A 115,343-nucleotide genomic window follows, 5' to 3' on the forward strand; every position below is an offset into this window, starting at 1 on the left:
CTGCTGGATCTGTCGCAGCATCCGATGCCTTTTTCCCTTTTGCCGACGGACTCGAGATCCTTCTCTCGGGTGGCGTGAAGGCCGTCGTGCAGCCGGGTGGATCCGTGCGCGATGAAGAGGTCATCGCTGCAGCAAAGGCTGCGGGAGTCACGATGTACTTCAGTGGAGAGCGCCACTTCTTCCATTGACCGCGGTGTGAATCTGATCACAGGGCCCGGGCGCGTGGCGCGCCCGGGCCCTGTGATCCCGTAGGCTCGAATGCATGACTGTCACCTGGGCCCGTCGCGTCATCGCGTCACTTGCATCTGCCGTACTCGTCGCGCTCCTGGGGCACGTCGCCGCTGTGACAGCGTTCTTCCTCGTCAACCAGATGCAGCCGACCATCCTCGGCCCGGCGAGCTCGTACTTCATTCTTGCGACGCTCTTCACTTTCTTCCTCCTCTTCATCGCCGGGATGCTGGGGGCGATGACCACCTGGAAGTGGGCGCTCCCTGCCGGCATCGTCGTGGGCGTCATCGCCCCGGTTGTCGGCGTCATGCTGACAACGCTGCAGCAGGGCGGCGCGGTGACCGGGGAGATCTTCGGTCTCATGGTGGGCACGCTGACCAGCACCAACGCAATCTTCGCGCTGGCCGTGTTCATCGGAGCTCCCACGCTTGGACGTGCCGTATACGCGGCGACCGTCGGCTACCGTGAGGCTCCGCGCGCCGCAGAGCGCCGCATCGCCCTGGTGCGGCTGCCCGCGACCGCACTGACGGAGGGTGACGACGAGGTCGAGACAGACATCGACTCAGATCTCGCCGACAAGCAGTGGGATGCCTATACCGCCGCCTTTGAAGAGAACGGGTGGTCGACCCGCGAGGTCGCCTTCGCCAGTGAACTCCCCGATTCCGTGTTCGTGCAGGACGGGGTCGTCCTTCTCGACGACCTCGCCATCATCACGCGCCCCGCCGACGAGACCCGTCGACGCGAGCTCGACGGCATCGAAGAGACGATTGACGACCTCGGCTTCACGATCGAGCGCATCATGGACCCGGGGACATTCGAGGGCGGGGATGCCCTGCTTGTCGGCGACACCCTGTACGTCGGGCGCACCGAACGCACGAACGCCGAGGGCCTGCGCCAGCTGCGCAGCATCGTCGCTCCATACGGGTTCTCCGTCGTCGCGGCGCCCATGAGCCGCGTGCACCACCTTAAGGCGGCGATCACCGCGCTGCCGGACGGCACGTTCATCGGAGACCCGTCGTCGATCGACGAGCCCACGCTATTCCCGGGGTTCATCGCGGCTCCCGAGCCTGCCGGTGCAGCCGTCGTCGTCCTGAACGACGACACGGTGCTGCTGGCAGCATCCGCCCCGAAGACGGCAGATCTGCTGGACGACCTCGGATACAACGTCGTCGTCGCCGATATCTCAGAGTTTGAGAAGCTCGGTGGGTCGATCACATGCCTCTCGGTCCGAGTTCGCTAATCGGCCTTGCGCTCTGACGGTTGACTCGCTTAGTCTGTAAGGCTGCGTTCTGATCGACTGGCAATGCAGCACGGTCCACGAGCACACGGGGAGGTCGACATGTCGAATGCCATGACCGGGCAGACGGCCGCCCGTCGCTCCCGCGCCCGCGCGGTCGTCGGACCCACCGGCCCCGTCGGCGCCATGTAGCGTCGGCCCCTCCCGCAACCTGCATCCCGGCCGGACACCCGGCCACGCCTCTGACAACGAACGCGCCCTGGCGCTCGCTGTCCGCACCATCCGCAGTCAGAACATCAAGCGAGACTCACACTATGTCCGGCATTCAAGCCACGCGTAAATCCAATCTCAACACGGTGCAAGCCATCTGGCGCATCTATCCGTTCGCCAAGCACGCTCTGCCGCGCATCAGCCTCGGTATGATCGCTGCGCTGCTCGGCTCCGTCGTCGCGCTTCTCATTCCGATGGTGCTCGAGAAGCTCGTCAACGGAGCCCTCGCCCAGCGCGATCCGGCGGAGATCTGGCCGGCTGTCGCGATCGTTCTCGGCCTCGGTGTCGTCGAGGCTGCGATGATCGCCCTGCGTCGCTGGTTCGTGCTGCTGCCGGGGACGACAGTCGAAGCGAAGATGCGCAACGAGATCTACCGCCGTCTGCAGGATCTCCCCGTTGCCTTCCACGATCGGTGGCCGTCGGGGCAGCTGCTCTCGCGCATGATGCAGGACCTCAATATGATTCGGCGCTGGCTGTCGTTCGGCATCGTGCTGCTCGTCGTCAACGTGCTGACGATCGTCATCGGCTCGGTCATTCTGTTCACCTGGCACTGGCTTCTCGGCACGATCTTCCTTGTCTGCGCGATCCCGGTGTGGATCTACGGCTACATGTTCGAGAAGAAATACTCGATCGTCGCCCGGCGCAGCCAGGACCAGGCGGGCGACCTCGCGACGAACGTCGAAGAAGCCGTGCATGGCATCCGCGTTCTGAAGGCGTTCGGCCGCGGCAAGCACGCCCTGGAGGGGTTCTCCGTCCGGGCCGAAGGACTCCGCGGCGTCGAGATCGAGAAGGCGAAGGCGATCGCTGGCATCTGGTACTGGCTGATCCTGCTGCCGGACATCGGTTTCGGCCTGTGCCTCGTCGCGGGAATCTGGCTGGCGTCGCAGGGGCAGATCAACGTGGGTGAGCTCTTCGCGTTCTTCGCCACGGCGATCGTTCTGCGGTTCCCGATCGAGTCGATCGGCTTCTTGCTCTCGATGACCTTCGACACGCGCACCGCCGTCGACCGCGTCTTCGAGGTGCTCGACGAGGTCAACACGATCACCGACCCCGAGCATCCCGAGACCATCGAAAGCCCGCAGGGTCGACTTGAATTCGACGACGTGCACTTCCGCTTCGCCGATTCGCCCGAACGCTACCCCGATCTCATCAACGGCGTGAACCTGGTGATCGAACCGGGTGAGACCATGGCGTTGGTCGGACTGACCGGATGCGGCAAGACGACGCTCACGTCGCTGACGACCCGCATTTACGATGTCACGGGCGGCGCGGTGCGCCTCGACGGGGTCGCTGTGCAGAACCTCACCCGGGGCGAGTTGCGGCGGAACATCGCCATGGCTTTCGAAGACGCCACGCTGTTCTCCGCCTCCGTGCGCGAGAACGTGCTGCTCGGGCGCGAGGAGCTCGACCTCGACAGCGATGAAGCCCAGCGCGTTCTCGACGAGGCGATCGGCGTCGCACAGGCGCAGTTCGTCCACGACCTGCCGAACGGTGTCGACACCACGGTGGGCGAAGAAGGGCTGAGCCTCTCGGGCGGCCAGCGTCAGCGTCTTGCGCTCGCGCGGGCCGTGGCTGCGGCGCCCTCGGTGCTCGTGCTCGATGATCCGCTGTCGGCGCTCGACGTCGACACCGAGGCGCTCGTCGAGGCGGCACTCCGCCGCGTGCTCGCGTCGACGACGGCGTTGATCGTCGCCCACCGGCCCTCGACTGTCGCGCTCGCCGACCGCGTCGCGCTCATGCAGGACGGCCGCATCACGGATGTCGGCACGCACACCGAACTGCTCGGCAGGAACGAGCACTACAGATTCGTGATCTCGTCGCTGGAAGACGAAGAGAAGCGTGAGCGAGAGGAGGCCCTGCAATGAGCACGGCAACCGTGCGCGGGGTGACGGGCGAAGAGCGCGAAGACCTCACTAAGGAAGAGAGCAGGCAGATCCGGCGGCGCTCGATGCGCCTGCTGGGAACCCTGCTGAAGCCGCTGCGCCTGCGGGTGATCGGCACGATGGTGCTGGTGATCATCTCGACAGCATCCAGTGTGGCCGGGCCCGCACTCATCGCCTTCGGCATCGACACGGCGCTGCCGGCCGTGCTGGAGCGCGCCGACTGGATGCCGACGCTCGGCGTCGGCGTGCTGTATCTCGTGACGGCGCTGGCGGCAGCGACGTTCATGGCGAGCTACGTCGTTGCGAGCGCGCGCGTGAGTCAGGCCGTGCTTCTCGATTTGCGTCTTCGGGTCTTCCAGCACACGCAGAAGCTGAGCCTGGAGTTTCACGAGTCATACACATCGGGGCGCATCATCTCGCGCCAGACGAGCGACCTGGATGCGATCAAGCAGTTGCTCGATGAGGGCATCAGCCAGCTGGTGAACGGGATCCTCTACATGGGGTTCACCTTCGCCGCGCTCTTCCTGCTTGACTGGACGAGCGGCCTCGTCGTCGTGGGCAGCATGGTGCCGCTGTACTTCCTGACCCGGTGGTTCCAGAAGCGCTCGCAAAGGATGTTCCGCACATCTCGCGTGATGTCTGCCCGGGTGATCGTGCACTTCGTGGAATCGATGACGGGCATCCGCGCGGTCAAGGCGTTCCGTAAAGAGAAGCGTAACGAGAAGGAATTCGGTCGGCTCGTCGAGGACTACCGCGACATCAACGCACGCACGATTCAGCTCTTCGGGATCTACGAGCCTGGAATCATCATGATCGGCAACCTCGCCGTCGCCGCTGTGCTCCTGATTGGCGGATTCCGCGTCGTCGAGGGGCACCTGGAGATCGGCGCGCTGCTGGCCGCCCTGCTGTATGTCAGGCGCTTCTTCGATCCGATGGAAGAGATGGCGATGTTCTACAACGCCTACCAATCGGCGGCAGCGGCGCTTGAGAAGATCTCTGGCGTGCTCGAAGAGCAGCCGAGTGTTCCTGACCCGGTCTCGCCCGTGGATCTCTGGTCCGCGAAAGGGAAGGTGACGTTCGACGAGGTCACGTTCGCGTACAACGACGAGACGACGGTTCTGCCGAGCTTCTCGCTTGGCATCCCGGCGGGGCAGACGATCGCGCTCGTGGGCTCGACCGGAGCGGGCAAATCGACGCTCGCGAAGCTCATCTCGCGCTTCTACGACCCGAGCGCGGGAGCCGTGACTCTCGACGACGTCGATCTGCGACAGCTGCACCCGAAGGATCTGCGCCGAGCGATTGTGATGGTGACGCAGGAGGCCTACCTGTTCTCGGGGACCGTCGCCGACAACATTGCACTCGGTCGTCCGGATGCCACGCGCGAGGAGATCGTGCGAGCCGCCGTCGCCGTGGGCGCCCACGGATTCATCGACGGTCTTCCCGATGGCTACGACACCGATGTGAACAAGCGGGGCGGTCGCGTCTCAGCCGGTCAGCGGCAGCTGATCTCGTTCGCGCGTGCATTCCTCGCCGACCCGGCCGTGTTGATTCTCGACGAGGCGACGGCGTCACTCGACATCCCCAGCGAACGGCTCGTGCAGGAGGCACTGCAGACCCTGCTCGCCGACCGCACGGCAATCATCATCGCTCACCGGCTCTCGACGGTAGCGATCGCCGACCGCGTGCTTGTGATGGAGCACGGGCGCATCGTCGAGGACGGTACACCAGCCGACCTGATCGGGGGAGAGGGCAGGTTCGCGCAACTGCATGCCGCCTGGCGCGACTCCCTGGTGTAGCTGCAAGCCGCTACGCTGGATCTGTGGAGTCGCCAGCTGAATCACGGGTCGCTGTCGCTGTGCGGGATCTCCCGCCCGGCTACTTCGCGCTGGTGATGGCCACGGGGATCATCTCGCTTGGTCTTCACCTCGAAGGCGTCGATGTGCTCTCGACCGTGCTCTTCGCCATTGCCGCTACCGGCTACGTCGTTCTTGTCGCGCTCACGGTGTGGCGCGGCATCCGGTACCCGCGTCACGTCGTCGATGACTTCTCGACCGCTCACGTTGCTTTCTCGTTCTTCACGTTCGTGGCGGGAACGAACGTGCTGGGCTCGAGAATCGCCGCCGAGCATGGTCCCGTCGCGCTCCCTCTCACACTGCTCGGCGTGAGCTTCGCCGCATGGTTGGTGCTCGGGTACGTGATCCCCGGGCTGGTGATCGGGCGGCATCAGGGTGCCGACATACTGGCGGGTCTGAACGGGACGTGGTTCATCTGGTCTGTGGCCAGCCAGTCGGTCGCCGTGCTCTCTGCCTCCCTTGAACCGTGGGCACCCGTCGGCATCAGCGACGCGCTTTCCGTCGTGGCCGTGCTGTCCTGGGGGATCGGTCTGATTCTGTACGGTGTCATCGGCTGCGCTGTTGTGATCAGACTGCTGACGCGGGGCATTCCCGCGGCGGAACTCGGACCGCCCTATTGGGTGACGATGGGTGCCGGAGCGATCACGGTGCTTGCAGGATCGCGCATTGTGGAAATGACCGACACCGCCATTGTGAGTGTCGTCCGCGCCCCCGTTGCCGCTGCTGCCGTCGTCTTCTGGGCATTTGCGACATGGCTGATTCCCGCGCTGGCCGGCATCGGTCTGTGGCGGCATCTGATCAAGCGTGTTCCGCTGCGATACGAGGCCTCGATGTGGAGCATGGTCTTCCCCCTCGGAATGTATGCCGTTGCGGGAATCTATTTGGGTGATGCCGATGATCTGCCGATCATCGGATGGATCGGCGGCCGATTTCTCTGGGTTGCATTCGCGGCGTGGACGATCGTGCTCGTCTGGATGCTGGTGAGCCTCGTCGCCGCGGCGCGTGCTCCGCGCGAGACATCAGCCGCGGGCGTCGACGAACGCTGACCGGGCGAGCCGATAACCGGACGGCGTCCGGTGCAGGGGAGTGCCCTCGTCGTCGTAATGCTCGCGCGCGGAATTCTCGTGACAGCTCGGCGGCCTGCCGGACGCCTGCACGACGCGCCACCACGGTACATCGCTTCCGTAGCGGGCCATCACCCAGCCGACGCCGCGCGCCGAGCGCGACCCGAACTGTGCTGCTACCTGCCCGTAGCTCATGACCTTGCCTGGCGGGATCGACTCGACGACTGAGAGTACGGCCTCGACGAAGTCTTCGTTCACAGTGGTGTGGGCGCGGCGCTACAGATCCAGCCGTCCGACCACTTCGCCGTACTCGGTCTCGTCGATCGGAGTGAAACCAACGGCGAGGAAGAACTTTTCGGGGCCGCCCTCTCCGGGCTCATACATCACGTTGATGTGGGTGAATCCGCGGTCGCGAGCCTCACCGGCGAGAGCGTCAACGGCGAACTTGCCGACGCCCTGTCGCTGTGCGTCAGCATCGACGTTGACGCGCCAGAGGACGCTCTTGAAATAGTCTTGATCGCCCTCGGGGTCGAAATTGCCCTGCACGAAGCCGACGACATCGTCGCCCTCGAGAATCACGCGCTGCCAGGTCGTCGCCGGGTTCGTCACCGCAGCGGCCACGGAATACGAGATCGGCGCGACGAACTGTTCTTGCCCAGGCTTCAGCGATAAAGCGTTAACCGCCACGATCGTTGATGCCGACAGTTCCACCACTCGCATTTCAGCCATGATCCCAGGCTAGCCTCATTCTCCCGTCGGGAGGAAGAGACTTCTATGAATTACATACCTCGGCGACACCGGCCTCGGCATCTTCGGCGGCTGAAAGACTCTCGGAGAGCGCGGCGTTGTCAACGGAATCGGGATCCTGAATCGCTGCTTCCGCGGCATCCGCAAATTGTGCATTGAAATCGTTGAGCGCCGCCGTCATCGTCGTGACCGACTCCTTCACCTCGGCGTTCTCAATCGACGAGACATCCTTCTCGAATGTCGACACGGCAGAGTCGAGGTCGTCCGCTGCCGTCGCCGGGTCATCGATCAGCGAGCCACCCGAACTCGTAATCGCCTCCACCAGAGCGAGGTCGGCGCTGCTGAAGATGTCGCAGGCGTCTTCTTTTGACTGCGTGGGTGCGCATCCGGTGAGCGTCGCACCCGCAACAAGCGCGAGCGCGACCGTGCCCGCGAACGGGACTGTGCGTGGCCTCATGATCCCCCTTGTGCGTTCGACGCTAGCCGATTTTCTGCATGGGCTTGCAATTTGAATGTTAGTAAGCTGTACTAACAAACATGGCTTCTACGGATCGACGTCACGCAGGGGTGGCTCGCGCGCTGCGTCCCAGCACGAAAGTGCTGCCGGGGCAGGCACGCGCGCACAATCGTTCTCTGGTGCTGCAACTGCTGTACCGCGAAGGTCCGATGAGTCGTGCCGACATCGCGCGTTCCACCGAGCTCACACGTGTGACGATCTCTGACCTCGTCGCCGAACTGATCGACGAGCGCTTCGTGATCGAGCACGGCCCGCGCGACGAGTCTCGTCCCGGCAAACGCGCGACAATGATCGACATTGATCGTGCCGGTCATCAGATGATCGCCGTCGACCTCTCGGGCGATGACGCCTTTCGAGCAGCAGTGGTGAACATCGGCGGCGAGGTCGTCGAACGCTGCGAGGTTCCGATCGACGGCGCACAAGGTCCGGATGCTGTCGCTCAAGCGCTCGCCGTGATCGACGACGCTCGCGCACGAGCATCCGCTCCGCTTCTCGGGATCGGTGTCGGCTCGCCCGGTGTGATCGACGACCTCGGCATCGTGCGCGTGGCCGTCAGCCTGGGCTGGACGGACGTGAACCTACGCACCGCCATTGCCGAGCGCACCGGGCTGCCGGTCACCGTCATGAACGACGTGAACGTTGCCGTCCTCGCCGAGCATAGCTTCGGGCAGATCGAGAGCGACGACGTCATCCTCGTGCGCATCGGGCACGGTGTCGGCGCCGGCGTGATCGTCGGGGGAGTGACATTCCGCGGCAGCCGGTTCTGGGACGGAGAGATCGGGCACGTCACCGTCGGCACGGGTGAAGGACCGCTTTGTCGCTGCGGCCGATCCGCCTGTCTGGAAGCCTGGGTCGGTGTTCCACACCTGACCGCAGAACTCGAGCACCTCAGCTCAGAGACCGAACGATCGGCATTCCTGCGCGACGCCGGTGCCTACCTGGGCATCGCTCTCGCCCCGATTGTGCGCACCCTTGACCTGACAGACGTCGTCCTGTCAGGCCCACCAGAACTTCTGGGCGGCGACTTCCTTGTCGGTGCCCACGACACACTCCTCGAGCGAGCGATGGTCGGCGATCCCGACGAACTTTCGCTCAGGATGACCACGCTCGGGCACGACAATGTCTTGTTCGGTGCCGTGGTCCTCGTCCTCAGCGGACAACTGGGGGTCTCGTAAGAGAACCCTGCACACATTCGCACCACAACGACGTGGCGGCACCCCTGGTCGCCCGCATCCCCTGAGAAAGGACCTCACCATGAGGAAAACCGGCATTGTGGCCCTCGGGGCCATCGCCGCGCTGGCCCTGGCCGGCTGCTCCGGATCAGCCGAAGGATCGTCTGACGGCGGTTCTGCGGAGATCCGCGTGTGGCTGGTCGGCACCGACACACCGGACAACGCTCGCGAGTATCTTACCGAGACATTCGAGAAGGAGAACCCCGGCTCCACGCTGGTCATCGAAGAGCAGCAGTGGAACGGACTTGTCGACAAATACACGACAGCGTTGTCGGGCTCCGATTCGCCCGACGTCGTCGAGATCGGCAACACCCAGGCGGCGGCATTCACCTCGGCCGGGGCGTTCACTGACCTGACAGACAAGTACGAAGAACTCGGCGGCGACAACCTGCTGCAGGGCTTCGTCGAGGCCGGCACTTACGACGGCAAGATCTATGCGTACCCGTACTACTCCGGCGCTCGTGTGGTGTTCTACACGTCGCAGGTGTTCGACGGCGAGGTTCCCGAGACGTTCGACGAGTACGTGGATGCAGGCATCGCCATGAAGGAAGCAGGCACACCCTCTGGCATCTACGCGCCGGGCAAGGACTGGTACAACATGCTCCCGTACGTCTGGGAGAACGGCGGCTTCGTCGCCGAGCAGGGAGACGACGGCACTTGGAAGGCCGGATTCTCAAGCGAGGGCGGCATTGCCGGTCTCGAACAGCTGCAGACGGTTTACGAGAGCGCGACGGCTGCGCCGAAGGACGGCGACGAGACCAACGCCCAGGTTCCCTTCTGCGAGGGCAATGTCGGGTTCCTCTCGGCACCGAGCTGGTTCATGGGATCGCTGACGGCGGCAGCTGACGCCGACACGCCTGGCTGCCCCGACACATTCGGCTCGGACGCCACGGCATTCGCTCTTCCGGGTAAGGACGGCGGCGCAGCAGCCGCGTTCGCCGGCGGTTCGAACATCGCCGTCGCGGCGAACTCCGCCCACCAGGACCTCGCGTACTCGGCGCTCAAGATCATGCTCTCGCCCGAGTATCAGAAGCTCCTCGCCGCGAACGGCATGATTCCCGCCACGAGCGAGGCACAGGATGCTCTGCCCGACGACGCCGTGACGGCCGCTGCCGCTGCCGCTGCGGAGAACGCGCGTCTCACGCCGGCTGCGCCCAAGTGGGCAGACGTCGAGGCGTCCGAGGTCATCAAGAACTCGCTCGTGAAGATCGCCCAGGGCGGCGACGTGACCGAGATCGCGAAGAACCTCGACGCGCAGATCGAAGAGATCCTCAATAGCTGACCCGCCCCCCACGGGTCATGGCGGGCGCTCCCCGCTCCGAGTTCCCTTCTCGGAGCGCGGGGGAGCGCCCGCTGCACAACAATGTAAGGAGCACGCATGACCACGACGGTCAGCGAGGCCCGAGCGGAACAGCCGACGCCTGATCGGCCGCGGAAGCACACGCGGAAGAAGCGGCTGACGCCGTGGATGATGCTGGCCCCCGCCACGATCGTTCTGCTCGTTATGACGGGCTATCCGCTCGTCAAGATGGCCATCAATTCGTTTCAGAAGTACGGCAAGGCGCAGATCTTCGGCGCACCACCCGAATGGCTCGGGCTGAAGAACTACACAGACACGCTCACAGACCCCACATTCTGGGCCGTCGCCGGCCGCAGCTTCACCCTCATGGCCGTGCTTGTTGTCGCAACGATGAGCCTCGGCATCCTGATCGCTCTGCTCATGATGCGGGTGAACGGGTTCTTCCGGCTGCTGATCTCGATCGGCCTTCTGCTGGCCTGGGCGATGCCTCCCGTGTCGTCCGTCGTCGTGTGGGGGTGGATTGTCGACACCAAATACGGTCTGCTGAACTGGGTGCTCAACACGGTCACTGGCACGACTGACTGGTCAGGGCACTCGTGGCTCATCGACCCGCTGTCGTTCTACGCGGTGCTCACCGTGATCATCACCTGGATGTCCGTTCCGTTCGTGGCGTTCACCGTCTACGCCGGGCTCACGCAGGTGCCGGACGAGGTGCTTGAAGCCGCGCAGCTGGACGGCGCTGGCGCTGTGAAACGATTCGGCTTCATCGTGCTGCCCTACCTGCGCAGCATCCTGCTCATCACTGCCGTGCTGCAGATGATCTGGGATCTGCGGGTGTTCACGCAGGTGTACACCCTGCAGGGACTCGGCGGCATCTCGAGCCAGACCGACGTGTTCGGCACGTACATCTTCCACCTCGGTTCCAGCAACCTCGGAGCCGCGGGTGCGGTGTCGTTCATCATGGTCGCCATGATGCTCGTCATCTCGATCTACTACGTGCGCAAGACAGTGAAGGACGAAGAGATATGAGTGTCGCCACGCGCGCTCCCCAGACGCGAGCCGCTGAAACAGCATCCGTCGACTCACGCCACGTGACACCCGGACGTCGCCACAGCCCGACCCGTCGGCTGAAGCACGCCTGGAGCAGCACACTGTGGGGCACCGTCTCGATCATCGTGTTCGTATGCTCGGTGTTCCCGGTGTATTGGATGCTCAACACGTCGTTCAAGCCCAACGCCGACGTGATCAGCCCCACCCCGCAGTGGTGGCCCGAAAACTTCACGCTGCGCAACTACGTCACCGTGCTGTTTGAGCCGGCCCGGCCAGACCGCGCCAACTTCCCGTCGGCATTCATGATGTCGCTCGCGGTGACGGGCCTGACGCTGCTGATCTGCCTGCTGTTCGCCTTCATCGGCGCGATCGCCGTCTCACGCTTCAAGTTCCGCGGTCGCCGACAGTACATCATCGCGCTTCTGGTGATCCAGATGATCCCGGGGGAGGCGCTCATGTTCACCATCTTCGGCATGGTCGACTCGTGGCGGCTTCTCAACACCGTGATCGGACTGACGATCGTGTATCTCGCGGGCGTGCTGCCGTTCACCATCTGGATGCTGCGCGGCTTCGTCGCCGGAGTGCCCGCCGACCTCGAGGAGGCGGCGATGATCGACGGCTGCACGCGCACGCAGGCGTTCTGGAAGGTCACGTTCCCGCTGCTCGCTCCAGGGCTCATCTCGACGGGAGTGTTTGCATTCATTCAGGCATGGAACGAGTTCCTCATGGCTCTGATCATCATGCAGGGTCCCGGTGCCTATACGCTGCCGATCTGGCTGCGCGCCTTCCAGCAGGCGACGCAGTCGACGAACTGGGCGGCGATCATGGCCGGGTCGACACTCCTCGCGCTGCCCGTCGTAATCTTCTTCCTCTTCGTGCAGGGCCGCATGACCGGCGGACTCGTGGCGGGAGCAGTGAAAGGATGAGAGATATGCTCTCATCCGCTGCCTCCACCACGCTTCTTCCCGGCTTCGTCGGCACGACTCTGCCCGAGTGGCTTGCCGCTCGCCTGCGCGCGGGTCTTGGCGGTGTCTGCATCTTCGGCCCCAATTTCGAGGATGCTGGTCAGCTGCGCCGCCTCACCGATCAGGTTCGCGCGGCAAACCCGAACGCTGTCGTCGCGATCGACGAGGAGGGCGGAGACGTTACCCGACTGCACTACGCGACGGGGTCGCCGTACCCGGGCAATGCGGTTCTTGGCCGGATCGACGACACCGCGGTGACCTCGCGGGTCGCGGCGACCGTCGCGGGTGAACTGCGCGCTGCAGGCTGCACGCTCGACTTCGCTCCGAGCGTCGATGTCAATTCGAACCCGCTCAACCCGGTGATTGGGGTGCGCAGCTTCGGCGCAGACGAGCACCTCGTCGCCCGCCACGGCGCCGCCTGGGTGACCGGGCTGCAGGGCGCAGGAGTCGCGGCGTGCGCCAAACACTTTCCCGGCCATGGTGACGTCGACGCCGACTCGCACATCGCGCTCCCCGTGCTCGACCTCGATCGCGACACCCTGCTGAACCGTGAACTCGTACCCTTCGCGGCGGCAATCGACGCGGGTGTCACGTCGATCATGACCAGCCACATCATGCTGCCGCAGATTGACTCCGAGAACCCCGCGACGATGTCGCGTGCGGTGCTCGAAGGCCTGTTGCGCGGCGACCTGGGATTCGACGGGCTCATCGTGAGCGACGCCCTCGACATGGCCGGGGCAAGTGCCGAAATCGGCATCCCGGAGGCCGCTGTGCGAGCTCTGAACGCGGGCGTCGACTTGCTGTGCATCGGCACAGCGAACACCGACGAACAGCTTGAGCAGATCGAACACGCAATTACGGATGCTGTCGCGACGGGTCGCCTCGCAGCGTCCCGTGTCGAGCAGGCGGCACAGCGCGTGCTGGACTTCGCCTCGGCCACGGTCATCTCCGACGTAGGCTCAGGCGACGCAGCGTCTGTAGACGCGGCGGCCGCGGACGCCGTGATCGACGATGCGGCTGTCGGCGAGGCAGCGCGGGCGATCGAGGTGTCGGCGGATGCTGCCGAGCTCGACGCCGCGCGCACACCGGCCGCCGTGCTGCGTCTTGACGCTGCGGCGAACATTGCCGTGGGGTCGGCGCCGTGGGGTCCGTTCAGCCTCGACGATCCCTGGGGCGGGGCACCCGTGACGCGCATGGACCTCGCGAACGACACCGCCACCGATGTTGCGCGTGCTCTCGACGCGGCCTCGCCCGAGGGCACGATCATCGTCGTGGGCAAGAGCAATCACCAGCATCCCGGAGCCGTCGCCGTTGTCGACGCGCTGCGCGCCGCGGGCCGCCCCGTGCTGACCATCGATATGGGGTGGCCGAAAGCCGACCGCGCCTACGCCGATGTCGCCACGTTCGGGGCTTCGCGGCTTGTGGGTGCGGCGCTCGTGCGCTGCCTGTTCGGACCAGACGGGCGGTTCGACCACACCGATCGGGCGGCGTCGTGACGTTGGCGCAGCACCGGCTACGCTCGAATGTGACAACCGTGCTGATCGGAGCCCGGGTGAATCTCGCAAGAATGCAGAAGGAATAAGACACATGGCTGAAGTCATCATCGTCCCCTCCGCGGATGAAGCGGGCGCTCTCGTCGCCGACGAGATCATCGCGCTGATCGCCGCGAAGCCGAGCGCAGTGCTCGGGCTGGCAACCGGGTCGACCCCGCTGCCGGTCTATCGGGCGCTCGCCTCCCGGCGCGATGAGATGGATCTTTCGTCCGTATCCGCGTTCGCGCTCGACGAGTACGTCGGCCTACCGGTGACGCACGCTGAGAGCTACCGCTCCGTGATCACCCGCGAGGTCGTCGAGCCGCTCGGACTGAAGCCGTCGCGCGTGCACGTGCCGAACGGCGCGCTCGAAACGATCGAGCACGCGGGCGAGGACTACGAAGCGGCGATCGAGGAGGCAGGCGGCATCGACCTGCAGATCCTCGGCATCGGCACCGACGGTCACATCGGGTTCAACGAGCCCGGGTCATCGTTCGCCTCACGAACCCGTGTGAAGACGCTGACGGCACAGACCCGCCGCGACAATGCACGGTTCTTCGCCTCGGAAGACGAGGTTCCGATGCACTGCATCACGCAGGGTCTTGGCACGATTCAGAGTGCGCGACACCTTGTGCTTCTGGCATTCGGGTCGGGCAAGGCGCGGGCAGTCGCTGGCGCTGTCGAGGGCCCCGTCACAGCATCCCTTCCGGGGTCAGCTCTGCAGTTGCACCGCCGTGCCACGGTGATCGTCGACGAGGAGGCCGCTGCCGAGCTGGCCAATGCCGACTACTATCGTCACGCGTACGCCAACAAGCCCTCGTGGCAGGGCCTCTGACGGCGCCGTCGGCGGGCAGTCGTCACAAAGTGTGACGTTTCATCGAGAAACCTCGCCATTTGTGACGACTGCCCACAATGCGATGGCGCCCACCTCGATTGAGTTGGGCGCGGTCGCGCTGCCTGGGTGGGTACTGCAGGTGCATGAGCGTGCAACGGTCATCGTCGACGAGGCTGCAGCTGTGGAGCTGAAGAACGCCGACTAGTATCGCCACGCGTATGCGAACAAGCCGTCGTTGGCTGGGGGCGTAGCGCGCCGACCGAGTTCAAATGTCGAACTTTGCGCGATTTCGCACTCTGAACCGCACATTTCGACACCTGAATGGGGCATCGTTGACGGTCACCTGTTCGCGCCCTCCTGCGTCTCAACGACGTAGGCGGCAAGATTGGCCAGCGTCTGCTTCCCGCCCTCGATTGCACCATGCTTCTCGATTGCTTCGTTGCGTAGCTCTGCGGTAGGGAACACCGTCACCATCTCGATCTGAGTTGCGTCCCCGGTCGGTTCGAACGTGAGGATGGACTCGAACGCATTCGGATCATCGCGAAACTCGCCGTGCAGCATGACGATACGCTCCGGCCGAGCGATCTCGGTCCAGATGATCCACTCGGGATAGTCCGTGCCGTCTGGCCCGTGCATGACGAAGCTCCACACCCCGCCGACTCGGAATTCGAAATCGCGTGTGGTCGTCGTGAAGCCGTGTGGTCCCCACCATTGTGAAAGGTGCCGCACCTCGCTGAACGCCTCGAACACCAGCGTTCGCGGTGCATTGATAACTCGAGAGATTACTGTCGTACGGTCAGACTTTGACTGTGTGGAGGCGTTGTGTTCGCTGTCGCTCATGAGATCGTGCTCCTGTCTTCCTGTGCCAGCTGCTGCACGTAGGCGTCGAGCCGGTCGAAGCTCTCATTCCAGAACTGTTCGAAGCCGCCCGCCCATTCGTGCACCGACTGCAGGCCACGAGCGTCAAGGGCGTAGAAACGCTGCTTACCCTCTCGGCGATCTTTCACGAGGCCGACCTCTCGGAGCACTCGCAGGTGCTTCGAAGCTCCAGGCTGGGTCATTCCCAGCTCGTCAGCGACCGCCGTTGCGGGCCGTTCGCCAGCACGCAACAGCGTCAGGATGTCCCGGCGCTGCGGCTCGGCAATCGCGTTGAACACATCAGAAGTTGTCGGTGCTCGTGCCATACGAGCATCATATGCCTATATGAGAAAGTGTTGCAACCGTATGGTCAGTGGGCATCAGAATGCGACTGCCAAGGGGCCATCACGCCTACCGCCGTGCGTGGCGTTGGTGGACGCGCGCGATCGTGCGTACCCTAGACGCGCGACGCGCGGCCGAGTGTCGTGTGACATTCATAAGGCGTGACGGGGTGAGCGCATGGAGAACACCAGCACTGCAAGTGCAGTGCTGGTGTTCTGATCACGAGTCCCAGCGCAGAGCACTTACGCCGGCGTGGTGCTGGGCGCCTACGCGGCGTCTGAGCGCGTCGTCGTGGTGTCTGCCGTCGACGTGGCAGTGTCATCCGTCGTCGTTGCGTCGCCGTCGTCCGTGACCTCGCGGACTTCCTTCTTGAAGATCTTCATCGATTCGCCGACGCTCTTGGCGAGGCCGGGCAGCTTCGGAGCACCGAACAACAGCAGAATGATGAACAGAATGATGACGAGGTGCCATCCGGAGAGATTGGCGAGCATGGGGGACCTCCACGTCAGGTGCTCGAAGACTTCAGTCACTCCAGCATAGGCTCTCGCCCGGGATCTTGCTGATAATCCTGTGCCGGGAGATCGCGGTCAGCATCGGAACGACTCCAGATGCCGTTCCGGATTTCAGAAAACCTTGCCGGGATTCAGAATGCCGAGCGGGTCGAAGACCTGCTTGATCTGACGCTGAAGCTGCAGCTGATCATCGCCGAGCTCGTCACCGAGCCACCGCTTCTTGAGGATGCCGATGCCGTGCTCGCCCGTGAGAGTGCCTCCGAGCTTCAGCGCTGCGGTGAACAGCTCGCCTGCGGCATCCCAGATTTCATCGGGCACGTCCGGACCGGCGAAGACGAAGTTCGGATGCAGATTGCCGTCTCCCGCGTGCGCAAGCGTCGGGATCGTGAGGCCATAGGTCTTCTCAATCTCGGCAATCGCATCGAACATTGCCGGCAGCGCTGTGCGGGGAACCGAGACGTCCTCGATGAGCGTCGTCCCCATCGCCGCGATCGCACCGTGGGCGGCCCGCCGCGCGGCCAGCAGTTCGTCGGCCTCGGCCCGGTCGGTGGTGAGATCGGCGTCGCCGCCCACGTCGGCGATGACCGCTAGTGCCCGTTTGGCGTCTTCTGCAGCGCCCGGGCCGTCGAATTGCACGGCGAGATGCGCGTTGCCGCGCGCCGAAAGCGAACTGCCGACGTGCCGATCAATCGCGCGCAGCACGGTCGGGTCGACGAGCTCCATCACGGCGGGCTGCAAGCCTGCGGCCGTGATAGCGGCAGAGGCCGCGGCAGCATCCCGAACCCCCGGGTAGAACGAAGCGATGGTCGCCAGCGTCCCGGGAACCTCCCGGCGAATGCGCACCGTCGCCTCGACGATGACCCCGAGCAGCCCCTCCGACCCGACCATCAGCGCCGTGAGGTCAAGACCCGTGACCCCCTTGACGCTGCGGTGGCCGAGCGTGAGCAGCCGACCATCAGGCAGCACGACCTTCAGGCCGAGCACGGCGTCGCGCGTGACCCCGTACTTGGCGCACAGCAGGCCGCCCGCGTTCGTGGCAATATTGCCGCCAACCGTTGAGATCGCTCGCGACGCCGGGTCCGGTGCGAACCACAGCCCCTGTTCGGCGAGGATCTCGTTGAAGCGGCCGTTGAGGATGCCGGGCTCGACCACGGCCAGCAGATCGTCGGCGTTGATCTCGAGGACGCGATCCATCGCCAGCGTGGAGAGCACGATTTCGCCGGATGCTGCGATGGCGCCGCCCGCGAGACCGGTGCCCGCGCCCCGTGTGACGACGGGTGTGCGCGTCGCCGTCGCGATGCGCATGGTGGCCTGGACGTCGTCGATGGAGCGGGCGTTCACGATGGCGAGCGGGGGAGCGCTCGAGCGGTGCCCGGACTCGTCGGCCTGCGCGGCGCCCAGCCGCGCAGCATCCGTCACCACCGCCTCTCCGAGCGCGTCGGTGAGCTGCGCGATGACGTCCGTCATCTCAGCTGAGCTCGCGGCGCCCGTTGATGACGCCGCTGGTCACGGCAACGAGGGCGAAGATCACTGCAACGATGATCTGCCCCATGTCCCACCAGGCGAACACCGCGGTGCCCATCACCGCGATTTCGACGATTGCTTTGCCGAACGGATCCATTTGGAACACGGCTTTGGGGGAGCGGAACAGTGCCCAGAGCATGATCGCGATCACGGGAGCGCCGATGCCGACGACAATGTTCCACGGCAGGTCGAAGTTGATGAAGCCCCACAGGCACAGCGAGATGTAGGCGAAGATCTCGAGAACGAACCGGACGACGTCGTTGACCGAGACGCGTTCGGGCGCAGTTGTTGAAGTCACGCCCCTATTCTAAGCCGCGCGTGCTGGGCGATTCCGGATGCTGCCGGTGCAGCTCGCCGTTAGGCGCCGGGCTCAGCGGCACGCAGACGCGAGAGGAACGTTTTTGTCTCGGGCTGCTGCGGGTCGTCGAAGATCTGCTCGGGCGGGCCCGCCTCGACGATGCGGCCCTGTGAGAGGAAGATGACGCGGTCGGCGACCCGACGGGCGAACGACATTTCGTGCGTTGCCATCATTATCGTGCTTCCCGACTGCTTGAGCTCACCAACGAGATCGAGCACTTCGCCGACGAGCTGGGGATCGAGAGCGCTCGTGATCTCATCGAGCAGCAGCAGTTCTGGTTCTGTGGCAATCGCCCGCGCAATTGCCACGCGCTGCTGCTGCCCGCCGGAGAGCCGGTCGGGGTACTCGGTTGCCTTCTCCTCAAGCCCGATGCGGCGCAGCAGCTCGCGCCCGCGTGCCTCGGCCGTTGCCTTGTCGATCTTGAAGACGTTGCGGCTGGCCAGCGTGATGTTTTTCAGGACGGAGAGGTGGGGAAAGAGGTTGTAGTGCTGAAACACCACACCGATGCGGGCGCGGATGCGGTCGGCGTTGACACGCGGGTCGGTGATGTCATCGCCCTGCAAGAAGATCTGGCCGTCGTCGACGCCTTCAAGCAGGTTGACCGTTTTGAGGAGCGTGGACTTTCCCGATCCGCTGGCACCGATGAGCACGACGACCTCGTGCCGGGCCACCTCGATGTCGATGCCCTTGAGCACCGCGGTGTCGCCGAATTTTTTGTGAACGCCGGTGACGCGCAGCACCGGCCGAGACGTGTGCTCGCTCATACCTGGCCGCCCATCTGCTCACGGCGCTGTGCCCGTGCGGTGTACCAGTCGGTCAGCCGAATCATCGGCCACGACAGGAGGACGAAGAGGATGCCGGCGACGACGTACGGCGTGAAGTTGTAGACGCTCGCCACTTCGATCTGTGCCGCGCGGATCGCATCGACGGCCCCCAGAACCGAGATCAGCCCGACGTCCTTCTGCATCGACACGAAGTCGTTCATCAGCGCAGGAGTCACCTTGCGCACCGCCTGCGGCAGCACGACGAGGCGCAGCGTCTTCGAATAGCCGAGGCCGAGCGAGCGGGCCGCCATGCGCTGTGAGGGGTGAACCGCCTCGATGCCCGCGCGCAGAACCTCTGCCACGTACGACGAATAGGTCAGTGTCAGAGCGATTGTTCCCCAGAACTGCATCGGCAATCGCTCAGTGAACCCCAGGGCCGGCACGCCGAAGCCGACGAGGTAGAGAACGAGAAGAAGCGGGATGCCGCGAAAGAAGTCGGTGTAGATCGCGGCGCCGAGGCGGAACGGGGCAAAGACGGCACCGCGCAGCGTTCGCGCGATTGCGAGGAGGGAGCCGAAGATTCCCACGAGAATCGCCGCGAAGAACAGCACCTGGATGTTGAGCCAGAGCCCGACGATGATCTGCGGGAACGACGAGATCGCCGTGTCAAGGTCAAAGAAGGAACGCTGGACGTCGCTCCAGCCGGGGCTGTTGATCAGTAGCAGCCACACCAGAACGGCGAAGATGATTGTGCTCGCGATGCTGATGAGCAGTGAGCGTGCGTTCTGCTTTCGCCGGAAGGCGCGCCTGTCGAGTTCGACCTGGCTCGGCTGACGCTCGTCGAGCGTTGCCTCGGGCTGCGTGGCGTTCGTCACGGGTGTGGGAGGCCTCCTACGACAGGACGGTGGCGCCGGCGTTGTCGGCGAGCCAAGTTTCGGCGAGGTCATCGAGCGTGCCGTCTTCGCGGAGCGCATCGACCGCGTCGGTCACTGCTTGCGTGAGCGGGGAATCGTTCTCGAGGAGGAAGGCGAGTTCGTCGCCGCCGGCAGAACTCTCGAACTGCCCCACGAGTACGCCGTCGTCGAGCACGGCGTTCGCGTTGTAGAACGCTGTGGGCAGGTCGGTGACGAGTGCGTCGATGTTGCCCGAAATGAGTGCCTGGACGGTGTCTTCGTTGCTGTTGAAGATGGCCGGATCGGTGCCGATTGCCTCCTTCACCGCGGCAATCGATGTCGACCCTGCGGCGACGCCGACCTTCACATCGGCGAGGTCGGCGAGGCTTGACGCATCGGCAGCCGGGCTGCCCTCAACGCTCACGACACCCTGCGTGGTCTCGTAATACGGAGACGAGAAATCGACGGCCTTCTCGCGGTCCTCGTTTGCCGAGAACTGCTGGATGTTGATGTCGAAGTCTTTCGGACCCGGCGCGATCACCGTGTCGAACGGCGTGCGGATCCACGTCACGTCTGACTTGTCGAAGCCGAGCTTCTCGGCGACGGCGTAGGCGACCGCGGCTTCGAAACCTTCGCCTGACTCAGGGTCGTCGTTTTCGACCCAGGGGCTGTACGCGGGCTCACCCGTTGCGATCGTGAGGGTTCCCGGAGTGACAGTCTCGAGCTCGGAGTCGCTGCTCCCGCTCTCCTGCGTGCCGGATGCCGAGCAGGCGGACAGCGCCAACATAACGGCGGCGGCACTGGCGATGACGGCAGAGCGGACGGCGGTTCTTCTCATCACGGATACTCCTCGAGGACTGCGGGCGCAGGGAGGGAGAGTGCGCCAACCAACAAGGTTACCGTCGATGCGTGCCTCCGGCATCGCGATGACGAAATGTTGCGAAACCGGCAGGTCCAGTCAGTCGGCGAGCCGCCAATCGGCGAAGTCGAAGCCCGGCGTGACCAGACAGCTGACGAGCACGTCTGCGTCACCGGGAACTGTGCGCTGCCAGCATCCGGCGGGCACCAGGAACTGCTGCCTCGCGTGCGGTGTGCCGGGCGAGGCGAGCAGGCCGCCGTCGTCCGTCTTGCGCGGCTGGTCGCCCGTGCCGCCGAGTTCAAGGCGCAGCTCTCCGGGGCCGTGCCACAGCCAGATCTCGTCCGAAACGACGACGTGCCAGTCGGAACGTTCGCCCGCGCGCAGCCAGAAGTGAATGAGCGTTGCGGCGGGCCGTTCGCCGGTCGGTGTCGTGACAGCATCCGATGCCGTGTATGTGCGCCGGTACCAACCGCCCTCGGGATGCTGCTCAAGCGATAGTTCGCGGATCGCATCGAACTCCGGCTGCTCCTGGTGCGTCATGTCAACGCTCCTCTCGGTGGAAGACCGTCTGCCCGGCAACGATGGTGCGCCGGCAGGTTCCCTCGCCCGCCTCGACGAGCTGGCTGAGGGCCTCGCGCGGTGCGGTGTCGTCCACGGTAAAGAAGGCGAGGTCGGCGAGGGCGCCGACGGCGAGCTGCCCGACGCGCTGCGTCCCGGTTCCGAGGCCGAGGGCGTGTGCTCCGCCCAGCGTCACAGCGTGGAAGAGTCTCTGGTGCAAGTCGGAGTCGGCGTATCCCTGCTCGCGGGCGATACGGTGCAACTGTGCGACGTCGGCGAGCGGGTCGAGGCTCTGCGATGACGAGAGCGAGTCGGTGCCGACGCAAATGAGGTTGCCCTCGCGCAGGTAGGCGGCGACGGGCGGCGCGTCGAGCCCGATCACGTCGTTCGACCGGGGGCACAGCGCAACCGAGGTTCCTCGCGCGCGCAACAGCGACCTGTCGCGTCCCGTCATATAGATGCCGTGCGCAATGTGGCAGTCGGGCCCGAGGACACCGAGCTGGTCGACAAATTGCGTCGAGCTGACGCCGACGCCCTGGCTCCGCAGAGCACGGAAGCTCTCGGCATTCAACCCCACCCAGGCATCGTCGCTCTCAACGTTCTCGTTCTCGATGTGCGCCTCGGCGAGGTGGATGTGCAGCCGCATGCCGCGGTTGCGGACGACGTCGGGAATGTCGAGGAGTGGCTGAACCTCGAGGGAATACGGGGCGTGGGGTGAGACGCCGACACCGGGCGAGGCGGGCATGCTGTCGAGATCCGCGATCGCGGCGTCGCGGCCGTGCGCTCGCCAGTCGGCGTTGCTCCAGCCCATGACTTCCCAGTAGGCGATCCCGTGCAGCCCGGTATCGTGCAGGGCTGACACCGCCTCGCGGTCGGTGACGACGTCGGCCAGCGCGGTTGTGCCCGATGCGACGGCCAGGCGGGCTCCGTCGGCCGCGGCGGCGCTCCAGTCGTGCTCGGCGCCATCGCGGTCGTAGACGGCGTCGAAGGCGGCTGCCCAATCGTCGAACCCGGCGTACCGTCGTGTCGCCACGTCGGCCATGCGCGTGTACTGCAGGTGCGTGTGGGCATTGACGAGGCCCGGTGTGATCACGCCGTCCCAGTGCTCTTCGACGAAGTCGATGCCCGCGTCGCGCAGGGACTGCAGCACCCAGCGGCGCTCGCCGACGTGCAGAATCCGGTCGCCGCGCACGGCGATGGCCCCGTCGCGAATGCGCGGTGCCGTCACGGGGATCACCAGGGAGGCGCTGTAGACGGTGACTGTCGCCTGTACAGTGTCGGCGGCCTCTGCCGTCGGAGGCATCGCCGCGATGCGCGAGTACCGGCTGCGTTCTGGCGCGGGCGCCTTCGCGGTCGTTGCGGGGGAACGAGGGGGAGCGGATGCTGCCGCATGCCGCCGCGTCGACAGGGCGAGGTGGGCGATCTCGTCCTCACGCTCACGCTCGAGGTCGTGCAGCCCGGTGGCGAGCGTTGAGGACTCCGTCAGCACACCGGCCGTGGTGAGTTGCTCGATGGCGGCGACCTGCGCGGCGAACGAGAGATCCATGATCTCGATGGGGTTGCCGCCGCCGGCCGTGTAGTTCACGCCGTGTCCGTGGGCGAGGACGAGAACTCGCTGGTCACCGAGTGTGAGTTCGCTGAGTTGGGGCGCCCGATCGGTCCACGTCGCTCCGGGAGCATCCAGTTCGCCGTCTGTGCCGCCCGCAATGGCGATGATCGCGCGCGGGGCCGCCGCTCGAATCACCGCGTCGTCGATCGTGCCGCGCACACCGGTCGCTGACACGATGATGTCGGCCTGCCGCGCAGCATCCTGGGTCGTCATCACCTCGAACCCGTCGACCTCGGCGGCGAGCGCGCGCACCGGATCGATCTCGGCCACGACAACGCGTGCGCCCAGTGCCCGGGCGTGCCGGCAGACGCCCTCGCCGACGGGACCGTAGCCGAGCACGAGCCACGTGGCGGTGAGCGGGTCGACAGTGCTGATTCCAGTGTTGCGCGCGTCGTCGAGCACGTCGGCGATCGCGAAGACGCACGTCTGGCCTGTGCCGTAGCGGTTGTCGAATAGCGTCTTCACTCGGGCATCGTTGACCGGGATGACGGGGACGGCCAGTGCGCCGTCACGGGCCATGGTGCGGAGGGGCCGGACGCCGCTCGTGGTCTCCTCCGCGGCGCCACGCAGCTCAGCGAGTGCCTCAGGATGCTCGTGCACGAGGCGGATCAGATGCGCACCGTCGTCGATGAGCAGCTGAGGCTGCCACCGCACGAGGTCCAGCGCCAGCTCGGCATCTTCATCCGCCGTCGCATCGGGGGAGCCGAGCACGACGATGCCGCGGGCCCGCAGTGCGGCGGCAGCATCCGGATCGACCTCGTTCGCGGGCGCGAATACACGGACGTCCGCACCGGCTCGTGTCAGTTCGATCGCGAGCACGGCGGTCTTCGGCTCGAGCACCAGAACGACACCGATGCGCACCCCGCGCACGGCACCGCTGCGCGCCAGTCGCGAGGCGAGTTCTCGGGTGACGGGCATGGCGCTCGCCGCCCAGTCGATGCGGGCCGAGCCGCGGTCGGCACGGAAGTTGTCTGGTGTGGGGGCGCTGCTGTGCGGCGCAGTTCTCATGGTGGCGGCGTCGACGATGGCGATGTTGCCGCGGGGCGCGTGGGCGGCGCGCAGTCCGTCGGGGAGCACACGGTCGGTCGCGGTCAGACGTTGCGCCAGCTCGGATGCTGCGTCACGCAGCGCGCCGGCGGCGTCGACGATGATCGGCAGTCGTGGCTCCTCGGTTGCCGGTTCCGCGCTGAGCCACCCGAGTGCGTCGGTGGTCTGATCGTCGGAGAGCGCTCCGATGAGGATGAGAACGTCGCTTTCGGCAGTCGGGGCGGTGTGCCCGCCCATGCCGTGCACGATCTGCGTGAGTGCGGCGACAGCATCCGCCGTGCCGAGGAGGGCGAACCGGGTGCCCGCGATCAGCCTGTTCGTCGCGCGATTGAACGCTGCGAGAACCGATGCGGCGTGTGCCGGGTGTTCGTCGGAGACGAGGGGCGCAGAATTGTCGGGGATCGGCACCTGCTCATTGTATTGCCCGGGTGCATCGCTGCTCGGTGTTGTGACGCGGCGTGACGAAGCCGCGCCACCTCCGCGGTCAGGCTGGGACGAGCCCTGGCATGAACTCGGCACCGCAGGCTTCTGCCAGCGACGGACCGAACAGTGCAACTGGCGTGAAGGCGCCGGGTCGGCCCGCGCCATCGAGCAGCCGGCGTGCGATCTCTGCCGGGACGGCTCCCGTGAACGTTGACGCATCGCGGACGCGCAGCCAGTTCTCTCGGGTGGTGCCGTCAGTCCACTCGGCACGCGCGTGCGCCCACGAGTACTCGCGTGGACGCGGGGCGGCCTTCACGGTCACACGAGCGAACCGGCGCTGAAGGGCGGCGCGCACGGGAGGGATGCTGATCGCGGCGGCGAGCAGCGGGAGGGCGGCGCGCATCAGCCCGGAGGGTGCCTGGCTTGAGGCGGCGACGACCTCACGCGCACCGCTCGCACGCCGGGCGGCGATGAGGTCCCCCTGAGGCATGCTCGCCGTTGTCACGGCGGTGCCATCGGGGAGCATGAGCCGTGTGGGACTGCTGGCCAGCCGAGCGAGCCCTGGCTCGCGATAGGTCAGTCCCTCGAAGATCGAGGTGGCAAGCGATTCTCCGACCGTTCCTGCTTCCACGTCGAGTGAAGGAATCATGTCGACCCTCACGCGGTCGGGCGTCGGCTGATCCTCGAGAAGATTCACCAGTGCGCTCTCGGTGCCCGCCATGCCGAATCCGGCACCCGTCACAGCAGTGCGGCCCGCGGCGGCACGTTCGTTGTCGCGGGCGAGCAGCGCGACGACACCCTTCGCATCGTTGGAGAGATCGATGTAGTGACTGCCTGCATCCATGATCGGCCCTGCCGTTTCTGCGAAGGGGGCGATGGTGTTGATCACCACGGCGGGCTTTTGCCGGCGGATTTCCGCGATGATGTCACTCATCGACGGGGTGACGAGTGTTCTGTCGTCGTCATGTGCTGCTGTGGCGAGGCGGTCGGCGTTCCGGCCGACCAGGACGGGGCTGATGGTGCGCTTCCGCAGCTCAGCCGCGATCACTCGCCCGAAGCGGCCTGCGCCGCCGAGGATCCATACGTCGTTGCTCATTGTCTGCTCCATTTCCGATGTGATGACATGTCGTGTCATCACTGTAGCACTGTGATGACACGACGTGACATCAGGTAGTCTTGAACCGTGGCGAGATGGGAACCGGGATCGCGTGGACGGCTGGAGAAGGCGGCCTTCGAACTTTTTGCCGAGCAGGGATTCTCGGCGACAACTGTGCCCGAGATTACGGCGCGTGCGGGACTCAGCACGCGCACGTTTCACCGGTACTTTGCCGACAAGCGCGAGATCGTCTTCGGCAGTGAGGACATCCCGGCGAATGCCGCGCAGGTTCTGGCGGATGCATCGCCGTCAGACGAGCCGCTTGACGTGATCATGAAGAGTCTGCGCACGTTTGCCGAGACGCGCTTTGAGGGGCGTCGAGACGATCTGCGGATGCGCGGCGAGATCATCAGATCAGATCCTGGACTGCGGGAGCGGGATCTGCAGAAGCGTGAAGCCGTGGGGCGGGTCGCCTACGAGGCGCTGGTCGCGCGGGGTGTGCAGCCGACGCGTGCATCGCTGCTGGCCGAGACCTGTGTCACGCTGCTCTATGTCTCGGTGCAGGAGTGGCTCGGCCGTGACGACGAGAAGCCTCTCGCTGACATCATTGCTGACACGCTTGAGACGCTGCGCTCAGCGCTGACTTAGTTCATTCGGACGGGAAAAGGCGTCGAGCACCTCGCGCTCAATCATTCTTCCCAGCGAGCAAGTTCATCGTCTGGGAGTGGCGCGAAAAAGGATTGGGGGACGTCGTACGTCACGAACCCCAGATCGCGTTCTCCTGTCATGTCCATGATCGCCATGTTAGCAACGCGTCAAGGGTGGACGAGCCTGGGTGGTCCTGATGGCATGTTAAGAGCGCAGGGAGGCATTCGGGTTGCCTCCCTGCGCTCGTTCGTGGGCGATCAGCCGATCGCGATCGTCCAGTCTCCGTCCGCCGTGATCGTGATCACGGAGGGGCCGGCGCTCACCGGCACGGTTCCCGAGTAGGTGCCGATCTCATTGACGAGCAGTCCGATCGACAGTGCCTTGCCGTTCTCTTCTTGAACGACGAAGTTGCTGCTGCCGCTGTGGCTGATCGTTGCGCTCGCAGCATCCCCGTCGTAGAGGTAGACACCATCGCCGGTGCCCGAATCAGGCAGGGCGGATGCTGTCGAGACCGGAGAGATCGTCAGCTCCCACGGCCCGCTCGCGGTGATCTGCAGGTTGACGCCGTCGCCGAGCGACGTGAATCCATACACGGTCGTCCCGCTGTAGGCACCGATCGTGTTGACGAGCAGATCGCCGGTCATCTCATTGTTCGCGTCGATCACGTTGACGACGAAGTTTGCCGATCCGGTGTAGCTGGCCGCCACGATGCCCGCTGACGCGCCGTCTGGCAGCGCGACGACATCGTCGCCGGAGCCCGACGCGCTGATCGGTTCGAACGAGCCGAAGGTGCTGTCTGCCCACTCAGGGGTTGTCGGTTCCGCAGGTTCTGCGGGCTCGTCAGCTTCTTCAGCCTCAGCGTCGTCGGCCGGAGGCTCGGCTGCAGCGTCAGCATCCGTGTCGCTGTCGGTGTTTTCTGCGGCGACCGATGCGGCGTCGACGTCAGTGCCGCCGTTCATCGCGCTCGTGACGGATGACAGAACAATGGATGCCACGATGAGCGCCGCGGTCACGATCCACGCGAGTTTCTTGTGCTCGGCGTATCCGGCGAGCGGCTGTCCGTTCTTGTCGCGTTGAGCTCCGGCAAGCACGAGGATCAGATCGATCAGCCACCAGATGCCGAAGCCGCCGATCGTGAGCAGTTTGACGATGCCCGTGCCGACCTTGCCCAGGTAGAAGCGGTCGACGCCGAAGACGCCGAGGAAGTACGACAGGAGCCAGGTCGCGACGAACGACTTGGTTGATGCGGGAGGCCGGTACGCGGGCGGTTGAGAGGCCGGCTGCGGGGCGAACTGTGTGGTGTCAGTCATGAGGATTCCTTCTGCGGTTGGGGTGGTGAGGGAAAGATCAGGACTCATCGTGGGGCGCACGCTCGATGAGCATGTTGAGTCCGTTGTCGGGGTGGTACGTCCATGAGGCGGTGAAATCGCCCCAGGATGCTTCTTGGCGCCCATCGAGGGCACGTGTGGTTTCGATGCGGCTGAGGACGGCGTCTGAAATGTCGAGTTCGTCCGTGACGCACATGAACTCTTCGGGGCCGATCCCGGACGCCTCATCGCCGAATGTCTGCAACTCGAGGGAGGCTCCGTCGTCGCCGATTGTCGCGTGTGGACTGTCGTCGAGATTGCAGGCTTCGAGTGCCGATTCAAACGGATTCGGTGCAGCGGCCTCGATGCGTTGCGCGATCTGGTTGGCCGTGGCGGGGATGATAACCAGTCCGATCAGGAGGCCGAGCGCGAGGCCAGCTACCGCACCCAAGCTGGCGAAAAGCCATGGAGACCCTCGGCGTCGCGCGCGCGGACGCTGGGGCGCTGACCACGAGTCCTGTGCTGGGTTGCCCTGCGGCGGTGTGCTCGCGTACACGAGCCTCTGCCTGGGCGGGTGGGCGACGTACGGGGCGCGAGTCGGTTGAGGGGGGGGATGTCTTGATCGTGCGGCATTACTCTCCTTTGACAGCAGCGCGCATCACGGACGTACCGCGCACACACGCTGATCGAAACGGAGGGGAACGGCTGAAGCGTTTTCAATGAGAGCGGGGGCGCTCTCGAAAGCCTCCGTGGTTGGGAATTAGAGAGTACGACGACCCACTGACATTGGCGGCCGGGTATGCCCGTTTACATGCGCAGCGAAGGAGGTGCCGTTGCGCCCAGTGCGATTCGCACTGCCCACGCGGAGTGCGAGTTTCATCACCCTCGGCCGAGAGTAACGCGTGATTAGTCTGGAGAACTCGACCCGTCTATCAACGGCATATTCTCTTCGGCCCACGCACGGAGCGCAGAAAGCGGAGCTTCGAGAGACCAGCCAAGAGGCGTGAGCCGGTAGTGCACCGCAGGAGGGACGCTCTCTTCCACACGACGGGCGACAAGGCTGTCTTTCGTAAGACTTTGCAGCGTGCTTGAGAGCATTTTCTGCGAGATTCCGGGGACCCGTCGTCGCAGCTCTGCAAATCTGACCTCACCGGATTCGGCCAGAACTTTGATCACCATCGATGTCCATTTGGTGCCGATCCGGTCAAGCAGCTGACGGGTGGGGCAGCTCGGATCAAACAGGTCGCCTCGCCGTAGCGAAGCCGCAGTATTCGAAAGTTTGTTGGTCACCTGGGGCTCACCGCCTGATACGAAAGTGCCGTCTTCCGGCCAATCGCCGGATCACCTACGGTTACATGATAACTAAAAGGTACTGGAGAGTTTATGGACATCATCGAGCATCGAATCGACGTGGGCGAAATCCAAATCAACACCGCGGTAATCGGCGACGGGCCGCCTATCATTCTGCTCCATGGGTTTCCGCACACCTGGCGCATCTGGGCGCCAATCATCGAGAGACTCTGTGGCACCCGACGAGTCATCGCCCCGGACCTCCGCGGTTTTGGCGAAAGCTCTCACGCGGTCGATGGATACGATGCCGCGGCCCTGGCCAACGATATAGAGAAGCTGACGGATGCTCTCGGAGTGGCCTCCGCCCCTGTGATTGCCATCGACGCATCCGTTGCTCCGGCCTTCCTGTTTGCTCATCAGCATCCGGAACGAGTGGAGGGATTGGTGCTCATGGAAGGAACTCTGGGTAAGCTTCCTGGGGCAGAGAAGTTCTTCTCGTCCGGCCCGCCGTGGTGGTTCGGGTTTCATGCCGTCCCTGGTCTGGCCGAGACCGTTCTCGCGGGTAATGAGTCTTCGTACGTTGATTGGTTCCTCGCCTCGGGCACGCGTGGTGCGGGCGTTCCCGACGCAATCCGTGCGTCCCTTCATGCTGCATTCGCACGGCGCGATGGCTTGCGGGGTCCGCTCGCTTACTACAGGGCTCTCCCAGAGTCGGCAGAGCAACTCGTAGTCGCTGCGGCGGCTGCGAAGCTGACAGTGCCGACCCTGGCGATCGGGGCGGAAACAGTCGGTTCCGCGCTCGCGGATCAACTTCGACCGATAGCGGTGGACCTGACCGAGGCGCTTATCGAGGACAGCGGACACATTATTCCCATCGATCAGCCTGACGCGCTTCTCGACGAGCTCGGCCCATTTCTCACCCGTGTCGGCGGGCCGGTGTCGATGCCGTGAACCGCTCGAATGCACGATGTGTCAAGCGCATACTTTTGCGTCGCGCCGATCGACTGGGGGCTACAGTCGTGAGTTGTTGCCTCCCACGCGTACTCGTTGAGATCGTATAAAGAGAGCATGGATTCAACCTGAAGAATATTTGTCATTCTCATCCCCAGCGGTACTCGTACTCCGGGCGGCCCGGCGTACCGTGCCGCGGCTGCTTCTGAGCCTGCTTCGATTCGGCGAGGTACTCCAGATAACGGCGCGCCGTTACCCGAGACAGAGCGAGGCGCTCTCCGACCTCCGTCGCCGAGAGAGGAGCCTCCGCCCGCCTCAGCTCCGCTGAGATCGCGGCAAGCGTCTCTTCGAGAAGCCCCTTCGGAAGGCGCGTCGGTGACACCGAACGCAGCGCGCTCAACGCATTGTCCACCGATGCCTGCGTCGCCAGCGAGCCGGTGTTCGTCAAATTCAGCCGGAATGCTCTCTGGTTCTCGAGCTTCTCGCGAAACACCGCAAACGTAAAGGGCTTGATCAGATACTGCGTCACCCCGGTGGAGATCGCCGACTTCACCACCTGCAGATCGCGCACGGCCGTAATCGCGATGATGTCCGCCCCGTGTCCCTTCTGATGCATACGATAGGCAACGTCGAGGCCATGCGAGTCGGTCAGATTCATGTCGAGCAGCACGAGGTCGACGGGGAACCCGGATGCTGTCGCAGCATCCAATCGCGCAAGGGCATCCGATCCGGTCAGAACGACGGCGTCGACCTCAAAGCCCGGTACGCGACGGACGAAATCCGCGTGCGCCTCGGCTGTGAGCGGGTCGTCGTCGACAATCAGCACTCGTAGATTGCGCTCAACTGCCATCAGCGTCTCCTTCGTCGTGCTCACTTTCGTTGCGGTGTGGCGTCACGGGCAATGTCACCGTGAAAATCGCCCCGCCATCCGAGTCGACATCGAGGGTTCCGCCGAGCCGAGTCACCGCCTGCCGCACGAGCACGAGTCCGTACCCACGGCCGCCCGAGCGTGGGGGAGCGGCCTTGCTCGATTCACCGAGATGGAAGATCGCATCGATCTCGCTAGAGTCGATGCCCGGGCCAGAATCGGCGATCGTGATGATGAGCTCACCATCGGCCGCCGCGAAGTCCGCCCAGACATGCCGCGCGTCTGAGCCTGCCGCAGCGTCGAACGCGTTATCGAGGAGATTGCCCGTGACGGTGACCAGATCCCGCGCATCGAGAGAATCGGGCGGGAGCTCGCCCGCCGCCGTGATCGTCAGCTCGATGCCGCGCTCATGCGCTTGGGCGGCCTTGCCGATCATGAGAGCGGTGATGAACGGCTCGTCGAGCGACTGCACGAACGAGTCGGTGAGTCTCTGCGATTCCTGCTGGTCGCGCACGGCGAAGTCCAGGGCCTCGCGTTCACGCCCCAGCTCGATGAGCGTCGCCACTGTGTGCAGTCGGTTCGCGTGCTCGTGCGTCTGTGCCCGCAGCGCCTCAGACAGCGTCGTCATCGATTCGAGCTCGCCCGTAAGCTGCTGGATGTCCGTGCGGTCGCGCAGCGTTGCAACGGTTCCCCTACTGCCCTCTCGGATGCGCGTGCCGCCATCGGGCTGGGTCGCCTGCTTCTGGTTGACGACAAGAACACGGTCTTTCGTCAGATGGATCTCATCGTCAGCATCCCGACCCGACGCGAGCAGAGAGCGCACGGATGCTGGCAGGCTCAGCTCAGCCACGGGAATCGGATTGTGCTCTCCTCGGGCCGGCAACCCCAGAAGTTCGGCGGCCTGGTCGTTGTAGAGGACGAGCTGGCCGCGATTATCGACGAGCACGAGACCCTCGCGCAGTGAGTGCAGTGCCGAATCGTAGAATGCGAAGAGGCTCTTCAACTGCTCAGGCCCGTATCCGAGAGTGACCCGGCGCAGGTACCGACTGACGATCCACGATCCGATACCGCCGATCGCGATCGCTGCCAGTGCGATGATGAGCGTCTCGGGAAGTGCGGCTGCCTGGGCGAGCGATAGCGTCTCGAGTGTGACGCCGACCGACACCATCGCAGTCACGGATCCCGCGTCATCGAAAATGGGAACAATCGCCCGCACTGACGGGCCCAGCGTGCCGACGTACTCTTCCACCTGGCTGTGCCCGTCGAGCGCCGTATCGATGCTGCCGATGTACGGCTTTCCCAGCTGCTCCGGGTCGGGATGCGTATAGCGTGTGCGATCGCTGTCCATGATGGTCACGAAGTCCACCTTGGCGGTGGCGATCACCGTGAGCGCATACGGCTGCAGTGTCGCTGACGGGTCTGCTGTGGCCACAGCATCCGATACGTACGGGTCGTTCGCGAGAGTCTCGGCGATGCTCAAGACACGGGATGCCGTCGCCTGCCGCGCTTCGGCACGCGCTGTCACATAGCTAGTGATGCTCAGCGCCGCGCACACGATCACCACGAGAACCAGCTGGGCGAGAAAGAGCCGGGCGGCGAGCGACTGTGAACGTCGCTTCGCCTGTGCGGCGGCGGTGCCGCGCAATCTCATCAGCATCCTCCCTGACGTGTGACGGGACAAGCTTCGCACGCTCGAGGCGGCTGTGGGCGACATCGACCGTGACCGATATGAACGCAACCGAGACAGCACTCGCGCCGCACACCAGCATAGGGAGGAATCTGAACCGGACCACAATGAGGAGTCGGCATGGCAACGAAGCCACAGGAACAGTCACCGCAGACATCTGCGGTCAGCCCGCGCGCTCGCAAGAAGGACAGGACGCACTGGCTCTACATCTTCGTGATCGTCGCGGTGGTGCTCGGCGCGGCAATCGGCCTGATCTTTCCCGACGTCGGTCAGAGCCTCAAACCGCTCGGAACCGCCTTCGTCGCGCTGATCAAGATGATCATCGCCCCCATCATCTTCTGCACCATCGTGCTCGGCGTCGGCTCCGTTGCCCGTGCCGCCACAGTGGGCAAAGTCGGCGGGCTCGCCATGCTGTACTTCCTTGTAATGGCCACTTTCGCTCTCGCGATCGGGCTTGTCGTCGGCAACTTCGTGCACCCGGGAAGCGGTTTGAAGCTCGAGCCATATGATGCGTCGGCGGGCGGCGAGTCGAACGGCACAGTGGACTTCCTGATGAGCATGATTCCCGGCGACATTCCCGTGCTTCCGACACTCGTGCTGGCGATTCTCGTGGGCTTCGCTCTGCAGTCGATGGGCACGGCCGGAGAGCCCGTGCTCACCGGCATCCGCAACATTCAGGCTGTCGTCTTCAAGCTCATGATGATGATCATGTGGGCCGCGCCGATCGGTGCCTTTGGTGCGATCGCCGCCGTCGTCGGCAACACCGGCTGGGCCGCGATCGGCTCGATGGCGATTCTGATGGGTTCGTTCTATCTCACCTGCGCGCTGTTCATCGTCGTGGTGCTGGGAACGCTGCTCAAAGTCGTCACGGGGCTGAACATCTTCCAGATGATGCGCTACCTCGCCCGCGAGTATCTGCTGATCTTCTCGACATCGTCGTCAGAGTCTGCCCTGCCGCGCCTGATGGCGAAGATGGAGCACGCGGGCGTGTCGAAGACCGTGGTGGGCGTCACGGTGCCGACCGGGTACTCGTTCAACCTTGACGGCACGGCGATTTACCTGACCATGGCATCGATCTTCGTTTCGACAGCAATGGGGATGCCGATGGGCGTCGGCGAGCAGATCTCGCTGCTCGTGTTCATGATCATCGCGTCGAAGGGCGCTGCCGGCGTGACCGGGGCGGGGCTTGCGACGCTTGCGGCGGGGCTGCAGTCGCACCGGCCCGAGCTGCTGGATGGCATGGGCGTGATCGTGGGCATCGACAAGTTCATGTCGGAATGCCGCGCGCTCACCAACTTCACGGGCAATGCGGTAGCCACGGTGCTGATCGGCAAGTGGACGAAAGAGATCGACGCCGAGCAGGCTCGCGCCGTGTTCGCGGGAAAGCGTCCGTTCGATGAGCTGAGCCTTGAGCCCGACGCGCACGGCGAGAAGCCGGCAGATGAGGCGCCAGCGGAACCCGAGCTGATCGAGACACGCTGACCTCGGCGGATACGCACAATCACGAACCCGGCCATCGCGAGTTGCGATGGCCGGGCCATTTCGGTGTCGTTCGGAGTCGAACAATGAGAGCGCGGTGGATTTCTCACAGGACTTTACGGCCTTGGTCAGTGAGACGCTCTGAGCTCAGTTCAGATCCTTTTTGCGTGCTAGAGCGTTATGAGACCGGGTTGCGGTGTGCCTTCGGTCGACGGCGTCCACCCGAGAACCTCACGGGTACGCGATGTATCGAAGAACGATGAGCGGCCGGTCATCGAAGCGGCGAAAGGCACATCGGGGTAATACCTGGCCGCCAGCGTTCTGGAGTCCTCATCGACGAGAGTTTCCGACTCGACAATCCAGAGAATTTCATGACCGATAATTGAAGCGCTGCACGCGCGCTCAACTGCGTCAGCTACCGACCCCTCGGTGCAGTATCCGAAGAGTCCGTTGATGGCCCAACTGGGGCCAAGATGTTCCAGCGCAATTTGTGCCTGTGTGACGTCCTTCAAGACGGCATGAAGCCTGAGGCTCACCACGCTGAGACCGTCGTGCCTTCGCGTGACCGAGTCGGCCTGAAGCTCCTGAATGAATTTCGACAGACTGTACCCGTCTTCAGTGCGGGATCGGTGTTTGAGATCGACGGGGAAATAGTCGAACTGGGGTGATCTGCTCCAGGCGAGCCCGATTGCATTCACGCTCGACGCTTGCACGACACGACGTATGCCGAGTTCCGCAGCTGCGCTCAGCACGTTATACGAAATGACAACGTTCGTGTTGTGGGCTTCCCATTCGGGAAGGGGTATTGGTCCGTTGAGTCCCGCAAGGTTGACGACGACATCGACGCCTTTGAGAGCTTCAAGGGTTTGGTCGTGTGCACTGAGGTCGGCCGTCACCCACTCGTGTGCAATTCCTTCTGCACTCGGATCGCGGTCGATTCCACGGATCTGATGCGAGCGCTTGAGCGCATGTGTGACGATCTTCCCTACTCCACCGCCGGCTCCGGCGACTGCGATTTTCATGATGTGACCTTTTCGTCTTCAGGCGAGATGGAAGCCGTGGTGCGCGCGCGCCCAGGGAGTTGAACATAGAACATGAGCAGAAGTGACAATACGTACATTCCAACGACAGCCCAGGCAACTCCTTGGAAACCGATCATCGGGAGTAGAGCCGCAACGATAGCCGGTCCGATCAACTGCCCCACGCCGGTCGCCAACGTAACGGTTCCCAGAGCCGCAGGCTGTTCCCTCTTTGCAACCAGTGCAGGGACTAACGCAGACAGCGGTACATAAGCGGACGTGCCGATCCCCCAGAACAGCATGAGCGCGGAGATAGCGACAAAATTCGGACCGATCCATTGCGGAACAAAGTAAAGAAGTGCGATCGCGATGGCGTTGACTGGGCTCGCTACCCACTGGATGGTGTTGGCCCAGCCGAGCCTGTCGCTCAGCCATCCCCACACGAGGTTTCCTGGCACGCCAGTGATGCCGAGAATCGTGAACGTCAACACTGCATTGCCGACCGGGATTCCGATCTCCGTCGTGAGATATGGAACATAGAACACCATCATGGCGAAAATGCCAGCGATGTTGATCAGTTTCACGATCGCGCCCACGCCAACCCGCGGCTCGCGCCATACGATCGAGACTGCCGAGGCGAAGCTTTCAGCGAAACTGGTCGAGGTGGGCTGTACCTTCGCATCTTCTGGATCCCGGACGAGAGTCACCCCGATGAGTCCGCCGATTATGGCTATTCCGAGACCAACCCACAACGTATGAATCGGGCCAATGACGGGAAGCAGAGTTGCCGCGATAGCAGCACCGATGATCTGCTGTCCGCCGCTGATGCAGAACCAAAACCATGCCTGTGTTCGGGCTTCTCTCCCAGCTAAGGCACGAGCGTTCAGCCACGTGACGAATGCGAACGCGAAGAGAGGGGTGCCGACGCCACGGATCGCATAGGTCACGAGGATCAACCAGTAATTCTGCGTGGGCAACGCGACAGCGATGAAGAGAATATCAGCGACAATCCAACCGATGAACCCCAAGAACATCACCTTGCGAGGGCCCATGACCATCACCAATGGACCGACCGCGTAGGAAGCAACAGCGGTTACGATGCCGAAGACGGTAATAATCCACGCAGCTTGACTGAGCGCGATACCGATGTCAGACGAAAAGAAACTGGAAATCCACGTTACTTCTAGTGCATCACCGACCACGAAGATGGTTGTTGCAACGATGCCCCAGGGTGTTCCCCGAGGGAGCCCGATCTTCTCGGTCACCGATTCGCGAGGTCGAGGTCTCGCTTCATTCTTGTCGATCTCAGAGTCGTTTAATGAGTTCATTGTGCGCGCTCCTTTGCGGCGAATTCTTCAGTGTGAAGAGTTAATTGGGTAGTGAAAACGACATGGCTTTCGGAATGCAAGACAGGGGAACCTCGATCCTCGAAGACCGTAGTGCGGGTAGAAGGTTCGATTGCAGTCGTGTAGCCGCGGCCACTCCACGGCTCGCGAGTATCGGCACCCGCGTCTTGCCAAAGCCACGCGTACTTCCGTATCGGATCGGACCATGACAGCTCGGCAGTGAGGCCTGTCCGAGGGTTGTTGATCGCGACGGTGCGGTGTGTGAAGTCTGTGAGCCAACCGAGACGGAGCGTCTTCGAATGTCGATCGGGGATCGTAGCCAGCTCCGATCCCCCGAATCGTGATTCTGCATTCGGCCATCTGACTGCGACACCAGGCTCGAACTCTCCGAGGTCGATGCCGGGATGCGGAACGTAAGTCACGGCATCCGTAACTATCCTGCACCCGCCCTCCAAGAACGGCGCTCCGAATGCCGGGTGAGACTGATAGTCATACGTGATGACGGTATCGCCGAGGTTCTCGATTCGGTCGCTGAGACGTACGGTGCCGTTCTCAAGGCTGATGACTCGATCGATTCGTACAGGAACGCTGTCCAGCGAAACATGGGCTTCAAGATGCCCATTGCTTGCCGTGTCGATTACCCAGGGAACGATAGACGCTTCTCCGTGATAGTGCCGCAACTTTCCGTCGACCATTTGTGGGGCCCCCGCGTGAGGGAAGAGCGTCTGCCACCCTCCGGCATAGCTGGCCTGCCATGGAGCCTCGCTGGCATCAGCTGTGTAGGTTGCGGGTACCGGCCGGAGTGCAAGAGCGTCTTCAGCCCATGGCGTTGCCATGAGGACCTCGGTGTCAGTGGGGGAGTGCCGTATTGACAAGATCTCTGCGCCGCGATCGAGATCCACTGTCACATCAAGACTGCAGGAAGTGAGACGCACCGTCCTCACCATGTGAGTACGAGCTTTCCGGTCGCCCCGCCTGCGAATTTGGCGTAGGCGGCTGGCCCCTCGTCGAGAGTGAAGGTCTCGGAGACGAGCGCCTCAGGGTGCAGATCGCGTTGTGCGAGCACACTCGTTAGTTCTTGCATCTCCGCTTGGCTGGAGACCCACGAACCCTGAATGGTCAGCATTTTCGAGATCACCTGGACTGTGGGGTCGAAGCTCAGCGGCTGTCGGCCCACGCCGACGAAGATCGCTCGCCCAAAAGTAGCCGCGGCTTCGATGCACAATGCACGAGCAGAGGCGGCCCCAGTGCAGTCGATGGAGGCATCCACTCCTAGGCCGTCTGTAAGATCCATGATCTCTGCCGTCGCCGCGTCTCCTGTGCTTTGTGCCAGACCGTGGTGCAATCCAAGCTTTCGAGCACCCGAGAGTCGCTCCGGATTCAGGTCTGAGCCAACGACCTCAACTCCCATGTCCGACGCGATCTGAGCCACAGCCAACCCCACGGGACCGAGCCCAGTCACAAGAAGGCGACTGCCTGCTGTCACCCCTGCCTTGCGAATCGCTGAGTAGGCCGTGCCAGCGCCGCAGGCGATCATCGCTCCGTCGACGAAGCTCAGCGAGTCTGGTATTGGGATGAGCGAGCGCTGTTCTACGTTAAGGAGCGGGCTGTGGCCACCATCACGTTCGCCACCGTACGCGGCTCGCTCGTTCGAGGTGCAAACGACGGGGTAACCTCGCCGACAGTTCAGACAGTTGCCGCATCCCAGAATATGGTAGGCGAGCACGCGGTCACCGATGGCAAAATCACGAACTTCTTCACCGACGGCGTGAACGATACCCGCAGGCTCATGTCCACCAATCAGCAGTCGTCCGGTTCTCGGTTCGCCAAGGACCCGCGGGTCGTCAGGGCCGTATGCTCGCAGCCCGGAACGGCTGTCATAAGTGTGCAGGTCACTGCCGCAGATTCCGGATGCTTTGACCATGATCTGAACTTCGGTCGGTCCGGGATCGTCGATTACAAAGTCTCGGAGCTCGGCAACCCTATTGCCAGGAAAAGCGAGTCCAGAAACGTTAGTCATGTGTCACTCCAATGTGTACGTTGTCGAGGGGACAAACAGGATGAAGATATTCGGCGACCGATCAGCTGGTTCTGACTCGAGCGGTGGGAAGGCTATTCCCTTCGCTGCGAGCGATCAGCAGATGGCCGGCAGCGTTTTCTTCGGACAAAGTCTCGGAGTTCAGCCCGAACCGCGCCGTCGTGATGGCGAGCCCGATTCCAGGAATGAGCGCGCACGAGGTGGGCCGGGTGACAGGGAGGTCCACGGTGTCGAGGAGCTCGCCGTCGGGGGCCCTATGCTCGACGCGGTGACCATCCCAGATCGCGATCCACAGCGAGCCGTCCGCATCGACGCACAGGCCGTCGGGCTCACCCCTGTCTACCGTGAATAGCGTAGTCAGCCGGCCGATGTGCCCGGACTCCAGGTCGAACGTTCCTCGTAGAACCGACGACTGTCCAGAGTCAGCGACGTAGATGACGTCATTCTGAGGAGACCAACCAATACCGTTAGGCAGCGTCAGCGTGGAGGCAGCGATCGCTGGTGGTCCGCCCGGCTCCCACACATGAAGACTTCCCTCGCCTTCGCGAACATCGACATGAGTGCTGCCCACCCAGACGCGTCCTCGTGCGTCGCAAGCGGCATCGTTGAGCCGCTTCTCAGTGTCTTCAATCACGCGTACGAGAGTCTTTGTGCCGTTCGTCGAGGCGAGCTTCAGATCTGCACGAGTCACTACTACAACGCCAGGGACGTCCGCGGGCAGAACAGCACCCACATAGTCGCTCACCGTCTGCTGAGATGATGCTGCTGCGGGGAAGGCGAACGACGTGTGTGCGACAGTGCCCGAGATCATATCTACAGTGAGTAGTTCGTTTGTGGCCGCATCCCAGATAGGACCCTCTCCGAGCTCCGCTGCGATGCGTTTGTCGACTTCAATTCTCATGACCGGCTCTACTCATCGAGGGCATCGATCGCACGCATGCTCGCACGAATCCACCCAAGGGCCCAGGCCATGCCCGTGTGCCACGGAGAAGATGTGCTCACGAAAGGGGTGTGATCGGGGATAACAACCCCGTCGAATCCGCCGTCCTTCAAGATACGGAGGATGCGCTGCATATCAACGTATCCGTCGTCGAGAAAAGTCTCGCGGTACTGGGGCACGCGACCGACGACGTTACGAAGATGAACGTACTGGATTCTGCCTGTCGCTACGAAGTGTTCGACGACTTCGTAGATGTCTTGATCCGGCATTTCGGAAAGGGTGCCCACGCAGAATTCCATCGCATTTGCAGAAGACTCTACGATCCCCAGCATTCTGTCGTAGAGGTGCCCCCGGTGGATGAGTCGCGGCGTACCGCGAAGCTCTTCGAGAGGTGGGTCATCTGGGTGTAACGCCATCACAACGCCTGCTTGCTCGGCGACGGGAATAATCTCGCGAAGGAAGCGGGAGTATCGGTCCCACAGCTGATCCACGCTGATAGGATCGATATAGTCTTCGGTGCGTACGCTTCGCTCGTAGAGGTCCTTGTCGTAGACGGCATTCCAAACCATCCCTTTGGGGATCGGAGTCTGAACTGTGTTGTCGAAGGTCGAGCTCAGCGCCTCTCCGCGCCCATTCGGGAGCATCGGCCGCCCCCATACGCCGGCAATACTAAAGTTGTAGCCCATCGTCGTTATTCCGGCGGAGCCGACGTTCCGTACGATTTCTTTGATTCGTACCATCTGCTCATTGCGTTTCGGACCGTCGAGAAGGACGTCGTACCAATCTGCTGGTTCGAAGTTCTCGATGGCGAAGAGCTCCATTCCGGAGCCCTCTACCTGTTCCTTGAGGTGCAGCAGGCCGTCGAGCGAATAGCGCTCGTCATTGGCGTATGTCGGGAATCCTGGTCCTGCAAGGACCTCATCGAGGGGCATCCCTGGCTTTCCGCCCACGATGTGCGCCACAATATGGGTGACTCCCATCTGGCGTGCGAACGCAAACGTCTCTTCGGTTTGCAGGGCACCGGGAATGCTTAGTCCAACTTTCACAGTAAAACTCCGTTGTTCTAGGTATTAATAGGTCACGGGGGAGAGGTGCCTTCGGCACCAGTACAGTTGAGCAGCCGCACCTACTCAGAGCGCTGCGGCGGTGATTCGAAGCCGAACACGTCATGCAGTGTTCTGATGGTCCTGCGAGTCTCTTCGCTGCCCGGTTCCCGGTTTGACCCCAGCTCGATTAGCAACAGGCCAGTGAAGGCGCGCGCCGCAGCTCGAGCTTTGTCGTTGTCGGAAAGTAGCTTGAAGAGAAACGATTCCAGGGCGGCCATATTGTCTTCATCAGCGCTTCTCAAGTCGGGCTCGTGGACCGCGGCAAGCGAAAGCTCGAGAGCGACAATTCCCGCAGGGAACGCACCTGAGCGGTGCGCCGAAATGTAGTCGACCGTGAAATCTTCGAGGGAGTCGCGGTCGGTGAGCATATGGCTCTGCCGCTCCGCGAGCCAGGTCACAGCCAAGCCCGAAGCGCGGCGCATCGCAGCAATGATCAATTCGCGAGCGGAAGGAAAATGGTAAGTGATGCTCGCCAGAGACATCTCGGCTCGAGCGGCGACCATACGCTGCGTGGCAGCGCCGGCGCCACCTTCAGCGATGATCTCGATCGCGGCGTCGAGGATGCGTTCGCGAGTTTGCATCCCGCGTTCAAGGCGACCGTCTGTGCGTCCCAAAATTCTCCCCTTTATTGTACGAAAGTACAGTAACTGTACGACAGATCAGTAACTGTACGCAAGTACAGAGAAAATTGCTATCGAACAGTGTTGGTGGGAAATGTCGCGACGATCCTGATCAGGAAGTGGGCGAAAGAGCCCGGCTCGGAGCAGGCTCGCGCCGGGTTTGCGGGGACGCGTCCGTTCGATGAGCCGAGCTCGAGCCGGGTGTGCACGACGATCAGCCGGCGGAGGAGGTGCTGGCCGTTCTGAGCTCGAGAAGCTTCGCTGACCGCGACACGAACGAGGGCGCCGATAATCGTTGTCCATCGGCGCCCTCGTGCTCTTCGCGACGAACGTGCGCGATTTTTCGATGCCGTGCCCGAGTACTTGAATGCGGTGGAATACTCAACCGGAGCCTTTTCGCTCGCCCTCAGATGACGATGATGCGTCGCCCACGAGTATGACCGGCTCTGCTGTCGACGTGTGCCGCTGCGGCCTCGGCAAGCGTGTACGTCGCTGCGACAGGAAGCTTCAACACCCCGTCGACTACCAAACGTGAACCCTCGGCCAGAGCACCGGCCACATCCCCAGCGGCTCCGGAGAAATGGACGCCGTGTTGCGCAGCATCCAGATCGGCGATCGTCACGACCCGATTCGGATTTCCTGTCAGCTGCACCAATTGCGGAAGGACGCCCGCGCCGGCAAGGTCGAGCGCTGCATCGATCGTGCCCAAGGCTCGGACGCGCTCAACCCACCCATCCCCGTATGTCGTCGCTGATGCTCCGATGCTGCGCAGATAACGCTGGTTGCCAGTTCCGGCCGTGCCGATCACGTGCACGCCGCGCGAACGAGCAATCTGAACGACGGCAGAGCCGACGCCGCCCGCGGCGCCGCTGACAAGGAGTGTCTCGCCTGAACGCGCTTCCACCTCATCGAGCACGCGCAGGGCTGCTTCGAGCACGGAGGGGTAGCCCGCGGCTTCTTCATACGACAAAGGCGCCGGCATCGGATGCCACACGGTCATGACCGCGGACTCGGCATAGGTATCTCTTCCTTCGCCGAACACCGCATCGCCGACTGCGGTGCCCATCACTCCAGGGCCGACCATGTCGACGACCCCTGATGCGTCGATGCCGAGTCCGGAGGGAAGGGTGACCGGGTGGGTCCCCAGCCGTTGCCCCTCGCGCACCCTCCAGTCAAAGGCGTTCACGGCGGCGGCTCGCACCGAGATTCTGATTTGCCCCTCACCTGGATGCGGACGCTCGCTCTCCACCAGCTCAAGGACTTCCGGGCCGCCGAATCGGGAATACATGATCTTCTTCACGCCGACGACAATAACACTAACGGTTATTGTTTTGTATCTGATAGCTTTATTGCATGGCATCACCTATTCGTCCCGCCACGCCCGCCGGGCGGCGGGAGCGAAAGAAGGCCGCCACGCGGCGCACAATCGCTGAGACAGCGATGAGCCTGTTTCTAGAGCAGGGTTACGAGGCTGTGGGCATTCGACAGATCGCGGCCGAGGCAGACGTTGCTGTGACCACGTTGTTCGCGCATTTTCCCTCCAAGGAATCGCTTGTCTTCGAACAGGCCGCCGGTTTCGAAGAGCGGCTGCGCGAGGCCGTTCTCGAGCGAACTGACGCACGATCAGTGATCGACGGGCTCCGGCGCGAGATCGCGGCGCTCGTTCAGCACTGCACGACGGGCGACGCCGTTGGAGTATGGCAGATGATCGAGGCGAGTCCGGAGCTCGCCTCCCATGCTCAGGTGCTTGAGCTGCGGTATGCCCGAGTGGTCGCCGACGCACTTGGTGATCGTGCCGATGTCGACATCTCCACGACGGCTGCACACACGATTGCTCGCTTCGCGCTGGCATCGTTCACGATTGCGCGGAAATCGCCTCGGCCACGCCGGGCACTCGACGAATCGTTCGCATTGGTCGCGGCAGCATGGAGCGCCACCACGCCTGAGTGACCATCGTCGTCTTCATGCGCCTGAGCACACCGCCACATATGGGTGTGTGGGTCACCGGGTATGACGATGACGTGCGCGTGGCGCGTCGGTTCTGTACATGGTCGTCGTACGGAGTCAGATCTTCACGGGTCGCGTCGTTTCGCCGGTCATCGTGAGGCGAATACGGCGAACGGCAGGTGGATGCTGTCAGGCTGGCTTCTGCTCGCGCAGCGCACGACCCATGCGGGTGAACGCCTCACGCATGACCGGGCGAGGAGTGGCGAAGATGAACCGGGCACTGCCCACTCCGGCGAGGCCGCAGGAGCGCCCGTCTGTCACGCCGACTCCAGCGTTCTCGGCGAAGAACGCGCCCGGGTTCTCGATGCCGACGCCCGTGAAATCGAGCCAGCCCACATAGGTGCCCTCGGGCCGCGTGACGGTGACACCGGGAAGGTGCTCGTCGACGAGGCGGAGCAGTTCGGTGCGATTGCCGTCGAGGTAATCGACGACGTTGGCCAGCCAATCGGATCCCTCCGTATAGGCGGCGATCGTGGCGGCGGCGCCCATCGTCGAGGCGCCGTGTGAGATCCAGTCGGCGTCGCCAAAGCTCTCGCGCAGCCTCTCGTCCTCAACGATCAGCTGTGCACACTTGAGACCGGGTAGGTTCCACCCCTTGGCGGCGGACGTCGCCGTGACCGTGTGGTGTGCTGCAGCATCCGACACCGTTGCGTACGACACGTGCGTGGCGCCGGGAAGCACGAGGGGTGCCCAGATCTCGTCCGCGAACACGAGCCCGCCCGCCTCATCGACCACGGCACTCACAGCGGCGAGCTCCTCACGCGTGAAGACACGGCCGAGCGGGTTGAACGGCTGGCAAAGAAGCAGGATCTCCCCGCCGTCGGCGAACGCGGCGCGCAGAGCATCCAGATCGAAGCGCCACGTTCCGGCGTCGTTGATCATCGGCACCTCGATGACCTCACGGCCGATGCGCGGCGGTACGAAGAGGAACGGCATGTACGACGGCGTGGGCACGATCACCTTCGCGGTCGGGCCCGTCAGACGTGTGATCGTCAGCTCGAGCGCACGCAGAACGTCGGGAACGGCGATCACATCGTCGGCCGCGACCGAGTATCCACGCGTCTCAAGGGCCGACGCGGTCACCGACTGCAGATCGCGCAGCATGGACTCGGGCAGATACCCGTAGACCTCGGCGTCGATCGCCGTGCGCAGCGCTGACTGCACGACAGGGGCCACCCCGAAGTCCATCTCGGCGATGAACGCCCCGATCTCAATGTCGGGAGCAATCCACTTGGTCGCCCCCGTCGCCCGCAGATCGTCGATGGTCAACTTGTCGATGCGTTCGGCGAATGTCACTGCGGCCTCCGGTGTCACTTGAAAATGATGGTGCGTGCGCCGTCCAGCAGCACGCGTTTCTCGGCGAACCACTTCACGGCCTGCGTGAGCGTGCGGCTCTCTTCGTCTTGCCCGATCGCGACGAGCTGCTTGGGGGACTGCGAATGGTCGACGCGCACCACGTTCTGCTCAATGATCGGCCCCTCGTCGAGGTCGCTCGTGACGAAGTGCGCAGTCGCACCGATGAGCTTGACGCCGCGTGCGTGAGCCTGCCGGTACGGGTTCGCCCCCTTGAATCCGGGCAGGAACGAGTGGTGGATGTTGATGGCGCGGCCCTCGAGCGCCGCACACAGCTCGGGCGAGATGATCTGCATGTACCGAGCGAGAACGACGAGCTCGATGTCGTGCTCATCGACAGCATCCAGCACCCGCTTCTCGAACGCCGCCTTCGAGTCCGGGTCCACGACGGGCATCGTCTCGAACGGCACACCGTAGAACTCGGCGAGGGAGCGCAGATTGGGGTGGTTGGCGAGGATCAGCGGAATCTCGATCGGCAGCTGGGCGGCACGCTGCCGGAAGAGCAGGTCGTTGACGCAGTGCGCAGCAGTCGACGCGAGCACGAGCGTGCGTGCGGGGCGGCCGACATTGTCGAGATTCCAGGTCATGTCAAACCGCTCGATCACGGGGGCCAGCGCGGCCTCGAAGTCTTCGCGCGATGCCGATGACTGCACCTGCAGGCGCATGAAGAACCGGTCGGTGTCGAGGCTCGCGAACTGCTGACTCTCGCTGATGTTGCCGTGCGCCGCGACGATCGCGCCGCTGACGGCGTGCACGATGCCGGGCTTGTCGGGGCAGACGAACGTGAGAACCCAGTGGTTCGCAGAGTTCTCGGGTGAGGAAGACGCGTCGGTTGTCACCCCACAAGACTAACCAGTCAGGCCGTCGGATCGAGGCAGGTGATGACCAGAATGCTGTCAGGTCGCTGACAGCTCGTCGTGCCGCGTCGCTTCGCGCGCGTTCGCCGGTAGGTCACCGACAGACAAGGTCGCCCACGAGACTCAGTCCCGGATCGGCTCGTCGGGTCCGCACACGGCCGGAGGGCACCGCGCGTCAGACGCGCGATGCCCTCCCGATTCACTGGATGGCGACCCCTCAGTCGTCATCCTTCTGCTCGGGGTGTCGCATCAAGTGAATGATCGAGACGGCCATGCCGCCCCAGACCGTCACGATCGCGACGAGCATCATGATGATGGCTGGTGCACTCATGAGTTGTCCTTTCCCTCGCGCCGTGACCGTCGTGACGGATCGGCATCTTCGTGTCCATTGGCGGCGAACTGCCCTGTTTCGGTGTGGTGGCGAGCGATCTCGGCTGCGTCGATCTCGGGGTCGAGGATCGGCGGTGAGACCTGTTCTCCGTCGACGTCCGGGTCATGCAGCGCCGACTTCGGCGACCAGGGCAGCTTCGAGAGCAGGAAGGCCACGACGACGAGCGCGATGGCCATGCCCCATCCGAAGACGCCGACGAACCATGTGGGCATATCGCCGTAGCCGTCGCTGATGCGCTCTTGAAGCGAGTCGATCAGGATGTAGCCGAGGATGATCGGCGTGATTCCACCGACGAACATCATCCAGGTGCGTCCCATCTTCACCGACGACGTCTTGTTCAGGTGGTCGCGCAGCTTCGGCAGCGCTGTGAAGCCGGCCGTGAGGAAGATCACGACGACCAGCGCGACAGCGACGATTCCGAAGCTGTTGACGAACGCATCCGTCACATCGAGCAGGTTGAGGCCCGTTGTCGTAGGGAAGAGCAGAATCGACACGAGCGCCATCGGAACGCCGACCCAGAGAGTTGCGCTCACGCGGCCGAGCCCGAGCTTGTCCTTGATCGACGAGATGACGACTTCGAGGATGCTGACCAGCGACGTGAATCCAGCGAACACCAGCGAGGCGAAGAACAGTACGCCGAGAATGGCGCCGCCTGGAGCCTGCGAGATGATCGTCGGGAATCCGATGAAGGCCAGGCCGATGCCGGATGCTGCCACCTCGTCGACCGCCTGTCCGCTCTGTGTGGCGATGAAGCCCAGGGCGGCGAAGACGCCGATTCCAGCGAGGATCTCAAACCCGCTGTTCGAGAACCCGACGACAAGGCCGCTGCCGGTGAGGTCTGTCTTCTTCTTGAGGTAGGACGAATAGGTCAGCATGATCCCGAACGCCACCGAGAGCGAGAAGAAGATCTGCCCGTACGCGGCGATCCAGATCGAGCTGTCGGCCATCCTGCCCCAGTCCGGTGTGAAGAGGGCGTTGAGGCCCTCGAACGCGCCCGGAAGGAACAGCGACTGCACGACGAGGATGATGAACATGACGAACAGCAGCGGAATGAAGATCATGGCCGAGCGGGCGATGCCCTTCTGCACACCGAACGCGAGGATCGCGATGACCGCAACCCACACGAGAATCAGCGGAATGAGCACCCCGGGAACGAAACTGAACTGCACGTTCACCTCGTCTGACACCTGCAGGTACTCGCCCATGAGGAAGCCTGCCGGGTCATCTCCCCACGCTTTCGTGACCGAGAACCAGGTGTAGCAGGCCGCCCACGCGATGATCACCGCGTAGTAGACGGCGATGACGAAGCAGATCAGCACCTGCCACCAGCCGAACATCTCGGCTTTCTTATGCAGGCGGCGGAACGCCATCGGGGGTGAGCCGCGGAACTTGTGCCCGATCGCGTAGTCCAAGAAGAGCAGCGGGATCCCCGCCGTCAACAGCGCGATCAGGTACGGCACGATAAAGGCGCCACCACCGTTGTCGTATGCGACGTACGGGAAGCGCCAGATATTGCCCAGTCCGACGGCGGATCCGATCGCCGCGAAGATGAAGGCGTTGCGTCCGGAGAACGTCTCGCGCGTCCGGAGGCCTACTGCCGAAGGTTGTGCTTTCACTTTCCACCTCGTTGTTCGAGTGATGCGATGCCCCCATCCTGCCGTGATACTCGGCAAAATCACAGCTTTCTGCGCGGGATCGTCGAAAATTGATGCCCTGTGAGGGGTGCCGTAGAATGTTCGATGGTTCGCGGTTCCCGTCGGACCCTGGGCGCGCACATGGGCGCGAAGTCGAACTCGGTGGTGCGAGCACTGCTCGCCCGAGTGAACGCCGTTGTTGGATTCTTCCGATGACTACCTCCCCGATTCCTGTTGCTCCGCGCTCTGCGAGCAGCCCCACAGACCACCGGCCGTTCCCGTGGCTGGGCCTCACCCTGCTCTCGGCTGGGGTCTTCCTCGCGGTCACGAGCGAGATCACCCCGACCGGTCTGCTGCCCGAGATGAGCACAGAACTCAGCGTCACTGAGGGCCAGATCGGCCTCCTCGTGTCGATCTTCGCGTTCACCGTTGTGCTCACGAGCGCTCCGCTCACGGCACTCACGGTCCGGCTTCCGCGCAAGCCGATGATCGTCGCCGTACTCGTCGTCCTCGGCCTCGCCAATCTCGCGACGGGCCTCGCCCCCAGCTATGCCCTCGTGGTGGTGGCGCGCATCGTCGGTGGCCTCGCGCACGGGCTGTTCTGGTCGTTCGTCCCGGCCTACGCCGCGCGCATCGTCTCGCGTGAGAACCTCAGCCGAGCCGTCTCGCTCACGCTTGCCGGAGGCACTCTCGCTCTGGTGCTGGGCGTTCCCCTCGCCACGGCGCTCGGCCACGCCGTGGGGTGGCGGTGGGCGTTCGTGGCCATCGCCGCAGGACTGATCCTCGGTGCTGTCGCGGTTCTTCTCTGGCTCGTCCCCGTGGCTCGTGAGGTACACGAGAAACGGGATGCTGGCGCCCCGAAGCGCCGCGACGCGACAGTCGTTCCGGTGCTCGTGATCTGCGTCACCGTCGCGATCATCATGATCGGTAACTATGCCTTCTACACCTACGTCACGCCGTACCTTCTCGACCCGATCGGCGTCCCGAGCGAGTACATCAGCATCGCGCTCTTCGTCTACGGCGGAGCGGGCGCGATCGGACTCGTCCTGACGGGCACGGTCTTTGCGCGCCGCACGCGGCTCGGCCTCGTGATCGGGCTCGCCGGCGTGGCAGCATCCGTGTGCGCTCTTGCCTTCACGGCCGGCGGCTTCTGGGGGTCGATGGCGGCGCTCGCCGTGTGGGGGCTGTCGTTCGGCATGGTGCCGCCGCTGCTTCAGACCCGGATGCTGCAGACTGCGAGCGACCGCTTCCGCGACACCGGCAGCGCGATTTACACGACGGCGTTCAACATCGGGATCAGCGGGGGAGCGTTCCTCGGGGCGATGCTGCTGCCGTTGCTGGGCATCCAGTCGCTGCCGCTCGTGAATGTGGCGCTGACGGTCGTGGGCCTTGTGATTGTGCTGGCTGTCGTTCTGCAGGGCCGCCGTCGCGACCGTGCGATGTCGTGATTCCTTCGGGGTAGCCGTTCAACGCGCAGTATGCGCCGTTTTGCCCGGATGCTCCACGCAGAGCGCGACTGTGCTGACCGTGCTGACGCTAGCGAACGTGTCTGTATCCCCACGCTCCCAGTCGGGCAGGCTCCGGCAAAGGTAGCCTGTGCCCCGTGCACGCCTTCCGTTCATCTGAGGCACGGGCGCGTGCCTGCTGACGCGGAACAACCGTCTCCTTCGCATAAACGGTTGCGGTTGGCTCAACGGCTGTGACTCCGTTTGTTCGGCCCCGTTCATGCGTCCCAAATGCACGTTCTGGCCGGGTCCGAGCAGCCATTTGGGCCGCATAAGTCGCGGTTACCGGGGTGCAAAGCTGTCCGGGTGCTAACCAGCCGGGCTGGCAGAAAGCCAGAAGGCGAGCGGCCTATGGCAGAGCGCCTGTCGGGGAATCAGGGCCACGTGAAACCAGGAATTTCCTTGAGCTTAATGGGCTCCACAATCCACTCCTCGGAGTCGCCGGTGCTGATGCTGATTGTGGAGGATTGGAAGCCCAACCACGGAGCGAGCAGAACTTCGCCGTCATCAAACGTGACGTTTCCGTTCGCGTCCACTGTGCCTGTCGCTGTGTCCGTGAACGAACAGTTGGTGATCGTGACCGTGACGACGTCCGTGTCGTCGGGGATATCGTCCAGAGACAGCGATGTGACGGTGCGGCACCCCGGCAGCAGGCCGTCGTCACAGCTCACCCACGAGTGGCTCAGAGTGATGTTTGAGATCGTCGACTCGGACGACTCACCACCGTCGCCGTCTTCGTCGTCGTCGCCCTCATCGCCGTCACCGTTATCGCTGCCGTCACCGTCGTCGAGCGGAGCCTGGACGTTGATGACGGTCGGTGCTGACGTCTGGTCATTCAAAGTCGCCGTCACCGAGACCGTGTAGGAACCCGGTGGGAGGTCCGTAAGAGGGAGCGTCCACGATCCGTCATTGTCGCTGGCCTCTGTAGAGAAGGTGAGGTCATCCGAGGCCGATGCGGTCGTCGACATTTCGGATCCTGTTCCCGAGGCGGTGGAGGCAGTTGCCGTCGAGGACTCGGACCCCGTGGCGGACAACGCCGTTGCGATCGGAGAAGGGGGACCCGTGGCGGAGAACGTCGACCCGGTCGGCGATGTGAGCGCAGAGGAGGATGTCGTCGGCGCGGTCGAGGCGACAGAGCCCGAGGATGAAAGCAGCGATGCCATCCCCGTGGACACGGGTACCGATGATGAACTCGTGCTCGGTGTCGTCCCCGTCGCCGACGACGAGTCGAGCGCAGACAGCGCAGAGAAGAAGGCAGCAGCCGACGTCGCTACCGGTGATGCGCCGAGCGCGGAGAAAAGAGCCGCTTGGGCTGTCGCCGCACCCGCGGATGCCGACGCGGTCGAGCCAGAGACGCCGGATGACGACACTGACGAAGCGTCGCCCTCGTCGGCCAGTTTGGCCTTGGCGTTGATCTCACTGCCCGGCGCAGCATTGCCCCTCAACACGGGATCGCCATTTTCGTCGCTGTCGATGTTCTCGTTGACCGTAGGGGCCTCGACCGGGCCGGGAGATGGGTCCGGTTTGATCGTTTCGTCGCCATCCGAATGATTCGGCTTGTCCGGCTTCGACGGCGGCGAGCTCTCGTCCGCACCCGGCTCGTCCTCTGGCGGGTCCTCGGCTGGCGGATCGTCTGCGGGAGGCTCATCCGCAGGCGGGTCGTCAACCGGCGGTTCGTCCGACGGAGGATCCTCCGCTGGTGGATCGTCGGCCGGAGGTGTGTCGTCTTTCGGCGCAGCATCCTCAGCCTTATCGTCTGGCTGCTGGGCCGACGGTGGCTGGCCCGCTGCCTGCGGGGGAGATACCTGGCTGCCATTGTCGAAGATGGGGAGCGACGGCACGAAGATCACCGCCGCCGCCACTGCCGCGGCCAGAACTCCAGCTGCAACGGTGCTTCCAACCGCGATCGCGCCCGTCGAGAGTCCGGATGCTGCGGATGTCGCACCCGCGCCACCGGCACTTCCGCCGCTGCCCGCGCTGCTTGATCCGGCCCCTGCTGCCGCGCCTGCTCCAGCCACCGTCGGGCCGCCCACACCTGCCGCGACGCCCACCGGCATCGCCATGACAGCGGCAGTCTGTCCGGACTGCAGCCACGCCAGGTAGGCGCTGGCGCCCGTCGCCCCGATGGTGAGCGGCAGGAGCACGAGGGCGATCCGGGAGCCGACAGCCTTCGCTTCGGCCAGAACGATCGTGCACTTGGCGCACTCGTCGAGGTGATTGTCGAATCGCACGGTATCGCGCTTGCCGAGAGCGGACCGCGTATACGACCCCATGCGCTCGAGCGTCCACCGGCAGTCTGACCCCTCGGCTGCCGCGTTGATGTGTGCCTGGATCCACGCCTGCCGCAGCCCCTCACGGGCGCGGTAAGCGAGGGCGGCGACGCTGTTCGCCTTCATACCGAGCAACGGTCCGACCTCTGCCGGAGTCATCTGCTCGACCTCGGAGTACCAGAGCACCTCCTGCCAGCGTGTGGGGAGACTCCGAAACGCCGTCGCCGTCAGCCCCCGATCGAGCGCAGCCTCTGTCGCTGCCTCACTCGTTGAAGGGTCTTCAAACGTCTCCAGCGTGTCAAGCGACGTCTCGCGACGCTTGCGCCCCCACTCGGCCGCCGTGTTGCGCAGCGTCGTGAACAGATACGGGCGGAACGCTCCCTTGGGGCCTCCGCCCCTGCGCACCGCCGTGAAGACGCGAACAAACGCCTCCTGCACAAGGTCGTCGTGGTCGAGGCTCGACGTGATCGACCGGGCAACGGTCATTCCCGCGGCCGAGTGTCGCCGCCACAGCTCTGCGTACGCAGCCTCGTCACCGTTGCGCGTGCGCTCGAGCAGGCTCGCGTCAGACGCGTCGCTGGCACGGGCACGGAACATCGGTTGCTTCATTTCTCTACGGGGCGTGGAATCAGACAGAGAGCCAATCAAACGGAGAGCCTCTGAGTTAAGAGACGCCGTCAGAGCCAAATTATGACGCCGTCGGCCATTCTCTGTCAGGAGAATGCAAAAATCCACAAAAGAATGTGAGAAGTCGCGTCATAATCCGGTACGAACTGCATCTCTCATGGTGAAGGACAGTGCACGAACTGCCACGCGGCGAGTGTACTGGACGCCATCGTCCCTAGCGGTGGCCCGTCAGCACTCGCTCTGCGAGTGGCACGGATACCTGGTGGTTGACCCGAACATCACCAGGGTCCGACTTCGGGAGCACGCCAGCGAGGTCGGATGCGGTGGGGCGCGGCACACCATGGGGGTAGCCGCGCCCCATCGCACGAGATTTCGGCGCTTCAACAGCATCCCGCAGCGATATATTCCATGTTCGGCATTGACGCGTTTCCTCGGTACTTTCACCGGAATGACTGCAGCTGACTCTGTAGAATAAGGAGAAACCGCCGCCGACATCTCGGAGACGCGCATGGCAGTGCTCTTGACCGCATTCTTGGTGCTGTCAATTGTCACGCCAAATCTCACCCGCTGGCTCTCCACACGAGTCTTCTTCGTCGTCGCGCTCGTTCCCTTTGCGGCATTCGTCCTCACCCTCGCCCAGACACCGACGGTCATCGGAGGGCAGGAAGCACTCGAGTCCTACCCGTGGATCCCGTCGCTCGGCGTCGAACTGTCATTCCGCGTCGATCCGCTTGCCTGGCTTCTGTCTCTCGTCGTGACCGGCGTGGGCACGCTTGTGCTGCTGTACTGCGCGCACTACTTCACAGCCGACGAACCGGGGCTCGGCCGTTTCGCCGCGATCATGCTGGCGTTTGCCGGGACGATGTACGGGCTCGTAATCACAGACGACATCATCGTGATGTTCATGTTCTGGGAAATCACGAGCATCCTGTCGTACCTGCTCATCGGGCATTACATCGGGCGCAAAGAGTCCCGCGGTGCGGCGTTGCAGGCCCTGCTCGTCACCACGTTCGGTGGGCTCATCATGCTGATCGGTGTGGTGATGATGGTTGTCGCGACCGGCTCCACCTCGATCGCCGCAATGGTGGATAACCCACCGGGCGGGCCCGCCGTTGCGACAGCGATCATCTTGATCCTGATCGGCGCCCTGTCGAAGTCCGCGATCGTTCCGTTCCACTTCTGGCTTCCGGCGGCCATGGCGGCCCCCACTCCCGTGAGCGCCTATCTGCACGCGGCGGCGATGGTGAAAGCCGGCATCTACCTTGTCGCGCGCTTCGCTCCCGGGTATGCCGACTCGCCGGGGTGGATGCCGACGCTCATCGTTCTCGGGCTCGCCGCGATGCTCGTCGGTGCGTGGCGGTCGCTGCGGCAGTACGACCTCAAGCTCGTTCTGGCCTACGGCACCGTGAGCCAACTGGGATTCCTGATGGTGATCGCCGGCTTCGGAACGCACGACGCCGCTCTCGCCGCCCTGGTTCTGCTGCTCGCCCACGCCCTCTATAAGGCGACGCTGTTCCTCGTCGTCGGCATCATCGATCACCGCACCGGCACACGCGACTGGCGCAAGCTCTCAGGAGTCGGCCGGCGCACGCCCGTGCTCATGATCGTGGCGGCAATCGCCTGCCTTTCGATGGCGGGCGTTCCGCCGCTCCTCGGCTTTGTGGCGAAAGACGCCGTGTTCACGGCATTTTTCGACGCCGCGCTCGCCGGCAGCGTCTGGGGGTGGGCAGCGCTTATCGGCACTGCGCTCGGTTCGATCCTCACCGTCGCATACACGGCGCGTTTCTTCTGGGGCGCCTTCGCTCACCGGGAGAACTGCGAAAAGACGCCGCTGCACGACGACGGGCCAGGGCTGCTCATCACCCCTCTCGTGCTCACGGTCGGAACGCTCGCGCTCGGTGTCATCCCCGGCATCCTTGACGCACCGCTGGGAAAATACGCCGGCACCTTTCCCGACGACGGTTCCGCACATCTCGCTCTCTGGCACGGCTTCCAGCCGGCACTTGCGATCTCGGCCGGTGTGTTGATTGTCGGCCTTCTGCTGTTCAACTGGCGCACGCTCGTCGCCCGCGTGCAAGACCGCGTGCCGGATTGGATCGAGGCGTCACGCGGCTACTGGTCGATCGTGAGCATCGTCGACCGGTTCGCGGCCCGCAGCACGATCTTTGCCCAGCGCGGCGGTCTGTCGCAGTACCTGTCGACGATTCTCGTCGTGTTCGTCGCCGGCATCGTGTACACGCTGTCGATGAACCGCACGTGGCCCGACGGCATCCGGCTCTATGACTACCCGGCGCAGCCGGTCATCGGCCTGGTCATGGTGATCGCCGCCATTATGGCCGCGTTCGTCGAGAAGCGCATGACCGCCGTGCTGCTCGTCGGCATCACCGGTTACGGGCTCGTCGCGCTGTTCGCACTGCATGGCGCCCCCGACCTCGCGATCACGCAGGGGCTCGTCGAAATGGCGACGATCGTAATCTTCGTGCTCGTTCTCCGGCGGCTTCCGGTCAAGATCGCGCAACACAACAAACCTGTGCATAAGAAACGGCGGATGCTGATCGGCGCCCTCGTCGGAATCACGATGGGGATCGTGGGCATCGTCGCCCTCGGCGCGCGGCAGGCCGAGAGCATTTCGGCGCAGCTGCCCGACCTCGCCGTGAACGAGGGGCACGGCCGCAACGTCGTCAACGTCATGCTCGTCGACATCCGCGCCTGGGACACGATGGGAGAGATCTCGGTGCTCATCGTCGTAGCGACGGGGATCGCGAGCCTCCTGTTCGTCTCTGGGCGCGTCGGTGTCATGCCGCGCATCGATGGTGCGCGCGCTCGTCGGCGGCGGGCACGACGCCGCCAGGTCGTGTACGACCCGCTCGCTCCGGCACACGGCTTGAGTGAGACGCGGCATACATGGATCTTCGCCGGACGGACGCTCTCGCTGCACCACCGGTCGATCCTTCTCGAAGTCGTTGTACGGCTTCTGTTCCACCCCGCGATCCTCGTCTCGATTTACCTGCTCTTCGTTGGGCACAACGAACCGGGCGGCGGGTTCGCTGGCGGCCTACTGGCGGGACTCGCCCTCATCGCGCGGTACCTCGCGGGCGGGCGCTTCGAGCTTGCGGAAGCTGTGACTGTCGATGCGGGGAAGATCCTCGGCACCGGCATCCTGCTGGCCGTCGGCACTGCCGTGGGGTCGCTGTTCTTTGGCGCGGACGCTCTCACATCTGCATACCTCGAAACCGACGTCGCCGTGCTGGGACACCTGTCCATCGGCACGTCCACCATCTTCGACATCGGTGTGTACCTCGTCGTCGTCGGGCTCATTCTTGACATCCTGCGCAGCCTCGGCGGCGAAGTCGACCGGCAGCTCGACGACGCCGAAGTCACGGTCGGTACGCGAGGAGGTGCGGCATGACGGCATCCCTTACCCTTGTGATCATCATGGCTGTGCTCTACGCGGCCGGCGTCTATGTGATGCTCGAACGCAGTTTGACGCGCGTGCTGATCGGGTTCCTGCTCGTCGGAAATGCGACAAACATTCTGATCTTCATCATGAGCGGGCCGAGCGGTTCGGCGCCGATCGTCGATGGAGCGACAGCGGATGCTCCCATGGTTGACCCGCTGCCTCAGGCGCTGATGCTCACGGCCATCGTCATCAACTTCGGCATCACGGCGTTTCTGCTGGCGCTGATCTACCGCTCCTGGTGGCTGGCGCGGCTCGGCGACCGCGGTGATACCGTGCCCGACGAGCACGCCCGCGACACCGAGGAGAGCACAGACGCCACGTTCGACGCTGTCGACGTCGATGACCAGGCGATTCAGGACATCCTCGACGCCAGCGACGAGCACGTGGATGACGAATCTGACGAGACAAGAGGAGACCGATGATCGCCTCTCTGCTGCCTCTCGTCGTCGCCATTCCGCTGCTGGGCGCGGCGGTCACGCTCGCCCTCGGCCGCCGCACGCGTCTGCAGGTGATCGTCAGCACCGCGAGCCTCGTGCTCGTCACTGTGCTGAGCGTCGCGCTCATGTTCGACATCGACACGAGCGGAACGGCTGTCGTGCACATCGGCGGATGGGAGCCGCCATGGGGGATCGTACTCGTCGCCGACCGGCTCTCGGCCGTCATGCTGCTGATCTCGGCGCTGATGCTTCTCGGCGTCCTCATCTTCTCGATCGGGCAGGGCATCGCCGACCAGAACGATGAAGAGACACCGGTCTCGATCTTCTATCCGACCTACCTCGTGCTGGCCGCCGGTGTGTTTGACGCGTTCGTCGCGGGAGACCTCTTCAACCTCTACGTGGCGTTCGAGATGCTGCTGTCGGCGAGCTACGTGCTGCTCACGCTCGGCGGCACGGGTGCACGCATTCGTGCCGGCGTGACGTACATCGTCGTGAGCCTCGTCTCGTCGATCATCTTCCTCGCCGCGATCGCCCTCATCTACGGGGCGACGGGAACGGTCACGATCGCGCTGATCTCCGAGCGCATCCGCGACCTGCCGCAAGACATCCAGATGGTGCTCTGTGTCGCACTGCTCACGGGGTTCTGCATCAAGGCAGCGGTCTTCCCGCTCTCATTCTGGCTGCCCGATTCGTACCCGACAGCACCCGCGCCGGTGACCGCTGTGTTCGCCGGACTGCTCACCAAGGTGGGCGTCTACGCGATCATCCGCACCGACACCGTGCTGTTCGTCGATGTGCCGCTCCGCGTGCCATTGATGGTGATCGCGTTCTTCACGCTGCTCATCGGCATCCTCGGTGCTCTGGCACAGGCCGACATCAAACGTCTGCTGTCGTTCACGCTCGTGAGTCACATCGGGTACATGATCTTCGGCATCGCGATCGGAGGCGCGCACGCGCTGTCGGCCACGATCTACTACATCGTGCACCACATTGCCGTGCAGACGACGCTGTTCCTCGCCGCGGGACTCGTGGAGCGCGTGGGCGGCTCCACGTCGATCTCGCGCCTCGGCGGAGTGTTGAAAGCATCCCCGATGGTGGCAGTGCTGTTCTTCATCGGTGCCATGAACCTGGGCGGCATCCCGCCATTCTCCGGGTTCCTGGGCAAACTGAGCTTGTTCCAAGCGGGCCTCGAAGACGCTGACTGGCTCGTCTATGTACTTGTCGCGGCCGGCGCAGCTACCTCACTGTTGACGCTGTACGCGCTCGTGAGAGTCTGGAACATGGGCTTCTGGCGCAGTCGCAACGAGGTGACCGGCTACTCGTCTCCGCTGCTCGCGTCGCTGCGCGAGAGCCCCGACGACTCGGGCTCGGTCATGACGAAGACCATCTCGAAGCTTATGCTCGGCGCGACGACCGGCCTCGTCGCCGTCACTGTCGCCCTCACTGTGCTCGCCGGGCCCCTGCTCGGATACACAGACCGAGCCGCCGATTATCTGAGCACACCGGGCAACTACGTGAGCGACGTCTTCGAAGGAGGTGACTGATGGGCGACGAGAACGAACCGGGTCAGCCGGACACGTCTGAAGCGAAGCCACGCGAAGAGAAGACCTCGGTCAGCGGGCTCATCATTCTCAGCGTCGGACTCGTCGTGATCTGGATGCTGCTCTGGGGGCAGTTCACCTGGCTGTCGCTCATCACCGGGGTGCTTCTCGCCCTCGGCGTCTCGATCGTCTTCTATCTGCCGGCCGTCGAGATGAGCATCCGGATCAACCCCTGGTACACGCTGGTGTTCTTCGCGCGGCTGCTCTTCGACATCACTCGTGCCTCCATCGGCATCGCGTGGCTCGTGCTGAAGCCCCGCTACGTTCCGTCGAACGCCATCACGGCGATTCCGCTGCGGACCCGATCCGACCTGATCATGACGTGGACGGCCGAGGCGATCTCGATCGTGCCCGGCTCTATCGTGCTCGACGTCGACCGCGAAGACTCCATTCTCTACGTGCACGTCATCAACGTGTGGTCGGAAGCCGAGGTCGACGCGTTCGAAGAAGAAGTCCTGCGCACCGAGAAGCGCATTGCGCTGGCTCTGGGGACGAAGGCGGATGTCGCACGTGTGCGTGCTGGCTCGGCAGCATCCGTCACCATCAACCGCGGAGGGGAGACGCCATGACCGTCATGAACGTTCTCATCGGCGTTGCCGTCGTGTTCTTCGCTCTCGGCGCGTTGGCAGCGCTTTATCGGCTGGTCACGGGGCCGACGCTGCTCGACCGCGTCGTGGCAAGCGATGTACTGCTTGTCACGGTCATGTGCGGGCTGGGCGCCGAAATGGCAATCAACCACCACGCGACGACGCTGCCGCTGCTGCTCGTGCTCGCGGCATTCGCGTTCATCGGCTCGGTGAGCGTGGCGAAGTTCATGGGGCGGAGGGACGACACATGACCGGTGATGTTCGCGACTGGATCACGATTGTTCTCGTGCTCGTTGCCGCCGTGATGTGCCTGGCAGCGGGGGTCGGGCTTCTACGCATGCCCGACGTGCTTACCCGCCTGCACGCCGCGACGAAGCCGCAGATCCTGGGACTCATCGTGATGATGGCCGACATTGCGCTCAACACACCCGCCGTCGTGACGATCACACTCGCGATCGCGATCATCTTCTTCCAGGGGCTGACGGCGCCGATCTCAGCGCACATGGTCGGCCGCACGGGATACCGCGCCGGAAGTGTTCACCGGCAGTCCCTGGTGCGCGACGACCTGGCGACGCGCATCGAGGAAGCCGAGCGCACTCAGGCGAGCGAGAAGTAGCGCGTGCATCACCTCTCGGTCACGACGCCGTGATCAACGTCGCGCACCGACTGCTGACCGGAATTCGCCGGCCCTGCGGGCAGCGCGTCGCAGCTGTCAGCGCAGCCGCGCGCCGTGTGCCCAGACGCCGCGCACCGTGAGCTCTGAGTTCAACAGCACAGCGTCGGCGGCGAAGCCGGTGCGCAGGCTGCCGAGAGTGCCGTCGAGGCCGAGCGCCCGGGCTGGAGCCCCCGTGACAGCATCCACTGCCTGTTCGATCGGCACGCGGACATCGGTGACTGCCCGTTTGACGGCATCGTCGAGCAGCAGCGTCGACCCGGCGATTGACCCGCCCGTCTCGCTTCCGTCATCCAGCCGCGCGACGCCGTTTCGCACCGTCACATCCAGCCCACCGAGCGTGTAGGCGCCATCAGCAGCGCCTGCGGCGGCCATCGCGTCAGTGATCATGACGACCCGACCGGGAGCCTCGCCAAACAGCATCCGCACCACATCGGGGTGCACGTGCGTTCCGTCATTGATGATCTCAAGGCTCACATTGCTGCCCAGCGCCGCGATCACAGGTCCCGGCTTGCGGTGATGAATGCCGTTCATGGCATTGAAGGCGTGAGTGAGCAGCGTTGCGCCCGCATCGAACGCGGCGAGCGTCGTCTCGTAGTCGGCATCGGTGTGCCCGACGGCGACGCGCACGCCCGCGCTCGAGAACGTGCGGACAGCGTCGAGGCCGCCGTTGAGCTCGGGGGCGATGGTGATCTGCCGCAGCGTGCCGTCGGCCGCGGCCAGCAGTGTGTCGATATCGGCAGGCGTGGGCGCGATCAGCAGCTCGGCCGTGTGCGCACCCTTGTGCCCGGCGTCGAGAAACGGGCCCTCAAGGTGTGAGCCGAGAATGAGCGGGTCGGATGCTGTCAGCTCGGCGATCACCGCGGCGCGCTCGGCGAGATCGGCAACGGATGCTGTCACGAGCGACAGCACCGATCGTGTCGTTCCGTGCGCGCGGTGCACCGCGACGGCGGTGGCGATGGCTTCAGCGCCGTCGTCGTAGGCGGCCGCACCTCCGCCGTGCCCGTGAATGTCGATGAACCCGGGGGTCAGCCAGTCTCCGGCGGCATCGACGACCTCGACGCTGCCCGCGGGAGTGCCGTCGCCGTCAGTGTCCCCGCTGGCAGCCGCGGTGCGCTCGCGCCACGTGTCACCCGTGCCTGTCGCTGTCACGACAGCATCCGTCATCTCGATCCATGCCTGCTCGGTGATGCGTCCGTCGGTGACGAGCCGGGCAGAGTGGATGATGACGGTCATTCGGCGATCCTCACGTCGATGCCGCGCTTCTCAAACGCGGCAATGGTCTCGGTGCTCGCCCCCGAGTCGGTGATGAGCATGTCAAAGGAGTCGATCGGCGCGACCGAGGCGAAAGCTCGGCGACCGATCTTCTGAGAGTCTGCCACGATCACGGCCCGCGTCGCGCGTTCGGCCATCAGCTGGTTGACACGCGCCTCGCCCTCGTCGTGCACCGTGGCGCCCTGCTCGGCATCGATGCCGTTGACGCCGATGAAGGCGATGTCGATGCTGAGCTTGCCGAGCATCTCGTCAGCGTAGGGCCCCGTGAGTTCGTAGGAACGGGCGTGCACGACGCCTCCCGAGACGACGACCTTGATGTGCGGCCGGAGCGCGAGCTGCGAGGCAATGTTGATGGCGTTGGTGACGACCGTGAGCCCGGCGTCTCCCTGCGCGTCGGCGAGGTCCCCGCGTGCGGCGAGTTCGCTGGCCACGGCTGTCGATGTGGTTCCGCCGCACAGCCCGACGACGCTGCCCGGGCGCACCAGGTCGCTCGCCGCACGTGCGATCGCCGTCTTCTCGTCGGCGCGCTGCCCGCGCTTGTAGCGCAGCGGCAGGTCGTACGAAACTGAGTGACCGACGGCACCTCCGCGCGTGCGGGTGAGCAGATTCTGCTCGGCGAGGGTATCCAGGTCACGGCGCACCGTCGCGGGAGACACGTTGAGGGCGTCGACGACGTCATCGACATCGATCTGCCCGTTCTCGGCGAGCAGATCGAGCATGGCCATGAGCCGTTCTGAGCGGTTCATTGGGGCGACTCATCCGAGGCGAGAGCGAACAGCCGCAGCAACCGTTCGGCTTCCGCCGAGAGGGCGTCGCGCGCGGGTGCAAGGTATTTGCGCGAGTCCACGACAGCGGGGTTCCGGGTCAGGAATTCGCGGATCGCACCAGTGAAGATGCCGTTCAGGTGCGTCGAGACGTTGATCTTTGTCATTCCGGCACGCACCGCGAGCGTGAGCACGTCGTCGGCGACGCCCGAGGAGCCGTGCAGCACCAGGGGAACATCGAGCGCCGCGTGCAGCCGTGCGATGAGGTCGAGGTCGAGCGATGCAACGCGCTCGGTCATCGCGTGTGAGGACCCGACCGCGACGGCGAGAGCGTCGACACCGGTCTCGGCCACGAAACGCGTGGCTTCGTCCGGGTCCGTACGGACGCCGGGGGCATGCGCGCCGTCCTTGCCGCCCACCTCGCCAAGCTCGGCCTCGACGAAGACGCCGGCTGCGTGGGCGTAGTCGGTCACGCGCTTGGTCGCCGCGACGTTCTCGTTGTAGGGGAGCGTCGCGCCGTCGTACATGACGGAGCCGAATCCCAGGTCGATCGCTTCGCGTGTGAGGTCCTCGCTCTCGGCGTGGTCGAGGTGCACCGCGACACTGGCGCTCGAGCCCTCGGCCGCGGCGAGGCAGGCGCGTGCGATCGGCTGCAGCCCGCCGTGATAGGCGACGCAGTTCTGCGAGATCTGCAGGATCACCGGCAGCTGCGCGCGCTCGGCCGCCGCGACGAGACCCTCGGCCGTCTCGAGGTGGATGACGTTGAACGCGCCGATTCCGGTGCCCGCTCGGGCGGCGTCGTCGACGATGCCGCGTGTGCCGGTGAGAGTCATGATGCCTCCAATGTGGTGATCGTCACGTCGTGGGCGAGATCGGGGTGAGACGAGTGGATGCTGCCGGCCAGCGGCATGAGCACGGCCGCAGCCGACCAGGCGACGGCGCGACGCAGAAGAACATCGACGTCGCTCTCGTGTGCGGCGAGGTGGGCGGCCAGCGACGCCACGGCGGCGTCGCCCGCGCCCGTCGGATTGCCGGAGAGCACACGGTCGAGACGCGCATGCCGCACCGGGGCGTTGCCCGGAGGGACGACGATCATGCCGTCTTCGCCGAGCGAGATGACGATGGTCTGGGCACCGAGGCTCTGCAGGGCGCGGGCACCCGCGACAGCATCCGCTTCGCCCGTGGTGTCGCGCAGTTCATCGCGATTGGGCTTCAGCACCTGGGCTCCGGCTCGTGCGGCACCGAGCAGCTGCGCGCCGGTTGCGTCGGCGATGGTCGGGATGCCGGCGTGGCGTGCGTCGGTGATCAGGTCGGCCACGAGGCTCTCGGGGGCCTCGGGCGGGGTGCTGCCCGAGACGACGAGGCAGCGGGCGCCGGGCAGACGCGAGGTGATGACGTCGTGCATCTCCGTCCACACGGTCGTCGGCTGTGGGTTGCCCGACTCGTTGAGGATCGTCGTGGTTCCGGTCTCGGTTTCGACGATCGCTGTCGAGCGCCGGAGCGGCCACGGCGTGCCCACGAGCGAGTGCGGGACGGGCTCGAGATCGGCGCTGAAGGCGGCCTCCGTCGCACTCACGGGAGCGATGGCGACAGCATCCTCGCCCTGATCGTGCAGCACGCGAGCGACGTTGACACCCTTGCCGCCGGCACGCAGGGCCGCCGGAGCGACACGGTGCGTGCCTCCGGGCGTCAGCCGTTCGAGCGTGACCGTCGTGTCGAGAGCGGGGTTGGGAGTCACCGTGATGATCATGGGGTCTCCAGGATGGCACGGGCGCGCATCGCGGCGCCGACGAGGCCGGCGTCTTGGCCGATGCTCGCCTGCATGAGCTCGGGGCGCCGGTGGAATGTGAGGTGCGAGTAGAGGCGTTCGCGCACGGGGGTGAAGAGGGCATCGCCCGCCTGCGCGAGCCCGCCGCCGAGCACGATGACCTGCGGGGCCAGCAGTGCCGTTGCGTGCGACAGGCCGAGCCCGAGGGCGTCGAGTGCGGTGATCCAGACGGCCTCAGCATCCGTGTCGCCTGACCGGGCGCGTTCGAGCACTTCGCGGGCTCCGGGCACGGGAACCGAGGTGATCCGGTTGTACCGGCGCGTGATGGCTGCCGCTGAGGCAATGGCTTCGAGGCAGCCGCGGCCGCCGCAGGCGCAGGGCTCGCCGCCCGGGGCGATGACGGAGTGTCCGAGCTCGCCGGCATAGCCCTCGCCGGCGTACGGCTTGCCGTCGATGAAGATCGCCCCGGCGATGCCCGTGCCGATCGTGACAACGAGTGCATTGCGGTACTGGGATGCCGGACCGAGACGGTATTCGGCCTCGCCCGCCGCGCGCACGTCGTGCGTGAAGGATGCGGGAAGCCCGAATGCCTTCTCGGTGAGGTCACGGAACGGCACATCCTGCCAGTTCAGGTTCTCGGCAAACAGCCCGATCCCGTTGTCGTCGTCGACGACTCCGGGGGCGATGAGCCCGACCGCTTGAGGGTCGATCTCCGGATGCTGCTGGCGCAGCTCCGCACCGAGGCGCGTGATCGTCTCGAGCACGGCCTTCTCGGTGTGCTCGGGCTGGACGGGCGTCGGGGTGCGCTGCACCCCGACGATGTCTCCGTCCGCCGTGACAAGCCCCGATTTGAGATCCGTGCCGCCCACATCGAAGGCGAGCACGGGTGCTCCGGGGCCGAGAGACACGGTCATGCGTCGAGGACCACAGAACGTGTGAGGTTGCGCGGGGTGTCGGGGTTGAGCCCAGCGCTCAGGGCGCGCGCCAGGGCAACGCGCTGGGCGCGCACGAGGTCGGCGAGCGGGTCGACGCTGGCGTCTTCGAAGTGTGCTCCCGCGGCGGCGACGGCGTCGGCGAGCCCTGCGGGCGCCTCACCGAACATCCAGCTCACGCGGCCCGGTGCGGCGATCGAGATCGGGCCATGGCGGTACTCCATCGCCGAGTACGATTCGGTCCACGACTGCGAGGCTTCGCGCATCTTCAGCGCGGCCTCGTGGGCGAGGCCTGTCGTCCAGCCGCGGCCGAGGAAGGAGAACTGTTCGGCGTCGGTGAGCGCGGGGGAGAGGTCTTCCGTGAGGATCTTCTCGGTGTCGGCGATCTGCGTCGTGACGTCAGCACCGGTCGAGTGGCGCAGGAACGTCAGCGCGGTTGTCGCGAAACGGGTCTGCACGACGGACTTCTCGTCTGCGTAAGGGAACGCGATGACGTCGTTCACCATGTCGACGATCGGCGTCTCTGTGTCGCCGATGATTGCGATGGTGCGGGTGGAATCTCCCACGTGCTCCAGAAGCTCGAGGACCTCGGTCGTGGTGCCGGAGCGGGTCAACGCGATGATGGCGTCGTAGTCACGGTCGACGAACGCCTCGCTTGCGGCGAAGGCGTCGGTGATGCCGAGCCCTGCGGTCTCGCGCAGCGCAGCGTACGACTGTGCCATGAACCACGAGGTTCCGCAGCCAACCACGGCGACGCGCTGTCCTGAAGCAGGAAGCTTCGCGGCATCCTCTTTCTGCGTGATCGCGCGCGACCACATTTCGGGCTGACTTGCGAGTTCTTGGGCCATGAAGGCGCCGGCGTCTGGCATAGCGCGTCCTCTCATTTGTGCGTGAAGATGATTATTGCACAGTTACTTCAATCATGATCGATCACTTTGCGCATACCGGGATGCTGTCACGCTTGGGTGCCCGCATGTGCGCTCGGGCACAATACTCTCGCGTGGGCGCACGCACGCAAAGAACTGCCGCGCACACGGGCGCGCTGCACCCTCCGCACGTGGACGTGCGGGCTCCGCAGGTGGACGTACAGGGTCGCGCCCACACGAGAGGGCGGACGGATACGACTGCACCGTCGTGCAGCATGACACGCTGCGCCGCGTCCTCCCATGGATTCGCCGCGCCGCGCCGCGTCCAGCTACGGAGCGTCCGCGCGCCTGCACGAACACGAACACAGCGTTCTCGCGCTCGCACAAGGATGAGGTGCGAGACTGCGTACACGAACGTACCGCCCGCACATCCAAGCACGGGCACCTTGCGCTAGCAAGGACACTTTCGCGAATTTCGTCCTTGCTCCGGCATTTCGTCCTTGCGCAGGTTCTGCCCGTGACTGAGCGCTTGGACCCTGGGCCGATGGGGGCCTAGTGCGAGTCGGAAGATGAGGGCCCGTCGCCTCCAGAGGCGACACGTCGTGTGTGTGCTCCCTGTCGTTGTCCCATGCTCGGTGGCGGGCATACTTCCGCCACCGAGCATGTGCTTTTACTCGGACGGAGTTGATGTTCCGGAAATCGTGTTGTCCGTGAGGTCAACCTCGCTGACGGTGAGGTTCTCGTTCAGCACCCACGCTGTTGCAGAGTTGTCGGAGAACTTAATGGCTTGTCGGGGGCCACTGAAACCCTCGATCGTCGCCGTGACGGTGTTGGTCGCCGTATCGATGACGGAGACGGTGTTCGATTCGAGGTCGCCTGAGAGCAAGATGGAGTCATCAGGCGAGAGGGCAGCGCCGTAGGGCTTCTCTCCCACGGGAATGCGTGCGATGGTCTCACTCGTGGCGGTGTCGACGACCGAGATCGTGTTCTCTCCGCTATTTGCTGCGTACAGTCGAGTGCCGTCGCTGTTCACGCTCACCGCTCTCACCATGTTGAAGCCTTCGACCTGGTGGTCGATCGTGTTGTCCTGCGTGTTCACCGCGGTGACCCTGTCGCCCTTGAAGTTCGTGACGTAGAGAGTTTCTTCATCGGCTGAGAGCACCACTCCTTGTCGGGGCTGCGCGAATCCGCTGATGACGGAAGAGGCTCGCTGCTCAGCGAGGTCAACGACGGTGACTGTTCCTGCCGCCTGATTATTGACGTACAGTGTGTCGCCCTCCGCGTTTAGTGCCGTTCCGAACGCCCCGGCACCGAGTGGGAACCGTTCATCGACGTCGAGGCTGCTGAGTGAGACCTTATCGACGACTCCGAGAGTGCTGTCGGAGATGTAGAAGCTGTCGCCGTCTGGAGCAAACACAATGTTCCGAGGGGTGACGTAGTCGGAGAGCTCCGACGTGACCGAACGGGACTCCAAGTCCACGATCTCGACCCTGCCGGTCTGCGAGTTCGAGACCACCGCGACCTTCTCGTCTGGACTGACGGCCATTGTATTGTTGTGGATCGACCCGTCGAACGGTTCTGCAGCCTGCTCGTTCGTGCCGTATGCGCCGAAGGCGCGATTGGACTCCGGAGAGGGTGCCTCGCCAGACATCGCGGGGCTGGAGCAGGCTGAAGCGACGAGCGCGGCAGCGAGGGTAGCGGCGAGACTGAGGAATTTGATTTTATTTTTCACGATTTCAGTCTTGGTTCCCCGGTTGCACGCGCACTGAACGATGGAGGATCATTCGTGCCGGTCTCGCTCAGAATCACCTGCTAGAAGCGACGTGTAGTGCTGACTGCACCGTCGGACACGTTCGGTATCGAAGAGTTGACCGGGGCACCAGGCAGAGCAGATGCTGTAGCAATCGCTGATGTGAACGTACGTGCTGCATCACCGTCCATCCGCCGATGCGGGCTAAGCCTCAACACGGGGTGGGAGGTTGGTCCCGGTCGGTGACGATGATCTCGGTTCTGATGCGCCAGCGGCTGGGCCCCGACGGAGCGGGATTTCTTTGATGGCGAATGCGGCGGCGACGCCCAGCGCAGAGATCGCGGCGGTGACCCCAAAGATCGTGGAGATCGCCTGCGCGATGCCTTCGCTGCCGGTTGAAGAATCGACGGTGTACGCGGTGAAGATTGATCCGAATATTGCGATGCCGAGCGACCCGCCAATGGTCCGTAGCAGTGTGACCGCGCCTGAGGCAGCCCCCATGTCCTTCTGCTGCACACTGTTCTGCGCGATCGTAGTAGTCATCTGCTGGGTGAGCCCAGAGCCGATGCCCATCGGGATCATGAAGGCCGCGGTTGCGCCAATTGGAGTCCCGACCGTCATTGTGGCAAGGAGGACACCCCCGACGGTCAGGGCGATCGAGCCGAGCACTGGGAACACCTTGTATCGGCCGGTGCGTGTCATCAGGCGCCCGGCAATCTGCGACACGATCACGACGGGGATCATCATCGGCAACAGCAGCAGTCCCGAGGAGCTAGCAGAGGCACCCTGCACGGTCTGCTGGAAGATCGGCAGGTACAGCACGCTGGCGAAGACCACGATTCCGCTGGTGAACGCCAGGATGGAAGCCATCGTAAAACTGCGTTCCCGGAAGATCGCGAGAGGAAGGAGCGGCTCCGCCACGCGTTGTTCCCACCACACGAAAGCAACCAATGCGAGCGCGAACACGACAACGAAGGCACCCGTCTGCCATGATGCCCACTCGAATGTATCGCCAGCCCAGGACGTGAGGAAGATCAACGCACTGACGGCGATTCCGAGCAGGACCGCGCCGAGCCAGTCGATCTGTGCCTTGCGTTGCACGCGTGGCATCCGCAGAGTCCAGGCGACCCATGCCATGGTGAGGACTCCCAGGGGAAGGTTGATCAGGAACGCCGAGCGCCAGCCGAAAGCATCGGTGAGGAAACCCCCGACCAGGGGGCCACCGATCGTGCCCGTTGCCACGATGATCGCCACCATTCCCTGATACTTCCCGCGCTCACGAGGGGGCACGAGGTCGCCAATGACGGCGAACGCACCAACGGCGAGACCACCGGCGCCAATTCCTTGAATGGCGCGAGCGAGGATAAGCAGGATCATGCTCGGCGCGAGTGCGGCCAGGAGGGAGCCGACGATGAAGGCTGCAACGGAGATTTGGAAGATGCGCTTGCGTCCGAACAAGTCGCCTAACTTCCCCCAAATTGGCGTGGTCACCGCTGTCGTCAACGCGTAGGCGGTCACAACCCAGGACAGCAGCGAGGCATCACCGAGATCGCGAACGATCGAGGGAGCCGCCGTGCCGACGATGAAGTTGTCGAGCATCGAGAGCAGAAGCCCAAACATGACACCGAGCAGCGTCATCCGGACGCGAAGTGGCGTCATCACGACGGCGGCGGGGGAAGTGTTGGTCATGAGGGTGCCTCCAAGGCATGGCAGCGGGTCTGATCACACGCATTACGAACATGTTCGTTGGAACTATAGCTTCCAACGAACATGTTCGCAACGGACGTGTTCGTTCAATGTTCCCGTTACGCTGGGTCCATGGCTTCCGAAGCACCAACCCGCAGTCGCCGCGAGCGCCCGTCCAAGCCAGCGCTTTCTCGGCAATGGATCATCCAGGTGACCGTCGACATCGTGCGACGAGAGGGATTGGACAAGGCGACGATGCGCCGAGTCGCGCAGGAGCTCGACACGGGCCCCGCGTCTCTGTACGTTTACATCGCCAACACAGCGGAGCTGCACGCAGCAGTCCTCGATGACCTGCTCGGTACGCTTGCGGTGTCCACGCACGGGGATTGGGCTGAGCGGACGCACCAGCTTCTCGCTGACTATCGCACGCTGCTGTTCTCGTATCAGGGTCTCGCGCGGTCAGCGCTGATCATTCGCCCTTCTGGGAGGAACGCGACCATCCTGTACGACAACCTCCTGGGGCTGCTGCTCGAGGGTGGGATGGAATCCTCCCGTGCGGCCTGGGCGGTGGACCTTCTGCTTCTTTACGTCATTGCGAACGCGGCCGAACACGCGTCACCGGAGCGCACCGGCGCTGAGCCGGAGAAACGCCCTGACAGTGAGCGCGAACGCATCACCCGCTCCATCATCGATGCTGACCCGACTCTCACTCCGCATGTGGCGGGGCACGCAGATCAGATTCTTGCAGGCACGCCGACGCAGCGCTGGGACTGGGCAATCAATGCATTGCTTGCCGGGTTCGCAGTGACACCGGTGCCTTGACGGGACGACGTGCGGCCCTCTCAGAACTCGCACACTACGCGTCGTTGAACGAGTGAGTGCTAGGCAGGGCCGTACTGGATGCTGGCCGCAGCGAGGCGAGGCAGAAGGGCGTGCACTCGCGACTCGACGTCGCTGACAGCATCCGCCCACGCCAGGTCGGCAACAGCCAGAAGGCGCGGGAAGAGCAGCGTGTCGATGTCGTCCTCCGTCTCAACGGTCTCCGTCCAGAGCGGAGCCTCAACGCCCAGCACGACGCTCTCGTCGACGCCGGAAATCAGTGTGGCTGGATCCCAGTCCGTCACGTCCGCAAGTGGGGTGGGGCCCTTCGCCCAGTCGAGGCCGATGCGGAAGTCGGCCTCCGGCATCATGTCGAGGTAGATGGCGTCGGCGGGGGAGAGGATCAGCTGACCGCCCTGCCGCGCCACTGAACTCGCCCGCTCACCCTCGTCGTTCTCGGGGATGCGGGTGCCCCAGTACTGCCCGATCGTGCCCTCGGCAAGATCGTCGCTCGCCCCGATCTCGTGCCAGCCGATCGGCAGCTTGCCCTGCGCCGTCACCATGCGTGTCACACGGGCGATGAACGGTCGGTAGTCCTCCAGCGTCGTCGAGTGCGACTCGTCACCGCCAATGTGAATGTACGGACCGGGCGTGATCGAGGCCAGGTGCCCGATGACGTCACCGATGAACTCGTACACCGCCTCGGAACGCGTGTCGAACGTCGAGAAGCCCACCTCGGTGCCGTGATACGGCTCGGGCGTCACTCCCGCCGGAGCGAGTTCGGGATACGCCACGAGTGCGGCGTTCGTGTGACCCGGCATGTCGATCTCGGGGACGACGGTGATGAACCGGGATGCTGCGTAATGCACGATCTGCTCGTAATCCGCAGTGGTGAGGAAGCCGCCGGGCCCGCCACCGACCTGCGAGTCGGCGCCCGAGCGCGTGAGTTCGGGCCACCCCGGGATCTCGATGCGCCAGCCCTGATCGTCGGTGAGGTGCAGATGCAGATAGTTCAACTTCAGCGCGGCCGCCTGATCGATGAGCCGCATGATCGTGTCGACGCCGAAGAAGTGCCGGCTGATGTCGAGCATGACACCGCGGTATGCGAAGCGCGGCCAGTCCAGGATCTGCACCGCGGAAATCTCCGCGCGGGTGCGGTCGGGCACCGCAGAGCCGGCATCGGCCGGCAGCAGCTGCCGCAGTGTCTGAATGCCCGCAGCCAACCCGGCATCGGCGGGAGCGTCGATGATGATCGAGCGCCGATCGACGGTGAGGCGGTATGCCTCAACGGTGCCGGCTTCAAGGTCGTCGATGCTGGCGTTGATCTCAATCACGATGTCGCCCTCGGCCGCAGCGCCGGTCGACACGGGAAGCTCGCAGTCCAGCACCTCGCGCAGCACGCTGGCCAGATAGTCGCCGAGCTCAGGGCGGTCGGTGACGATGCGGGTGCCTTCGCCGATCGTGAAGGAGCCGTCATTCTCGATGACGGAGCGCGGCTGAGGCAGGAGGACGGGACGTGACACGGAAAGACCCTCCGAGGGACGGGTGGATGGTAGAGAGAGTCTACCGAGATAGTGTGACCGGGTGACCGTACATCCACCGCGTATTCAGGCTCCAGCACTCTCCGGCCTCGAGCCGGCAACTCTCGATGATCTTCTGGCTGGCGACCTCCGCGAGGGCGAGAGCTTCACCGACGACTCGCTCGCCGATCGCACACTCGCCGACCTCACATTTTCAGAGTGCTCGTTCGACGGGCTTCACGCATCCGGGCTCGTCTGCCGCGGCATCCGGGCCACCGACTGCTCCATCGAATCGGCGGATGCTGCCACAATTTCAGCGCCGTCATCGACGCTGCGCGACGTCACGATCAGCCACTCCCGGATCGGCTCGCTCGAGGGCTACGACAGCCAGTGGAACAGCGTGCGCCTCACCGAGTGCAAGCTGGGCTACATCAACCTGCGCGGCAGTGTGCTCGCCGATGTCGCATTCGACGGCTGCCAGATCGACGAGCTCGACCTCGGCTCGGCCCGGGCGACGCGTGTGACCCTGAGTGGATGCCGCATCGGCACTCTCGAGGTGCCGGGGGCGACCCTGAAGGACGTCGACCTGCGCGGACTCGACCTGTCGAGGATCGTCGGTGCCGACGGTCTGCGCGGAGCCGTCATCGATGACGAACAGCTTCTGCAGCTCGCCCCGATCCTCGCGTCGCAGCTGGGCATCGAGGTGGTGTGACGTGCGACCGCTCGACGTGGACAATCGCATGGACGTCTCGGCCCGGTTCGCCGACTTCGCCGACCGCGAGGCGCACGGCAACTCGGCGCGGTACGACACCTGGTGTCGCGCGATCGCGGCCGACCACGACCTGTGCGCCCTGATCGCCTCACTCCCCGCACACAAACAGCAGCCCAACCTGGTGCTCGCGGCCACGCGGTATCTGCGCGTTCCCGAGCTGCCTGCCGAGGACTTCCTGCAGTGGCTGCGCGACAACTGGGATGACGTACGCCACGAGGTGCTCGCGCGGGCGACGCAGACCAACGAACCGGGGCGCACCGCGGCGATCCTTCCGCTTCTGGCGCAGATCGGGGGCCCGATCGCCCTCATCGAGGTGGGAGCATCCGCCGGTCTCTGTCTGTACCCCGATCGCTACAGCCACGTGTATGACGGTGGGGTGCGCATTGACCCGGCCGACGGGCCGTCCGCGGTCGAGACGGCTTGCACCACGATGGGCGGCGTGCCGATCCCGCAGGTGCTGCCGAAGATCGTGTCGCGGTCCGGCATCGATCTGAACCCGCTTGATGTCAGCGACCCCGACGACATGCGCTGGTTGCACGCGCTGATCTGGCCGGGGCAGCGCGAGAGAAACCAGCGACTGGATGCTGCCGCCGCAATCGTCCGTGCCGACCCGCCGACGCTCGTGCGCGGCGATCTCAACGAGCAGATCGAGGCGCTCGTGGATGCCGTGCCGGCGGGCGTGACGCCGGTCGTGCAGCACACGGCGGTTCTCGCGTACCTCGACACGGCCGGCCGCGACCGCTTCTACGGGCAGATGGCACGATTGCCGTGCCGGTGGATCTCCCTCGAGGGGCTCGCGGTCTTTCCGCAGATCGACGCGACGATTCCGCCGCAGAAGCATCTGGACGACAACCGGTTTGTGCTCGCGCTCGACGGTCAGGCGAGGGCATTCGCCTCGGCACACGGGCAGCGGCTGCGCTGGATCTGACCGCGTGAATCGCACACCGCCGCGGCGACAGCATCCGCTGTTATGCTGTACCCGTCGCGACTGGCGTATTGACGGACGATTCCGACGGGCTCACGCCCCCGGATGACCCGGCTCAGATGGTGCACCATCGGGGAGCGACGTGCGAACCTCAGCACTGGAATCCTCAGTATTGAGGCGGATTCGGCCGCACGCCTGGGCCGATATGGGGTTACCCGTCCGTCTGTCACAAAGGAGCCAGAATGACCGATACGTTCAACGCGCCGCTGTCGGAGGTCGATCCCGAGATCGCCGCCGTGCTCGACCAGGAGCTCGGCCGCCAGCGCGACTACCTCGAGATGATCGCGAGCGAGAACTTCGTTCCCGTCTCAGTGCTGCAGTCGCAGGGATCCGTACTCACCAACAAGTACGCCGAAGGCTACCCCGGGCGCCGCTACTACGGCGGCTGCGAGTTTGTCGACGTCGCCGAGTCGCTCGCGATCGAGCGCGCGAAGTCGCTGTTCGGCGCCGAGTATGCGAATGTTCAGCCGCACTCCGGCGCGAGCGCCAATGCTGCGGTGCTCTCGGCGATCGCGACACCGGGCGACACGATCCTCGGCCTCGAGCTTGCCCACGGCGGCCACCTCACGCACGGGATGAAGCTTAACTTCTCGGGCAAGCTCTACAACGCCGTCTCGTACGGCGTCGACCCCGAGACCTGCCTCGTCGACATGAACGTCGTGCGTGACAAGGCGCTCGAGCACAAGCCGAAGGTCATCATCGCGGGCTGGTCCGCTTACCCGCGGCAGCTCGACTTCGCCGCGTTCCGCGAGATCGCCGACGAAGTGGGCGCGACGCTCTGGGTCGACATGGCGCACTTCGCCGGCCTCGTCGCCGCGGGGCTGCACCCCTCGCCCGTTCCGTACGCCGACGTCGTGTCGTCGACGGTGCACAAGACCATCGGCGGGCCGCGCTCCGGCTTCATCGTGTCGCGCGACACCGCACTGGCGAAGAAGCTCAATTCAAACGTCTTTCCCGGTCAGCAGGGCGGGCCTCTCATGCACGTGATCGCCGCGAAGGCGACGGCGTTCCTGCTGGCAGCATCCGATGATTTCCGTGACCGCCAAGAGCGCACGGTCTCGGGCGCGAAGCTTCTCGCCGAGGCACTCACCTCTGACGAGTCGCGCGCCGCGGGCGTCAACGTGCTCACTGGCGGCACCGATGTGCACCTCGTGCTCGCCGATCTGCGCGAGAGCGAACTGTCGGGGCAGGATGCCGAGAATCGCCTGCACGAGGTCGGCATCACGGTGAACAAGAACTCGGTGCCCTTCGACCCGCGCCCGCCCATGGTGACGAGCGGCATGCGCATCGGCACACCGGCGCTCGCGACGCGCGGATTCGGCGACAAGGAGTTCGCCGAGGTCGCCGACATCATTGCGCAGGCAATGCGCCCGGATGCCGACATCGCCACGCTGCGCGGCCGGGTCTCGACCCTCACCGAGGCGTTCCCGCTGTACCCCGAGCTGCAGCAGTAGGGCGGGCAGCGAATGAGCGCAACGATTCTCGACGGGCGGGCAGCCGCCGCCGATATCAAAGCAGAGCTCACCGAACGCGCGGCGGCGCTCGCCGCGAAGGGCGTGACGCCCGGAATCGCGACGGTGCTGGTCGGCGCCGACCCGGCATCCCAGCTCTATGTCGGAATGAAGCACAAGCAGTCGACGGCGATCGGCATGAACTCGATGCAGCGCGAGCTGCCCGCGGACGCCACGCAGGAGCAGGTCGAACAGCTGATCGACGAGCTGAACGCCGACCCCGACTGCCACGGGTACATTGTGCAGCTGCCGCTGCCGAAGCACATCGACACCGACAGCATCCTCGAGCGAATCGACCCGGCGAAGGATGCTGACGGGCTGCACCCCACCAACCTCGGCCGGCTGGTGCTCAACGTGAACGGCCCGATCGACACGCCGCTGCCGTGCACGCCACGCGGGGTGATCGAGCTGCTGTTGCGTAACGACTACGACCTGAAGGGCAAGCACGTCGTCGTCGTGGGGCGCGGCGTGACGATCGGTCGTTCGATCGGGCTGCTGCTGACGCGCCGTGAGCTCAACGCGACGGTCACGCTGACGCACACGGGCACCGTCGACATGCCGCAGTACCTGCGCCAGGCCGATGTCATCGTCGCTGCGGCGGGAGTGAAGCACTTGATTCGCCCCGAAGACGTGAAGCCGGGTGCCGCGGTGCTCGACGTGGGCGTGACGCGCGAAGAGAGCCCAGACGGCGGCAAGGCGAAGGTCTTCGGTGACGTCGCTCCCGGCGTTGCCGAGGTCGCGGGCTACGTGTCGCCGAACCCCGGCGGAGTGGGCCCCATGACGGTGGCGCTGCTGATGACGAACGTGGTTGAGGCGGCGGAGCGCGCCACGCGCTGACGCTGCCTGCGAAGCGCTGCGCGAACAGGCACCTCATGCACGCTGATGCGGGCTGGCTGCCGGCGCTGGCTGTCCGCTGAAGTCCGCTGCGTGCGCGGAGAGGCCGCCTGTTGCTCGCCCGTCACTCCAGAAAAGTGAGGTGCAGGAACTGGCGGCCACGAGCGTCGGCGAGACCCACCACTTTCTGCACCTCACTTCTGTGGCGTGGCCTGCGCAGCATCCCTGAGCGTGTGACGTTCACGCGGGGCTACGGCAGCCGCGGCACAAGAGCAGGAGCGTACTCAGCTGCTGACGAAGCATCCACAGCCGGGGCCGGCACGGCGGCCCGCGACGCTTCTCGCCTCAGTAGCCCGTCAGACCAGACCTCAGCGGCCCGTCAGACCAGAAAAGTGAGATGCAGCAGATGGCGGCCACGAGTGCCGGCGGGACCCGCCACTTTCTGCAACTCACTCCTGCGGACGCGCAGACTGCGACGTCAGCCGGTGTTCTGCAGGCCCGCAGCCACTCCGTTGACCGAGAGCAGCAGCAGGTTGCGCGCCTGGTCGATCGTCGCCTCTGTCTGCTGCGTGGCCGCACCGCGCAGGGTGCGCAGGGCGCGCAGCTGCAGCAGCGACAGCGCGTCGACGTACGGGCTGCGCAGACGCACAGCGCGCTGCAGCACGTGGCGGTTGTCGAGAAGCTCGTCGCTGCCCGTTGCGATGAGCGACCACTCGCGGGTGAGCTCCATCTCGGCGAGCACCAGCGCGGCGAGGTCGTCGCGGTCGCCGAGCTGCAAGTAGCGCTCGGCAATGCGCGGATCCGTCTTCGCCAGCGACATCTGCACGTTGTCGATCATCGTCGTGAACAGCGGCCATTCGCGATACGCTTTCTGCAGCTGCTCGCGGTCGCCCACCGCCTTCAGCGCGGTGCCGAGACCGAACCAGCCAGCGAGGTTGATGCGGGCCTGCGACCACGAGAACACCCACGGAATGGCCCGCAGATCCTCGAGCGACTCCACAGAGAGGCCTCGGCGGGCCGGGCGCGAGCCGAGCGGAAGCAGCCCGACTTCCTCTTGCGGGGTGACCTCGGCGAACCACGGCGCGAAGTTCTCGGCGTGGACGAGCTCGTAGAAGCGCTCGCGGCTTGCGGCATCCATCACCTGAGCCATGTCGCTGAACGCCGTCGCCGCGTTTGCGTTGAGCTCACCGTTCGACGGGCTTGACGCCAGCAGCGTGGCCGAGGCGATCTGCTCGAGATGGCGCAACGCGATCGTCGGGTTGCCGTACTGCGCGAAGATGACCTCGCCCTGCTCGGTGAGCTTGAAACGACCGTCGACCGAGCCGGGCGGCTGCGACAGCACTGCCTCGTTCGCCGGCCCGCCGCCGCGGCCCATGGCGCCACCTCGACCGTGGAACAGGGTGAGACGGATGCCGCTGCGCTCTGCCCAGCGGGCAATCGCGTCTTGAGCTTCGTACAGTGTGAGCGTCGCCGATACCGGGCCGACGTCTTTCGACGAATCGGAGTAGCCGAGCATGACCTCGAGGCGACGGTCTGTTGCCTCGAGGCGCTGCTTCACCTCGGGCAGCTCGATCATCTTCTCGAGAATCTCGGGCGCGTTCTTGAGATCGTTGAACGTCTCGAACAGCGGAATGACGTCGAGCACCGGCGTCTCGCCGTCGCCGAACGCGTAACGCGCGAGGCGGTGCACGTTCGAGATGTCGGCGACTTCTTGCGTGAACGAGATGATGTAGCGCCGGGCGGCGTTCACACCGTAGCGCGTTTGCAGAGCGCCCATCGTACGGAAGACATCGAGAACCTCGTCTGTCATCTCGCTCGGCTGAACGCCCCGATCAAGCTCGTCGAGCGCCTGACGGTGCACCTTCGAGTGCTGGCGCACCTCGAGCTCGGCGAGGTGGAAGCCGAAGGTCTCCACCTGCCAGATCAGGCCCTGCACGTCGCCATAGGCGCTGCGCTTGTCGCCAGCGGCCACGAGCGAGTTCTGCACGATGCGCAGATCGTCGAGAAGCTCTTCCGGGCCGGAGTACGCGAGGTCGGCATTGCGGCCGCGGGTCGCTGCGATGCGCTCCGCCACCATCAGCACGACGCGACGGTGCGGTTCGTTGGGGGAGCGCGTCGCGATCTCGCTCGTGAGCTCATCGGCGAGAGAACGCTGGCGCTGCCACAGCTTCACCAGCTCGGGGCTCGGCGCCGTGTCGCCCGCGTCGAGCGTCAGCATCCTGCCCACCCGGGTCGCCGCGTGCTCGAGGCCGAGCAGAACGTGCTCCGACTGAATGGCAGCGGCCTGCCTGGTGATCTTCGCCGTGACGTTCGGGTTGCCGTCGCGGTCGGCGCCGATCCACGAGCCGAAGCGCACGAAGGCGTGCGAGCGCGGGGGAAGAGTGCCTGCCGCCTTGCCCGTGAGCCGGTCGTCGATGAGGCGGTAGATGCGCGGCATCGCCTCGAACAGCGTCTGATCGAAGATGTTCATCGCTGTGCGCACCTCGTCGAGAGGCGTCGGGCGGGTGGAACGCAGCGGCGCCGTGCGGAACAGCACGTTGACCTCGGCGAGAAGCGAGCGCTTGTTCTCGCTGCGAACGTTCTCGCCGAGCCGCGGGTCGTCGTTCTCGGCGATGAGCTCGCTGATGCGGCGGATCGACGAGGCGACGGCACGCCGACGTGCCTCGGTAGGGTGCGCCGTGAGCACGGGGCGAAACTCCAGGCCGTCGAGCATCCGCTGCGCGCCGTCGTCGCCCAGTTCGTCGACGAGCGCGTTCATCGTCGAGGTGAAGGATGCCCCGACATCGTCGCCCTCGTCGGGGTTGCGGCCTTGCAGCACGCGAACGCGGTGGCGTTCCTCTGCGAGATTCACGAGGTGGAAGTAGCACGTGAACGCACGCGCCACCTCTTCAGCACGCTCGGGCGAGAACGACGCGACGAGCTTCTCGGCATCCGTAAATGCTTCAGCGTCTCCGTTCTCATAGGCAGCGATGGTGAGGCTGCGCAGCTTCTCGACATCATCGAGCAGATCGTCGCCGCCCGCTTCGATGAGCACGCGGCCGAGCAGTTCGCCAAGGTATCGGACGTCTGAGCGCAGGGCGTCGGGAATCTCCAATTTGCGGGGGGCCGCTTGGATGATCGAGATTGCCGACGTTGAAGGGTATGAGTCAGTCATCGTTCTCCGAGGCTAGCGAGAGTTCGCCCTATCGCGTAATCGAGGTTCGTTTTGTGACGCGATGCTTCGCTGTCGCGAGTCGAGCCGCTCGACCGCGAACCAGCACGTTCCGGATGCTGTCACAGCAGCGTCGACATCCGGTCACTGCGCGGTTTCAGAAGACGCGGCCCGCACCGTCGGACGGATGCACGGTGAAGCACTCCGGCGCCCGGAAGCCGGCGTCGGAGAACGCCCGCAAAACAGCATCCGCCACCCGTTCGACACGGTCGTGCGAGACGAGGGCGATGGCCGCACCGCCGAACCCACCGCCTGTCATGCGTGCCCCAACAGCGCCGTTTGCCTGCGCCGTTTCGACCGCGAGGTCGAGCTCGGGCACAGAGATCTCGAAGTCATCCCGCATCGAGACGTGAGACGCGTTCAGAAGGTCTCCAATTGCGCTCGGGCCGCTCGTGCGCAGTACCCGCACGGTGTCGAGCACACGCTGGTTCTCGGTGATGATGTGCCGCACGCGGCGGAACGTCTCGTCGTCAAGCTCACGCTCGGCACGCTCGAGGTCATCGATGTCGAGGTCGCGCAGGCTCGGCACGCCCATGAGGCGCGCACCCTTCTCGCACGAGGCTCGTCGCTCTGCGTAGCCGCCCGTTGCGTGTGCATGGTCGACGCGCGTGTTCATGACGAGCAGCTCGAGACCGTGCTTTTCGAAGCCGAGCTCGATCACCTCGGAATCCAGCGAGCGGCAGTCGAGAAAGACGCCGTGGTCGCGTGTGCCGAACAGCGATGCGCTTTCGTCCATGATGCCCGTCGGGGCGCCGACCGCCTTGTTCTCTGCCAGCTGGCCGACGCGCGCGAGCGTAGCGCGGTCGAACTCCAGCCGCCACTCGTCGTTCAACGCGACCGCGATGGCGCACATGAGCGCCGCAGACGACGAGAGGCCGGCACCCGCCGGAACGTCAGAGGCGATGTGAGCGTCGAACCCGCGTACACCCGTCAGACCGGCACCGAAGTGCCGCAGTGCCCAGATCACGCCGAGCGGGTAGGCCGACCAGCCGTTCAGTGTGCCCGCGGTGAGTTCATCGACGTCGAGTGCATCGAGGGAGATTTCGGCAACAGTATCCGAGAAATCTGTCGAGAGCCGCACCACGCGATCATCACGAGTTCGCATCGCGACGGCGGTGGAACGGTCGATCGCGAAGGGAAAGACGAAGCCGTCGTTGTAGTCGGTGTGTTCGCCAATGAGGTTGACGCGGCCGGGGCCACGCCAGACGCCGTCGGGGGCGCTGTCGTAGCGAACAGCGAACGAGTCTGCGGTCGAGCGGGGGGAGGTCATCATCGTGCGTCCTGATCGAGTGTGGATGCTGCGGGTTCGACGGGGTGTGCGACGTCGGCACGTGCAATGGCATCGCGCAGGTTCTGCGCCGCCTTCTCGGGCGGAATGTCGCCGATCCACGCGCCCATCGCCGCCTCAGAACCAGCGAGGTACTTGAGCTTGTCTGCTGCTCGACGCGGCGACGTGAGCTGAAGCATCAGCCGCATCTCACCGCGCGCGACGTTGACCGGGGCCTGGTGCCACGCGGCGATGTACGGTGTCGGCGTGTCGTAGAGCGCATCGACGCCGCGCAGTAGTCGCAGATAGAGCACGGCGAGCTCGTCGCGTTCATCGGCCGACGTCTCGGTGAAGTCGGCGACGTGCCGATGCGGCAGCATGTGCACTTCGACGGGCCATCGTGCGGCGAACGGAACGAAGGCGCTCCAGTGATCGCCGCGCAGCAGCATCCGCTCGCCCGCCTGCTCGCGCTTGAGAATGTCGGCGAACAGCGTGGGGCCGTACGAATCGATGGCGTCAAGCATCTGGCGCGTGCGCGGAGTGATGTACGGGTACGAGTAGATCTGGCCGTGAGGATGCTGCAGAGTCACGCCGATCTCGACGCCCCTGTTCTCGAACGGGAACACCTGACGCACGCCGGCGAGAGAACTGAGTGCCCGCGTGCGCTCTGCCCAGGCCTCGATGACGGTGCGGGCTCGGGTGCGGCTCAGCGATCCGAACGAGCCTTCGCGCTCGGGCGAGAAGCACACGACTTCGCAGCGCCCGACCGAGGTGCGGGTACGCTCGAGGCCGACGCGCGTGAGGTCGTAGAGGCCGCGCGGCTCATTGTCGTCGCGCAGCAGCGGGCCGAACGAGGGGGACCTGTTCTCGAACACCGCAACGTCATATTCGTTGGGGACTTCCGAGGGGTTGGTGGGTGTCTGCGGTGCGAGCGGGTCGAGCTCGGCCGGCGGCAGAAATGCGCGGTTCTGGCGTGCGGCTGCAATCGACACCCACTCGCCGGTCAGGGCGTCCTGGCGCATCGTCGCCGTGGGCGGGCGCGCATCGAGTTCGCGCGTGTCAGCGCTGCGCTCGGGTGGAAGCGTCGAGTCGGGATCATCGAAGTAGATGATGTCGCGGCCGTCGGCGAGCGTATGCGACTGGCTGGTGATTCCGCCGGTGAGCTCTGCGATGTGGGGGGTGTGAGGCATAAAGTTCTTCGAGTCAGATCGTTCGCGCGGGCTGCGCTTCCGGTGCGCCCATCGCGCCGGAAGCGCTCCAGTATCGGTTGTGCGCTACAGAAACTTTTGGCGCGCACATCACGTTCTGGCGCGCTTGTCTGCTTCTGTGGCTCCTTCAGAATCTATCGCTTACTTATTGAAAAGTAAAGATAAATAAACGAAACTACAGATATGACGGATGCTGATTCTCTACCTGCTGAGGTGCGCCGCGACCGCATCCGTGCCCGGCTCGACACGCGCGGCTATGTGCGCGCCGCCGACATCGCGCATGACTTCGCCGTGTCGAGCGTCACGGCCCGTGCCGATCTCGACGCTCTCGTCGAGGTGGGCGTCGCGCGACGAGTGCACGGGGGAGCGGTTGCGGCTGGAGCGGCTCCGGAGGTTCCCGTCGAGCAGTCGGTGCAGACGGGCACCGAGTCGAAGCGAGCGATCGGGCGTCGCGCGGCGAGCCTCGTCGACGCGGGGCAGAGCGTCTTTCTCGACGTCGGTTCGACGGCGCTGGCCGTGGCCGAGGCGCTTGTCGAACGCACAGAGCTTCACGATGTGGTCGTCGTGACGAACGGCATCTCGACGGCGCTCGCACTGGAGCCGGCGCTACCGAGGATCTCGGTGTATGTGACGGGCGGTGCGCTGCGCCCGCTTCAGCATTCGCTCGTGAATCCCATGGGGCAGCAGCTCATCGAGAGCGTACATGCTGACGTCGCGATCCTCGGCTGCAACGGCGTCGACGTCGAGGCCGGAGTCACGAACGTGAATCTGCCGGAGGCCGAGATCAAGCGCGCCATGGTCGCGGCATCCGATCGCGTCATTGTCACGGCTGACGCTTCGAAACTCGGCCGGGTCACGATGGGGCATGTCGCCGAACTCGCGCGCGTGGATACGATCGTGACGGATGCTGCCGCTGATCCGCGCGTCATCGATAACCTGCGTGCCGCGGGTGCCGCTCTGCTTCTGGCATAGCCTTCGGTACCGTGTCTTCATGCCACGAATCCGGGTCAGACCAGCATCAGTGAAGGATGCACCTGCGATCGCGCGCGTACATATTCAAGCGTGGCGCGAGGCTTACGCTGGGCTGCTCTCTGACTCATACCTCGCCTCTCTCGATGAGGCCGAACGTGCAGAGAAGTGGTCGCGGATTCTGAGCGAACCCACGTCGAACGTCGTCGTTGCCGAGTCGGCCGGCGCGTTCTCTGGCGACGTAGAGCCCGGCGGCGCGGTTATGGGCTGGGCTTCGTCGAAGCAGCTGGCAGATTCGGATGCTGTCGCCGCACGTGAGATCAACGGAATCTACATTCTCGCCGCGCACTACGGCTCCGGGGCTGGCCAGCTTCTTCTCGATGCGGTGGCCGGCAACGGTTCGGCGCTTCTCTGGCTGATGGACGGCAATGCGCGAGCCGAGGCGTTTTACGTGCGCAACGGCTTTCGCCGCGACGGCGAGGCATACGACCGCGAGATGGGCGACCGCGCGGTGCAGATCGTTCGCATGGTGCGCTCTGCAGTGCCCCGTGGTGCACACCCCGGCGCCAGAGACGCGCGCGAGTCGCTCGGGCTTGAATGACACACACGAAGCGAAAGTGCCCTTGTGCTGTCGGTAGTGTGCGTTCGCTCGTTACGACTCGGAAGCTCAAGATCGCTCCCAAGGACGTTCATCATTCAACTGTACGTGGAAGCACATTTTAATTTTGAGTTGATAACTGCAGCTTGACGTCTCCATTTTACCACTGGTCGTGGCTAAAAGTGGAGAAGAGCGGCTGTTTTCAGCTCAACAATTATAAATCTAATAAAATATTGACTTAATTTCAACAATTCGTCATACTCAACTTCATCCCCTCACGGTTTCTTCTCTGAGGGCTCGTACGACGGAGTAGAGATATGGAAGAATTCCTTCACACATTTTTCGACCTGGACTCAATCGTGGCCATCCTTCCGGTCCTGCTGACGGAAGGGCTCGCTAACACGCTCATCATCTCGGTTTCGGCGGTGCTTGCCGGCCTCCTCCTTGGCCTCGTTCTCGCGATGATGCTGATGTCGAAACTGTGGATTGTGAAAGTCCCGGCGCGCATATATGTCGACGTGTTTCGCGGGCTTCCAGCAATCCTGACCATCAGCCTCGTTGGGCTTGGATTCCCGGCTGCAGGTATACGTCCGTTCGGCACGTCGCCATTCGGATACGCGATTCTGGCCGTGGGGCTGATCTCTGCGGCATATACAGCTGAGATCCTGCGATCGGGCATTCAATCCATCGATAAAGGGCAATTGCAGGCGGCGCGTTCGCTTGGAATGACGCAGTTTCAGGCGATGCGGAAGATCGTGATACCGCAGGGCATTCGAAACGTGTTACCTGCCCTCACGAATCGCTTCATCATCGACATTAAGGAGAGTTCGCTTGTCTACCTTCTGGGTTTGTCTGTCGGCCAGCGCGAACTCTACTTCATCGCCTATCAGCAACAGGCAGTCACTTATAACTCGTCAGCTCTCGTCGCGGCGGGTATCTGTTACCTCTTGATGACGATCCCGCTGACGTACGTCGTCAACGCCTGGGATCGCCGATTGCGAACGGGTCGTTCGCGCCCGAAGGCGGTTCCCGTACCGAGCCAATCCACGATGGAGGTTGTGTCATGAGCATGATGGCGCAGGATGCGAAAATCGACGCTTCGGAGCATTCCAAAGGAATTCAGATTCGCGACGTGCGTAAGTCGTTCGGAGACACGGAGGTGCTTAAAGGCGTATCGCTGGATGTCTCGCTACGCGAAGTCGTGTGCATCATTGGTCCGTCTGGGTCGGGAAAATCGACGTTGCTGAAGTGCATCAACCTGCTGGAACAACCGACGTCGGGTGAAATTTGGGTCGATGGGATTGAGCTGACAGCAAAGTCGGCTGACATCAATGCTGCGCGGGCCAGAGTCGGCATGGTGTTTCAACACTTCAACCTCTTTCCTCACCTTTCGATACTTGAGAACGTCACCATGGCGCTCCGCGTCGTCAAACGGCTACCAGCAAAGAAGGCCGAAGAGATCGCGGTGCGACAACTCACACGCTTGGGCGTTGACACACTCAGTCATTTACGCCCCGCTGACTGTTCCGGAGGTCAACAGCAACGCGTTGCTATCACACGTGCGCTAGCGATGGAACCTCAGGTCATGCTGTTCGACGAAGCGACATCTGCCTTGGACCCGGAACTGGTCAAGGGCGTTCTTGACGAAATGCGAGCGCTCGCGCTCGACGGAATGACCATGGTCGTGGTCACACATGAAATGGCATTCGCGCGAGAAGTTGCTGATCGAGTCGTGTTCATGGACAACGGGCAAATCGTCGAAACGGGGCCAGCCGAAGAAGTCTTAACGAATCCGCAGACTGACCGGCTTCAGAACTTTCTCTCACAAGTGCTCTGACGTCGGTGGCGACGGTCTAGGCGCATTCACGAAAGGTACGAATGACAATGAAAGCACGACGATTTGTGAGCGCGATTGCGCTGTCAGGAACGATCCTGCTTGCGGCAGCTGGATGCTCCGCAGCGGATCCCTCTGGGGAAGGCTCAGCTGGTGACAATCCCTATGACCTCCTCACCCCAGGGGTGATTCTCTCGGCGACATCGGGTGATCAACCGTATTTCACAACTGTGGAGGATGGCGGGGAGCCCGAAGGATTTCTTATTGATCTCAACGATGTCATCATGAAACGTCTGGGGGTCAAGATTGAGTACAAACAAACGCCGACCGCTGGCGAGATTCCCGGGCTGACGGCCGGGCAGTTCGACATGGTGACGGGCGGTTTCGGCGTGACTGATAAGCGCGAGAAGGCAGTCAACTTTTCTACGGCGATCTTCTGGGACACCATCGCGCTCCTCGCGCACAAGGACACCACCATAACATCCTTCGATGAAATGGCAGGAAAGCGAATCGGGGTTGTCACGGGGTCGATCCAGGTGGAATTCCTTAAGAACAATTATCCCGATGCAGTGCCGGTGCTTTTTCAAGGCACGAATGCTGCGGTGTCTGCGCTCAACTCCGGGAGCGTCGATGGATTTGTCTGGAGTGGCGTCAGCATGAAGCCGTATGTCGACCAGTATGAGGACCTCGCCGTGGCGTACTCAGAGCCTGTGGATCACCCGACGTCCGTCATGTTCCAGAAGAGTAATCAGGCGTTGACTGACGCGTACAACAACGAGCTCAAGAAGATGGCAGAGGAAGGCCTCTTCAAAAAGCTGTATGACAAGTACTTCGCAGGGCTACCTGTGCCACAGCCAATGGTGGAAATTTATCCCAACTTGGCGGACTGACCGAGGCTCACTGATCCTCGCTGTATGGCTCAGCGATAACGACGCGTTCGCCTGGCAAAGTTTGCGCGAAAAGTGCTCCTTTTAAGTAACCTTTGCCGGGCGAACGTCTGTCACTCGGTGCTTGGCCGTGTCGGCCGCTCGACATAGAGTGTCAGTCGTGCCAGAACCTGTCATCGAAGCCAGAAACCTCGTCAAGAAGTACAAAGACTTCGCCGCCGTCGACGATATCTCGTTCGATGTAGCTCCGGGGGAGTCGTTCGGGCTTCTCGGGCCGAACGGCGCCGGCAAGTCGACAACGATGCGCATGGTCGGCGCTGTTTCGTCGCGCACAGCAGGGAGCCTCAGCATCCTCGGCCTCGATCCCGACGAATATGGGCCCGAGATCCGGTCGCAGCTCGGCGTCGTGCCCCAGGCCGACAACCTTGATGAAGAGCTGCGCGCCCGCGAGAACCTGCTTGTTTACGGTCGTTACTTCGGTCTGCCACGACGGCTCGTCGCCCAACGCGCAGACGAGTTGATGGCCTTTGCCCAACTCGATGACAAAGTGAAGGCCAAAGTCGATGACCTTTCGGGCGGTATGAAGCGGCGTCTCACGATCGCGCGAGCACTCATCAACGACCCGCGTATTCTGCTGCTCGACGAACCGACAACTGGCCTCGACCCGCAGGCGCGGCACGTTCTCTGGGACCGTCTCTTTCGGCTCAAAGAGCAGGGAACGACACTCGTGCTCACGACGCACTACATGGATGAGGCCGAGCAGCTGTGCGATCGCATCGTCGTTGTCGACGAGGGCCGCATTATGGCCGAGGGTTCCCCGTCGCAGCTCATCAGGCAGTACTCGTCGCGTGAAGTGCTTGAGGTGCGCTTCGGCTCGCAGAACAACGAAGTCGTTGCGCGCGAACTCGAGGGCATCGGCGACCGCAATGAAGTGCTGCCCGACCGCATCCTGATCTACGCCTCAAACGGTGAAGAGGCGCTTGGCGCCGTGACCGAACGCGGCCACACGCCGATCACGAGCCTGGTGCGCCGATCGAGCCTTGAAGACGTATTTCTGCGGCTCACCGGGCGGAGCCTCATCGAATGACCGCGACAGAGATGAGACCGGATGCCGCTCACGCACTGATCGCCGCCCGCGCTCCGCGACGGTGGGGTGCGTGGTACGTCGCCGAGCATCGTTTCCGCGGTATGAAGGCGTACACGCAGACCGTCATCGCCACGGGCATCGGCTCGCCGCTCATGTATCTCTTCGCGATGGGTGTGGGGCTCGCGAGCCTCGTCGATGCGAATGTCGAGCAGAATGGCCTCGCCGTCAGCTACCTCGTCTTTGTGGCACCAGCGCTCTTGGCAATGGCGGCATTCGAGGCAGCTGCCGAAGAGTTCAGCTACCCAATCATGCTTGGCTTCAAATGGAACCCGATCTTCACCGGCATGGGCGCGAGCCCCGTGACCCCGGGGCAGATCATCGACGGCCAGGTGATCGCGGTGACCGTACGCATCGCTGTCACATCCGGTCTCTATTACCTGTTCATGCTGCTGTTCGGCGCTGTGCCCGGCGAGTTCGGCTGGGTGTCGCTCGGCTCTGCCGTACTGACAGGGCTCGCATTCGGCACGCTGCTCATGGCGTACGTTGCGACGCTCGAGAACGACAGCGGCCAGATCGCCATGGTGATGCGGTTTCTCGTGCTGCCGCTCACCCTGTTCTCGGGCACGGTGTTTCCGCTTACGCAGTTACCGTGGTTCCTGCAGTGGATTGGCTGGCTCTCGCCGCTCTGGCACGGCACCGAGTTGGGGCGCGTCGTCTCGTACGGGCATCCTGAACCTGCCTGGCTCAGCATCGTGCACGTCGCCTACCTGCTGCTGCTGACCGTTGTCGGCTGGATGCTGGCACGCCGCGTGGCCGCGAGGAGGCTCAACCGATGAGCGTTCAGATCGCTCCGGCTCGGCGCAGTGTCAACGGCCCTTCCGCGCTGTATGCGGGAAATGCGCGCTCGGTCATGCTGCGCGGCTGGCGGGCGACGGCGAGCACGAACTGGCTCGTCATGGTCTCTGGCTTCTTCGAGCCGATTTTCTACCTGCTCTCGATGGGCATCGGCCTCGGGGCGCTCGTGGGCAATGTCGAGGGGCCGGGCGGCACAGAGATCCCGTATGCCGCATTCATTGCTCCCGCCCTGCTCGCTGTCGCGGCGATGAATGGAGCGGTCTACGATTCCACGTGGAACGTGTTCTTCAAGATCAAGTTCTCGAAGATCTATGAGGGAATGCTTGCGACATCGCTCGGCCCCTTCGACATCGCACTCGGCGAGATCTCTCTCGCGCTGATTCGCGGGGCGATGTATGCGTTCGGCTTCATGGTCGTGATGCAGGTTCTCGGGCTGAACCTCTCGTGGTGGGCGCTGCTGGCGTTCCCCGCTGTGCTGCTCATCGCAAGCGGCTTTGCCAGCTTCGGCATGGCCGTGACCAGCTACATGAAGACGTTTCAGCACATGGACTGGATCAACTTCATTCTCATGCCCATGTTCATGTTCTCAGCCACGTTCTTTCCGCTGAGCGTGTACCCGCCTGACGTGCAGTTCGTCATCCAGGCACTTCCGCTCTGGCATGGCGTCGAACTCGTACGCGGCCTCACGACCGGAGCTGTTGAGATGGGGATGCTGTGGCACGTGCTTTACTTCGCCGTGATGTCGCTCGTCGGCATCGTATTCACGACGCGGCGACTCCGTGCACTGTTCCTCGACTGACTCAGTTGCTCTCGCGTGGGTCGCGCTCACCGGGTGAGCCGGCTGCAGCATCCTCATCGGGATTCGCGATCGTCCAATGCGTCAATGCAGAGGCCGAGTGCGTCATGCAGCGCCTTCGCCTGAGTGGAACCGAGTCTGCTGACCATTCGGCTCTCGACCAGCCGGATTCTTTCTGAAGCGATGTCGAGAAGCTCTTGTCCCTCGGCCGTCAGGGTCGTGGGCAGTGCGCGCCCGTGGGCAGCCTGAAGGGCGCGATCGATGAGCCCTCGGCTCTGTAGCGTGCGCATCAGCGTGTTCATGGTTTGCCGTGTGACGAATGCACCGCGTGCAAGCTCTGCGTTCGACCAGCCGGGATTGCGGCTGAGCAGCTCCAAGCAGACGTACTGCGGTGTCGTCAGTTCAATCTCGCGCAGGGTCTCATCCATGCGTGAGCGCAGCAGGGACTGTGTCTCTTTGAGCCGGTAGCCCACGAGAGAGCCAAGGTCATCGGGGAGTTGCGTCATGTAAGTATTCTGACATACACTGTGAATGTCAGCATCCTGACATCAAGATCTGGAGGTACATCATGTCGGTACAAGGAATCGATTTTCTCGCCCTGCAGGTGCGCGATGTCGAACGCGCTGCGGCGTTCTACGAGACCCAGCTGGGGATGCAGCGAGCACCGCAGTCACCGCCCGGAGCCGTGGTGTTCCCGAGCGGGACGATCCCGTTTGCCGTGCGCCAGCCACTGCCGGGAGTCAACCTCGACGACGGCCCACGGCCGGGAAACGGCGTTGCACTGTGGATGAGCTGCGACGACGCACAGGAGTTGCACGATCGCCTCGCCGCTCAGGAAGTCACAATTCTGAACGCTCCGACTCCTGGGCCTTTCGGGCTGGCCTTCACCTTCGCCGACCCGGACGGCTACGCCGTCACCGTGCACGAACAGAGCTAGTCCACGACACGACGGCTCCGTGCTCTGTTCCTCGCCTGAGAGAGCACGGAGCCGCCTTATCGGGCCACGCGCGAGGCCAATCGACTCCCACGCGCGACAACTTCACCGTTATGGCACCGGTCGGGGTGCGGTTATACGGTAGTGAATCCGCCGTCGAGCACGTAGTTGCTGCCCGTGATCATTGCCGCGTCGTCACCCGCGAGAAAGGCGATGAGAGCGGCAACTTCCTCGGGCTGCGCGAAGCGGCCGACCGGGATCGCCTCTTTCGCCTTCTCGCCCTTCTCGCCTGCCCACGCGGCCTTCCCGAGCGGAGTCTCAACGACGGTCGGTGAGATCGCGTTGATGGTGACGCCCTGTCGAGCCCACTCAAGTGAGAGTACGTGGGTGAGGCCCACGACAGCTGCCTTGCTGGCGCAGTAGGCTGCATGCTGGTCCAACCCGATCACGGCGGCTTGCGACGCCAGGTTGATGATGCGTCCGTAGCCAGCGTCGAGCATGACGCGCCCGGCAGCCTGCGACATGTAGAACGTGCCACTGAGGTTGATATCGATGGTGAGCTGCCACCGTTCTGGAGTGACATCGACAGCGGGGTCTAGCAGAGCCAGTCCCGCTGAGTTTACGAGAATGTGCGGTGTCCCGACAGTTTCGACAGCTTCGGTAATGACGTCCGTTGCTGACGCAGGGTCAGTGAGATCCTTCACGATTCCATGGTGGCCGTCTCCGGGGAGCTGTGAGGGCAGGTCATAGATGCTCTCATTGAGGTCGACGCCGACGACGCGGGCGCCACGTTCGGCGAGATGGTGCGCAACGGTGAATCCGATTCCGCTTGCTGCCCCCGTGATGACGGCAACTTTGCCTGAGAATGTCGTTTGCATGATTAGTCCTCGTACTCTTCGATCGCGCGAACTTTCGCGTTTGATGGGCTTTCTGGGTCGAATGTGTAGTCCAGCCATTCATGGGCGAGGCGGCGGGCAAGCTCGATCCCAACGACGCGCTGCCCGAAACACAGAACTTGAGCGTTGTTGGAAAGCACGCTGCGTTCGACAGAGAACGAATCGTGCGCACTCACCGCGCGAATGCCCGGAACTTTGTTGGCGGCAATCGCCACACCCAGACCGGTTCCGCACACGAGCAGCGCGCGATCCGCTTTGCCTGATGCGACAAGCCGGGCTGCCTCTACGGCAACGTGCGGGTATGCGGTGTGTCCGTCTTCTGAGACACCGACGTCCTCGACGGATTCCACGCGCGCGTCGCTGACGAGATCCCGCTTCAGGATCTCCTTATAGTCGAAGCCCGCGTCGTCAGAGCCGACGACGATTCGAAGCGTTGAGTTACTCATGATTGTTCCTCTCCAATTCACGTACGGGGCTCATGGCGCCGAGCGCCGTCACGATCAGCGCAAACGATGTTGCTCCGGCGTCGGGGGTGCCGACGCTCTTTGCTGCGAGCGGACGGGCGCGACCTTTCCGCGGCGTCAGTTCTGCGGTCGCCTCGGCAGCGGCGTGCGCAGCAGATGCCGCAGAACTCCAGGCGGCCGCGAGTGAATCGCCTGCTTCGACGCGTTCACGCAGCTTCTGCTGAAAGGGCACGGCGGCATCGATCAGCGTCTTGTCTCCGATGTCGGCACGGCCGAGGTCGGAGATTGCTTGCACGAAGGCGTCGATAGCATCAACGGCGTCGTTCGCCGTGTACGTCGGGCGGGAGTCTTCGAGAGCGCTGCCCGCGCTTTCGAGTCCGGCGCCCCAGAGCACGCCCGACGTGCCTCCCGCCTCTGCTGCCCATGCCCGACCCGCTCGTTTGAGCAGCCATTCGGGGCCGGCACCGTCGAGCCTGGCGACGGCGTGCACCGCCGCGTCAGCGCCCTTCACCATCCCGCGCCCGTGGTCGCCATCGCCGGCAACGGCGTCGATGCGCCCGAGTTCGTCTTCGTTCGTGTGCAGAACGCGAGCGAGCTCGGTCAGCCCCGCGGTCACGAGCGCCGCGAGTTCTGTGCCTGCCTCGCTCGGAGTCGGAATCTGAGCATTCGTGTCTGCGTCGGCTGCGATGTCAGGTGCATACAACTGCGAGATCGCCGCTGCGGTTTTGCGGTAAGCGGGAGTGTACGCATCGGCTCGCCATGCTTCCTCGAGCTCGTCATCGAGCCATGTGATGGTGAGCGAGACACCGCCCATGTCGAGGCTCGTAACGAGTTCACCAACTTCGGGTTCTACCGCAGTAAGTCCCTCGTCGGCGAGCATGAGCCGAATCTCGTTCCACAGCAGAAAGAGTTCCTCGTACTTCGTCGTGCCGAGGCCGTTGACGATGACGGCTACACGGCTGGTTTCGATGCGAGGTCGCTCTGCGAGAACACCGTCAACGAGCATCCGTGCGAGTTCGTGAGCGCTCGTCAGGGGAGCATCGTGGATTCCAGGTTCGCCGTGGATGCCGAGGCCGACGCCCATCTGACTGTCGGGAACCGTGAAGAGCGGCTCGTGGGCGCCGGGCATCGTGCATCCGGTGAAGGCGACGCCAAATGACCGGGTCGCAGCGTTCGTGGCGCGACCGATACGTTCTACCTCATCGATGTCGGCTCCGGATGCTGCGGCAGCACCGAGCGCCTTGAAGACCGTGAAATCTCCCGCAATGCCACGACGCTGCTCTTCCACAGGCGATGACGCCACGTCATCGGTGACGATCACAATCCGCGTGTCGATGCCCTCGCTTCTGAGACGCTCCGCTGCGATGCCGAAGTTCATCACGTCGCCGGCGTAGTTGCCGAAGGTCAGGATGACGCCTCGACCTTGATCAGCAGATTTCGCTACCGAATAGACCTGGGCGGCCGAGGGAGACGTGAAGACGTTGCCCACGACGGCGCCGGATGCAAACCCCGGGCCAACCAAGCCGGCGAAAGCGGGGTAGTGCCCAGAACCACCCCCGACAACGACCGCCACGATTGGATCGGCTTCTCGGTGGCTGATCACGCCGCCTGGCACTGCCCGAAGCCGGTCTGCGTACAGATCGACGAACCCGGAGAGCTGGTCCTCGGTGAATTCGGACGGGTCGTTGTAGAGGGTGGTCATGGTCTTTCCTTAGCGGTTCTGGCCGGGAAGGCCCTCGTACGCGATGTTCCCGGATTTAAGGTTTTCGTCGATCAGGTCGGGGAGTTCTTCGAGGAACTCATCACGGTTGGTGACGACGTTCTTCATGGCGTCGTCGACGTTCTCTGATGTCACGGCGGGCATCACGTAAACGGGCTCTGTGTCGACCTTTTCTCCGCGCACGATTTTCGCCGCGACAGCCAGTCCCGATGCGAGTTCGACGGTGCCGTGCTGAAGCGAGGTGCCAATCATGTCGCCGTCTTTGACCGCCTGTAGGCCGTCTTCAATACCGTCGATTCCCACGACGGATACGTCGGTGATGTTGGCCTCATGCAACGCTTGAATTGCTCCGAGCGCCATATCGTCGTTTTGTGAGATCACGCCGTCGATGTCATCGCCGAATGCGGTGATCCAGTTCTTCATCTGGTTGACGGCCTCGGCTCGTTTCCAGTTTGCGGTTTCCTTGGCGAGAACCTTGATGTCCGGGTTCTCGGCGAGCACGTTGTCGATGCCTTCGCCGCGGTCGAGCTGGGGCGATGACCCCAGTGGGCCCTCGAGAACCACGACGTTGCCGCTCCCGCCGAGCGCTTCGACCATCTGCGTTGCCTCTTGCTCGCCTGCAGCGACGTCGTCCGGCTGCACGCTGGCATCGACCTCGACTCCGGAAAGCGAGGTGTTGACCGCAATGACAGGGATATCGGCGGCGTGGGCTGCATTTACCTGGGTGCTCAGCGAGTCGGCCTGAACGGGCACAATGATGATGGCGTCCACGGCGGCATTGACGAACTGATCGACCTGCGAAGCCTGCGTTGACACATCGCCGTTTGCCGAGTTCCACTGCAAGGTGATGTCGTTGGCCTCAGCGTAGGCTTCCATGCCTTCCTTGCCCTGCGTAATGAACGAGGACATGTCATAAACAGTGACGCCGACTGTGATGTTCTCTTCGCTGCCTGCAGCGGGGTCCCCGGCTCCGCAGCCGGACAGCGTGAGTGCCGCGCTGGTGGCCAGCGCTGCGGTGGCGAGGGTTGTTTTGATTCTGTGTTTCATGGTGATTCCTTCATCTTTGGAGGGGCAGGGAGGTGTGAATGGGAAGGGGGAGTTAGGTTCGGCGCTTGGATGCCCAGACATCGGCTGCGACGGCGGCGACGATGATGACGCCCTTGATGACGTCTTGCCAGTACGCCGGAACGAGGAGGAGGTCGAGACCGTTGTTGATGGTCTGGATGAGCAGCAGGCCGAGGGCAGTTCCCCAGACAGAGCCGCGGCCGCCCATCAGGCTCGCTCCGCCAATCACCACTGCTGCAATCGCATCCAGTTCGTAACCCTGACCGAGGTTGGGGGCTCCTGTGCTCACCCGGGAGGAAAGCATGAGCCCGGAAAGACCGGCGAGGATGCCGCTGATCGCATAGACGCTGAACAGAAGGCGTTTGGAGCGCACACCGGCGATCTCGGCTGCGAGACGATTGCCGCCGATCGCGTAGACGCGGAGCCCGTAGCTGGTGCGGCGCATGACGAACGCGAACACGATGATGGCGACGATCATGAGAATGACCGGCACGGTGAAGCCGAGAAACTCGGTGTTGGCCCAGACGCCGTAGCTTGCGGGAAGGCCGTTGATCGGGGCGCCATTGCCGATCACATACGCGACACCCGAAGCAAGAGTGAGCATACCCAGAGTGGCAATGAACGGGGGAACGTTCAGTCGGCTGACGACGAAACCGTTGATCGCGCCGGCCGCGAGCCCGGCGAGCAGGGCCGCGAGTAGCGGGTACAGCGGATTGTCGCCGAGGTTCTTCGCTGACCAGGCCGCGGCCATAGCGCTCGCAGCGATGACACTTCCGACGGAAAGGTCGATGCCTCCCGTCAGGATGACCAGAGTCTGCCCGAGCGCGATGAGCGCGAACGGGGCCGCGGCGACAAGGATGGTGACGAGGTTGTCCGGCGTCGCAAATCGGGCGCTGCGGTAGGCGAAGAACGCCACAATCAACAGCATCACGACGACCATGATGTTGCGAATCAGGAAGTTGCCGACGATGCTCTTCCACGTTCGGGTCTTCTGCGCCGATACGACATCGGCAGTGGTCGTGGTCATGGTGCAAGCTCCTCGGTGTGCGTCGGGTGGGATGTCTCCAGGCCGGAAGCGAGCCGGAAGATAGTGTCTTGGGCGTCGGGCGAGGTGAGTTGTTCGCGATTGAGCTCTCCGGCAACACTGAACTCGCGCATCACGAGCGCGCGGTGAGTCAGCGAGAGGATTTCGGGCATGTCGCTGGATGCCATCACCACGGCCATGCCTTCTTCGGCGAGTTCGGTGATGATGCGATAGATTTCGCTGCGTGCTCCGACGTCAACTCCACGCGTGGGTTCGTCGAGGAGGAGCGCGTCGACAGTCGCTGTCAACCACCGACCGAGAACGACCTTCTGCTGGTTGCCGCCCGAGAGATTCTCGATCGCTTGCCCGAGACCATCGCTCTTCAACCGCATCGACCGCATGGCCTCGCCGATAGCAGCCTGTCGTTTTCGTCTGGTGATGACGCCGAACTTTGAGAAGATGTCGAGCCGTGGAAGCGTGGCATTGTCGATCACGCTCAACGGCATGATGGCGCCGGCTCCTTTGCGATCTTCGGGAACGATCGCGATGTGACGCTCGATGGATGCTTGCGGCTGACCGGGCTTGAGCACGTTTCCAGATACCGTGATCGTGCCCGAGACGGGCGTGCGGATACCGTATATGCACTCAATGAGTTCGGTTCGACCGGCGCCGACAAGGCCGGCGAGCCCGAGAATCTCGCCGCGGCGCACTCGGAACGAAATAGGCTCCGCTTCGGGAGCGATGACGAGGTCGGTGGCCTCAAGAACGACGTCGTCCTTGTGACGGGGAATCTCGGGGAACAGGTTCTCGAGCTCGCGCCCGATCATCGCGGTGACGATGTCGTCGTCGGTGATATCCGCGAGTGCGCTGTCTGTGATGAGCTGCCCGTCGCGAAGCACGACGACGCGATCGGCCATCGCGCGCATTTCTTCCATCTTGTGCGTGGTGAAGAGCACCGCGACGCCCTGGTCGCGCAAATTGCGTACGACGTCGTAGAGGTGTGCCACTTCACGTTCTGCGATAGCGCTCGTCGGTTCGTCGAGCAGCAGTACGCGAGCTCCCCGGCTGGTGGCCTTGACGATCTCGATGATCTGCCTCATCCCGACGGGAAGAGAACCCATTTGTACGGCGGGATCAATGTCGACACCGAACTCGCGGAGCTTGACTGTTGCCTCGCCGATCATCGCGCGTCGATTCAGCGTACCCAGAGGAGTGCGTGTTTCGCGCCCAATGTAGAGGTTTTCGTAAACCGTGAGCTCGGGGATGGATGCGAGCTCCTGAGGAACGATTGCGATGCCGAGCCGATTCGACGCTTTGAGGTTTCCCATGGGGAGCTGACGATCGCGGACGTACACCGTGCCAGCATCCGGTCGGTATTGACCAGAAGCGATCTTCATCAGTGTCGACTTACCCGCACCATTCTCACCAGCCAGTGCTGTGACCGTCCCAGGCTCAAGTGACAGATCGACACCCTTGAGCACGGGGATACCCCCGAAAGACATTTTTATGTTTTCGCAGGCGAGCATCGCGGGTTGTGAAGCGGCGTCCACATCGGTGGGGGGCATGCTCGGCTCCTTCGCTTTGAGTCGTCTTCGGTGCGACAGAATGACGATAAATCAGTGGTTTGCAAAATGCAAGTAGTACTGCTCAGATGAGCAGCGGGACAATTTGAGAAGGTATCTGCTCGTGCGCAGAATGGGCGCGAGGTCTTTCGCGCGGCAGTGGGCGCGGAATCTGCCTATGGCCTGGGTGTTCTCGCTGAGCGCGATCGGTTGGAGTTACCGAGAAAGGTGCGCGTCGTAGGCCGCGCGTACTGACGAAACCCACGGAGCATCGCTCGGCGCGATGACATCGGTCGGGCATTCCGCCCACGCGGGGTTGGAGCCCAGCAGCGTCCACGCCGCCTGGCGTGCAGCGCCGTAGGCTGCATGCTCACGGTCGGCGGGGACACGGATGGGAGTCTTGCTCAGGTCTGCCAGCACCTGACGAAACGTCTGTGAGCGCGAGCCGCCTCCCACGAGAAATACACGACGCGCGGGTCCGCATTCGACACGAATCGCGTCGAGAGCGTTTGCTGTCGCGCAGCCAATCCCGAGCATGGCGGCGCGGGCCAGATTCTGCGGCGTGAGAGCTGACCGATTCACGTCGCTGAACATGCCATCAGATTTCGGGCGACGAGGGTTCCGCTCGCCATCAAGAAATGGTAAGAGTGTGATTCCACCTGCATCGGGTCTGGCGGATGCTGCGAGTGCATCGAATTGCCCCAGAGAGGCCCCGAGAAGTCTGGCCATCGCGGTAAAGAGTCGAGCGCCATTGAGCATTGCCACGATCGGGATGAAACCGTCGCGGGCGTCGCCCATCGTGTCGATGTAGCCGTGACGGTCATAAGCGATGCGCGTCGTTCGCATAGACACGGTTGTGCTCGTGCCCACGGAGATGACGACATCGCCCGGGCACGTGTTCAGTGCGAGATGGGTTGCGGCGTTATCACCGCAACCGGCGCCGATGAGAGTGCCTGCGGGCGTCTTTCCGACGGCATGCCCGGGGCCGACGATGTCGGGCAGGTGGATGCGGCGGCCAAACGAGTGGGTGAGAAGGTCATCGTGGTACTCGTTGTTGAGTGGTGACCAGTAGCCAGTCGCCGAGGCGTCAGAGCGGTCGGTTGTTGGCTGATTTTCTTGACCGTGCACGCGCCACGTCAGCCAATCGTGCGGCATCAAGGTCCATTCGACACGGTCGGCGAGCTCGGGATGATGTGTCGACAGCCAACGGAGTTTGCTCACAGGGTGAGCACTGTCTGGGATGAGCCCGGTGCGTTCCAGCCAGACGTCTGCCCCGATCTCGGCGACGAGTTCGTCGGCACTTGCCATTGCTCGCAGATCGTTCCAGAGAATGGCATTCCGCACCGGTTGTCCGTGTGCGTCGAGAAAGATCGCGGTGTGTTGCTGGGCGGCAATCGACAGTGCCGCCACAGCATCCAATTGCGTTCCACCGACACCGTCGAAAGCGAACCACCACTGTTCCGGGTCGATATCGGTGCCGTCCGGGTGGGGGAGGGCGCTCGAACGCAGCAGCTCGCCCGAAAGCGCGTCCACGACGATGAGCTTGGTCTGCTGTGTTGACGAATCGACTCCGGCAACAGCCAAGCGAGACATGAGCTATCCCGCCAGCAGTCGCTCAGCCGTGAAGACGTCTGTCGCGAGCCCCGTCAGAAGACCCGAGTTCAAGACCGCGCGCACGGCTCGAGTTTTCGAAGGTCCACCGGCGACTCCGAGGCGGGACGGGATGGCGCGGAGCTGCTTTTCTGAGATTGCAACGCACCGAGAGTCGATGTCGTGAATGATGTCGCCCGAATCGGTGACGATCGACGATGCTACTTCTGCGACGGCCCCACGGGCGAGAAGTGCCTCGCGATCGCTGTCGTCGAGCGCGGGGTTCTCCATCATGAGTGAGTTGGGTGGGTGCCACGAGCCGATTGCGCAAAATGCGACGGTGACGTCATCGAACATATCGACAGCGGCGCGCACTCCGGGTTGGCGCAGAACGCCTTGCGCCGTCTGCTCGTCACTCATGACGAGCGAAGCGTAGATCGGCCATCCGTGAACGTTAGGGAGCGCGGCAAGTCGACGGATGACCTCAAGGCCGCTTTCCTGAATCGGGCCCGCAACGCCCGCGAGCTGCACCACCGAGCGGCACGGAAGATGGTCAAGCTCGCGGGCCATCGCGTTGAGTGTGCGGCCGGAGGTCAGCCCGAGGACGTCATCGGGACCGACGAGTTCTTCGATCAGCTGGGCGGCCGTCGTTCCGAGGGCCGACTGCACTTCTGTGTCAGCATCGACGGGAACATCCACGGCGATTGCCTGATTCAGCCCGAATCGCTGCCTGAGGCCCATCGAGAGATCAACGTCGACCCCGGGAACGCTCGTGATCTCAAAACGAATGATCCCCCGAGCCACGGCCTCGTCGATCATGCGTCCCACTTTGAAGCGGCTGAGCCCTGTCGCCTCCGCGATCTCGACACGCGACTTGCCGTTTACGTAGTACTCGCGGGCGACGTGAGCTAGCTGAACGCTCGTCAGAGGGCCATCACTCATCGCTGCCTCCCCTTGGTGCGGTGCGACGCCAGCTGCGTCGACACTCTAGCGTCAGCATACCGCGGCGTTCATGTGAGCAGGAGGATGCTCGATCGCATGAGACGCTCAGTCGAGCAAGATTGGCAGCAGTGTGCACATACGGGCGTTCAACCCTGGGCTCGTCAGCTGCCGACGATGGCCGTCGTCTGGCGCCGTGCAGGCGAGCGGAGCACGATGTTTCCGCGGCGATGTGCCAGCACGAGCATGGGAATGGAGAGCAGAACGCTGACGGCAACGGGGACGATCGACGCCTCCAGCCCGAAGGCGCCCCCGGTGAGCAGCGGGGACCCGTTGACGGTGACGGTGAAGAGACCGGGGGACGCGATTCCCGAGATCGGGATCCCCAGCAGTCCCTCCGTGGTGTTCCAGGCAAAATGCAGACCGATCGCAAACCAGAGGCTGCGTCGCCACAAGAACGCCGAGCCGAGCAGCACTCCTGCTTCAAGCGCGATGGCGAACGCGCTCCACAACGTGGCACCCGGGTTCGCCAGATGCATGATTCCGAAGAGCAGTGATGTGCCCGCGAGCGCTGCCCAGCTTCCGCCGAGCTTCTCAAGAGCCTGCAGCGCGAGACCGCGAAACACGAGCTCTTCGATGACCGCGGCACCGATGTTCGCGACAACGACCGTTGTGATCACGGCGAGGGCGTCGGTCGGCGCCCATTCGAAGCTGTACCCGCCGAGGAGTGCGATCGTCGCGACCGAGACAGCGATGAAGACGAGCCCCACCTCGATTCCGAACACCGTCTCGAAGAGCGAACGAGTGCGAGAGAGCTCAGGCACCGCTCGCCCCGCCAATCTGCGCATGACGAAGCGGTAGATCAGCAGGCCGACGATGACCCCGATCAGCGGCAGCATCACCGTGCCGACCGGGCCCGCGACGGCTGCGGGGGAGATGATGAGCGCATACGCGCCGCCGACGGCGATCATGCCGACGATGAGCCAGGCGATGGGAAGCTGAAGCACGCGACGAAGCGGCGAAAGTGGGGTCATGACTCGCTTTCAGTGAGAGATCGAGGATGCTGTCGCATCAGGAATTCTCACGCTACGGTTCTCATGCCGCCCGCGCGTCACTCCGCAGTGCCGTTCTCGCATAGCCCTGTCGTACGGGTGCGTTGCCGACCAGCATCCGTGATCGTGAGGCACTCGAGATCGCGGGAGCGTTCACTCGTCGCGCCAGTGCTCGGTACTTGTGCCCTGTGCTCAGTGCTCGGTGCTGACAGTCGAGGACTCGCTGCTCAGCGCCTCGATGCAGCGGGTCAACCCCTCGTGGAGTGCACGCGTCTGCTCGTCGTCGAGCAGGCTGACCATTCGTCGCTCGATCTCCGAAATGCGTGAGGTTGCGCGGTGCAGAAGCTCCTCCCCGTGGGCGGTCAGCGTGGTGGGGAGTGCGCGCCCTGTGCGCGCCTGGGTCGCTCGCGTAATGAGCCCTCGGCTCTGCAGCGTCTGCATCAGCGTGTTCATGGTCTGCCGCGTGACGAAGGCACCGCGAGCAAGTTCTGCGTTCGACCAGCCGGGGTTGCGGCTGAGCAGCTCGAGGCAAATGTACTGGGGAGTCGTGAGGCCGATCTCGCGGAGCACCTCGTCCATCCGCGCGCGCAGGACGGACTGGGTCTCTTTAAGTCGGTAGCCCACGAGTGCTCCGAGATCATCGGGGAGTTGCATCATGTAAGTATTCTGACATACAGTTAATGTCAGCATCCTGACATAGGAGGCGCACACCGATTTAAGGAGATTCCCATGCCCGCTCTCGGCCCCGACTTCATCGCGCTGCAGGTGCGCGACCTGGATCGCGCCGCCCACTTTTACGAGACGCAGCTCGGTCTTCGCCGTGCGCCTCAGTCGCCGCCTGGCGCCGTCGTCTTTCTGACCGAGCTCATCCCTTTCGCCGTGCGTGAGCCTTTGCCCGGCGTGGACCTCGAGTCGACTCCGCAGCCGGGCCTCGGCGTTGCCCTATGGATGAGCTGCCACGACGCGCAGAAGCTGCATGACGATCTTGCCGCGAGCGGAACGCCGATTCTTGCGGCGCCGTCTGCCGGCCCGTTCGGCCTGGCGTTCACGTTCGCAGACACCGATGGCTACGCGGTGACCGTACACGAGTCAGCGGAATAGGCCATACGTTGACGAGTGATCTGGCTCGCCGCTGAATCAGCGGGCGGGACCCGGTGTTTGCGTCCAGAGCACCATCGACGGGACCTGCTCACGCGCCCGATCGATCTTCGCCCTCAGCTGCCGACGCTTGGCCTCGGGAAGTCGATGGCGGAATGGCGAGCGAAGGAGCGTCGTCCACGTGTCAACAGCTGTGGTCGTCATCCCGAGCTCGTGTGCCTGATCGGCTACTGTCTCGAGAGCCACAGTGTCACCGGCGCGCGTCGCCGTGGCGTGTCGCGCGAAGACATCGAGAAGCCCGCCGCCGGCAATCGCTGCAGCCTCGTCAATGAGAGCACTGGCCTCGGCGATGGACGACCCGAGGCGCACGGCGCAGTGTGCGAGCATCCCGGCGAAATACGTGTGTTGGACGGCGAGCAGCCATCGCCCGGCCGTCACGAGCGTCTCTGCGGCGTCGCTGTCGAGATTCTCAGCCGCGAACCTTCGCGCATCGGACCAGGCGCGCAACATGATGACTTTCGGGTCGTTGAGGGAAGCCGGAAGCATCTCGTCAAAGAGCCGGCGTGCCTCGTCATGTTGCCCGGTGGCTCGGGCTCCTGCTGCGGCCAGGGCATGAGAGGCGGGGAGTAGACCGGCCGCGTCCCGCCACGCGAGATGTGCCGCGGCTAAGTGCCCGAGACGGTAGGCCGCAGTGGCGTCGCCAGAGAGCAGATGGCTGAACCCCAGTGCATATTCCCACATGCCGAGTGTTTCAGGCTGGTGTTCGCGTGCCTCAGTGATCATCCGTTCCAGACGTTGACGTGTCGCTACGACGTCTCCGGTATTCGAGAGAGCCATGACTTCAGTCAACGCGATCAGCGCGGCGCCTCCGGGTACGAGGTCAACAAGGTCGCTCGGCAGAGAGCGCAGGCTGAAGATCATGCGGAGCGAATCGTCCAGCGGACCGGTGATCACTCCCGATACGCCGAGGGTGATCATGCCCTGCGCCGTCTCGGCATCCGACGTCTGGGCATCTGGTGCCTCAGCGGGCAGGGGCGCCTTGTCGCTCCCGTGTCCGGCGACGGCGGCCCAGCGCATTCGTGCCCGTTGGAGGTGCGCCGCCGAGTCCGGATCTTCGACCGATGTGAGAGCGTCGTCGATCACGGCGAGGGCGGCAGAGGCATCGTGGTGCTGCACCCCGAGGTGGCGGCTGCGAGCCAGCGCCGTCGCCACGCTTTCGGTCTCGTTCGTGGCGAAACTTCTCGCGTGGTCGAAGTGCTCATCTGCTGTCGCGGAGAAGCCCAGCGCTGACGCCGCTTGCCCGGCAAGGCGATGGCCTCGGGCTGACTCGGGCTCGCGTGCGACAACGGCTTGAGCGGCTCTCAGCGCGAGGCGAGCATCGAAGCTGCCGAGCGCGTGCTCCGCGAGTCTGATTGTCGCCGCGACATCGATCTCATCGGTCAGATCGATCGCCAGAACGTGTGCCCGACGTTGCGCGTCGAGTCGTCCCTCCGTGGCTTCGCTTCGGAGGACATGTACGACCTCCTGGGTGAATTCATGCCAGAGAGCATGCGAATAGCGAGTGCGAAGAAACCCTTCATCGAGCGGATGAGACAGCCGTACCCACCCTCGCCCACTGCGCTCGACGATGTCAGCGCGGGCGAGCACTCGTCGTTCGGCATCGGGAAGTGCGGTGGCTGGATATTCTCCGGCAATGGCCACCAGAGCGGCGGCGTCCACAGCAGCGTCGGAAACGCCGTCGAAGCGGTGGCCCAGAAGTCTGGCCAACCGCGGTGTTGGCGTCGGTGAACCCTGTAATTCCCAGCCGTGTTCCGTGCTGACAAGTCGGCCGTCATGACGCGACCCGGTGATGATCTCGCGTAAGTGCAGGGGGTTTCCGCGAGCGGCGTTGTGGATGCGCGGTCGAGTATCGGGCGTCAGCGCGCCGCCGACCAGATGGGCGGCAAGCTGGTCGGCCTCGTCAACGCTGAGGGTGCTCATCGGAAGGTGGGTGAGGTCACCGCTGTCATACAGCGCCTGAACCTCTTCGGGAGCGCTGTCAAAGTCGCGCACAGACAGGAGCGCTGGGAGTCGCGCTGTCTGGATCAAGTGAGTGATCACAAAGAGCGAGGAAGCGTCAAGTTCGTTGACGTCATCCACCAGGAGCGTTGCTCGGGAGCGTTGGCGGACGTAGTGGTCGATCAGCCCGCCGGGAGACATGTGGCCGCGAGGGAACGAGCCGACGGATCCGGCGAATACGCCGAGCGGTATCGCCGCGCTGAGAGGGCTCGCCGACAGCAGCGGTGCGAAATCGTGCTGTGCCTTGAACGCTGCGGCAACAGTGCGCAAGAGGTGGGTCTTGCCGACGCCTGCCTCGCCGGTGACCAGGATGGCTTTTTGGGTGTTCAGCAGCAACATGACAATTTCGGGTCGACTGGAGGTCAGGATGTCCTCAGCCGTGACGGTCGTTGTGAGGGTTCGGGGCGTTACCCTGCTCAGGGCGGTGGAGTCGGAGGCGAGCCGGAGTAGCGAGTCCGATGGTTCGCCCCTCAAGATCTGCGTGTGGACGCCGCAGAGCTCTCCGCTGGGTTCAACGCCGAGCCGATCGGCGAAGATCTCGCGAGCCCGAGTGAAGACCTGCAGTGCCTCTGGGGTGCGCCCCATTCGATAGAGGGCGGTCATCAGTTGTCCCCAATGTCGTTCATGGAACGGCTGCTCTTCTACTAGGGCGTGCAGTTCGGGCAGAAGCTCGTCACTGCGGCCGAGAGCAAGGTCCACGTCGAGGCGGTCGGCGTGTGCGATGGAACGTCGCTCTTCCAGCCGTTTTGCCTCGACCAGCAGCGCCGACGAGGAATGCAGACCCGAGAAGATGTCGCCGCGCCAGAGCCCAAGGGCTTCGTGCAGGCGGGCAGCCGCATCTTCGAGGTTCCCTTCGGCAAGCAGCGAGTCTCCGTGCTCGCACAGCCTCTCGAACCGTGCCACGTCGGTTTCGTACGCCGCAGGATCGAGGCGGTATCCGTCATCAGCGAATTCGATGTCGATCGGGACAGCGGACCGGAGCCGTGAAACTTGGGCGTGTAGCGCGTGGAGGGGATCACGGGGCGTGAGGTCGTCCCACAACTCGGCGATCAGCCGTTCCGCGCGGAGCGGGCGTCCGCGAGCGAGCGCCAGGCGCGCGAGTAGTCCCCGTTGTTTGAGACCGGAGATCGGGCAGTCGCGGCCGTCGACGAGGGCGCGCACGGGACCAAGCACAAGGACGTCCAGCACAGCGCGGATCCTCTCGTCAGTGTCAGATCACCGTAGCAAGGGTCGGATCGGACTCACGCCCCCAGTTCGCGGCTCTTGACAAACGAAAGAAAATGCAAGTGCTGGCGGCGCGACGGTGATGTCGCTGTGTGTCGCCGTGGCGCGGGCGTGTACACCTGACACGGTGTGCAGACCCCACACGGACGAAACGCCAGGCCGGACACTGTGCGGCGTCCGGCCTGGCGTGACGTCGGCACGTCGCTGCCTCAGACGACTTACTTCTCCATATCAACATCCTTTGTCTCGGTGCTGACGAGCAGCGAGACAAACGTGATGAGAGCCATGACCGAGAGGTAGACACCCACCCAGAAGGGGCTTCCGCCGCCCGCGCTCCAGAGAGCGACGGCGATGAACGGGGCGACGGCGGCGCCGAGGATCGACGACACGTTGTATGAGACACCGGAGCCCGTGTAGCGCACGTTCGTCGGGAAAAGCTCGGGCAGCAGGGCACCCATAGGTCCAAACGTCATGCCCATGAGCGAGAACCCAATGATCAGCAATGCCATGACGCCGACGATCCCGCCGTCAAGCAGCGGCACGAACAGCAGGCCGAAGACGACGATGCCGAGGGTCACCCAGATGAGCGTGCGCCGACGCCCCCACCGGTCGGCCCACGGCCCAGAAACCAGGGTGAAGATGCCGAAGAACACGACGCCGATGATCGACATGAGGATGAACTGGGTGCGCTCGTAGCCGAGGCCTGCCATGGCAGCATCCGTTGGTGTTGTGCCGTAGCTGAGCACGAACGTCGTCATCAGATAGAACAGCACGTAGGTGGCGAGCATGAAGAACGTGCCGAGAATGAGCTGCCGCCAGTTGTTCCGCAGCACCGTGCCCAGCGGCATCTTGCGGACCGTTCCCTGAGAGACGGTGGCGGCGAATGCCGTCGATTCCACGAGCCTCAGGCGGACGATGACGCCGACGATCACCATGATGATCGAGAACCAGAAGGGTACGCGCCAGCCCCAGGCGAGGAACTGCTCGTTGATGCCTCCGTTCGCGGGCTGCAGAACCGAGATGATGATGAACAGCCCATTCGCGACGATGTAGCCGAGGGGCGCTCCGAGCTGCGGGAATGTGCCGTACCAGGCGCGCTTGCCCTTCGGCGCATTCTCTGTCGCAACGAGCGCGGCACCCGACCATTCGCCGCCGAGAGCGAAGCCCTGTGCGAGGCGGAAGATGACGAGGAACAGCGGCGCCCACCAGCCGACCTCGTGGTATGTCGGAAGGAAGCCGATGAGGAACGTCGCGACGCCCATCGTCATGAGGGAGGCGACGAGCGTCGTCTTGCGTCCCTTCCGGTCGCCGAGATGGCCGTAGAAGATGGCACCCAGTGGCCGCGCCACCATGGCGGCACCGAAGACGGCGAAAGAGGACAGCAGTGCGACTGTCGGGTCGCCCTCGGGGAAGAAGAGGTGCGGAAAGACGAGGACGGCAGCGGTCGCGTAGACGTAGAAGTCGTAGAACTCGATCGTCGTGCCGATCATGCTCGCGAGGATGACGCGTGAGCGCGGGTTCGCGGGGGTCGGTACTTCAGCCGTTGCGGTGGGTGTGGAAAGTGGGTCCGTGGACATGAGCCTTCGATTGCGTGGGAATTCCGGTGTCACTGACCAGATCACGCGGGGTGTGCGCGGTCGTGTCGCGACATTGACGAAGCCTGCTTGTGGCGGGACCAAATAACCCTACGCCCGCTGAGAAAACGTCACCAAACTTTTTCGGATGCTGCGGGTAACCGTTCTCCAGAGAGCAACGCCGATGCAGCGTCGACGGAGCGGGAACGAGCGCGAACCCATCGAAAGGTTGATGCTCGTCGCTCGGTGGCGGACTAGCGTTAAGGGCATGGAAACTTTGTTCAGTGTGCTTCACGTCGTCGCGGCGGTCTTCATCGTCGGACCCATGGCGATTATTCCGATGACGGCGATGCGGGCGGTGCGCGCGGGCAACGCAGGCCAGGTCTCTGTGCTGGCGAAGTCCACGTCGATCTTCAGCTGGCTGTCTCTTCTCGTCGTTGTCTTCGGCTTCGGCGTCATGGGCATGTCAGAGTACGACATCTCGATGACGACCCCGTGGATCCTGTGGTCGCTGATCCTGTGGGCCGTCGCCACCATCATCAACCTTGCTCTCGTGGTGCCGACCATGAAGAAGGCGGCGGCTGCCCTCGCAGACGGCCCGTCTGACGATCGTTCCGGCTACCCGGCGATCGCGGCGGGAAGTGGTCTGGCGACCATCCTGCTGATCGCCGTGGTCGTACTCATGGTCTGGAAGCCGTAGTCTCGACGTTCCTCGCCTCGGGCGCTGCTTGCGCGACAGAAACGGATGTGCGCTCCTGAAAATTCAGGAGCGCACATCCGTTTCTGTGGCTCGCCCGTAGTCGGAGGAATGCACCTGTAAGGAGAGGCTCACTCGTGGGCGGAAGAGTGCACCTGTAGGGGAAGAGCTCACCCACTGCGGAGGAGTGCACCTGTAGGGGGAGGGCTCATCAATAGCGGAAGAGAGCACCCGCAAGGGGAGCTCACTCGTCAGGCGACGAGCACACCCGCGGGGAGAAGCCTTGCGCTGCAGGCCGCCTTCCGCCGCGGGCCAGCTTCCGCCCCGCCGTCGCCACGGCACGGGAGGTTCTCAGCGGTGCAGGGCGAGCAGGGCCATCAGAGCGGGGGCAGTCTTCAGCGCTGCAGGGTTTCTGACGTGCGGGTCAGCCTCAGCCGCGCAAGGCCGCCAGGGCGCGGGCCGTGGCGATCGCTGCTTCAGCGGCCTCGCGGCCCTTGTCCTCCTTCGATCCGGGAAGCCCGGCGCGGTCGAGTCCCTGCTGCTCGTCGTCAAGGGTGAGAACGCCGAACCCGACCGGTTTGCCCGTCTGCACAGTGACCTGCGTGAGACCGCTGGTCGCAGCATCCGAGACATACTCGAAGTGCGGCGTTCCCCCGCGAATGATCACGCCGAGGGCGACGACGGCATCCGCGCCAGACTCCAACGCCGCACGCGAGACAACGGGCAGCTCGAAGCTTCCGGGAACCCGCACCAGCGTGTGACTGGCACCTGCGGCCTCCAGCGCGCTCACCGCACCCTCGACCAGGCCGTTCATAATCGTGTCGTGCCAGCTGGCCGCGACGATGACGACGTCGAGACCCGTGCCGTCGACGTTCAGTGTGGGGGAGCCTGCTCCGCTCATTTCTCTCCTTGTGTTGTGGTCAGTGTCGTGTCAGCGCCGATCGGCTGTTCGAGCTGGTGGCCCATGCGATCGCGCTTTGTGGCGAGGTAGTCAGAGTTGAACGGGCCGACGCCGACAACAAGCGGCACGCGCTCGGACACCGTGATGCCATGTGCTTCGAGCTGCTCCACCTTTGCCGGGTTATTGGTGAGGACACGCACGGTGTCGAGCCCGAGGTCGGTCAGAATCGCGGATGCTGCCGTGTAGTCACGTGCGTCGGCGGGAAGCCCGAGTGCGAGGTTCGCGTCGAGCGTGTCGAGGCCGTCCTCCTGCAGCTTGTAGGCGCGCAGCTTGTTCACGAGCCCGATGCCGCGGCCCTCGTGGCCGCGGAGGTAGATGACGACGCCGCCGTGACGCTGCACGGTGTCGAGCGCAGCATCCAGTTGCGGCCCGCACTCGCACTTGAGCGAGCCGAACGCTTCGCCCGTGAGGCACTCCGAGTGCACGCGCACGAGAGCACCGGGTTCGAGGTCGCCCGAGATGACGGCGACGTGATCCGCGCCGGTCGCGCGGTCGCGGTAGGCGCGCATGCGGAACGTGCCGTGTGTTGTGGGAACAGTGGTCTCGACCTCGAAGATCACCTCGCTGGCCTCGGGCGCAACCTGATCTGTTGTGCACGCACGCGAGGCATCGGGTGACGACTCGATGTAGCGGATGAGGTCGGCGATCGTGATAACGGGGATCTCGGTCTGCGCACCGAGCTCGATGAGGCCCGGAAGACGCATCATCTCGCCGTCATCGTGCACGACCTCGCAGATCGCGCCGACCGGGGGCAGCCCGGCGAGTTTCATGAGGTCGACGGCGGCTTCCGTGTGCCCGTCGCGCTCGCGCACGCCGCCATCGCGCGCGCGAAGCGGCAGCACGTGACCGGGGCGGATGAGGCTGGCCGGCGTCGAGTCCGGGTTGCCGAGCGTGCGCAGCGTGTGCGCGCGATCGGCGGCGCTGATGCCCGTCGAGACGCGGTCGGCGGCGTCGACAGAGATGGTGTACGCCGTGCCGCGTGGGTCTTCGCTGTCGGCGACCATGATCGGCAGATTCAGCCCGTCGGCGATCTCGTTCGTCATGGGCGCGCAGATGTAGCCGCTCGTGTGGCGGATCGTCCAGGCGAGCCACTCCTGCGTAGCCAGCGCTGCAGACATGATGACGTCGCCCTCGTTCTCACGCGACTCGTCGTCGGCCACGAGAACGGGCTTGCCCTGACGCAGCGCGTCGAGTGCCTCCGGGATTGTGGCGAGGCTCATCGTGTGCTCCCTTCCGCGGCGTCGCGCGCCAGCATCCGCTCGACATGTCTGGCGATAATGTCGGTTTCGATATTGACGTGATCACCCACGTGCAGGTCGCCGAGCGTCGTCGCGGTGAGCGTCTCGGGGATGAGCGACACTTCGAACCACTGCTCGGCAAGATCCGCGGGTGCGATGGCGCTCACCGTGAGTGAGGTGCCGTCGACCGTGATGGATCCCTTGTCGACGACGAGACGTGCGTTCGACGGGGGCAGCGAGAAGCGCAGCACGCGCCAGGTGCCGTCGTCGCGGATGCTTTCCAGACGAGAGGTGCCGTCGACGTGCCCCTGCACGATGTGCCCGCCGAGCCGGTCGCCAACGTGCGCGGCGCGCTCGAGGTTGACGCGACGACCGACGTCGACGGTTGCGAGCGTTGACATGTCGAGGGTCTGGCCCATCACGTCCGCGGTGAAGGAGTCGTCAGTCTGCCCGGTCACCGTGAGGCACACACCCGAGACGGCGATCGAGTCGCCATGGCGAGCGTCCGAGACCGCGAGCGGCCCCTGCACGGTGAGGCGCAGAGACGAGTCGCTGCGTGAGACGGCGGTGACGGTGCCGATCTCTTCGATGATTCCGGTGAACATATGGTCACTGTCCCTTCGGGGTCAGGGTGAGGCGGACGTCGTCTCCGATGCGCGCGACGTCGGTGAGTGTGAGGCGTCGAGCGTCGCCGATCGAGCTCACGCCGATGTCGGTGAGTGCGACCCGGTCGCCGCCGAGGAGAGCCGGTGCGAGATACACGACGTAGTCATCAACGAGGCCGGCACGCACGAACGCTGAGGCGAGGGTCGGCCCGCCTTCAAGAAACAGAGACCGGATGCCGCGTTCGCGCAGCTGCTGCAGATCGGCCACGAGGTCGTTGCCCGGAAGCTGGATGTGGGGGAGCGGATGCTGTCGCAGCCGCGCCGCGCTCGGAATCTGCCGCGACCCGAACACGACGGGGGTGGGCTGCGCGTCGAGGAGCGCGCCGTCGGCATCGCGGGCAGTGAGCGACGGGTCGTCGGCGAGTACGGTGCCGGTGCCGGCGGCGATGGCGTCGTGCTGCGCGCGCAGCTTGTGGGAATCGGCGCGGGCATCGGGGCCCGTGACCCAGACGCTTGTACCGTCGGCCGCGGCCGTGCGACCGTCAAGCGACGACGCCCATTTGAGCGTGACGAGCGGGCGGCCGAGGCGCGCCGTTGTCATCCAATCGCCGAGGAACGCATTGACGTCTGCCTCAAGAACTCCCGCCTCGACGTCCACGCCGGAGCGGCGCAGGCGGGCGCCGCCGCCGCTGGATTCCGTTCCGGGGTCAGCGGATGCGTAGACGACGCGCGTGATTCCGGCGGCAAGCAGGGCGTCGACGCACGGGCCGGTCCGGCCGGTGTGGTTGCACGGCTCGAGAGTAACGATTGCGGTGGCGCCGCGCGCAGCATCCGGTGCTGTGGCCGCGAGAGCGGCGACTTCGGCATGCGGGGTGCCCGCTCCCTGATGCCAGCCCTCGCCGAGGATCGTGCCGTCGGGGGACGCGATGACGCAGCCGACGCGCGGGTTGATGCCCCGCTCGGGTCCTTTCGCGGCGAGCGCAAGAGCGCGGCGCATGAGCTGCTGCTCGCGTTGTGATGCCACCGGCTCCCTTTCTCGAGGCTCCGGGGAATCACGAATCTGCTCGGGTGACACCGCAGTGGCGTCGCCCGCGTGCTTCCTCCCTTCCGGACTCGAATCGCCGTGTGGCGATCCATAACCGTCGGTGCCGGAATTTCACCGGCTCAGCCTCCCAGTGGAGGGTCGCGGACTTTCACCGCCGGTTCGGACTCTCACCGACCCCGGAGCACGTTACGTATAACACCATGCTACGTCACGGGTATTCCCGATACGGCCGTGTGTCGCTTCATGACGTGTCGTGACGCATGGCTATCAGCCCGCGTCGCCGGCGGAGAGCCGCTGCAGAAGGTCGGCAAGCATGAACCGCGCTCGGCCTCGCGGGTGCCGAGGGTCGTATCCCAGCTCGGCAATGAGCGATTCATGGCGAGATTGCACTGTGGAGTGGTGAAGGCCGAGGGCCAGGGATGCTGCGCGAATGCTCTCTGACTCGACGAGGGCGCGCGCAACCGAGAGCGTGCGCGAGTCAAGGCTGGCGAGGGCGCGCGCGTCTGCGTGCTCCGTGCCATCCAGAGCACGTGCCGCGGTGCCCAGCACTCCAAAATGCTCGGCATCGACGGTTTCGCCCGATGTGCGGGCGAGGCGTCGTGCAAAAAGCGCGGCATCCCACGACTCGGGAAGTTCGGCACGCGTGCCCCAGGTTCCCCACCCGGTCTCGGGCGGTGCGTCACCGGAATCGGCAGTGACAATCGTCGCGCGGAGCACGCCGTGAGGCGTGGCGACGACCGTCGAGGGGCCGTGCAGTGTACGCGGTGCCGTTGCGGCTGTTGCGACGGCACGTACGCGTGAGCTGAGGGTGAGTCGCGCGGCTGCGGCCGCTCTCTCGTCCGGCGTCCGCTCGGGCGAGATCAGCGTGTGAACAGAGTCTTCTGGCGCAATGCGACGCCGTGCGCGTGAGATCGCGACGGCGAGAGCGAAGCGTTCGAGAACCATTGCATCATTGGCGTGCGGCGCACCAGCCCGTTCGATCCATGCCACATCCCCATCGACGACGTCGATCGCTGGCCAATCGCCGTCGGCTGTTCCGCCGAGCCGGCAGCCTGCAGGTGAGACGCGGATCAGCGTGTCGCCGTGTCTCAGCCCGCACGGAACACCGGATAACGCTGCGGCTCCGCGCACAATCGTCTCGAGGTCGACGTTGCCGGCAATGAGCGCGTCAAAGTACGACACGACTTTCAGCGCTTCGCTCGCCTCGTGGTCGAGCGCCGTCAGGCGTCCAACGAGTTCCTGCATGATCTGCTCCGATCCACCAGCCTGTGCCCAGCCTAGATCGGTGTGGGCACAGGCGCAGCGGGCGTCAGAGCGCGAGCGCGCGTGTCACCCAGGCGTCGCGTGCGGCTGTCATCGATTGTGCGATTGCCGTGTGCGGTGCCATCATGTCGAAGCCGTGGAACCCTCCGGGCCACACATGCAATTCGGCCTGCACTCCGGCGCGCCACAACGCGCTCGCGTAGGCGACGTCTTCGTCGCGGAAAACCTCAGCGCTTCCGCAGTCGATGAACGCCGGCGGAAGGCCCGACAGATCGGTAGCTCGAGCGGGCGCCGCGTAGATCGACACGTCATCAGTTCCGACCCGCTCGCCGAGCAACGCCGACCAGCCGGTGACGTTGCTCGTACGATCCCAGACGCCGACGCCATCAATCTGCGCGCACGACGCCGTGGCGTCGCGGTCATCGAGCATGGGATAGATCAGCACCTGACCCGCGAGCGCCGGGCCCTTCCTGTCGCGTGCGAGTAGAGCAGTGCCCGCAGCCAGCCCGCCACCGGCACTGGCCCCGGCAATGATCAGGCGACAGGGATCGATGCCGAGTTCTGCGGCGTTCTCAGCAGTCCAGACAAGGCCGGCAAAGCAATCTTCGACCGGATAGGGGTCGGGGAACTCCGGTGCCAGCCGGTACTCGACGGTGACGGCGACGGCCTGGCACGCGGTGATCCAGGGGATGATCTGCCCGATTCCGACCCAGCGGTCGCCCATAATCATGCCACCACCGTGTGTGTGGTAAATACCCGGACCGGTTCCTGAATGGCCTTTCGGCTTCAGAACGGAAATGACGATCTCTCCACCGTTATGACCCGGAATCGTCACGTCGCGGCGATCGATGCCCGCTTCCTCGAGCATCTCGCCCGGGTCGACGGCAACGGCGGAACCCTCGCGAAGCAGCGGAATCATCTCGGGGGTGATCGTCGGCGGCATCTGGTCAGCGAGAACGGTCAGCACCGCTTCAAGTTCGGGGTCGAACGGTGGTCGTGTCAGAGACGTAGGCATGTTGATTCCTCCTCGTTCGATCACATCGTCGTGATCTCACTGAAGTCTTGCAGCGGCCGCGACCGGGTGCATCCGCCAACGTGACGCAAAATAGCCCCCGGATGCCGCAGAATGCGCGGTGCGCTCGAATCACGACGCGAGGAGCAGCCGTGCTGTCGTCGCATCCACGATGAGATCAGTGATGAGGCCGGCAGCCAGCGCCCCGCGCAGGCTCTGCAGCTTGCTCTCGCCCGAGACGATGCAGACACGGCGGGCAACCCTCCGCTGCACATCGAGAGGGGGGCCGGAGGACCGAGTGTTGATTTCGATGCCGTCGTCTGAGCCGTCGGCGCGGTAGAACACCGTCGCCACGTCTCCCACAACCTGGGCGGACTGCATCGACGCGAGGTCGTCATCGTCGAGGTAGCCCCCGACGTACACATGGCTGGGCACGACAGCAAATGGAGAGCCGAGGCCGAAGACTGTCATGTCCATGCTGCGCTGCATGTCGAGCACGCGACGGACGCTGCGCTCGCGCCACATCGCTGCCTTCGTCTCGGGGTCATCGAAGAGCGCGGGAACAGCGAACTGCTGCACCGCGGCACCGAACGCCGTGCCGAAGCGCTGCAGCAGCTCGCTCGCGTAGACCAGGCCCGTCGTACGCGGGTTCGCGGCACCGTTCAGCTGAACAATCCGCGAATTATGTGTGCTCTTGGGAGCGAGGTGGCGAGACACCGCCGTCATTGTCGCACCCCAGGCGACGCCGATCGCCATGTTCGATTCGACGAATCCTCCGAGAATACGTGCAGCGGTCAGGGCGACACGGTCAAGACGGTCGACGTCGCTCGTCTGCTCCGGCACGGGAACAACGTGCGTGACGACACCGAATCGCCGGCGAATGTCGGACTCGAGCTGGCGCGGCACATCGAGGGGGCTCGACACGTTGATCGTCACGAGACCGGTGTCGCGGGCGTGGCTCAACAGGCGAGAAACCGAGGATCTTGACGTGTGAAGCTCGCGCGCGATGGCGTCCATCGTGAGGTCCTGCAGGTAATACAGCTGGGCCGCCGTGAGCGCATCACGCGTCTTGCTCGACAGAGAATTTGAGGAAAGTTTGGTCACCGTTCGCTCCTTGCACGTTTGTGCATCAGGTTTGAACGTCAGTGTAGCTTCTGTCGATGATGGAAGGGACGCCGGGCACTGCCGCGGCGTTCCGCGACAACGGCGATGAGGAGTGAACCATGGCGAGCGAGACGTCCAGCAACGGTGGCACACGAGACAGCGTGCGTGCGCTCGCCGAGAAGCCCCACGCTCGCGTGCTCATCATCGGTGGGGGAATCAACGGGATCTCGACCTTCCGTGATCTGGCGCTGCAGGGCGTCGACGTCACGATCATCGAGCGCGACGACTGGTGCTCGGGCGCCTCGAGTGCCTCGTCTCACATGATCCACGGCGGCATTCGCTACCTCGAGAACGGTGAGTTCCGCCTGGTGCGCGAATCGGTCCAAGAGCGCAACGGCCTCGTCAAGATCGCGCCGCACTACGTGAAGCCGCTCGAGACCACAGTGCCGATCTTCTCCACGTTCTCGGGCATCCTGTCGGCACCGCTGCGGTTCCTGACCCACAAGCAGGGCAAACCCACTGAGCGCGGTGCCTTCCTGATCAAGATCGGGCTCATGATGTACGACTCGTTCTCGCGCGACGGGGGAACGGTGCCGCGCCACACGTTCCGCGGTCGCTCGGCATCGCTGAAACAGCATCCGGCATTCAATCCCGACCTCAAGTACACAGCCACCTACTACGACGCGTCCGTACACGACCCCGAGCGCCTGGCACTCGATGTCCTGCGCGACGGCATCTCGGCAGGGCCGCACGCCCGCGCCGCCAACTACGTCGAAGCCGTCGGGTTCGACAACGGCGGTGTCACGCTGCGTGACAACGCGACGGGCGAGACCTTCTCGATGACCGCCGATATCATCGTCAACGCGAGCGGACCGTGGACAGACCTGACGAACAGGGCACTCGGCCAGAGCACCACGTACATGGGCGGCACCAAGGGCTCGCACATCGTGCTCGACAACCCCGAGCTTCTCGAGGCGACCGGTGGAAACGAAATCTTCTTCGAGCACGAAGACGGTCGCATTGTGCTGATCTACCCGCTCAAAGGGCGCGTCATGGTCGGCACCACAGACATCAACGCGGATCCAGCCGAGCCGGCCATCTGCACCGAAGATGAGGTCGACTACTTCTTCGACCTCGTGAACCACGTGTTCCCCGACGTAGCCGTCGACAGGTCGCAGATCGTCTACCGCTTCTCGGGCATCCGCCCGCTGCCCGGTCACGGCGACACCCAGCCCGGCTTCGTGTCGCGCGACTACCGCATCGTCCCGAGCGATCTCGACGGCACACCGATGCTCAGCCTCGTGGGCGGAAAGCTCACGACGTTCCGCGCCCTGGGCGAGCAGCTCGGCGATGACGTGCTCGAGCGCATCGGCGCACAGCGCACGGTTTCGACAGCCGGCCTTCCGATTGGCGGCGGGCGCGAGTACCCGACGACGGATGCTGCGCGCACGACGTGGCTCGCCGCACACAGCGACTCCGTCTCACGTCGCCGTGCCGACGTGCTGCTCGAGCGGTACGGCACGCGTGCAGCATCCGTGATCGATGAACTCGACGCGACAAGCGATACACCCCTGCAGAACGCCCCCGACTACTCGCGTGAAGAGATCGCCTATCTTGTGCGCACGGAACAGGTTGTGCACCTCATCGACGTGCTGAAGCGGCGCACAAGCCTGGCCTTCACCGGTCAGGTGACCGACGACCTGCTCGATGAGCTCACGCCGCTCGTCGCCGCCGAACTCCACTGGGGAACGGCGAAAGCGGCGGAAGAGCGCGATGCAGCCGCACGAATTCTGCGCGACGCCCACGGTGTCGCCCTGTCTGGACGAAGGGAGACGCCCACACCCGCATAGCTCTGTCGCCTTCCGACTCTTGTACCGATGCCACGACACGGTTAGGTTCTGGAGAGGGAGACGAGTTACACCCACCTGCACCAGCGGCCCGGGCACCCGGCTCGGAGTCGCACCTAATTGGAAGGTCAAAGAAGACACATGGCTCTTGGATCGATATTCATCTCCGAGGTTGTCGGCACCGCGCTGCTGATCCTGCTCGGTGGCGGCGTTGTCGCAAACGTCGTTCTCGCAAAAACAAAGGGGTTCAACGGCGGCTGGCTGCTGATTAACTTCGGCTGGGGCCTCGCGGTCTACGTCGGTGTTGTCGCTGCCGCAGTCTCGGGCGCTCACCTCAACCCTGCCGTCACGCTCGGCATCGTCACCAGCGGCGCTGAGACCTTCGTTGATGGCGTCCCCGTGACCCTGGGCACGACATTCCTCTACTTCGGCTCGGAGATGCTCGGCGCATTCATCGGCGCTGTTCTCGTGTTCCTGGCGTACAAAAAGCACTTCGACGAGTCGGACGACCCGGGCGCGAAGCTCGCCGTCTTCTCGACGGGTCCCGAGATTCGCAACTACGGCTGGAACCTCATCACGGAGATCCTCGGCACTTTTGTGTTGGTGTTCCTCGTCATCGCATTCGGTCAGCACGGGGATGCTGCGGGCCTGGCTTCCCTCGGCGCGCTTCCCGTTGCGCTCGTCGTTCTCGTCATCGGTATCTCGCTCGGTGGCCCGACCGGATACGCGATCAACCCTGCACGTGACCTGGCGCCGCGCATTGCCCACGCTCTTTTGCCCATCAAGGGCAAGGGCACAAGCGACTGGTCCTACGCGTGGGTCCCGGTCGTCGGACCACTCATCGGCGGTGCGATCGGTGGATGGGCCGGCACAGCTGGTCTGCTTCCCGGCCTCGTTTGACGTTGCGGCGGGCCGCCCGGCGGCCCGCCGACAGAAACCCGAAGTCACACAAACAAAGGAGTTCTCATGGCGGACTACGTAATTGCCATTGACCAGGGCACGACAAGCTCGCGTGCCATCATCTTCGACAAGAGCGGTTCCATCGTGTCGAGCGGCCAGCTTGAGCACGAGCAGATCTTCCCCAAGGCCGGCTGGGTCGAGCACGACGCCGGCGAGATCTGGAAGAACACACGTGAAGTGATTGGGCAGGCGCTGTCGAAGGCGAACGTCACCCGCCATGACATCGCGGCGGTTGGCATCACCAACCAGCGTGAGACAACGGTGGTCTGGGACAAGAACACGGGTGAGCCCGTGTACAACGCGATCGTCTGGCAGGACACCCGCACGCAGGACATCGTCGACGAGCTTGCGAAGGACGGCGGAGTCGAGCGTTTCAAGGGCATTGTCGGGCTTCCCCTGGCTACCTACTTCGCCGGGACGAAGATCAAGTGGATCCTCGACAACGTCGAGGGTGCACGCGAGAAGGCAGAGGCCGGGGATCTGATCTTCGGCACGACCGACACGTGGGTTCTGTGGAACCTCACCGGCGGAACGGATGGCGGCATTCACGTCACCGACGTCACGAACGCCAGCCGCACGATGTTCATGGACCTCGAGACGCTCGAATGGCGCGACGACATCCTCGAGGTGTTTGGCGTTCCGAAGTCCATGCTTCCTGAGATCAAGTCCTCGAGCGAGGTCTACGGTCACGCTCACACGTCGAGCCTCCTGCGCGAGACCCCGATCGCGGGAATCCTGGGTGACCAGCAGGCTGCCACGTTCGGTCAGGCTGCGTTCCAGGCCGGCGAGTCGAAGAACACCTACGGCACCGGTAACTTCCTCATCTTCAACACGGGTGAGGAGATCGTTCGGTCAGAGAACGGCTTGCTGACCACTCTCGGCTACAAGCTCGGCGACGCGAAACCGCATTATGCGCTTGAGGGATCGATCGCTGTGACCGGGTCACTAATTCAGTGGCTG

Annotated in this window: 106 protein-coding genes and 2 riboswitches (2 of these 108 cut by a window edge); of the genes, 42 read left to right on the forward strand and 64 right to left on the reverse strand. The window is 64.2% G+C overall.

Annotation, left to right across the window (positions count from 1 at the left end; all coding sequences use genetic code 11):
* The 5 genes from purH to OK352_RS05220 form a co-directional block, all read left to right on the forward strand.
* On the forward strand, positions 1-188 hold the end of the coding sequence (gene purH / locus OK352_RS05200; protein ID WP_265140390.1) for a bifunctional phosphoribosylaminoimidazolecarboxamide formyltransferase/IMP cyclohydrolase. The gene continues 1,405 nt to the left of window position 1, outside the view; 188 of the gene's 1,593 nt are visible here — the last part of the coding sequence; the start codon falls outside the window, past its left edge; the stop codon is at positions 186-188.
* Positions 189-262: 74 nt separating this feature from the next.
* Positions 263-1,468, forward strand: a complete 1,206-nt coding sequence (locus tag OK352_RS05205; RefSeq protein WP_265140391.1) for a dimethylarginine dimethylaminohydrolase family protein — start codon at positions 263-265, stop codon at positions 1,466-1,468.
* Positions 1,469-1,779: 311 nt separating this feature from the next.
* Positions 1,780-3,600, forward strand: a complete 1,821-nt coding sequence (locus OK352_RS05210) for an ABC transporter ATP-binding protein (protein WP_265140392.1) — start codon at positions 1,780-1,782, stop codon at positions 3,598-3,600.
* Positions 3,597-5,414 (forward strand): ABC transporter ATP-binding protein, encoded by a 1,818-nt coding sequence (locus tag OK352_RS05215; RefSeq protein ID WP_265140393.1) that lies wholly within the window; start codon positions 3,597-3,599, stop codon positions 5,412-5,414. The genes OK352_RS05210 and OK352_RS05215 overlap by 4 nt, the downstream gene beginning before the upstream one ends.
* Before the next feature lie 23 nt (positions 5,415-5,437).
* Positions 5,438-6,517, forward strand: coding sequence for a tellurite resistance/C4-dicarboxylate transporter family protein (locus tag OK352_RS05220; RefSeq protein WP_265140394.1), 1,080 nt, complete (start codon positions 5,438-5,440; stop codon positions 6,515-6,517).
* Here the strand turns inward: OK352_RS05220 and OK352_RS05225 are convergent.
* From OK352_RS05225 to OK352_RS05235, 3 genes are read right to left on the reverse strand one after another with little or no spacing between them, the layout of a single operon-like run.
* Complete coding sequence (locus tag OK352_RS05225) at positions 6,491-6,793, reverse strand: MGMT family protein (RefSeq protein ID WP_265140395.1); 303 nt, start codon at positions 6,791-6,793, stop codon at positions 6,491-6,493. The genes OK352_RS05220 and OK352_RS05225 overlap by 27 nt on opposite strands.
* 18 nt (positions 6,794-6,811) lie before the next feature.
* Entirely contained in the window at positions 6,812-7,264 is a 453-nt protein-coding gene (locus OK352_RS05230) for a GNAT family N-acetyltransferase (protein ID WP_265140396.1), read from the reverse strand.
* Positions 7,265-7,307: 43 nt separating this feature from the next.
* Positions 7,308-7,739 (reverse strand): hypothetical protein, encoded by a 432-nt coding sequence (locus OK352_RS05235; RefSeq protein ID WP_265140397.1) that lies wholly within the window; start codon positions 7,737-7,739, stop codon positions 7,308-7,310.
* Between the two features lie 80 nt (positions 7,740-7,819).
* On the opposite strand from OK352_RS05235, the gene OK352_RS05240 reads away from it, so the two are divergent.
* From OK352_RS05240 to OK352_RS05270, 7 genes are all read left to right on the forward strand, one after another.
* Positions 7,820-8,974 (forward strand): ROK family transcriptional regulator, encoded by a 1,155-nt coding sequence (locus tag OK352_RS05240; RefSeq protein ID WP_265140398.1) that lies wholly within the window; start codon positions 7,820-7,822, stop codon positions 8,972-8,974.
* Between the two features lie 79 nt (positions 8,975-9,053).
* Positions 9,054-10,313: an extracellular solute-binding protein gene (locus OK352_RS05245; RefSeq protein WP_265140399.1), complete on the forward strand. Its 1,260-nt coding sequence runs from the start codon at positions 9,054-9,056 to the stop codon at positions 10,311-10,313.
* A 96-nt stretch (positions 10,314-10,409) separates the two neighbouring features.
* Positions 10,410-11,360 carry a carbohydrate ABC transporter permease gene (locus tag OK352_RS05250; RefSeq protein WP_265140400.1) on the forward strand — a complete coding sequence of 317 codons (951 nt, stop codon included), beginning with the start codon at positions 10,410-10,412 and terminating at the stop codon, positions 11,358-11,360.
* Positions 11,357-12,307 carry a carbohydrate ABC transporter permease gene (locus OK352_RS05255; protein WP_265140401.1) on the forward strand — a complete coding sequence of 317 codons (951 nt, stop codon included), beginning with the start codon at positions 11,357-11,359 and terminating at the stop codon, positions 12,305-12,307. The genes OK352_RS05250 and OK352_RS05255 overlap by 4 nt, the downstream gene beginning before the upstream one ends.
* A 5-nt stretch (positions 12,308-12,312) precedes the next feature.
* Complete coding sequence (nagZ, locus tag OK352_RS05260) at positions 12,313-13,842, forward strand: beta-N-acetylhexosaminidase (protein ID WP_265140402.1); 1,530 nt, start codon at positions 12,313-12,315, stop codon at positions 13,840-13,842.
* Between the two features lie 91 nt (positions 13,843-13,933).
* Positions 13,934-14,713 carry a glucosamine-6-phosphate deaminase gene (gene nagB / locus OK352_RS05265; protein ID WP_265140403.1) on the forward strand — a complete coding sequence of 260 codons (780 nt, stop codon included), beginning with the start codon at positions 13,934-13,936 and terminating at the stop codon, positions 14,711-14,713.
* 61 nt (positions 14,714-14,774) lie between these two features.
* Positions 14,775-14,918 (forward strand): hypothetical protein, encoded by a 144-nt coding sequence (locus OK352_RS05270; protein ID WP_265140404.1) that lies wholly within the window; start codon positions 14,775-14,777, stop codon positions 14,916-14,918.
* 134 nt (positions 14,919-15,052) lie between these two features.
* Here OK352_RS05270 and OK352_RS05275 read toward each other — a convergent pair whose 3' ends face one another.
* The 11 genes from OK352_RS05275 to OK352_RS05325 all read right to left on the reverse strand — a co-directional run bounded on the left by OK352_RS05275 (position 15,053) and on the right by OK352_RS05325 (position 25,556).
* Positions 15,053-15,553 (reverse strand): SRPBCC family protein, encoded by a 501-nt coding sequence (locus OK352_RS05275; RefSeq protein ID WP_265140405.1) that lies wholly within the window; start codon positions 15,551-15,553, stop codon positions 15,053-15,055.
* Positions 15,550-15,897, reverse strand: coding sequence for an ArsR/SmtB family transcription factor (locus tag OK352_RS05280; protein WP_265140406.1), 348 nt, complete (start codon positions 15,895-15,897; stop codon positions 15,550-15,552). The genes OK352_RS05275 and OK352_RS05280 overlap by 4 nt, the downstream gene beginning before the upstream one ends.
* Before the next feature lie 282 nt (positions 15,898-16,179).
* Positions 16,180-16,443 carry a twin-arginine translocase TatA/TatE family subunit gene (tatA, locus tag OK352_RS05285; RefSeq protein WP_306387772.1) on the reverse strand — a complete coding sequence of 88 codons (264 nt, stop codon included), beginning with the start codon at positions 16,441-16,443 and terminating at the stop codon, positions 16,180-16,182.
* A 93-nt stretch (positions 16,444-16,536) separates the two neighbouring features.
* Positions 16,537-17,892 carry an FAD-binding oxidoreductase gene (locus OK352_RS05290; RefSeq protein ID WP_265140407.1) on the reverse strand — a complete coding sequence of 452 codons (1,356 nt, stop codon included), beginning with the start codon at positions 17,890-17,892 and terminating at the stop codon, positions 16,537-16,539.
* A gap of 1 nt (position 17,893) precedes the next feature.
* A complete protein-coding gene (locus tag OK352_RS05295) occupies positions 17,894-18,247 on the reverse strand; it encodes a YrdB family protein (protein WP_265140408.1) in 354 nt (117 codons plus the stop codon).
* A 59-nt stretch (positions 18,248-18,306) separates the two neighbouring features.
* Positions 18,307-19,071, reverse strand: a complete 765-nt coding sequence (locus tag OK352_RS05300) for an amino acid ABC transporter ATP-binding protein (protein WP_306387773.1) — start codon at positions 19,069-19,071, stop codon at positions 18,307-18,309.
* Entirely contained in the window at positions 19,068-19,946 is an 879-nt protein-coding gene (locus tag OK352_RS05305; RefSeq protein ID WP_265140409.1) for an amino acid ABC transporter permease, read from the reverse strand. The genes OK352_RS05300 and OK352_RS05305 overlap by 4 nt, the downstream gene beginning before the upstream one ends.
* 16 nt (positions 19,947-19,962) lie before the next feature.
* The gene (locus OK352_RS05310) at positions 19,963-20,802 is read right to left on the reverse strand and encodes an ABC transporter substrate-binding protein (RefSeq protein ID WP_265140826.1); all 840 of its coding nucleotides are present in this window, start codon (positions 20,800-20,802) and stop codon (positions 19,963-19,965) included.
* 120 nt (positions 20,803-20,922) lie between these two features.
* Complete coding sequence (locus OK352_RS05315; RefSeq protein ID WP_265140410.1) at positions 20,923-21,363, reverse strand: cupin domain-containing protein; 441 nt, start codon at positions 21,361-21,363, stop codon at positions 20,923-20,925.
* A 1-nt stretch (position 21,364) separates the two neighbouring features.
* On the reverse strand, positions 21,365-24,445 hold the full coding sequence (locus OK352_RS05320; protein ID WP_265140411.1) for an adenosylhomocysteinase: 3,081 nt from the start codon (positions 24,443-24,445) through the stop codon (positions 21,365-21,367).
* 76 nt (positions 24,446-24,521) lie between these two features.
* Positions 24,522-25,556: a saccharopine dehydrogenase family protein gene (locus OK352_RS05325; RefSeq protein ID WP_265140412.1), complete on the reverse strand. Its 1,035-nt coding sequence runs from the start codon at positions 25,554-25,556 to the stop codon at positions 24,522-24,524.
* A gap of 87 nt (positions 25,557-25,643) precedes the next feature.
* On the opposite strand from OK352_RS05325, the gene OK352_RS05330 reads away from it, so the two are divergent.
* A complete protein-coding gene (locus OK352_RS05330; protein ID WP_265140413.1) occupies positions 25,644-26,204 on the forward strand; it encodes a TetR/AcrR family transcriptional regulator in 561 nt (186 codons plus the stop codon).
* A 257-nt stretch (positions 26,205-26,461) separates the two neighbouring features.
* Here OK352_RS05330 and OK352_RS05335 read toward each other — a convergent pair whose 3' ends face one another.
* The 3 genes from OK352_RS05335 to OK352_RS05345 all read right to left on the reverse strand — a co-directional run bounded on the left by OK352_RS05335 (position 26,462) and on the right by OK352_RS05345 (position 28,801).
* Complete coding sequence (locus tag OK352_RS05335; RefSeq protein ID WP_265140414.1) at positions 26,462-27,514, reverse strand: TM2 domain-containing protein; 1,053 nt, start codon at positions 27,512-27,514, stop codon at positions 26,462-26,464.
* A 37-nt stretch (positions 27,515-27,551) separates the two neighbouring features.
* A complete protein-coding gene (locus tag OK352_RS05340) occupies positions 27,552-28,067 on the reverse strand; it encodes a hypothetical protein (protein WP_265140415.1) in 516 nt (171 codons plus the stop codon).
* Positions 28,068-28,417: 350 nt separating this feature from the next.
* Positions 28,418-28,801: a winged helix-turn-helix transcriptional regulator gene (locus OK352_RS05345; protein WP_265140416.1), complete on the reverse strand. Its 384-nt coding sequence runs from the start codon at positions 28,799-28,801 to the stop codon at positions 28,418-28,420.
* A 93-nt stretch (positions 28,802-28,894) separates the two neighbouring features.
* On the opposite strand from OK352_RS05345, the gene OK352_RS05350 reads away from it, so the two are divergent.
* Complete coding sequence (locus tag OK352_RS05350; protein WP_265140417.1) at positions 28,895-29,752, forward strand: alpha/beta fold hydrolase; 858 nt, start codon at positions 28,895-28,897, stop codon at positions 29,750-29,752.
* 148 nt (positions 29,753-29,900) lie between these two features.
* On the opposite strand, the gene OK352_RS05355 is transcribed toward OK352_RS05350, so the two are convergent.
* On the reverse strand, positions 29,901-30,602 hold the full coding sequence (locus OK352_RS05355; protein ID WP_265140418.1) for a response regulator: 702 nt from the start codon (positions 30,600-30,602) through the stop codon (positions 29,901-29,903).
* Positions 30,592-32,271, reverse strand: a complete 1,680-nt coding sequence (locus OK352_RS05360) for a sensor histidine kinase (RefSeq protein WP_265140419.1) — start codon at positions 32,269-32,271, stop codon at positions 30,592-30,594. Before OK352_RS05360 ends, OK352_RS05355 begins: the two co-directional genes overlap by 11 nt.
* Before the next feature lie 156 nt (positions 32,272-32,427).
* Here OK352_RS05360 and OK352_RS05365 point away from each other — a divergent pair, with 156 nt between their 5' ends.
* Positions 32,428-33,789 (forward strand): cation:dicarboxylate symporter family transporter, encoded by a 1,362-nt coding sequence (locus OK352_RS05365; protein WP_265140420.1) that lies wholly within the window; start codon positions 32,428-32,430, stop codon positions 33,787-33,789.
* 167 nt (positions 33,790-33,956) lie between these two features.
* Here the strand turns inward: OK352_RS05365 and OK352_RS05370 are convergent, their stop codons facing one another.
* The 8 genes from OK352_RS05370 to OK352_RS05405 form a co-directional block, all read right to left on the reverse strand.
* A complete protein-coding gene (locus OK352_RS05370) occupies positions 33,957-34,808 on the reverse strand; it encodes an NAD-dependent epimerase/dehydratase family protein (RefSeq protein WP_265140421.1) in 852 nt (283 codons plus the stop codon).
* Complete coding sequence (locus tag OK352_RS05375) at positions 34,805-36,133, reverse strand: MFS transporter (protein ID WP_265140422.1); 1,329 nt, start codon at positions 36,131-36,133, stop codon at positions 34,805-34,807. Before OK352_RS05375 ends, OK352_RS05370 begins: the two co-directional genes overlap by 4 nt.
* Entirely contained in the window at positions 36,130-37,098 is a 969-nt protein-coding gene (locus OK352_RS05380; RefSeq protein WP_265140423.1) for a DUF4432 family protein, read from the reverse strand. The genes OK352_RS05375 and OK352_RS05380 overlap by 4 nt, the downstream gene beginning before the upstream one ends.
* A complete protein-coding gene (locus tag OK352_RS05385) occupies positions 37,092-38,171 on the reverse strand; it encodes a zinc-binding dehydrogenase (RefSeq protein WP_265140424.1) in 1,080 nt (359 codons plus the stop codon). Before OK352_RS05385 ends, OK352_RS05380 begins: the two co-directional genes overlap by 7 nt.
* Positions 38,172-38,232: 61 nt before the next feature.
* A complete protein-coding gene (locus tag OK352_RS05390) occupies positions 38,233-39,090 on the reverse strand; it encodes an SMP-30/gluconolactonase/LRE family protein (RefSeq protein ID WP_265140425.1) in 858 nt (285 codons plus the stop codon).
* An 8-nt stretch (positions 39,091-39,098) separates the two neighbouring features.
* Positions 39,099-40,061: a mannonate dehydratase gene (locus OK352_RS05395; protein WP_265140426.1), complete on the reverse strand. Its 963-nt coding sequence runs from the start codon at positions 40,059-40,061 to the stop codon at positions 39,099-39,101.
* A 194-nt stretch (positions 40,062-40,255) separates the two neighbouring features.
* A complete protein-coding gene (locus OK352_RS05400) occupies positions 40,256-40,849 on the reverse strand; it encodes a TetR/AcrR family transcriptional regulator (RefSeq protein ID WP_265140427.1) in 594 nt (197 codons plus the stop codon).
* A 412-nt stretch (positions 40,850-41,261) separates the two neighbouring features.
* Complete coding sequence (locus OK352_RS05405; protein ID WP_265140428.1) at positions 41,262-42,155, reverse strand: NADP-dependent oxidoreductase; 894 nt, start codon at positions 42,153-42,155, stop codon at positions 41,262-41,264.
* Between the two features lie 53 nt (positions 42,156-42,208).
* Here OK352_RS05405 and OK352_RS05410 point away from each other — a divergent pair, with 53 nt between their 5' ends.
* Entirely contained in the window at positions 42,209-42,805 is a 597-nt protein-coding gene (locus OK352_RS05410; RefSeq protein WP_265140429.1) for a TetR/AcrR family transcriptional regulator, read from the forward strand.
* A gap of 186 nt (positions 42,806-42,991) precedes the next feature.
* Here OK352_RS05410 and OK352_RS05415 read toward each other — a convergent pair whose 3' ends face one another.
* The 4 genes from OK352_RS05415 to OK352_RS05430 form a co-directional block, all read right to left on the reverse strand.
* Positions 42,992-44,158: a MalY/PatB family protein gene (locus OK352_RS05415; protein ID WP_265140430.1), complete on the reverse strand. Its 1,167-nt coding sequence runs from the start codon at positions 44,156-44,158 to the stop codon at positions 42,992-42,994.
* A gap of 14 nt (positions 44,159-44,172) precedes the next feature.
* Positions 44,173-45,054, reverse strand: coding sequence for a formyltetrahydrofolate deformylase (purU, locus tag OK352_RS05420; RefSeq protein ID WP_265140431.1), 882 nt, complete (start codon positions 45,052-45,054; stop codon positions 44,173-44,175).
* Between the two features lie 235 nt (positions 45,055-45,289).
* Complete coding sequence (locus OK352_RS05425) at positions 45,290-45,403, reverse strand: methionine/alanine import family NSS transporter small subunit (protein ID WP_265140432.1); 114 nt, start codon at positions 45,401-45,403, stop codon at positions 45,290-45,292.
* Positions 45,400-47,079, reverse strand: a complete 1,680-nt coding sequence (locus tag OK352_RS05430) for a sodium-dependent transporter (protein ID WP_265140433.1) — start codon at positions 47,077-47,079, stop codon at positions 45,400-45,402. The genes OK352_RS05425 and OK352_RS05430 overlap by 4 nt, the downstream gene beginning before the upstream one ends.
* A gap of 230 nt (positions 47,080-47,309) precedes the next feature.
* Between OK352_RS05430 and OK352_RS05435 the strand changes: the two genes are divergently transcribed.
* A complete protein-coding gene (locus OK352_RS05435; protein ID WP_265140434.1) occupies positions 47,310-48,545 on the forward strand; it encodes an MFS transporter in 1,236 nt (411 codons plus the stop codon).
* Positions 48,546-48,976: 431 nt separating this feature from the next.
* Here the strand turns inward: OK352_RS05435 and OK352_RS05440 are convergent, their stop codons facing one another.
* On the reverse strand, positions 48,977-51,481 hold the full coding sequence (locus OK352_RS05440; protein ID WP_265140435.1) for a sigma-70 family RNA polymerase sigma factor: 2,505 nt from the start codon (positions 51,479-51,481) through the stop codon (positions 48,977-48,979).
* A gap of 526 nt (positions 51,482-52,007) precedes the next feature.
* Here OK352_RS05440 and OK352_RS05445 point away from each other — a divergent pair.
* Genes OK352_RS05445 through mnhG form a run of 6 tightly spaced genes read left to right on the forward strand, consistent with a single transcriptional unit; the run spans position 52,008 to position 58,200 of the window.
* The gene (locus tag OK352_RS05445) at positions 52,008-54,908 is read left to right on the forward strand and encodes a Na+/H+ antiporter subunit A (protein ID WP_265140436.1); all 2,901 of its coding nucleotides are present in this window, start codon (positions 52,008-52,010) and stop codon (positions 54,906-54,908) included.
* Positions 54,905-55,381, forward strand: a complete 477-nt coding sequence (locus OK352_RS05450; RefSeq protein WP_265140437.1) for a sodium:proton antiporter — start codon at positions 54,905-54,907, stop codon at positions 55,379-55,381. Before OK352_RS05445 ends, OK352_RS05450 begins: the two co-directional genes overlap by 4 nt.
* Positions 55,378-56,940, forward strand: coding sequence for a Na+/H+ antiporter subunit D (locus OK352_RS05455; RefSeq protein WP_265140438.1), 1,563 nt, complete (start codon positions 55,378-55,380; stop codon positions 56,938-56,940). Before OK352_RS05450 ends, OK352_RS05455 begins: the two co-directional genes overlap by 4 nt.
* The gene (locus tag OK352_RS05460) at positions 56,940-57,566 is read left to right on the forward strand and encodes a Na+/H+ antiporter subunit E (RefSeq protein ID WP_265140439.1); all 627 of its coding nucleotides are present in this window, start codon (positions 56,940-56,942) and stop codon (positions 57,564-57,566) included. The genes OK352_RS05455 and OK352_RS05460 overlap by 1 nt, the downstream gene beginning before the upstream one ends.
* Positions 57,563-57,835 (forward strand): MrpF/PhaF family protein, encoded by a 273-nt coding sequence (locus tag OK352_RS05465; RefSeq protein ID WP_306387774.1) that lies wholly within the window; start codon positions 57,563-57,565, stop codon positions 57,833-57,835. The genes OK352_RS05460 and OK352_RS05465 overlap by 4 nt, the downstream gene beginning before the upstream one ends.
* The gene (gene mnhG, locus OK352_RS05470) at positions 57,832-58,200 is read left to right on the forward strand and encodes a monovalent cation/H(+) antiporter subunit G (protein ID WP_265140440.1); all 369 of its coding nucleotides are present in this window, start codon (positions 57,832-57,834) and stop codon (positions 58,198-58,200) included. The genes OK352_RS05465 and mnhG overlap by 4 nt, the downstream gene beginning before the upstream one ends.
* A 96-nt stretch (positions 58,201-58,296) precedes the next feature.
* Here the strand turns inward: mnhG and nagA are convergent, their stop codons facing one another.
* From nagA to OK352_RS05510, 8 genes are all read right to left on the reverse strand, one after another.
* Complete coding sequence (gene nagA, locus OK352_RS05475) at positions 58,297-59,493, reverse strand: N-acetylglucosamine-6-phosphate deacetylase (RefSeq protein ID WP_265140441.1); 1,197 nt, start codon at positions 59,491-59,493, stop codon at positions 58,297-58,299.
* Positions 59,490-60,278, reverse strand: a complete 789-nt coding sequence (locus tag OK352_RS05480; RefSeq protein ID WP_265140442.1) for a DeoR/GlpR family DNA-binding transcription regulator — start codon at positions 60,276-60,278, stop codon at positions 59,490-59,492. Before OK352_RS05480 ends, nagA begins: the two co-directional genes overlap by 4 nt.
* Positions 60,275-61,129 carry a class II fructose-bisphosphate aldolase gene (locus OK352_RS05485; protein WP_265140443.1) on the reverse strand — a complete coding sequence of 285 codons (855 nt, stop codon included), beginning with the start codon at positions 61,127-61,129 and terminating at the stop codon, positions 60,275-60,277. The genes OK352_RS05480 and OK352_RS05485 overlap by 4 nt, the downstream gene beginning before the upstream one ends.
* Entirely contained in the window at positions 61,126-62,046 is a 921-nt protein-coding gene (locus OK352_RS05490; protein WP_265140444.1) for a 1-phosphofructokinase family hexose kinase, read from the reverse strand. Before OK352_RS05490 ends, OK352_RS05485 begins: the two co-directional genes overlap by 4 nt.
* A complete protein-coding gene (locus OK352_RS05495; RefSeq protein ID WP_265140445.1) occupies positions 62,043-62,978 on the reverse strand; it encodes an ROK family protein in 936 nt (311 codons plus the stop codon). The genes OK352_RS05490 and OK352_RS05495 overlap by 4 nt, the downstream gene beginning before the upstream one ends.
* Complete coding sequence (locus tag OK352_RS05500) at positions 62,975-63,865, reverse strand: SIS domain-containing protein (protein ID WP_265140446.1); 891 nt, start codon at positions 63,863-63,865, stop codon at positions 62,975-62,977. Before OK352_RS05500 ends, OK352_RS05495 begins: the two co-directional genes overlap by 4 nt.
* A gap of 667 nt (positions 63,866-64,532) precedes the next feature.
* Positions 64,533-65,594 (reverse strand): YncE family protein, encoded by a 1,062-nt coding sequence (locus OK352_RS05505; RefSeq protein WP_265140447.1) that lies wholly within the window; start codon positions 65,592-65,594, stop codon positions 64,533-64,535.
* 222 nt (positions 65,595-65,816) lie between these two features.
* The gene (locus tag OK352_RS05510) at positions 65,817-67,301 is read right to left on the reverse strand and encodes an MDR family MFS transporter (protein WP_265140448.1); all 1,485 of its coding nucleotides are present in this window, start codon (positions 67,299-67,301) and stop codon (positions 65,817-65,819) included.
* A gap of 129 nt (positions 67,302-67,430) precedes the next feature.
* Between OK352_RS05510 and OK352_RS05515 the strand changes: the two genes are divergently transcribed.
* Positions 67,431-68,120 carry a TetR/AcrR family transcriptional regulator gene (locus OK352_RS05515; RefSeq protein WP_265140449.1) on the forward strand — a complete coding sequence of 230 codons (690 nt, stop codon included), beginning with the start codon at positions 67,431-67,433 and terminating at the stop codon, positions 68,118-68,120.
* A gap of 59 nt (positions 68,121-68,179) precedes the next feature.
* Here OK352_RS05515 and OK352_RS05520 read toward each other — a convergent pair whose 3' ends face one another.
* Positions 68,180-69,640: a beta-N-acetylhexosaminidase gene (locus OK352_RS05520; protein WP_265140450.1), complete on the reverse strand. Its 1,461-nt coding sequence runs from the start codon at positions 69,638-69,640 to the stop codon at positions 68,180-68,182.
* Between the two features lie 61 nt (positions 69,641-69,701).
* Between OK352_RS05520 and OK352_RS05525 the strand changes: the two genes are divergently transcribed.
* The 4 genes from OK352_RS05525 (at position 69,702) to OK352_RS05540 (ending at position 73,742) form a co-directional block, all read left to right on the forward strand.
* A complete protein-coding gene (locus tag OK352_RS05525) occupies positions 69,702-70,349 on the forward strand; it encodes a pentapeptide repeat-containing protein (protein ID WP_265140451.1) in 648 nt (215 codons plus the stop codon).
* A 1-nt stretch (position 70,350) separates the two neighbouring features.
* A complete protein-coding gene (locus OK352_RS05530; RefSeq protein ID WP_265140452.1) occupies positions 70,351-71,337 on the forward strand; it encodes a DUF2332 domain-containing protein in 987 nt (328 codons plus the stop codon).
* Between the two features lie 46 nt (positions 71,338-71,383).
* A riboswitch (ZMP/ZTP riboswitch) is annotated at positions 71,384-71,542 on the forward strand.
* A gap of 34 nt (positions 71,543-71,576) precedes the next feature.
* A complete protein-coding gene (glyA, locus tag OK352_RS05535; protein WP_265140453.1) occupies positions 71,577-72,848 on the forward strand; it encodes a serine hydroxymethyltransferase in 1,272 nt (423 codons plus the stop codon).
* A gap of 12 nt (positions 72,849-72,860) precedes the next feature.
* Positions 72,861-73,742, forward strand: coding sequence for a bifunctional methylenetetrahydrofolate dehydrogenase/methenyltetrahydrofolate cyclohydrolase (locus OK352_RS05540; RefSeq protein WP_265140454.1), 882 nt, complete (start codon positions 72,861-72,863; stop codon positions 73,740-73,742).
* A gap of 475 nt (positions 73,743-74,217) precedes the next feature.
* Here the strand turns inward: OK352_RS05540 and OK352_RS05545 are convergent, their stop codons facing one another.
* The 3 genes from OK352_RS05545 to galT form a co-directional block, all read right to left on the reverse strand.
* Positions 74,218-76,893 (reverse strand): phosphoenolpyruvate carboxylase, encoded by a 2,676-nt coding sequence (locus OK352_RS05545; RefSeq protein ID WP_265140455.1) that lies wholly within the window; start codon positions 76,891-76,893, stop codon positions 74,218-74,220.
* Between the two features lie 154 nt (positions 76,894-77,047).
* Positions 77,048-78,220, reverse strand: coding sequence for a galactokinase (galK, locus tag OK352_RS05550; protein WP_265140829.1), 1,173 nt, complete (start codon positions 78,218-78,220; stop codon positions 77,048-77,050).
* On the reverse strand, positions 78,220-79,407 hold the full coding sequence (galT, locus tag OK352_RS05555) for a galactose-1-phosphate uridylyltransferase (RefSeq protein WP_265140456.1): 1,188 nt from the start codon (positions 79,405-79,407) through the stop codon (positions 78,220-78,222). The genes galK and galT overlap by 1 nt, the downstream gene beginning before the upstream one ends.
* A 201-nt stretch (positions 79,408-79,608) precedes the next feature.
* Between galT and OK352_RS05560 the strand changes: the two genes are divergently transcribed.
* The 8 genes from OK352_RS05560 to OK352_RS05595 all read left to right on the forward strand — a co-directional run bounded on the left by OK352_RS05560 (position 79,609) and on the right by OK352_RS05595 (position 86,454).
* A complete protein-coding gene (locus OK352_RS05560) occupies positions 79,609-80,397 on the forward strand; it encodes a DeoR/GlpR family DNA-binding transcription regulator (protein ID WP_265140457.1) in 789 nt (262 codons plus the stop codon).
* A 19-nt stretch (positions 80,398-80,416) separates the two neighbouring features.
* Positions 80,417-80,995, forward strand: a complete 579-nt coding sequence (locus OK352_RS05565; RefSeq protein WP_265140458.1) for a GNAT family N-acetyltransferase — start codon at positions 80,417-80,419, stop codon at positions 80,993-80,995.
* Between the two features lie 314 nt (positions 80,996-81,309).
* On the forward strand, positions 81,310-82,059 hold the full coding sequence (locus OK352_RS05570; RefSeq protein ID WP_265140459.1) for an amino acid ABC transporter permease: 750 nt from the start codon (positions 81,310-81,312) through the stop codon (positions 82,057-82,059).
* Positions 82,056-82,829 carry an amino acid ABC transporter ATP-binding protein gene (locus tag OK352_RS05575; protein WP_372338078.1) on the forward strand — a complete coding sequence of 258 codons (774 nt, stop codon included), beginning with the start codon at positions 82,056-82,058 and terminating at the stop codon, positions 82,827-82,829. Before OK352_RS05570 ends, OK352_RS05575 begins: the two co-directional genes overlap by 4 nt.
* Before the next feature lie 41 nt (positions 82,830-82,870).
* Positions 82,871-83,716: a substrate-binding periplasmic protein gene (locus OK352_RS05580; protein WP_265140460.1), complete on the forward strand. Its 846-nt coding sequence runs from the start codon at positions 82,871-82,873 to the stop codon at positions 83,714-83,716.
* A gap of 157 nt (positions 83,717-83,873) precedes the next feature.
* The gene (locus OK352_RS05585) at positions 83,874-84,800 is read left to right on the forward strand and encodes an ABC transporter ATP-binding protein (RefSeq protein ID WP_265140461.1); all 927 of its coding nucleotides are present in this window, start codon (positions 83,874-83,876) and stop codon (positions 84,798-84,800) included.
* Positions 84,797-85,636, forward strand: a complete 840-nt coding sequence (locus OK352_RS05590) for an ABC transporter permease (RefSeq protein WP_265140462.1) — start codon at positions 84,797-84,799, stop codon at positions 85,634-85,636. The genes OK352_RS05585 and OK352_RS05590 overlap by 4 nt, the downstream gene beginning before the upstream one ends.
* The gene (locus OK352_RS05595) at positions 85,633-86,454 is read left to right on the forward strand and encodes an ABC transporter permease (RefSeq protein ID WP_265140463.1); all 822 of its coding nucleotides are present in this window, start codon (positions 85,633-85,635) and stop codon (positions 86,452-86,454) included. The genes OK352_RS05590 and OK352_RS05595 overlap by 4 nt, the downstream gene beginning before the upstream one ends.
* Before the next feature lie 53 nt (positions 86,455-86,507).
* Here the strand turns inward: OK352_RS05595 and OK352_RS05600 are convergent, their stop codons facing one another.
* On the reverse strand, positions 86,508-86,957 hold the full coding sequence (locus OK352_RS05600; protein WP_265140464.1) for a MarR family winged helix-turn-helix transcriptional regulator: 450 nt from the start codon (positions 86,955-86,957) through the stop codon (positions 86,508-86,510).
* 62 nt (positions 86,958-87,019) lie between these two features.
* Here OK352_RS05600 and OK352_RS05605 point away from each other — a divergent pair, with 62 nt between their 5' ends.
* Positions 87,020-87,388: a VOC family protein gene (locus tag OK352_RS05605; RefSeq protein WP_265140465.1), complete on the forward strand. Its 369-nt coding sequence runs from the start codon at positions 87,020-87,022 to the stop codon at positions 87,386-87,388.
* Between the two features lie 131 nt (positions 87,389-87,519).
* Here OK352_RS05605 and OK352_RS05610 read toward each other — a convergent pair whose 3' ends face one another.
* From OK352_RS05610 to OK352_RS05655, 10 genes are all read right to left on the reverse strand, one after another.
* Positions 87,520-88,263: a GolD/DthD family dehydrogenase gene (locus OK352_RS05610; RefSeq protein ID WP_265140466.1), complete on the reverse strand. Its 744-nt coding sequence runs from the start codon at positions 88,261-88,263 to the stop codon at positions 87,520-87,522.
* 2 nt (positions 88,264-88,265) lie between these two features.
* Positions 88,266-88,727 carry a ribose-5-phosphate isomerase gene (locus OK352_RS05615; RefSeq protein WP_265140467.1) on the reverse strand — a complete coding sequence of 154 codons (462 nt, stop codon included), beginning with the start codon at positions 88,725-88,727 and terminating at the stop codon, positions 88,266-88,268.
* On the reverse strand, positions 88,720-90,447 hold the full coding sequence (locus OK352_RS05620; RefSeq protein ID WP_265140468.1) for a dihydroxyacetone kinase family protein: 1,728 nt from the start codon (positions 90,445-90,447) through the stop codon (positions 88,720-88,722). The genes OK352_RS05615 and OK352_RS05620 overlap by 8 nt, the downstream gene beginning before the upstream one ends.
* A 9-nt stretch (positions 90,448-90,456) precedes the next feature.
* Positions 90,457-91,512, reverse strand: a complete 1,056-nt coding sequence (locus tag OK352_RS05625) for a substrate-binding domain-containing protein (RefSeq protein WP_265140469.1) — start codon at positions 91,510-91,512, stop codon at positions 90,457-90,459.
* 52 nt (positions 91,513-91,564) lie between these two features.
* Positions 91,565-92,557: an ABC transporter permease gene (locus tag OK352_RS05630; protein ID WP_265140470.1), complete on the reverse strand. Its 993-nt coding sequence runs from the start codon at positions 92,555-92,557 to the stop codon at positions 91,565-91,567.
* Positions 92,554-94,119 carry a sugar ABC transporter ATP-binding protein gene (locus OK352_RS05635; RefSeq protein WP_265140471.1) on the reverse strand — a complete coding sequence of 522 codons (1,566 nt, stop codon included), beginning with the start codon at positions 94,117-94,119 and terminating at the stop codon, positions 92,554-92,556. The genes OK352_RS05630 and OK352_RS05635 overlap by 4 nt, the downstream gene beginning before the upstream one ends.
* 213 nt (positions 94,120-94,332) lie before the next feature.
* Complete coding sequence (locus OK352_RS05640) at positions 94,333-95,709, reverse strand: xylulokinase (RefSeq protein ID WP_265140472.1); 1,377 nt, start codon at positions 95,707-95,709, stop codon at positions 94,333-94,335.
* Positions 95,710-95,712: 3 nt separating this feature from the next.
* Positions 95,713-96,648 carry a sugar-binding transcriptional regulator gene (locus tag OK352_RS05645; RefSeq protein WP_265140473.1) on the reverse strand — a complete coding sequence of 312 codons (936 nt, stop codon included), beginning with the start codon at positions 96,646-96,648 and terminating at the stop codon, positions 95,713-95,715.
* 161 nt (positions 96,649-96,809) lie between these two features.
* A complete protein-coding gene (locus OK352_RS05650; protein WP_265140474.1) occupies positions 96,810-97,679 on the reverse strand; it encodes a CPBP family intramembrane glutamic endopeptidase in 870 nt (289 codons plus the stop codon).
* Between the two features lie 210 nt (positions 97,680-97,889).
* Entirely contained in the window at positions 97,890-98,354 is a 465-nt protein-coding gene (locus OK352_RS05655) for a MarR family winged helix-turn-helix transcriptional regulator (protein ID WP_265140475.1), read from the reverse strand.
* 72 nt (positions 98,355-98,426) lie between these two features.
* On the opposite strand from OK352_RS05655, the gene OK352_RS05660 reads away from it, so the two are divergent.
* Positions 98,427-98,798 (forward strand): VOC family protein, encoded by a 372-nt coding sequence (locus tag OK352_RS05660; protein ID WP_265140476.1) that lies wholly within the window; start codon positions 98,427-98,429, stop codon positions 98,796-98,798.
* Between the two features lie 36 nt (positions 98,799-98,834).
* On the opposite strand, the gene OK352_RS05665 is transcribed toward OK352_RS05660, so the two are convergent.
* Together OK352_RS05665 and OK352_RS05670 are read right to left on the reverse strand one after the other, a co-directional pair.
* Complete coding sequence (locus OK352_RS05665) at positions 98,835-102,041, reverse strand: AfsR/SARP family transcriptional regulator (protein WP_265140477.1); 3,207 nt, start codon at positions 102,039-102,041, stop codon at positions 98,835-98,837.
* A 254-nt stretch (positions 102,042-102,295) separates the two neighbouring features.
* Positions 102,296-103,654 (reverse strand): MFS transporter, encoded by a 1,359-nt coding sequence (locus OK352_RS05670; protein WP_265140478.1) that lies wholly within the window; start codon positions 103,652-103,654, stop codon positions 102,296-102,298.
* Between the two features lie 265 nt (positions 103,655-103,919).
* On the opposite strand from OK352_RS05670, the gene OK352_RS05675 reads away from it, so the two are divergent.
* Positions 103,920-104,351, forward strand: coding sequence for a DUF2269 domain-containing protein (locus OK352_RS05675; RefSeq protein ID WP_265140479.1), 432 nt, complete (start codon positions 103,920-103,922; stop codon positions 104,349-104,351).
* Positions 104,352-104,778: 427 nt separating this feature from the next.
* Here OK352_RS05675 and ribH read toward each other — a convergent pair whose 3' ends face one another.
* From ribH to OK352_RS05710, 7 genes are all read right to left on the reverse strand, one after another.
* Positions 104,779-105,249, reverse strand: coding sequence for a 6,7-dimethyl-8-ribityllumazine synthase (ribH, locus tag OK352_RS05680; RefSeq protein ID WP_265140480.1), 471 nt, complete (start codon positions 105,247-105,249; stop codon positions 104,779-104,781).
* Entirely contained in the window at positions 105,246-106,529 is a 1,284-nt protein-coding gene (gene ribA / locus OK352_RS05685) for a GTP cyclohydrolase II (protein WP_265140481.1), read from the reverse strand. The genes ribH and ribA overlap by 4 nt, the downstream gene beginning before the upstream one ends.
* A complete protein-coding gene (locus OK352_RS05690) occupies positions 106,526-107,152 on the reverse strand; it encodes a riboflavin synthase (RefSeq protein ID WP_265140482.1) in 627 nt (208 codons plus the stop codon). Before OK352_RS05690 ends, ribA begins: the two co-directional genes overlap by 4 nt.
* 4 nt (positions 107,153-107,156) lie before the next feature.
* A complete protein-coding gene (gene ribD / locus OK352_RS05695; RefSeq protein ID WP_265140483.1) occupies positions 107,157-108,176 on the reverse strand; it encodes a bifunctional diaminohydroxyphosphoribosylaminopyrimidine deaminase/5-amino-6-(5-phosphoribosylamino)uracil reductase RibD in 1,020 nt (339 codons plus the stop codon).
* A 66-nt stretch (positions 108,177-108,242) separates the two neighbouring features.
* Positions 108,243-108,385: riboswitch (FMN riboswitch) on the reverse strand.
* Positions 108,386-108,464: 79 nt separating this feature from the next.
* Positions 108,465-109,442 carry a hypothetical protein gene (locus tag OK352_RS05700; protein WP_265140484.1) on the reverse strand — a complete coding sequence of 326 codons (978 nt, stop codon included), beginning with the start codon at positions 109,440-109,442 and terminating at the stop codon, positions 108,465-108,467.
* Between the two features lie 64 nt (positions 109,443-109,506).
* Positions 109,507-110,475, reverse strand: coding sequence for an alpha/beta hydrolase (locus OK352_RS05705; RefSeq protein WP_265140485.1), 969 nt, complete (start codon positions 110,473-110,475; stop codon positions 109,507-109,509).
* A 129-nt stretch (positions 110,476-110,604) separates the two neighbouring features.
* Complete coding sequence (locus OK352_RS05710; protein ID WP_372338079.1) at positions 110,605-111,576, reverse strand: sugar-binding transcriptional regulator; 972 nt, start codon at positions 111,574-111,576, stop codon at positions 110,605-110,607.
* Between the two features lie 119 nt (positions 111,577-111,695).
* On the opposite strand from OK352_RS05710, the gene OK352_RS05715 reads away from it, so the two are divergent.
* The 3 genes from OK352_RS05715 to glpK all read left to right on the forward strand — a co-directional run.
* Positions 111,696-113,426 (forward strand): glycerol-3-phosphate dehydrogenase/oxidase, encoded by a 1,731-nt coding sequence (locus OK352_RS05715; protein ID WP_265140486.1) that lies wholly within the window; start codon positions 111,696-111,698, stop codon positions 113,424-113,426.
* A gap of 138 nt (positions 113,427-113,564) precedes the next feature.
* Positions 113,565-114,323: an MIP/aquaporin family protein gene (locus tag OK352_RS05720; RefSeq protein WP_265140487.1), complete on the forward strand. Its 759-nt coding sequence runs from the start codon at positions 113,565-113,567 to the stop codon at positions 114,321-114,323.
* 66 nt (positions 114,324-114,389) lie between these two features.
* Positions 114,390-115,343 carry the 5' portion of a glycerol kinase GlpK gene (glpK, locus tag OK352_RS05725; protein WP_265140488.1) on the forward strand. Its footprint extends 561 nt past the window's final position, so the window shows 954 of its 1,515 coding nt (coding positions 1-954); it begins with the start codon at positions 114,390-114,392; its stop codon lies beyond the right edge, outside the window.

Source organism: Microbacterium sp. MPKO10 (assembly GCF_026107415.2).
GTDB lineage: Bacteria > Actinomycetota > Actinomycetes > Actinomycetales > Microbacteriaceae > Paramicrobacterium.

Excerpts from the sequence above, each read along its gene's own strand:
- OK352_RS05655 (WP_265140475.1), bottom strand. The coding sequence starts at position 98,354 with ATGATGCAACTCCCCGATGATCTCGGAGCACTCGTGGGCTACCGACTT.
- OK352_RS05490 (WP_265140444.1), bottom strand. The coding sequence starts at position 62,046 with ATGATCATCACGGTGACTCCCAACCCCGCTCTCGACACGACGGTCACG.
- OK352_RS05455 (WP_265140438.1), top strand. The coding sequence starts at position 55,378 with ATGATCGCCTCTCTGCTGCCTCTCGTCGTCGCCATTCCGCTGCTGGGC.
- OK352_RS05385 (WP_265140424.1), bottom strand. The coding sequence starts at position 38,171 with ATGACTAACGTTTCTGGACTCGCTTTTCCTGGCAATAGGGTTGCCGAG.
- OK352_RS05205 (WP_265140391.1), top strand. The coding sequence starts at position 263 with ATGACTGTCACCTGGGCCCGTCGCGTCATCGCGTCACTTGCATCTGCC.
- OK352_RS05325 (WP_265140412.1), bottom strand. The coding sequence starts at position 25,556 with ATGAGCAACGACGTATGGATCCTCGGCGGCGCAGGCCGCTTCGGGCGA.
- OK352_RS05590 (WP_265140462.1), top strand. The coding sequence starts at position 84,797 with ATGACCGCGACAGAGATGAGACCGGATGCCGCTCACGCACTGATCGCC.
- OK352_RS05425 (WP_265140432.1), bottom strand. The coding sequence starts at position 45,403 with ATGAGTGCACCAGCCATCATCATGATGCTCGTCGCGATCGTGACGGTC.
- OK352_RS05390 (WP_265140425.1), bottom strand. The coding sequence starts at position 39,090 with ATGAGAATTGAAGTCGACAAACGCATCGCAGCGGAGCTCGGAGAGGGT.
- OK352_RS05615 (WP_265140467.1), bottom strand. The coding sequence starts at position 88,727 with ATGAGTAACTCAACGCTTCGAATCGTCGTCGGCTCTGACGACGCGGGC.
- OK352_RS05705 (WP_265140485.1), bottom strand. The coding sequence starts at position 110,475 with ATGCCTACGTCTCTGACACGACCACCGTTCGACCCCGAACTTGAAGCG.
- OK352_RS05380 (WP_265140423.1), bottom strand. The coding sequence starts at position 37,098 with ATGGTGAGGACGGTGCGTCTCACTTCCTGCAGTCTTGATGTGACAGTG.
- OK352_RS05630 (WP_265140470.1), bottom strand. The coding sequence starts at position 92,557 with ATGACCACGACCACTGCCGATGTCGTATCGGCGCAGAAGACCCGAACG.
- OK352_RS05500 (WP_265140446.1), bottom strand. The coding sequence starts at position 63,865 with ATGCCAGACGCCGGCGCCTTCATGGCCCAAGAACTCGCAAGTCAGCCC.
- OK352_RS05480 (WP_265140442.1), bottom strand. The coding sequence starts at position 60,278 with ATGAACCGCTCAGAACGGCTCATGGCCATGCTCGATCTGCTCGCCGAG.
- mnhG (WP_265140440.1), top strand. The coding sequence starts at position 57,832 with ATGACCGGTGATGTTCGCGACTGGATCACGATTGTTCTCGTGCTCGTT.
- OK352_RS05495 (WP_265140445.1), bottom strand. The coding sequence starts at position 62,978 with ATGACCGTGTCTCTCGGCCCCGGAGCACCCGTGCTCGCCTTCGATGTG.
- OK352_RS05575 (WP_372338078.1), top strand. The coding sequence starts at position 82,056 with ATGAGCATGATGGCGCAGGATGCGAAAATCGACGCTTCGGAGCATTCC.
- OK352_RS05255 (WP_265140401.1), top strand. The coding sequence starts at position 11,357 with ATGAGTGTCGCCACGCGCGCTCCCCAGACGCGAGCCGCTGAAACAGCA.
- OK352_RS05670 (WP_265140478.1), bottom strand. The coding sequence starts at position 103,654 with ATGTCCACGGACCCACTTTCCACACCCACCGCAACGGCTGAAGTACCG.
- OK352_RS05335 (WP_265140414.1), bottom strand. The coding sequence starts at position 27,514 with ATGACTGACACCACACAGTTCGCCCCGCAGCCGGCCTCTCAACCGCCC.
- OK352_RS05235 (WP_265140397.1), bottom strand. The coding sequence starts at position 7,739 with ATGAGGCCACGCACAGTCCCGTTCGCGGGCACGGTCGCGCTCGCGCTT.
- OK352_RS05690 (WP_265140482.1), bottom strand. The coding sequence starts at position 107,152 with ATGTTCACCGGAATCATCGAAGAGATCGGCACCGTCACCGCCGTCTCA.
- ribA (WP_265140481.1), bottom strand. The coding sequence starts at position 106,529 with ATGAGCCTCGCCACAATCCCGGAGGCACTCGACGCGCTGCGTCAGGGC.
- OK352_RS05435 (WP_265140434.1), top strand. The coding sequence starts at position 47,310 with ATGACTACCTCCCCGATTCCTGTTGCTCCGCGCTCTGCGAGCAGCCCC.
- OK352_RS05715 (WP_265140486.1), top strand. The coding sequence starts at position 111,696 with ATGGCGAGCGAGACGTCCAGCAACGGTGGCACACGAGACAGCGTGCGT.
- nagZ (WP_265140402.1), top strand. The coding sequence starts at position 12,313 with ATGCTCTCATCCGCTGCCTCCACCACGCTTCTTCCCGGCTTCGTCGGC.
- OK352_RS05410 (WP_265140429.1), top strand. The coding sequence starts at position 42,209 with ATGGCATCACCTATTCGTCCCGCCACGCCCGCCGGGCGGCGGGAGCGA.
- OK352_RS05210 (WP_265140392.1), top strand. The coding sequence starts at position 1,780 with ATGTCCGGCATTCAAGCCACGCGTAAATCCAATCTCAACACGGTGCAA.
- OK352_RS05450 (WP_265140437.1), top strand. The coding sequence starts at position 54,905 with ATGACGGCATCCCTTACCCTTGTGATCATCATGGCTGTGCTCTACGCG.
- OK352_RS05645 (WP_265140473.1), bottom strand. The coding sequence starts at position 96,648 with ATGAGTGATGGCCCTCTGACGAGCGTTCAGCTAGCTCACGTCGCCCGC.
- OK352_RS05245 (WP_265140399.1), top strand. The coding sequence starts at position 9,054 with ATGAGGAAAACCGGCATTGTGGCCCTCGGGGCCATCGCCGCGCTGGCC.
- OK352_RS05275 (WP_265140405.1), bottom strand. The coding sequence starts at position 15,553 with ATGAGCGACAGCGAACACAACGCCTCCACACAGTCAAAGTCTGACCGT.
- OK352_RS05650 (WP_265140474.1), bottom strand. The coding sequence starts at position 97,679 with ATGACCCCACTTTCGCCGCTTCGTCGCGTGCTTCAGCTTCCCATCGCC.
- OK352_RS05565 (WP_265140458.1), top strand. The coding sequence starts at position 80,417 with ATGCCACGAATCCGGGTCAGACCAGCATCAGTGAAGGATGCACCTGCG.
- glyA (WP_265140453.1), top strand. The coding sequence starts at position 71,577 with ATGACCGATACGTTCAACGCGCCGCTGTCGGAGGTCGATCCCGAGATC.
- galT (WP_265140456.1), bottom strand. The coding sequence starts at position 79,407 with ATGCCTCACACCCCCCACATCGCAGAGCTCACCGGCGGAATCACCAGC.
- OK352_RS05460 (WP_265140439.1), top strand. The coding sequence starts at position 56,940 with ATGGGCGACGAGAACGAACCGGGTCAGCCGGACACGTCTGAAGCGAAG.
- OK352_RS05625 (WP_265140469.1), bottom strand. The coding sequence starts at position 91,512 with ATGAAACACAGAATCAAAACAACCCTCGCCACCGCAGCGCTGGCCACC.
- OK352_RS05440 (WP_265140435.1), bottom strand. The coding sequence starts at position 51,481 with ATGAAGCAACCGATGTTCCGTGCCCGTGCCAGCGACGCGTCTGACGCG.
- OK352_RS05280 (WP_265140406.1), bottom strand. The coding sequence starts at position 15,897 with ATGGCACGAGCACCGACAACTTCTGATGTGTTCAACGCGATTGCCGAG.
- OK352_RS05465 (WP_306387774.1), top strand. The coding sequence starts at position 57,563 with ATGACCGTCATGAACGTTCTCATCGGCGTTGCCGTCGTGTTCTTCGCT.
- OK352_RS05365 (WP_265140420.1), top strand. The coding sequence starts at position 32,428 with ATGGCAACGAAGCCACAGGAACAGTCACCGCAGACATCTGCGGTCAGC.
- OK352_RS05360 (WP_265140419.1), bottom strand. The coding sequence starts at position 32,271 with ATGAGATTGCGCGGCACCGCCGCCGCACAGGCGAAGCGACGTTCACAG.
- OK352_RS05720 (WP_265140487.1), top strand. The coding sequence starts at position 113,565 with ATGGCTCTTGGATCGATATTCATCTCCGAGGTTGTCGGCACCGCGCTG.
- OK352_RS05640 (WP_265140472.1), bottom strand. The coding sequence starts at position 95,709 with ATGTCTCGCTTGGCTGTTGCCGGAGTCGATTCGTCAACACAGCAGACC.
- OK352_RS05675 (WP_265140479.1), top strand. The coding sequence starts at position 103,920 with ATGGAAACTTTGTTCAGTGTGCTTCACGTCGTCGCGGCGGTCTTCATC.
- OK352_RS05515 (WP_265140449.1), top strand. The coding sequence starts at position 67,431 with ATGGCTTCCGAAGCACCAACCCGCAGTCGCCGCGAGCGCCCGTCCAAG.
- ribH (WP_265140480.1), bottom strand. The coding sequence starts at position 105,249 with ATGAGCGGAGCAGGCTCCCCCACACTGAACGTCGACGGCACGGGTCTC.
- OK352_RS05395 (WP_265140426.1), bottom strand. The coding sequence starts at position 40,061 with ATGCCCCTCGATGAGGTCCTTGCAGGACCAGGATTCCCGACATACGCC.
- OK352_RS05485 (WP_265140443.1), bottom strand. The coding sequence starts at position 61,129 with ATGACTCTCACCGGCACACGCGGCATCGTCGACGACGCCGCCCGAGCG.
- OK352_RS05250 (WP_265140400.1), top strand. The coding sequence starts at position 10,410 with ATGACCACGACGGTCAGCGAGGCCCGAGCGGAACAGCCGACGCCTGAT.
- OK352_RS05605 (WP_265140465.1), top strand. The coding sequence starts at position 87,020 with ATGTCGGTACAAGGAATCGATTTTCTCGCCCTGCAGGTGCGCGATGTC.
- OK352_RS05355 (WP_265140418.1), bottom strand. The coding sequence starts at position 30,602 with ATGGCAGTTGAGCGCAATCTACGAGTGCTGATTGTCGACGACGACCCG.
- OK352_RS05375 (WP_265140422.1), bottom strand. The coding sequence starts at position 36,133 with ATGAACTCATTAAACGACTCTGAGATCGACAAGAATGAAGCGAGACCT.
- OK352_RS05600 (WP_265140464.1), bottom strand. The coding sequence starts at position 86,957 with ATGACGCAACTCCCCGATGACCTTGGCTCTCTCGTGGGCTACCGGCTC.
- OK352_RS05510 (WP_265140448.1), bottom strand. The coding sequence starts at position 67,301 with ATGACCAACACTTCCCCCGCCGCCGTCGTGATGACGCCACTTCGCGTC.
- nagB (WP_265140403.1), top strand. The coding sequence starts at position 13,934 with ATGGCTGAAGTCATCATCGTCCCCTCCGCGGATGAAGCGGGCGCTCTC.
- OK352_RS05300 (WP_306387773.1), bottom strand. The coding sequence starts at position 19,071 with ATGAGCGAGCACACGTCTCGGCCGGTGCTGCGCGTCACCGGCGTTCAC.
- galK (WP_265140829.1), bottom strand. The coding sequence starts at position 78,220 with ATGACCTCCCCCCGCTCGACCGCAGACTCGTTCGCTGTTCGCTACGAC.
- OK352_RS05215 (WP_265140393.1), top strand. The coding sequence starts at position 3,597 with ATGAGCACGGCAACCGTGCGCGGGGTGACGGGCGAAGAGCGCGAAGAC.
- OK352_RS05620 (WP_265140468.1), bottom strand. The coding sequence starts at position 90,447 with ATGACCACCCTCTACAACGACCCGTCCGAATTCACCGAGGACCAGCTC.
- nagA (WP_265140441.1), bottom strand. The coding sequence starts at position 59,493 with ATGACCGTCATCATCCACTCTGCCCGGCTCGTCACCGACGGACGCATC.
- OK352_RS05570 (WP_265140459.1), top strand. The coding sequence starts at position 81,310 with ATGGAAGAATTCCTTCACACATTTTTCGACCTGGACTCAATCGTGGCC.
- OK352_RS05370 (WP_265140421.1), bottom strand. The coding sequence starts at position 34,808 with ATGAAAATCGCAGTCGCCGGAGCCGGCGGTGGAGTAGGGAAGATCGTC.
- OK352_RS05315 (WP_265140410.1), bottom strand. The coding sequence starts at position 21,363 with ATGACGCACCAGGAGCAGCCGGAGTTCGATGCGATCCGCGAACTATCG.
- OK352_RS05240 (WP_265140398.1), top strand. The coding sequence starts at position 7,820 with ATGGCTTCTACGGATCGACGTCACGCAGGGGTGGCTCGCGCGCTGCGT.
- OK352_RS05580 (WP_265140460.1), top strand. The coding sequence starts at position 82,871 with ATGACAATGAAAGCACGACGATTTGTGAGCGCGATTGCGCTGTCAGGA.
- OK352_RS05290 (WP_265140407.1), bottom strand. The coding sequence starts at position 17,892 with ATGACGGACGTCATCGCGCAGCTCACCGACGCGCTCGGAGAGGCGGTG.
- OK352_RS05230 (WP_265140396.1), bottom strand. The coding sequence starts at position 7,264 with ATGGCTGAAATGCGAGTGGTGGAACTGTCGGCATCAACGATCGTGGCG.
- OK352_RS05545 (WP_265140455.1), bottom strand. The coding sequence starts at position 76,893 with ATGACTGACTCATACCCTTCAACGTCGGCAATCTCGATCATCCAAGCG.
- OK352_RS05635 (WP_265140471.1), bottom strand. The coding sequence starts at position 94,119 with ATGCCCCCCACCGATGTGGACGCCGCTTCACAACCCGCGATGCTCGCC.
- OK352_RS05310 (WP_265140826.1), bottom strand. The coding sequence starts at position 20,802 with ATGAGAAGAACCGCCGTCCGCTCTGCCGTCATCGCCAGTGCCGCCGCC.
- OK352_RS05610 (WP_265140466.1), bottom strand. The coding sequence starts at position 88,263 with ATGCAAACGACATTCTCAGGCAAAGTTGCCGTCATCACGGGGGCAGCA.
- OK352_RS05560 (WP_265140457.1), top strand. The coding sequence starts at position 79,609 with ATGACGGATGCTGATTCTCTACCTGCTGAGGTGCGCCGCGACCGCATC.
- OK352_RS05700 (WP_265140484.1), bottom strand. The coding sequence starts at position 109,442 with ATGCAGGAACTCGTTGGACGCCTGACGGCGCTCGACCACGAGGCGAGC.
- OK352_RS05595 (WP_265140463.1), top strand. The coding sequence starts at position 85,633 with ATGAGCGTTCAGATCGCTCCGGCTCGGCGCAGTGTCAACGGCCCTTCC.
- OK352_RS05540 (WP_265140454.1), top strand. The coding sequence starts at position 72,861 with ATGAGCGCAACGATTCTCGACGGGCGGGCAGCCGCCGCCGATATCAAA.
- OK352_RS05660 (WP_265140476.1), top strand. The coding sequence starts at position 98,427 with ATGCCCGCTCTCGGCCCCGACTTCATCGCGCTGCAGGTGCGCGACCTG.
- OK352_RS05350 (WP_265140417.1), top strand. The coding sequence starts at position 28,895 with ATGGACATCATCGAGCATCGAATCGACGTGGGCGAAATCCAAATCAAC.
- OK352_RS05445 (WP_265140436.1), top strand. The coding sequence starts at position 52,008 with ATGGCAGTGCTCTTGACCGCATTCTTGGTGCTGTCAATTGTCACGCCA.